Origin of the sequence: Streptacidiphilus jiangxiensis (genome assembly GCF_900109465.1) — a bacterium.
Classification (GTDB): domain Bacteria; phylum Actinomycetota; class Actinomycetes; order Streptomycetales; family Streptomycetaceae; genus Streptacidiphilus; species Streptacidiphilus jiangxiensis.
In genome coordinates this window covers 1-112,032 of record NZ_FOAZ01000014.1, presented here as the reverse complement: position 1 = coordinate 112,032, position 112,032 = coordinate 1, and the positions used below count along the sequence as shown (strand labels likewise).

At 72.0% G+C, this 112,032-nt stretch carries 107 protein-coding genes, 1 tRNA gene and 2 pseudogenes (1 of these 110 only partly in view); 46 read left to right on the top strand and 64 right to left on the bottom strand.

Annotated elements, in window-relative coordinates:
- Positions 1-616: the beginning of an ABC transporter ATP-binding protein gene (locus tag BMY61_RS25345; protein ID WP_236656533.1), read on the bottom strand. Its footprint begins 1,340 nt before the window's first position; 616 of the gene's 1,956 nt are visible here — the first part of the coding sequence; it begins with the start codon at positions 614-616; its stop codon lies off the left edge, out of view.
- A 245-nt stretch (positions 617-861) separates the two neighbouring features.
- Here BMY61_RS25345 and BMY61_RS25340 point away from each other — a divergent pair, with 245 nt between their 5' ends.
- Positions 862-1,671 (top strand): hypothetical protein, encoded by an 810-nt coding sequence (locus BMY61_RS25340; RefSeq protein ID WP_042455100.1) that lies wholly within the window; start codon positions 862-864, stop codon positions 1,669-1,671.
- Positions 1,672-1,804: 133 nt separating this feature from the next.
- On the opposite strand, the gene BMY61_RS25335 is transcribed toward BMY61_RS25340, so the two are convergent.
- On the bottom strand, positions 1,805-3,064 hold the full coding sequence (locus BMY61_RS25335) for an MFS transporter (protein ID WP_042455103.1): 1,260 nt from the start codon (positions 3,062-3,064) through the stop codon (positions 1,805-1,807).
- Positions 3,065-3,123: 59 nt separating this feature from the next.
- On the opposite strand from BMY61_RS25335, the gene BMY61_RS25330 reads away from it, so the two are divergent.
- Entirely contained in the window at positions 3,124-4,035 is a 912-nt protein-coding gene (locus tag BMY61_RS25330) for a winged helix-turn-helix transcriptional regulator (protein ID WP_042455105.1), read from the top strand.
- 159 nt (positions 4,036-4,194) lie between these two features.
- On the opposite strand, the gene BMY61_RS25325 is transcribed toward BMY61_RS25330, so the two are convergent.
- The 6 genes from BMY61_RS25325 to BMY61_RS25300 form a co-directional block, all read right to left on the bottom strand.
- Positions 4,195-4,941: an MBL fold metallo-hydrolase gene (locus BMY61_RS25325; protein WP_042455107.1), complete on the bottom strand. Its 747-nt coding sequence runs from the start codon at positions 4,939-4,941 to the stop codon at positions 4,195-4,197.
- A 244-nt stretch (positions 4,942-5,185) separates the two neighbouring features.
- Positions 5,186-5,470 carry a hypothetical protein gene (locus BMY61_RS25320; RefSeq protein ID WP_143094514.1) on the bottom strand — a complete coding sequence of 95 codons (285 nt, stop codon included), beginning with the start codon at positions 5,468-5,470 and terminating at the stop codon, positions 5,186-5,188.
- A 155-nt stretch (positions 5,471-5,625) separates the two neighbouring features.
- Positions 5,626-5,817: a hypothetical protein gene (locus tag BMY61_RS25315; protein WP_052439203.1), complete on the bottom strand. Its 192-nt coding sequence runs from the start codon at positions 5,815-5,817 to the stop codon at positions 5,626-5,628.
- Between the two features lie 31 nt (positions 5,818-5,848).
- Complete coding sequence (locus BMY61_RS45230) at positions 5,849-6,424, bottom strand: hypothetical protein (protein ID WP_143094513.1); 576 nt, start codon at positions 6,422-6,424, stop codon at positions 5,849-5,851.
- Complete coding sequence (locus tag BMY61_RS25305) at positions 6,421-6,912, bottom strand: hypothetical protein (protein WP_042455109.1); 492 nt, start codon at positions 6,910-6,912, stop codon at positions 6,421-6,423. Before BMY61_RS25305 ends, BMY61_RS45230 begins: the two co-directional genes overlap by 4 nt.
- Positions 6,909-7,421 (bottom strand): RNA polymerase sigma factor, encoded by a 513-nt coding sequence (locus BMY61_RS25300; RefSeq protein WP_236656534.1) that lies wholly within the window; start codon positions 7,419-7,421, stop codon positions 6,909-6,911. The genes BMY61_RS25305 and BMY61_RS25300 overlap by 4 nt, the downstream gene beginning before the upstream one ends.
- Before the next feature lie 162 nt (positions 7,422-7,583).
- On the opposite strand from BMY61_RS25300, the gene BMY61_RS25295 reads away from it, so the two are divergent.
- On the top strand, positions 7,584-8,051 hold the full coding sequence (locus tag BMY61_RS25295) for a DUF3995 domain-containing protein (protein WP_063773349.1): 468 nt from the start codon (positions 7,584-7,586) through the stop codon (positions 8,049-8,051).
- Between the two features lie 125 nt (positions 8,052-8,176).
- Here BMY61_RS25295 and BMY61_RS25290 read toward each other — a convergent pair.
- Together BMY61_RS25290 and BMY61_RS25285 are read right to left on the bottom strand one after the other, a co-directional pair.
- Positions 8,177-8,394 (bottom strand): annotated as a pseudogene (locus BMY61_RS25290) (transposase); the annotation flags it as partial.
- 4 nt (positions 8,395-8,398) lie between these two features.
- The gene (locus BMY61_RS25285) at positions 8,399-9,649 is read right to left on the bottom strand and encodes an amidase (protein ID WP_042455113.1); all 1,251 of its coding nucleotides are present in this window, start codon (positions 9,647-9,649) and stop codon (positions 8,399-8,401) included.
- Between the two features lie 274 nt (positions 9,650-9,923).
- Here BMY61_RS25285 and BMY61_RS25280 point away from each other — a divergent pair, with 274 nt between their 5' ends.
- A complete protein-coding gene (locus BMY61_RS25280; protein WP_161791325.1) occupies positions 9,924-10,229 on the top strand; it encodes a hypothetical protein in 306 nt (101 codons plus the stop codon).
- A gap of 341 nt (positions 10,230-10,570) precedes the next feature.
- Here BMY61_RS25280 and BMY61_RS25275 read toward each other — a convergent pair whose 3' ends face one another.
- Together BMY61_RS25275 and BMY61_RS25270 are read right to left on the bottom strand one after the other, a co-directional pair.
- Positions 10,571-11,140: a hypothetical protein gene (locus tag BMY61_RS25275; protein WP_042455117.1), complete on the bottom strand. Its 570-nt coding sequence runs from the start codon at positions 11,138-11,140 to the stop codon at positions 10,571-10,573.
- A 1-nt stretch (position 11,141) separates the two neighbouring features.
- Entirely contained in the window at positions 11,142-11,498 is a 357-nt protein-coding gene (locus tag BMY61_RS25270) for a PadR family transcriptional regulator (protein WP_143094510.1), read from the bottom strand.
- A 279-nt stretch (positions 11,499-11,777) separates the two neighbouring features.
- On the opposite strand from BMY61_RS25270, the gene BMY61_RS25265 reads away from it, so the two are divergent.
- Entirely contained in the window at positions 11,778-12,452 is a 675-nt protein-coding gene (locus BMY61_RS25265) for a thiaminase II/PqqC family protein (RefSeq protein ID WP_174514554.1), read from the top strand.
- A gap of 8 nt (positions 12,453-12,460) precedes the next feature.
- On the opposite strand, the gene BMY61_RS25260 is transcribed toward BMY61_RS25265, so the two are convergent.
- The gene (locus BMY61_RS25260) at positions 12,461-13,372 is read right to left on the bottom strand and encodes an aminoglycoside phosphotransferase family protein (RefSeq protein ID WP_236656536.1); all 912 of its coding nucleotides are present in this window, start codon (positions 13,370-13,372) and stop codon (positions 12,461-12,463) included.
- A gap of 347 nt (positions 13,373-13,719) precedes the next feature.
- Here BMY61_RS25260 and BMY61_RS25255 point away from each other — a divergent pair, with 347 nt between their 5' ends.
- The 8 genes from BMY61_RS25255 to BMY61_RS25220 all read left to right on the top strand — a co-directional run bounded on the left by BMY61_RS25255 (position 13,720) and on the right by BMY61_RS25220 (position 22,552).
- Positions 13,720-14,757, top strand: a complete 1,038-nt coding sequence (locus tag BMY61_RS25255; protein ID WP_042455246.1) for a LacI family DNA-binding transcriptional regulator — start codon at positions 13,720-13,722, stop codon at positions 14,755-14,757.
- A gap of 161 nt (positions 14,758-14,918) precedes the next feature.
- On the top strand, positions 14,919-16,064 hold the full coding sequence (locus BMY61_RS25250; RefSeq protein WP_042455121.1) for a substrate-binding domain-containing protein: 1,146 nt from the start codon (positions 14,919-14,921) through the stop codon (positions 16,062-16,064).
- A gap of 47 nt (positions 16,065-16,111) precedes the next feature.
- A complete protein-coding gene (locus BMY61_RS25245) occupies positions 16,112-17,686 on the top strand; it encodes a sugar ABC transporter ATP-binding protein (RefSeq protein ID WP_042455124.1) in 1,575 nt (524 codons plus the stop codon).
- Positions 17,683-18,702: an ABC transporter permease gene (locus BMY61_RS25240; protein ID WP_042455126.1), complete on the top strand. Its 1,020-nt coding sequence runs from the start codon at positions 17,683-17,685 to the stop codon at positions 18,700-18,702. The genes BMY61_RS25245 and BMY61_RS25240 overlap by 4 nt, the downstream gene beginning before the upstream one ends.
- Before the next feature lie 175 nt (positions 18,703-18,877).
- Positions 18,878-19,462, top strand: a complete 585-nt coding sequence (locus tag BMY61_RS25235; protein ID WP_042455127.1) for a potassium channel family protein — start codon at positions 18,878-18,880, stop codon at positions 19,460-19,462.
- Between the two features lie 28 nt (positions 19,463-19,490).
- Positions 19,491-20,300 (top strand): hypothetical protein, encoded by an 810-nt coding sequence (locus BMY61_RS25230; RefSeq protein WP_201777628.1) that lies wholly within the window; start codon positions 19,491-19,493, stop codon positions 20,298-20,300.
- A 99-nt stretch (positions 20,301-20,399) separates the two neighbouring features.
- A complete protein-coding gene (locus tag BMY61_RS25225; RefSeq protein ID WP_042455130.1) occupies positions 20,400-21,632 on the top strand; it encodes an NAD(P)/FAD-dependent oxidoreductase in 1,233 nt (410 codons plus the stop codon).
- The gene (locus tag BMY61_RS25220; RefSeq protein ID WP_042455132.1) at positions 21,629-22,552 is read left to right on the top strand and encodes an RNA polymerase sigma-70 factor; all 924 of its coding nucleotides are present in this window, start codon (positions 21,629-21,631) and stop codon (positions 22,550-22,552) included. Before BMY61_RS25225 ends, BMY61_RS25220 begins: the two co-directional genes overlap by 4 nt.
- Positions 22,553-22,570: 18 nt before the next feature.
- On the opposite strand, the gene BMY61_RS25215 is transcribed toward BMY61_RS25220, so the two are convergent.
- Positions 22,571-23,185: a DUF1707 SHOCT-like domain-containing protein gene (locus tag BMY61_RS25215; protein WP_042455135.1), complete on the bottom strand. Its 615-nt coding sequence runs from the start codon at positions 23,183-23,185 to the stop codon at positions 22,571-22,573.
- Between the two features lie 117 nt (positions 23,186-23,302).
- On the opposite strand from BMY61_RS25215, the gene BMY61_RS25210 reads away from it, so the two are divergent.
- On the top strand, positions 23,303-23,863 hold the full coding sequence (locus BMY61_RS25210; protein ID WP_236656547.1) for a DinB family protein: 561 nt from the start codon (positions 23,303-23,305) through the stop codon (positions 23,861-23,863).
- Between the two features lie 244 nt (positions 23,864-24,107).
- On the opposite strand, the gene efeB is transcribed toward BMY61_RS25210, so the two are convergent.
- The 10 genes from efeB to BMY61_RS25160 form a co-directional block, all read right to left on the bottom strand.
- Complete coding sequence (gene efeB, locus BMY61_RS25205) at positions 24,108-25,373, bottom strand: iron uptake transporter deferrochelatase/peroxidase subunit (RefSeq protein WP_042455140.1); 1,266 nt, start codon at positions 25,371-25,373, stop codon at positions 24,108-24,110.
- On the bottom strand, positions 25,370-26,575 hold the full coding sequence (locus BMY61_RS25200) for an EfeM/EfeO family lipoprotein (RefSeq protein ID WP_042455142.1): 1,206 nt from the start codon (positions 26,573-26,575) through the stop codon (positions 25,370-25,372). The genes efeB and BMY61_RS25200 overlap by 4 nt, the downstream gene beginning before the upstream one ends.
- A gap of 4 nt (positions 26,576-26,579) precedes the next feature.
- Entirely contained in the window at positions 26,580-27,485 is a 906-nt protein-coding gene (locus BMY61_RS25195; RefSeq protein ID WP_082015436.1) for an alkaline phosphatase family protein, read from the bottom strand.
- 177 nt (positions 27,486-27,662) lie between these two features.
- Entirely contained in the window at positions 27,663-28,118 is a 456-nt protein-coding gene (locus tag BMY61_RS25190) for a luciferase domain-containing protein (protein ID WP_063773350.1), read from the bottom strand.
- 43 nt (positions 28,119-28,161) lie between these two features.
- Complete coding sequence (locus tag BMY61_RS25185) at positions 28,162-28,989, bottom strand: hypothetical protein (protein ID WP_075004062.1); 828 nt, start codon at positions 28,987-28,989, stop codon at positions 28,162-28,164.
- Entirely contained in the window at positions 28,986-29,777 is a 792-nt protein-coding gene (locus tag BMY61_RS25180; RefSeq protein WP_042455146.1) for a hypothetical protein, read from the bottom strand. Before BMY61_RS25180 ends, BMY61_RS25185 begins: the two co-directional genes overlap by 4 nt.
- A complete protein-coding gene (locus BMY61_RS25175) occupies positions 29,774-30,583 on the bottom strand; it encodes a hypothetical protein (protein ID WP_042455149.1) in 810 nt (269 codons plus the stop codon). Before BMY61_RS25175 ends, BMY61_RS25180 begins: the two co-directional genes overlap by 4 nt.
- Positions 30,584-30,680: 97 nt before the next feature.
- Positions 30,681-31,736 carry an SIS domain-containing protein gene (locus BMY61_RS25170; RefSeq protein ID WP_052439204.1) on the bottom strand — a complete coding sequence of 352 codons (1,056 nt, stop codon included), beginning with the start codon at positions 31,734-31,736 and terminating at the stop codon, positions 30,681-30,683.
- Positions 31,733-32,833, bottom strand: a complete 1,101-nt coding sequence (locus BMY61_RS25165) for an ROK family protein (RefSeq protein WP_218162001.1) — start codon at positions 32,831-32,833, stop codon at positions 31,733-31,735. Before BMY61_RS25165 ends, BMY61_RS25170 begins: the two co-directional genes overlap by 4 nt.
- Positions 32,834-32,915: 82 nt before the next feature.
- A complete protein-coding gene (locus tag BMY61_RS25160; RefSeq protein WP_042455151.1) occupies positions 32,916-34,391 on the bottom strand; it encodes an APC family permease in 1,476 nt (491 codons plus the stop codon).
- Positions 34,392-34,571: 180 nt separating this feature from the next.
- Between BMY61_RS25160 and BMY61_RS25155 the strand changes: the two genes are divergently transcribed.
- Positions 34,572-35,765, top strand: coding sequence for an ROK family transcriptional regulator (locus tag BMY61_RS25155; RefSeq protein WP_236656548.1), 1,194 nt, complete (start codon positions 34,572-34,574; stop codon positions 35,763-35,765).
- Positions 35,766-36,024: 259 nt separating this feature from the next.
- Here BMY61_RS25155 and BMY61_RS48465 read toward each other — a convergent pair whose 3' ends face one another.
- Entirely contained in the window at positions 36,025-36,147 is a 123-nt protein-coding gene (locus BMY61_RS48465; protein WP_269083982.1) for a hypothetical protein, read from the bottom strand.
- A gap of 391 nt (positions 36,148-36,538) precedes the next feature.
- On the opposite strand from BMY61_RS48465, the gene BMY61_RS25145 reads away from it, so the two are divergent.
- Positions 36,539-37,054: a hypothetical protein gene (locus tag BMY61_RS25145; protein WP_042455153.1), complete on the top strand. Its 516-nt coding sequence runs from the start codon at positions 36,539-36,541 to the stop codon at positions 37,052-37,054.
- A gap of 163 nt (positions 37,055-37,217) precedes the next feature.
- On the opposite strand, the gene BMY61_RS25140 is transcribed toward BMY61_RS25145, so the two are convergent.
- The 3 genes from BMY61_RS25140 to BMY61_RS25130 form a co-directional block, all read right to left on the bottom strand.
- Entirely contained in the window at positions 37,218-41,504 is a 4,287-nt protein-coding gene (locus BMY61_RS25140; RefSeq protein WP_042455155.1) for a discoidin domain-containing protein, read from the bottom strand.
- 185 nt (positions 41,505-41,689) lie between these two features.
- Positions 41,690-42,211 carry a P-loop nucleotide/nucleoside kinase family protein gene (locus BMY61_RS25135; protein ID WP_280521020.1) on the bottom strand — a complete coding sequence of 174 codons (522 nt, stop codon included), beginning with the start codon at positions 42,209-42,211 and terminating at the stop codon, positions 41,690-41,692.
- A gap of 20 nt (positions 42,212-42,231) precedes the next feature.
- Complete coding sequence (locus tag BMY61_RS25130; protein WP_042455157.1) at positions 42,232-43,236, bottom strand: LacI family DNA-binding transcriptional regulator; 1,005 nt, start codon at positions 43,234-43,236, stop codon at positions 42,232-42,234.
- A gap of 250 nt (positions 43,237-43,486) precedes the next feature.
- Here BMY61_RS25130 and BMY61_RS25125 point away from each other — a divergent pair, with 250 nt between their 5' ends.
- The 6 genes from BMY61_RS25125 to BMY61_RS25100 all read left to right on the top strand — a co-directional run bounded on the left by BMY61_RS25125 (position 43,487) and on the right by BMY61_RS25100 (position 52,286).
- Entirely contained in the window at positions 43,487-44,920 is a 1,434-nt protein-coding gene (locus BMY61_RS25125; protein ID WP_042455159.1) for an extracellular solute-binding protein, read from the top strand.
- A 93-nt stretch (positions 44,921-45,013) separates the two neighbouring features.
- A complete protein-coding gene (locus BMY61_RS25120; RefSeq protein WP_042455160.1) occupies positions 45,014-45,958 on the top strand; it encodes a carbohydrate ABC transporter permease in 945 nt (314 codons plus the stop codon).
- Between the two features lies 1 nt (position 45,959).
- On the top strand, positions 45,960-46,850 hold the full coding sequence (locus BMY61_RS25115; protein ID WP_042455162.1) for a carbohydrate ABC transporter permease: 891 nt from the start codon (positions 45,960-45,962) through the stop codon (positions 46,848-46,850).
- Positions 46,851-47,013: 163 nt separating this feature from the next.
- Positions 47,014-48,642 (top strand): glycoside hydrolase family 13 protein, encoded by a 1,629-nt coding sequence (locus BMY61_RS25110; protein WP_042455163.1) that lies wholly within the window; start codon positions 47,014-47,016, stop codon positions 48,640-48,642.
- A gap of 153 nt (positions 48,643-48,795) precedes the next feature.
- A complete protein-coding gene (locus tag BMY61_RS25105) occupies positions 48,796-50,817 on the top strand; it encodes a glycosyl hydrolase family 28-related protein (protein WP_042455165.1) in 2,022 nt (673 codons plus the stop codon).
- A gap of 260 nt (positions 50,818-51,077) precedes the next feature.
- Complete coding sequence (locus tag BMY61_RS25100; protein WP_042455167.1) at positions 51,078-52,286, top strand: S53 family peptidase; 1,209 nt, start codon at positions 51,078-51,080, stop codon at positions 52,284-52,286.
- Positions 52,287-52,462: 176 nt separating this feature from the next.
- Here the strand turns inward: BMY61_RS25100 and BMY61_RS25095 are convergent, their stop codons facing one another.
- Positions 52,463-52,864: an SsgA family sporulation/cell division regulator gene (locus tag BMY61_RS25095; RefSeq protein WP_161791326.1), complete on the bottom strand. Its 402-nt coding sequence runs from the start codon at positions 52,862-52,864 to the stop codon at positions 52,463-52,465.
- Between the two features lie 174 nt (positions 52,865-53,038).
- Between BMY61_RS25095 and BMY61_RS25090 the strand changes: the two genes are divergently transcribed.
- On the top strand, positions 53,039-54,055 hold the full coding sequence (locus tag BMY61_RS25090) for a DUF2804 domain-containing protein (RefSeq protein WP_042455171.1): 1,017 nt from the start codon (positions 53,039-53,041) through the stop codon (positions 54,053-54,055).
- A 72-nt stretch (positions 54,056-54,127) separates the two neighbouring features.
- On the opposite strand, the gene BMY61_RS25085 is transcribed toward BMY61_RS25090, so the two are convergent.
- Positions 54,128-54,934, bottom strand: a complete 807-nt coding sequence (locus tag BMY61_RS25085; protein WP_042455173.1) for an SGNH/GDSL hydrolase family protein — start codon at positions 54,932-54,934, stop codon at positions 54,128-54,130.
- Positions 54,935-55,172: 238 nt separating this feature from the next.
- On the opposite strand from BMY61_RS25085, the gene BMY61_RS25080 reads away from it, so the two are divergent.
- Positions 55,173-55,862 (top strand): hypothetical protein, encoded by a 690-nt coding sequence (locus tag BMY61_RS25080; protein ID WP_052439206.1) that lies wholly within the window; start codon positions 55,173-55,175, stop codon positions 55,860-55,862.
- A gap of 73 nt (positions 55,863-55,935) precedes the next feature.
- On the opposite strand, the gene BMY61_RS25075 is transcribed toward BMY61_RS25080, so the two are convergent.
- The 3 genes from BMY61_RS25075 to BMY61_RS25065 all read right to left on the bottom strand — a co-directional run bounded on the left by BMY61_RS25075 (position 55,936) and on the right by BMY61_RS25065 (position 58,861).
- A complete protein-coding gene (locus BMY61_RS25075) occupies positions 55,936-56,895 on the bottom strand; it encodes a serine/threonine dehydratase (protein WP_042455175.1) in 960 nt (319 codons plus the stop codon).
- 61 nt (positions 56,896-56,956) lie between these two features.
- Positions 56,957-58,144, bottom strand: coding sequence for a hypothetical protein (locus tag BMY61_RS25070; RefSeq protein ID WP_143094509.1), 1,188 nt, complete (start codon positions 58,142-58,144; stop codon positions 56,957-56,959).
- A 129-nt stretch (positions 58,145-58,273) separates the two neighbouring features.
- Positions 58,274-58,861 carry a TetR/AcrR family transcriptional regulator gene (locus tag BMY61_RS25065; RefSeq protein WP_042455179.1) on the bottom strand — a complete coding sequence of 196 codons (588 nt, stop codon included), beginning with the start codon at positions 58,859-58,861 and terminating at the stop codon, positions 58,274-58,276.
- 95 nt (positions 58,862-58,956) lie between these two features.
- Between BMY61_RS25065 and BMY61_RS25060 the strand changes: the two genes are divergently transcribed.
- Positions 58,957-59,787, top strand: a complete 831-nt coding sequence (locus BMY61_RS25060; protein ID WP_042455181.1) for a class I SAM-dependent methyltransferase — start codon at positions 58,957-58,959, stop codon at positions 59,785-59,787.
- A gap of 6 nt (positions 59,788-59,793) precedes the next feature.
- On the opposite strand, the gene BMY61_RS25055 is transcribed toward BMY61_RS25060, so the two are convergent.
- Positions 59,794-60,618 (bottom strand): exodeoxyribonuclease III, encoded by an 825-nt coding sequence (locus tag BMY61_RS25055; protein WP_042455183.1) that lies wholly within the window; start codon positions 60,616-60,618, stop codon positions 59,794-59,796.
- Positions 60,619-60,721: 103 nt separating this feature from the next.
- Here BMY61_RS25055 and BMY61_RS25050 point away from each other — a divergent pair, with 103 nt between their 5' ends.
- Positions 60,722-60,913: a hypothetical protein gene (locus tag BMY61_RS25050; protein WP_042455185.1), complete on the top strand. Its 192-nt coding sequence runs from the start codon at positions 60,722-60,724 to the stop codon at positions 60,911-60,913.
- Between the two features lie 21 nt (positions 60,914-60,934).
- Here the strand turns inward: BMY61_RS25050 and BMY61_RS25045 are convergent, their stop codons facing one another.
- Positions 60,935-61,732 (bottom strand): thioesterase family protein, encoded by a 798-nt coding sequence (locus tag BMY61_RS25045; protein WP_042455188.1) that lies wholly within the window; start codon positions 61,730-61,732, stop codon positions 60,935-60,937.
- Between the two features lie 154 nt (positions 61,733-61,886).
- Here BMY61_RS25045 and BMY61_RS25040 point away from each other — a divergent pair, with 154 nt between their 5' ends.
- The 5 genes from BMY61_RS25040 (at position 61,887) to BMY61_RS25020 (ending at position 64,562) form a co-directional block, all read left to right on the top strand.
- Complete coding sequence (locus tag BMY61_RS25040; protein WP_042455269.1) at positions 61,887-62,324, top strand: hypothetical protein; 438 nt, start codon at positions 61,887-61,889, stop codon at positions 62,322-62,324.
- Between the two features lie 26 nt (positions 62,325-62,350).
- Positions 62,351-62,686, top strand: a complete 336-nt coding sequence (locus tag BMY61_RS25035) for a cupin domain-containing protein (protein ID WP_042455190.1) — start codon at positions 62,351-62,353, stop codon at positions 62,684-62,686.
- 204 nt (positions 62,687-62,890) lie between these two features.
- Entirely contained in the window at positions 62,891-63,169 is a 279-nt protein-coding gene (locus tag BMY61_RS25030; RefSeq protein WP_042455192.1) for an isoamylase early set domain-containing protein, read from the top strand.
- Positions 63,170-63,242: 73 nt separating this feature from the next.
- A complete protein-coding gene (locus BMY61_RS25025; RefSeq protein ID WP_042455194.1) occupies positions 63,243-63,902 on the top strand; it encodes a class I SAM-dependent methyltransferase in 660 nt (219 codons plus the stop codon).
- A gap of 93 nt (positions 63,903-63,995) precedes the next feature.
- Entirely contained in the window at positions 63,996-64,562 is a 567-nt protein-coding gene (locus BMY61_RS25020; protein ID WP_042455271.1) for a dienelactone hydrolase family protein, read from the top strand.
- A 24-nt stretch (positions 64,563-64,586) separates the two neighbouring features.
- On the opposite strand, the gene BMY61_RS25015 is transcribed toward BMY61_RS25020, so the two are convergent.
- Positions 64,587-66,266, bottom strand: coding sequence for an MFS transporter (locus tag BMY61_RS25015; RefSeq protein ID WP_042455196.1), 1,680 nt, complete (start codon positions 66,264-66,266; stop codon positions 64,587-64,589).
- A 274-nt stretch (positions 66,267-66,540) separates the two neighbouring features.
- Between BMY61_RS25015 and BMY61_RS25010 the strand changes: the two genes are divergently transcribed.
- A complete protein-coding gene (locus BMY61_RS25010; RefSeq protein WP_042455198.1) occupies positions 66,541-67,131 on the top strand; it encodes a winged helix-turn-helix domain-containing protein in 591 nt (196 codons plus the stop codon).
- A 52-nt stretch (positions 67,132-67,183) separates the two neighbouring features.
- Here BMY61_RS25010 and BMY61_RS25005 read toward each other — a convergent pair whose 3' ends face one another.
- The 3 genes from BMY61_RS25005 to BMY61_RS24995 form a co-directional block, all read right to left on the bottom strand.
- Complete coding sequence (locus tag BMY61_RS25005; protein WP_042455201.1) at positions 67,184-68,821, bottom strand: ABC-F family ATP-binding cassette domain-containing protein; 1,638 nt, start codon at positions 68,819-68,821, stop codon at positions 67,184-67,186.
- Between the two features lie 27 nt (positions 68,822-68,848).
- A complete protein-coding gene (locus BMY61_RS25000; protein ID WP_052439208.1) occupies positions 68,849-69,439 on the bottom strand; it encodes a Uma2 family endonuclease in 591 nt (196 codons plus the stop codon).
- Between the two features lie 116 nt (positions 69,440-69,555).
- Positions 69,556-71,934: a transketolase-like TK C-terminal-containing protein gene (locus BMY61_RS24995; protein WP_082015439.1), complete on the bottom strand. Its 2,379-nt coding sequence runs from the start codon at positions 71,932-71,934 to the stop codon at positions 69,556-69,558.
- 219 nt (positions 71,935-72,153) lie between these two features.
- On the opposite strand from BMY61_RS24995, the gene BMY61_RS24990 reads away from it, so the two are divergent.
- A complete protein-coding gene (locus tag BMY61_RS24990; protein ID WP_042455203.1) occupies positions 72,154-73,275 on the top strand; it encodes an MBL fold metallo-hydrolase in 1,122 nt (373 codons plus the stop codon).
- A gap of 28 nt (positions 73,276-73,303) precedes the next feature.
- Here BMY61_RS24990 and BMY61_RS24985 read toward each other — a convergent pair whose 3' ends face one another.
- Positions 73,304-73,750, bottom strand: coding sequence for an ATP-binding protein (locus tag BMY61_RS24985; protein WP_042455206.1), 447 nt, complete (start codon positions 73,748-73,750; stop codon positions 73,304-73,306).
- 311 nt (positions 73,751-74,061) lie between these two features.
- Here BMY61_RS24985 and BMY61_RS24980 point away from each other — a divergent pair.
- Positions 74,062-74,144 (top strand) — tRNA-Leu (locus tag BMY61_RS24980).
- A 91-nt stretch (positions 74,145-74,235) separates the two neighbouring features.
- On the opposite strand, the gene BMY61_RS24975 is transcribed toward BMY61_RS24980, so the two are convergent.
- The 4 genes from BMY61_RS24975 to BMY61_RS24960 form a co-directional block, all read right to left on the bottom strand.
- The gene (locus BMY61_RS24975; protein WP_042455207.1) at positions 74,236-74,460 is read right to left on the bottom strand and encodes a hypothetical protein; all 225 of its coding nucleotides are present in this window, start codon (positions 74,458-74,460) and stop codon (positions 74,236-74,238) included.
- Positions 74,457-76,133, bottom strand: a complete 1,677-nt coding sequence (locus BMY61_RS24970; protein WP_052439209.1) for a 3'-5' exonuclease — start codon at positions 76,131-76,133, stop codon at positions 74,457-74,459. Before BMY61_RS24970 ends, BMY61_RS24975 begins: the two co-directional genes overlap by 4 nt.
- 522 nt (positions 76,134-76,655) lie before the next feature.
- Positions 76,656-76,916 (bottom strand): hypothetical protein, encoded by a 261-nt coding sequence (locus BMY61_RS24965; protein ID WP_236656549.1) that lies wholly within the window; start codon positions 76,914-76,916, stop codon positions 76,656-76,658.
- 185 nt (positions 76,917-77,101) lie between these two features.
- On the bottom strand, positions 77,102-77,491 hold the full coding sequence (locus BMY61_RS24960; RefSeq protein WP_236656550.1) for a transcriptional regulator: 390 nt from the start codon (positions 77,489-77,491) through the stop codon (positions 77,102-77,104).
- A gap of 264 nt (positions 77,492-77,755) precedes the next feature.
- Between BMY61_RS24960 and BMY61_RS24955 the strand changes: the two genes are divergently transcribed.
- From BMY61_RS24955 to BMY61_RS24940, 4 genes are all read left to right on the top strand, one after another.
- A complete protein-coding gene (locus tag BMY61_RS24955) occupies positions 77,756-77,968 on the top strand; it encodes a hypothetical protein (RefSeq protein ID WP_042455209.1) in 213 nt (70 codons plus the stop codon).
- 48 nt (positions 77,969-78,016) lie between these two features.
- Entirely contained in the window at positions 78,017-78,235 is a 219-nt protein-coding gene (locus tag BMY61_RS24950) for a hypothetical protein (RefSeq protein ID WP_042455211.1), read from the top strand.
- Positions 78,236-78,389: 154 nt separating this feature from the next.
- A complete protein-coding gene (locus BMY61_RS24945; RefSeq protein WP_177240387.1) occupies positions 78,390-80,291 on the top strand; it encodes a zinc metalloprotease in 1,902 nt (633 codons plus the stop codon).
- A 40-nt stretch (positions 80,292-80,331) separates the two neighbouring features.
- Positions 80,332-80,937: a hypothetical protein gene (locus BMY61_RS24940; RefSeq protein WP_052439533.1), complete on the top strand. Its 606-nt coding sequence runs from the start codon at positions 80,332-80,334 to the stop codon at positions 80,935-80,937.
- A 408-nt stretch (positions 80,938-81,345) separates the two neighbouring features.
- Here BMY61_RS24940 and BMY61_RS24935 read toward each other — a convergent pair whose 3' ends face one another.
- Both BMY61_RS24935 and BMY61_RS24930 read right to left on the bottom strand, forming a co-directional pair.
- Complete coding sequence (locus BMY61_RS24935; RefSeq protein WP_042460317.1) at positions 81,346-81,711, bottom strand: hypothetical protein; 366 nt, start codon at positions 81,709-81,711, stop codon at positions 81,346-81,348.
- A gap of 1,041 nt (positions 81,712-82,752) precedes the next feature.
- On the bottom strand, positions 82,753-83,739 hold the full coding sequence (locus BMY61_RS24930; RefSeq protein ID WP_042460314.1) for a sigma-70 family RNA polymerase sigma factor: 987 nt from the start codon (positions 83,737-83,739) through the stop codon (positions 82,753-82,755).
- A gap of 153 nt (positions 83,740-83,892) precedes the next feature.
- Here BMY61_RS24930 and BMY61_RS24925 point away from each other — a divergent pair, with 153 nt between their 5' ends.
- The 5 genes from BMY61_RS24925 to BMY61_RS24905 all read left to right on the top strand — a co-directional run bounded on the left by BMY61_RS24925 (position 83,893) and on the right by BMY61_RS24905 (position 91,612).
- Entirely contained in the window at positions 83,893-85,431 is a 1,539-nt protein-coding gene (locus BMY61_RS24925; protein ID WP_052439532.1) for an MFS transporter, read from the top strand.
- A 163-nt stretch (positions 85,432-85,594) separates the two neighbouring features.
- Positions 85,595-86,191: a hypothetical protein gene (locus tag BMY61_RS24920; protein WP_052439531.1), complete on the top strand. Its 597-nt coding sequence runs from the start codon at positions 85,595-85,597 to the stop codon at positions 86,189-86,191.
- Positions 86,192-86,343: 152 nt separating this feature from the next.
- A complete protein-coding gene (locus tag BMY61_RS24915; RefSeq protein WP_042460311.1) occupies positions 86,344-87,501 on the top strand; it encodes a serine hydrolase domain-containing protein in 1,158 nt (385 codons plus the stop codon).
- Positions 87,502-87,704: 203 nt separating this feature from the next.
- Positions 87,705-89,168 (top strand): arabinofuranosidase catalytic domain-containing protein, encoded by a 1,464-nt coding sequence (locus tag BMY61_RS24910; RefSeq protein ID WP_082015671.1) that lies wholly within the window; start codon positions 87,705-87,707, stop codon positions 89,166-89,168.
- Positions 89,169-89,305: 137 nt separating this feature from the next.
- The gene (locus BMY61_RS24905; protein WP_236656668.1) at positions 89,306-91,612 is read left to right on the top strand and encodes a DEAD/DEAH box helicase; all 2,307 of its coding nucleotides are present in this window, start codon (positions 89,306-89,308) and stop codon (positions 91,610-91,612) included.
- Between the two features lie 61 nt (positions 91,613-91,673).
- Here BMY61_RS24905 and BMY61_RS24900 read toward each other — a convergent pair whose 3' ends face one another.
- On the bottom strand, positions 91,674-92,867 hold the full coding sequence (locus BMY61_RS24900; protein ID WP_042460308.1) for a TetR/AcrR family transcriptional regulator: 1,194 nt from the start codon (positions 92,865-92,867) through the stop codon (positions 91,674-91,676).
- A 50-nt stretch (positions 92,868-92,917) separates the two neighbouring features.
- Positions 92,918-94,066 (bottom strand): acyl-CoA dehydrogenase family protein, encoded by a 1,149-nt coding sequence (locus BMY61_RS24895; protein WP_042460306.1) that lies wholly within the window; start codon positions 94,064-94,066, stop codon positions 92,918-92,920.
- Positions 94,067-94,414: 348 nt separating this feature from the next.
- Here BMY61_RS24895 and BMY61_RS24890 point away from each other — a divergent pair, with 348 nt between their 5' ends.
- Complete coding sequence (locus BMY61_RS24890; protein ID WP_075004059.1) at positions 94,415-94,960, top strand: hypothetical protein; 546 nt, start codon at positions 94,415-94,417, stop codon at positions 94,958-94,960.
- Between the two features lie 39 nt (positions 94,961-94,999).
- Here BMY61_RS24890 and BMY61_RS24885 read toward each other — a convergent pair whose 3' ends face one another.
- The 16 genes from BMY61_RS24885 to BMY61_RS24810 all read right to left on the bottom strand — a co-directional run bounded on the left by BMY61_RS24885 (position 95,000) and on the right by BMY61_RS24810 (position 110,009).
- On the bottom strand, positions 95,000-95,650 hold the full coding sequence (locus BMY61_RS24885; protein WP_042460301.1) for a LutC/YkgG family protein: 651 nt from the start codon (positions 95,648-95,650) through the stop codon (positions 95,000-95,002).
- Positions 95,647-97,083 (bottom strand): LutB/LldF family L-lactate oxidation iron-sulfur protein, encoded by a 1,437-nt coding sequence (locus tag BMY61_RS24880; protein WP_042460298.1) that lies wholly within the window; start codon positions 97,081-97,083, stop codon positions 95,647-95,649. The genes BMY61_RS24885 and BMY61_RS24880 overlap by 4 nt, the downstream gene beginning before the upstream one ends.
- Entirely contained in the window at positions 97,080-97,868 is a 789-nt protein-coding gene (locus BMY61_RS24875; RefSeq protein ID WP_042460295.1) for a (Fe-S)-binding protein, read from the bottom strand. Before BMY61_RS24875 ends, BMY61_RS24880 begins: the two co-directional genes overlap by 4 nt.
- A gap of 77 nt (positions 97,869-97,945) precedes the next feature.
- Positions 97,946-98,203 (bottom strand): type B 50S ribosomal protein L31, encoded by a 258-nt coding sequence (locus BMY61_RS24870; RefSeq protein ID WP_042460292.1) that lies wholly within the window; start codon positions 98,201-98,203, stop codon positions 97,946-97,948.
- Between the two features lie 34 nt (positions 98,204-98,237).
- On the bottom strand, positions 98,238-98,402 hold the full coding sequence (gene rpmG, locus BMY61_RS24865) for a 50S ribosomal protein L33 (RefSeq protein WP_042460289.1): 165 nt from the start codon (positions 98,400-98,402) through the stop codon (positions 98,238-98,240).
- An 86-nt stretch (positions 98,403-98,488) separates the two neighbouring features.
- On the bottom strand, positions 98,489-99,292 hold the full coding sequence (locus tag BMY61_RS24860; RefSeq protein ID WP_236656667.1) for a helical backbone metal receptor: 804 nt from the start codon (positions 99,290-99,292) through the stop codon (positions 98,489-98,491).
- Positions 99,289-100,119 carry an adenosylcobinamide amidohydrolase gene (locus BMY61_RS24855; RefSeq protein ID WP_244904222.1) on the bottom strand — a complete coding sequence of 277 codons (831 nt, stop codon included), beginning with the start codon at positions 100,117-100,119 and terminating at the stop codon, positions 99,289-99,291. The genes BMY61_RS24860 and BMY61_RS24855 overlap by 4 nt, the downstream gene beginning before the upstream one ends.
- Positions 100,120-100,236: 117 nt before the next feature.
- Positions 100,237-100,794: a TetR/AcrR family transcriptional regulator gene (locus BMY61_RS24850; protein ID WP_042460285.1), complete on the bottom strand. Its 558-nt coding sequence runs from the start codon at positions 100,792-100,794 to the stop codon at positions 100,237-100,239.
- The gene (locus BMY61_RS24845; RefSeq protein WP_042460282.1) at positions 100,791-102,218 is read right to left on the bottom strand and encodes an MFS transporter; all 1,428 of its coding nucleotides are present in this window, start codon (positions 102,216-102,218) and stop codon (positions 100,791-100,793) included. The genes BMY61_RS24850 and BMY61_RS24845 overlap by 4 nt, the downstream gene beginning before the upstream one ends.
- 147 nt (positions 102,219-102,365) lie before the next feature.
- Positions 102,366-103,511: a hypothetical protein gene (locus BMY61_RS24840; RefSeq protein WP_042460279.1), complete on the bottom strand. Its 1,146-nt coding sequence runs from the start codon at positions 103,509-103,511 to the stop codon at positions 102,366-102,368.
- A gap of 289 nt (positions 103,512-103,800) precedes the next feature.
- A complete protein-coding gene (locus tag BMY61_RS24835) occupies positions 103,801-104,946 on the bottom strand; it encodes a S1C family serine protease (protein ID WP_052439530.1) in 1,146 nt (381 codons plus the stop codon).
- Between the two features lie 122 nt (positions 104,947-105,068).
- Positions 105,069-105,785, bottom strand: a complete 717-nt coding sequence (locus BMY61_RS24830) for an alpha/beta fold hydrolase (protein ID WP_042460276.1) — start codon at positions 105,783-105,785, stop codon at positions 105,069-105,071.
- Between the two features lie 348 nt (positions 105,786-106,133).
- Complete coding sequence (locus tag BMY61_RS24825; protein ID WP_042460273.1) at positions 106,134-106,742, bottom strand: 2'-5' RNA ligase family protein; 609 nt, start codon at positions 106,740-106,742, stop codon at positions 106,134-106,136.
- Between the two features lie 22 nt (positions 106,743-106,764).
- The gene (locus tag BMY61_RS24820) at positions 106,765-108,063 is read right to left on the bottom strand and encodes a KamA family radical SAM protein (protein ID WP_042460270.1); all 1,299 of its coding nucleotides are present in this window, start codon (positions 108,061-108,063) and stop codon (positions 106,765-106,767) included.
- A 14-nt stretch (positions 108,064-108,077) separates the two neighbouring features.
- Positions 108,078-109,109 carry a hypothetical protein gene (locus BMY61_RS24815; RefSeq protein ID WP_075004058.1) on the bottom strand — a complete coding sequence of 344 codons (1,032 nt, stop codon included), beginning with the start codon at positions 109,107-109,109 and terminating at the stop codon, positions 108,078-108,080.
- A gap of 138 nt (positions 109,110-109,247) precedes the next feature.
- Positions 109,248-110,009 carry an IclR family transcriptional regulator gene (locus BMY61_RS24810; RefSeq protein ID WP_042460267.1) on the bottom strand — a complete coding sequence of 254 codons (762 nt, stop codon included), beginning with the start codon at positions 110,007-110,009 and terminating at the stop codon, positions 109,248-109,250.
- Positions 110,010-110,136: 127 nt separating this feature from the next.
- Here BMY61_RS24810 and hutH point away from each other — a divergent pair, with 127 nt between their 5' ends.
- Complete coding sequence (gene hutH / locus BMY61_RS24805) at positions 110,137-111,678, top strand: histidine ammonia-lyase (protein WP_042460264.1); 1,542 nt, start codon at positions 110,137-110,139, stop codon at positions 111,676-111,678.
- Positions 111,679-111,727: 49 nt separating this feature from the next.
- Positions 111,728-112,032: pseudogene (locus BMY61_RS24800) on the top strand (urocanate hydratase); the annotation flags it as partial.

The following is a 112,032-nucleotide window of genomic DNA, read 5'->3' as shown; positions in this document are numbered from 1 at the left end:
AGACCAGCGAGGCCGCGGAGGAGATCAGGTTCTGCGAGAGGCCGATCATGTCGGAGGCGGTGGCCGCGCCGCGGTCGGCAAGATCCCAGCGGTCGTTGAAGCCGGGGTGGTCGTAGGCGGAGAGCTCGGCGTTGGTGGCCGCGTCGAGCATCATGAACTGCGCCTCGCGGGTGACCATCGGCGAGAGTCGGTTGGACAGCGCGGTGATGGCGATCCCGAACAGCGCCCGCAGCCCCGCCGCGCCGGCGAGCACGCAGATGGCCGGCACCGCCTGGCGCAGCCGCGCGGTGATGTGCCCCGAGGCCACCAGCGCGGTGATCGTCTGATTGGTCGCCAGCAGCCCCAGGGCGCCGGTGATCGCGGAGACCAACTGGCAGGCGAGCAGCGCGACGGCCGCCCGCCGGTCCACCCGCCACGCGAGCGCGAGCGCCTCCCGCAGCAGCCGCGGCAACCGCCGCGCCATCCCGGCGGTCGTCATCCGCTGCGCGTCGCCCTCCAGGTCCTCGCCCTGGAGCGCGAACCGCAGGGCCTCATCGGTGGCGGCCGTGGAGGAGTCGACGGTGGAATCGGTGGAATCAGGGGTGGAATCGGTGGTGGCGTCCAGAGTCACAGGCACGCTCCGGCAGACTCGACGTGAGCACACGCTTCTGCATGTCCTGTCTGCCGTTGTACCGGCGGGGTCCGACAGCGCTCACTCCTTCGAGTGGCAACGGCCGGGTTTGCTTGCACGCTGTCCTGACATCGACCGCATCTGCCGCGCCACAGGGGACAGCTGCTGCATCAGCGCCGTCGACCCTGGCCGGTCAGCGCTTCAAAGCACGGTCATTGACATGCCGTTGGGCGCCTGAGGAGCATGAGCGTATGTCACTTTGGCGACAGCTCCGCACCGATGTCCGCGACGGCAAGAACCTGGAGATTTACGCCACTGGACTGGTTTCTTTGTCGCTGGCGGTACTGGGAGTGCTGGGAACCGTCTCGCCCGGCATACTCTCCGCAGCCACCCTCGCCACGCTGGCGTTGCTGGCCGGCAGTGCTCTCGAGGGTCGACATGCGGGCGAGCGTCTTGAGCGCAGTCACAGAGAACTGGCGCAGCTGGTCCGCGAACGGGTGGCGGAGGAGGTTTCGGCCGATCGATTCCTCACCACAACGAAGGTCGGCTTCGAGGAGCAACTGCGGCACGCGCGGGAAGTCTTGATCGTGGGGGTTTCCCTGTCGCGCACTCTGCGCACCCACATGGCCGACCTGGAGCGGCTTCTGCTGAACGGCGCGTCGATTCACATTGCCGTCATCGATCCGATGTCGACGGTTCCGCAGGAGGCAGCTCGCCGCAGCAGTATTCCTGACTCGCCCGACCGCTACGAGCACTATCTTCGGCCCTCGGTCGATCTGCTACGGCAACTCGCCGCGACCCCCGGTGCCGGCGGCCGGATCCAGGTACGTTTCCTGCCCTTGTTGCCCGCCTGTGGGCTGGCCCTCCTCGATGCCGATACGGACGAAGGACGTATCTACGTCGATCTGTATGTTCACCGTTCAGCAGCCGCGGACCCGGTGATGACACTGACACGCCTCAAGGATGCCCGCTGGTACCAGCACTTCCGGGACGAGTTCTACCGCATCTGGGAAAGCGGCCGCCCTGCTGGCGTCAATGACGGCTTCGCCACCGCGGTGTGAGCCCCCCGGGAGCTGCCGCCCGGGTGCAGCCCTATGTGGCCACGAACACCACGGCGGCCAAGGTCTCCCGGTCTCCCAAGCGCCCTTGGCCGCCTGGCTGCTGTCGCTGGATCACGGTCGTCCGGTCGTCCGGCTACGCGAGCTCGCGCATGCGGCGGATCGGGCTCGCGAGAAGGATCAGGGGGCTGATCGCAGCCAGCGCAGCCATCAGGACGAGAGCGGAACGGGTTCCCCACAGCGCGGCGGCGCCGCCCGCGGTCAGTGCTCCGAAGGGGATCGCGCCCCAGGAGACGAAGCGGACCGTTGCCATCACGCGCGGCAGCAGCTCCGGGGGAGTGGCGGCCTGCCGGAAGGTGCGCGTCACGATGCTGGTGACCACCACCGCGGCGGCGAAGCCGGCGTTGCCCAGGGCGAACAGGCCCAGCGTCAGGGAGCTGCCGGCCAGCGGCATCAGCAGGGCGAAGCAAGGGGTGGCCACCGCGGCCCGGCGCAGCGCCCTGCCGCTGCCCAGGCGGGCGACGATCCGGGGCGTCAGCGCCGCGCCGACCAGGCTGCCGACGCCCTCCGTCGCGATCAGCAGTCCGACCAGCGCGGGCGGCGCGCCCACGCTGCGGACCAGGAAGACGGGCGTCAGTGCCATGAGGCCGCCGCAGACGAAGTTGACGGCGGTCGCATACGCCGCGCAGGGGCCGATGACCGGGTGGCGGGTGACGTAGCGCCAGCCCTCGCGGATCATCTCGCCCATGCCGCGGCGCGGGCCTTCCTGCGCGGGGTGTGCCACCTGCGGCAGGCTGCCCATCAGCGCGGCGGACAGGACGTAGCTGACCGAGTCCACCACCATCGACGTTGCCGCGCCGAGCAACTGGACCAGCACGCCGCCGAGCGAGGGGCCGCCGAGCTGGGTCGCCGCCCGGGCGCCGGACGTCAGGCTGTTGCGCGTGGTGAGCTCCTCCTTGCTGACGATGCCGGGCAGGAAGGTCGAGTTGCCGACGTCGAAGACCACCGACGCCAGGCCGACGACCAGCGCCACCACGATCAACTGCGTCAGGCTCAGCTCGCCGAGCGCGGCCGCCACCGGCACCGAGGCCACCGCCGCGGCCCGGACCAGGTCCATCGCCACCTGCGTGCCGCGCAGCGGCAGCCGGTGCACCAGCACGCCGGCCGGGAGACCGATCAGCAGCCAGGCCACGTAGGACGCGGCCGTGATCAGGCTGACCTCGAACGCGGAGGCGTGCAGGGCCAGGACCGCCAGCAGCGGCAGGGCCACGGCGGTGACGGCGTCGCCCACCCCGCTCACGGTGGAGGCACTCCAGTACCGCCAGAACGCCGCCACCCGGGCCGCGCCCTTCGGAGGCGCCTCCTGCCCCACCTGCTGCCGTACCGCTGTGGTCATGCCGTCCCCCGTGCGCCGTCAAGTGAGTCTCTTTAGGGAACTCACTATACTCATGGATCATGCGGTACACAGAACTCGGCGACCCGGACTGCGCGATCGCCCAGGCGCTGGCGGTGGTCGGCGACCCGTGGACACTGCTCCTCGTCCGCGACGTCGCGGGCGGGACGCACCAGTTCGACGCGCTCCGCGACGGACTCGGGATCAGCCGCAAGGTGCTGACGGAGCGCCTGAAATCCCTGGTGGGCGACGGGGTGCTGGAGAAGCGTCTCTACAGCGCGCACCCGCCCCGCTACGCCTACCACCTGACGCCGACCGGACGCGGGCTGCTGCCCGTCCTCGTCGCCCTCCAGGACTGGGGCGGACGCCACGTGATGGGTGACGGCACGCTCTCGGCCACGAGCACGGCGGACTCCGCCGAGACCCGGCGTGTGCACGCGCTGGTCGGACACCGCCTGCCCGAGCTCGCGCTCGCGGGGCGGGACGGAGAGCCTGTCGATCCGGTCTCCGCCGAGCACGCCTGGACGGTCCTGTACTGCTACCCGGGCGCCTTCGCGCCCGGTGGCCACGACTACCCGCCGGGCTGGGGCCAGATCCCCGGCGCCTCCGGCTGCACGCTGGAGTCCTGCACCTACCGCGACCGGATGCCGGACTTCGCCCGGCGCGACACCCGCGTCCACGGGGTCAGCACGCAGCGCCCCGACCAGCTCGACGCCTTCGCGGACCACGCCCGGATCGCGTTCCCGCTGCTCTCCGACGCAGACCTGCAACTGGCCGCGGCCCTGCGGCTCCCCACCTTCCGCGCGGCAGGCGTCGACCGCCTCAAGCGGCTGACCCTGGTCCTCGACTCCACCCGCACGGTACGCGGCGTTCTCTATCCGGTGGCCGACCCGGCAGGCTCCGTCGACGACGCGCTGGCGCTCGTCGACTCACTGCAGGCGTCCGCACCGGAGAGCGGGGCGCCGCACCACTGAAGCCCCGAGCCCCGAGCCCTGGGCCCTGAGGCACCGGGGTCCTGAGGGCTGTTGTCGTTCCGATCTCGAAGGCTGTCAGTCGAACGGCAGTCCCGATCGGGTGACAGCGGCGGTTGCCGCGCACTGGCGACGTGCACCGCCTGGCGGTGGCCAGGAGAATCACGGGGTGCGCCGTATGTATGCCTGTGCCAGTTCGTGGAGACGGGTTTGGTCGAAGCTGCGCCCGTGGCCAGGGTGGACGGCGGACACGTTCACCTGCGCGAGGAATTCCATGCTCTGCCGGTACGAAGGCATGTCCGATTCGGGGAGCTCGTCGATGAGGTAGCCGTCGTAGACGGTGTCACCCGAGTACAGCACGCCAGTGCGCTCCTCCAGGAGAGCGATACATCCCATCGTGTGGCCGGGGAGATGGATGACGGTCAGCGTCCGATCGCCCAGATCGATCTTGTCGCCGTCCTCAACCCCACGGGTGAGGGTCACTGGTGCCACGCCGTACGCCCCCGGGTCGTACTCGGGATGCGGCAGCGTGCTGATCAGCAGGTCGGGGACATCCTCTCCCACAGTATCGATCCCGAGTTTCTCGTAGAGTTCGGTGCCGTACAGACTCGCCGGGACTCCGCGCGCGAGAATCCCGGCTGTAGATCTGTGGGCGACCCGCTCGCTGAACTCATGTGCTCCACCGACATGGTCGAGATGCGCGTGGGTGAGAACGACCAGCGGATCTCGCTCGAACAGTTGCGGGATCGCCTGGCGGAGTCCGACCACGCCGAGACCGGCGTCCACCACGACATCACGATCCGAACCACGCAGCCACCATAGGTTCGCCTTCAGCAGCGGGTCGACGTGTGGTTCGGTGATCCGAACGACTCCATCGCCGATCTCATGCTGCTCGTACCATTCGACCATGCCGTCAAGTCTGGGTCACCGCATGCCCAGGCGTGGCCGAACGGCCCCACAGTGCAAGGTGCATTGGATCACACACCGAGCCGGTGGTAGTCGACGGTCGCGCCGCGCCTGGGTAAGCCTTGCCGACCCGACAGCGAATGCCGACGCCAGCGAGGGCGGATGTCTCTCGGCCGCGAGTCTCGGTCGGGTGACTGCGACGCCTGCCGTGCATGAAAACAGGGCCTCTTGGTAGCTCAAAGGGTGCCTACGCCAAAAAGCTGTCCGGGAGGCCCTGTTGTCGCTGTGGGATCACCGACTTCGGCTTCGCCGCGTCAGCCGGCTCGGGCCGAAACGGCTGTCCAGCGGGAGCCGGCCGGTCCCCGGCGTCGTCGTCCGAGGTCAGCCCCTCGCCGACGCGTGAACGGGCGACGACCCACCCGTTCCACTCCCGCTCGGCCACGTCCAGCTCGGCATGGATGCGGTCGGCCTCCTCGCGCAGTTCGTCCACACGGCGGCGAGCAGTGAGCTCGCGCTGTTCCAGCAGCCCCACGACCGACGGCCTCCCGACCTCCACCCGAGCGACGACACGACACGTCACCACTGCCACGAGGCCGCCGATCCTATGCCCGACCAGCGGAAACGCAGCTCTCAAGCCCGGAAGGACAACAGCCACTCAAGCCCAATCAGCCCACGTCGGGGTCGCGCTCAGGCCATCAGTTGAGCCAGCCAGACGGCGACGAGGACGGGGACCAGAAGGCAGACCAGACCCAGAAGGAAGAATCCTGCCGTCAGCACCTTGAACGCTCTGTGCTCCAGCGCGCGACACGCTGCGAAGCAGGTGAACAGGACGACGCCGAAACATGGTGCGACGACGAAGCCGTAGGCAAGGATCTCCATGCGTATCTCCCTTCGGCACGGGACTCACGTCTCACTGGTGGCGCAGGATCTCGTCGTCAGCACAGGCCTCGTCTCCGTCTTCGACCAGACAGATGTCGAGCCCGGCTGCGTCACGCTGGATCTCGCCCGTCAGCCCTGAGCAGACAGGCGACTGACCGGAGCCGAAGATCACCCCGAAGCTCTGCCCCTGAGTTGCCGAGGCGTCTGTCACGTGGCTGTGGCCACTCGAATCACCTGGCATGGGTACGAAGAACTCCCACGTGCCTCGCATCAGTGTCGAATTGCAGTCGCCGTCGGGGACGGTTCGCTCCAGACCGATCGCCGTGAACATGTGGTCTGCTGACAGCGTCATCTGCCCGCCCGAGCCGGCACTCCACGTGCCGAGAAGTTGGCCTTCGGTGACGGAGGCTGCGGCGCCACCCGCTCCCCCGCAGCCGACGCAGGCCCACAAGACGCCTGCAATCAGGAGCACCGCGCCAGGTGCTCGCCCAGCCTTCACCATGACCAAGCCCCCGCCGTTCGATCGTCGCGATCCAGCCAGGAGATCATGGCGCAGAAATTGAACATGTTCAATATATGCTCTGAAGCCGTGGGCGAGCTCCCTCACTCCTCTCCTGCGCCGCCAGGACCTGTCCGGTCCGGCTCCGCAGCTCGGCGGGCCAGGCGGACCAAGGCGTGGGCGTTGGCGCGACCGACGCCCAGGGGGAAGAGAGCCGCGCGGCCGGGAAGGCGGAAGCCGCCGGTCGCGGCGACCAGGGTGCCGCCCCGCGCCGGCACGGCAGCGATCCCGATCAGCAGGAAGCGGCTCTGCATCCAGCACCAGCCTGACTCCAACTGGACGTCGAAGCGGGCCCGGAACCCGAGCCGCCCTCGGGCGTGGGCCTCGAGTCGGCCGTCGACCTCGCGCAGGGTGATGTTGCGCATGTCGACCTCGAAGGTGCCGAGCTCGTGCTCCAGGTCGCTGACGATCCTCCAGAGCCGGTCGAAGGGCACCGGAATCGCCCGTTCGGCGACCACCGCGCCGGAGATCCCCGCCGCCAGGACCCGCAGGCGGCGCACCGGGTCGAAGTCGGCCACCGGCCAGTTCGGCGTCATACGCCCCACGCCTTTCGGAAGTTGTCACGCGCCCGGTGCAGCCGGGACTTGACCGTGCCCACTGGCAGCTCCAGCAGTTCCGCGGCCTCGGACTCGTCGAGGCCCTCCACGTCCCGCAGCACGATCACGGCCCGGTGTTCTGGTGACAGCCTGGCCAGCACGTCCGACACGTCCGCCGCCTGTTCGATGTCCCGTCGGCTGGGGATCCGGTCCAACCGTTCCCCCGGATCGACGGGAACGGTGCGCGCCGCGCGCTTCGCCAGCCGCACCGCCTCGCGCACGGCGATGGCCCTCACCCAGCCCTGGCAGGCGCTCGGATCCTTCAACGAGCGCAGGTTGCGGAAGACCGCGATCAGCGTCTCCTGCGTCGCGTCCGGCCCGTCGGCGTCGGCGATCGGCCCGCAGACGCGCGCCGCCAAAGGGGTCAGCCGAGCAAGAAGACTGCTCATCGCCACGGTGTCACCCCTTTGGGCGCGTCGCACCACGACGGAGAGGTCGTCATCGGTCACATGTGGAGGAGGAGCGAAGTCTGCAAAAGGTTCCATCGAACTCCCGCCGATTTTTTTCCTCAGCTTTCCGGGGCCCCCGACGGAACGTCCGGCCGCCGGCCTGCCTCTCTGTGGCGGAGCCGCTCACCACCGAGAGCGGCACGGCGATCGACGGAGGTTCCGATGAAGGTGCACACCAAGGCGCGAACCGTGGCGACGGTGCTGATGTTGGATGCCGCCATCCACTCCTACTGGGCGACCGGAGCCGTTTGGCCCGCCCACTCGCTCACGTCCCTGTCCCTGGCGGTCCTCAATGCGGACGTACGATGGAACGCGCCGGTACTGCTTCCGATCGCGGGAATGCTCGTGACGGGCGCGACGGCGCTGCTCGCCCGGTCCCACGGCCGCGGAGGCCAACTCGCGGCGCTCGGCAGCTTCGCGGTGGCCGCTGGCCTCGGCATGCGTGGCGTGGCCGGGCTGGTCTGGATCAGCGGCGTGGGCAGTGACCCGCAGGCCCCCTTCTACTGGCTCAACCTGCTTCTCTACACCCCCGCCTGTATGACGCTCGCGCCGCTCGCGCTGTCGGTCGTGACAGGTCCCAGGGCAGCCGGAATAGGCCGTCTCCGCTCGCTGCGGCGGGCGCTGTCCTGATCCGCCCCGTTCCGGTTCGCCTTCAGACCGGCGGGACGCTCTTGATGATCTCCGGCTCAACCTCCAGGGCGCTGCCCATGGTGTCGTGGACCCTTCGGCTCAGAAAGTTTTGGGTTAGTAGATGACTACTGGCTGATGAGGTCGTCGGCGAGGCGGCGGGCTGCTTCGGTCTCGATGGGGCCGTGCGGTTCGATCTCCTCGCCGGCGAGGCGGGCGGCCATGAGCCGGATCATCGCGACCTTGATCATTGCCTCGGCGTGCGCGGTCTTGCGCTCGTAGTCCCGTGTCAACCGTCTGCACCGCCCCAACCAGGAGAAGTCCGCTCCACCACCCACCTGCGGGGGTCTTCAGCCGAGGCGGCCCGTCAGCGCGGCGGCGATAGGCTCCGCCCACTTGATGAGAAGCTCATCGGAGTGGGCGGGGCCAACGCACTGCAGTCCGAACGGCAGCCCTTGGGGGTTGCGGCCAGCGGGCAGAGACAGAGCGGGCCATCCGGCGTAGCTCCAAGGCGCACACATGACGGGGCTGCCGGTGCTGTCGAGGCCGCGGGGCGCGGGCCCGGTGGCGGAGGGGGCGATCCACAGGTCGACGCCGGCGTCATTGGTGTCGTGGCCGAGCCGCGCCCGGAGCACTTCCTGCTGCTTGAGTCCCATCGTGTATTCCTCCCGTGTGATGGCGTGCCCCTGCTGCACGGTGGCGACGGACTGCGGTTGGTACAGGTGTCCGTACCGGGGGAACCACTCGGCGTGGCTACGGGCGGCCTCGTAGCGGTTGACAGCTCGGAGACCGCTCATGAGGTTGTCGAAGTCGTCGAGCATCGGTACGCGGCGGACGGTGAACCCGGCGTCGACGAGGACGCGCACCTGCTTCTCGAACGCGGCGAGCCCGTCGGCGTCGGACCGCTGAAGGTAGGGCCCGTCGGGCACGCCCAAGACGGGTGCGGCGACGACTCCGACCGCTGACCACCCGTCACAGAGCACGCTGGCTGCGGCCTCCGCCATCGCAAGGCCGTCGGCGAGCACCCCAAGGGTGTCGAGAGAAGGGGCGTTGGGCACGACCCCGTCGTTGGGGATCCGCCCGAAGGTCGGCTTGAACCCGACGACACCGCAGTAGGCGGCAGGCCGGATGATGGAGCCTACGGTCTGCGTACCGATGGCGAGCGGCACAATCCCGGCCGCCACGGCAGCCGCGGAGCCACTGCTCGACCCACCCGGCGTGTGCTCGAGATCGTGCGGATTACGAGTGGGGCCGGGCGCGCTCATGGCGAACTCCGCGGTGACGGTCTTCCCTGCGACAATGGCTCCAGCGCTCCGCAGCCGGTCGACGGCCGATGCCTGTGCTCCCGCAAACACGTCCGCCGGCAGCCGGGAACCGGCCCGGGTGGGCAGTCCGTCAACCCGGACAATGTCCTTGACCGCGACAGGAACGCAGAAGAGCGGTGGCCGCTGTGCAGGGGAGCCCCACCGTTCCCGAACAACTCCTTCTTCTGCCTGGACCCTCCTTCGCCGGGCGGAATCTGTCTCCCCGTTGCCGACAAAGGCACGAACGGCTGCATCTCCGGCCTCAATGCGCTTGCAGAGCTGACTAGCTGTCCCCATGCCCGTACCTTCCCTCCCTTGTAGGAGCCCAGACTGCCACGGCCTGCCCGCCCGCTCTTCCATCGCCTTTTGACCATCGAACACGATCGGAATAACTTCGTTTAGCCTTCAGGCCAGGAGCTTGGATGTTGAGCTGCAGGAGTTGGCGGTCCAAGAGGGACTCAGAAGGGCGGCCGTCCACGCATTCCCACCGCCGCCAGACCTTCTGTCGGAGCTGATGGCCGACCCTGCCACCCGTGCCGCTGCGGTTCGGCATGCGCAACCGGCAGCGGACATGGCCACCGACTCGGAGGTGGTGGTCCGGCTGGCCCTTGCCGACCATCCGGCCTTGCCGGCCGACATGCGTGATCGACTGGCCCAGGACCCGGACATATTCGTCCGCAACGCCATCGCAGCCCGTGCCGACACCCCTGCCGGGATGCGCGAGGACCTGGCAAGCACGCTTGAGACGGACGACCCCCAGCTGACGTGGCTCCTGGGCTCCACCCGTCAACCCCACGCCTGCCCAGCACCAGCCCCCATCCCCGCAGCGCGTAGTCGTCAGCAGGCAGAAGAGTTGCTGGCCAGAGCTGGCCTGTAGTCTCGCGAACGACCCAGCCTTCGACGAACTGTCAGCTGGCGCGCTCGGCTTGGTGTGGTTCCGATTCGTGCTGCCCTGAGGTACCGGGGCCCTGAGCCCTGAGGCATGCCGAGTTCTGTCCCCGGAGCCCTGCCTCCTGGGCCATGTCCCCTGAGCCCTGACCCTGAGCCCTGAGGTCCCAGGCCCGGGGGCCCGGAGCGCTGACGGTCGCGCGGAGGGCCCGGTGCCCGGGAACGTGGGCGGACCGCAGGCCGTCGGGGCATCTCGACACGCGGCCAGGAGCCGCCCGCGACATCGGGCGCGCCCCTCAGGGGCGGGGCCTCGCGCCTCGCCGGAGGGTGTCAGCCCGCCGCGCCGGTCGCGGTGGTGGCCGGGCCGCCGTTGCCGCGACGGGGGAGCGCGCGCCAGAGGCGCCCGCAGGCGATGGAGCCGACGACGAGCAGGATGTAGACCAGCGGGGTCCACGCGCCGCCCGTGTGGGTGGCCTGGCCCTGGTGGATCGCGAAGGTGACCGAGCTCTGCAGCCAGGCGACGCCGCCCCAGCTGAAGGTGCCGTCCGCGGGTGCGCCGGTCGCGGTCAGGGCCTGCTGGTAGGCGTTCGTGGCCTCGCTCAGGAAGAAGTTCAGCACCAGCGGTGTCGTGAACAGGAAGAGCAGCGCAGCCATCCACGAGTGACGCGGGCCCTCGCCGAGCTCGGCGTCCAGGTACTCGCGGGCGAGCGCACGGGCGTCGCCCAGGCGGTGCAGGGCCTCGGTGACGCCCACCTCCGCGGCGGCGGCCAGCAGGTTGGCACGGACCTCGCGCCGCAGGGCGACGCGGGTCCGCGAGGGCAGGTCGTACAGGCGCTGGTCGAGCGACCAGACGACCCGTTCGATGCGCAGTCGGTCGAGCCAGGTGACGGTGTGCGGCATGTCAGGAACCCTTCTGCGGAGCTGCGGGCAGGGGGCGGGACAGGACGGCGTCGACCCCGGCGACATGCCGGGTCCAGCCGGCGGAGCCGGCGGCCAAGGCCTCCTCGCCCGCCTCGGTGAGCCGGTAGTACTTGCGCGCGGGCCCGCTGCTGGAGGCGACCAGCCGGGTGGCCAGTCGCCCTTCGCGTTCGAGCCGGGCCAGGGCGGGATACACCGTGCCCTCCAGGACGTCGGTGAAGCCGGCGGCCTGCAGGCGCTGGGCCACCTCGTACCCGTACGACTCCTGTTCGGCGAGCAGGTGCAGGAGCAGGAGCGACAGGACGCCCTTGAGCAGTTGGGGGTCATGGCTGGAGGTCACAGGACTTAGACTGTCCCAGGTACTAGGCAGTGTCAAGTACTGAATATCGCCCAGGAGCCTCGGAGCCTCGGAGCCTCGGAGCCTCGGAGTCTCGGAGCTCAGGAGCCCGGAGTCACCGAGTCCCGAGCCACCGGGTCCCGCACGCGCGGCGTTACTCCGACGGGCGGAGCGACGCGGACACCCGGCCAGCCTCGCCGCCCCGCGCCGCCCGCTGTGATACGCCGGTTCTGGTCCCACTGGGACGGGACGACGCACCACCGAGGCGAGGGGGCCGACTTCATGACGACGCAGGGCGCGACGGATCTTTTGGCACGCGTGCGCGAGGAGCTCGCGCCCGGTGCCGACGAGAACCGGTTGATCGAACGGATCGGGGACGGCAGCGCCTCGCTGCGCCTGCTCGGCGGGCTCGCCGCGCAACAGCGACGGATCATCGCGAGCGACCGGCGCAGCTTCCTGGTTCTGGCCGCCCGCTGCGCGGACGCACCCGCGGGTGCGTACTTTGCCGAGCTCGCCGCGGGGGAGAGCCAGGCGCTCGGTCTGCTCGCGCCCTTCGCGGCGGCCTGCGGCCTGAACGACGCCGCGCTGCGTGCCCATCCGCCGCTGGCCGGTTGCCAGGCCTACCCGGCCTACCTCGCGTGGCTCGCCCTGAACGGCGAACCGGCCGGCGTCGTCCTCGCGCTCACTGCCAACTTCGCCGCCTGGGGCGGCTACTGCGCCACGGTGTCCACGGCGCTCCGCACCCACTACGGCTTCGATGACCGGGCCTGCGCGTTCTTCGACTTCTTCGCCACCCCGGATCCGGACGCGGAGGCTCGCGCGCTCGCCGTGGTCGAGGAGTGGCAGGCCCGCACGGACGCGGCGGCGAACGCCCTGGACGTGCTGGAGTACGGCCGCCTGCTGCAGACCTACGAGCTCATGTTCTGGAACACCCTCGCCGGCGAGCCCGTCGACTGATCCGCGCGTCAGTGGCCGGTCAGGGCCGCGAACTCCGCGAGCGTCTCGGTGATCGCCCGGTGGGCGACCGAGGCGAGCACCGGGTTGGTCTCGCGGTAGTAGTGGTACGCGCCCACACCGAAGCAGAGCGCCCAGCCGCGGCCGCGCGCCCAGGTCGCGTCGTCCACGGCAACCGCCTCGCGGAACGCGGCGCGGCTGTCCTCCGCGAAGACCGTCCACGCGGGCATCACGTCGCAGGCCGGATCGCCGACGCCGAGCGCGCCGAAGTCGATGACGGCGCTGAGCCGGCCGTCGCGCGCCAGCAGGTTGCCGGGCAGCAGGTCGCTGTGGAGCCACACCGGCGCCGCGTCCCACTGCGGCTGCGCGAGGGCGTGCTCCCATGCGGCGGTGGCGAGCGCGCCGTCGAGGGTGGCGTCCGCATGCAGGTCCGCGATCTCGCGGCGGACGCCCGCGTCGCGTGCGAGCAGCGGTCCGCCACGGTAGGAGCGCGGCCCGTCCGTCGCGTCGACGCCGCGCAGGGCCGTGACGAAACCGCCCAACTGCCGCGCGGCGGCCACGGGATCGCCGACGGGTCGGGAGTGCACGTCGCTGCCGTCGAGCCAGCGGAACACCGACCAGGGCAGTTCGAAGGACTCGTCCGGGACACCGAGGCCGACCGGCTCGGGGATCACCAGCGGCAGGTGCGGGGCCAGGTGCGGCAGCCAGCGCTGCTCCTTGGCGATCCCCGACGCGGCGTCGGGGATGCGCGGCAGGCGGACGACCAGGTCGTCGCCGAGCCGGAACATCGCGTTGTCGGTCCCGGCGGACGGCACCCGGACCAGGCGCAGTCCTGCCCACGCCGGAAACTGACGCGCGATCAGTCGGGCGACCAGTGCCGTGTCGATGTCGATCTCGTCGGCATGCATCCTGGTGCCGGTCACGCGTCTCCTCGAGGTGCGCGGGTGGGAAACCGCAGGCGGGGAGAGTCCGCGCGCGGGAAAGCCGCAGCGTAGCGGGCTGCCCACGGCGGGGCCACAGGATTTCCGGCGGGTGTTAGCGCTAACAATCCTGCCCCGCGCAACGCTTGGCAAGCGCCCGGCGGGTCACAGCTAGGCCACGGAAGAGGCTTGCTGACGCACCGGAAGGTCACCTGGGCGAAGGGTTTGCGCGATGCCTTGACCCTCCGAAATGTTTGCGTTAACAATTCCCTCCAACGCCGTAGTCGAGAGCGGTCGTGAGCAGTCGTGAGGGGAGGGTCGGGTCCGTGGAGTTCGAACGCGCGCCGGTCATGGCCGATGTCGCCAGGGCCGCCGGGGTCTCGCACCAGACGGTCTCGCGGGTGCTCAACGACCACCCCAACGTCCGTCCGACCACCCGTGACCGCGTGCTCGTGGCGATCCGGGAGCTCGGCTACCGGCCCAACGCCGCCGCGCGGACGCTCGTCACCCGCCGTACCCGCACGCTCGGTGTGATCAGCTTCAACACCACGCTCTACGGTCCGGCCTCGATGCTCTACGGCATCGAGCAAGCGGCCCGCCAGTACGACTACTTCGTCACCGTCGCCGCGCTCGCGGCGTTGGACCGCAGGTCGGTGCTGGAGGCCGTGGACCGGCTGCGGGACCAGGCGGTGGAGGGCATCATCGTCATCGCCCCGCAGACGACGGCCGTCGGCGCGCTGGCCAAGGTCCCGGCGGACGTGGCCGTGGTCGCGGTCGGCTGCGGCACCCATGCCTCGCTCGCCTCCGTGGCCGTCGACAACCAGGCCGGAGCCGAGCGGGCCACCTCGTACCTGCTCGACCTCGGCCACCGCACCGTGCACCACCTGGCCGGCCCCCGGTCCTGGCTCGACGCGCAGGAACGCGAGGCGGGTTGGCGGCGCAGCCTGGAACGGCGCGGAGCGCCGCAGGTCGATCCGATGGCGGGTGGCGACTGGTCGGCCCGAACGGGTTACGAGTTCGGGGTGCGGATCACGGCGGACCCTTCCGTCACCGCGGTGTTCTGTGCCAACGACCACATGGCGCTGGGTCTGCTGCGTGCGTTGCAGCAGGGTGGGCGCCGCGTCCCGGAGGACGTCAGCGTGGTGGGGTTCGACGACATCCCGGAGGCGGAGTACTTCGGGCCGCCGCTCACCACCGTCCGCCAGGACTTCGACGAGGTGGGGCGTCGGGCACTGCGGGCGCTGATCGAGATGATCGGCGCCGCGGGGCCCGGCGGCCCGGCGACAGGACCGGGACGGGGGCCGCGAGGGTCGAGAGCGGAGGCGCCACGGGTGGCGATCGAACCGACGCTCGTGGTCCGCGCCTCCGCCGCCCGCCCAGGCGGCTGACCGCAACTCGGCCGCCTTCGGCCGTACTTGGCCGACCCTGACCACACCGGCACGACATCGTTCAACAGTCCTTCGCGACCTGGATGATGGCGAATTGTTAGCGATCACATTTCCGTGAGAGGCACCACCAACCACCACCGTCAGGAAGGAATCGATCGAAGATGATCGGCTCGGCCAGATCTCGCACCACCGCCGTCGCGCTCGCCGCCCTTGTCGCGCTGTCGGCCGCCGCCTGCTCCAAGAGCCCGGGCGGGTCCGCCGCTCCCGCCACGTCCGGCGGCGGCTCCGCGCCGGCCGCCGTCCAGCTCTCCGGCTCGGTGACGTTCAACCAGGACAACCTCGCCAAGCTCGACGCCGCGCTCAAGTCGGCGCTGGCGGGCAAGGACCTGTCCAAGGTCGACATCGCCATGGTCGTCAACGTGGCGGCGGACTACTGGAAGGCGGGCCAGGTCGGCTTCCTCAAGGGCTGCTCCGACCTCGGCATCTCCTCCGGCAAGTGCACCTACTTCGCCCCGCCGAACGGCAAGCTGACCGAGCAGAACTCGGAGCTGGAGACGCTGCGTTCGCAGGGCGTCACCGGCTACTCCATCTCCGCGATCGACCCCACCTCGGCGGCCGGCACCATCCACACCGATGTCCAGAACGGCGTCGACGTGCTGGCGATCGACTCCCCACTGCCCGGCACCGACGCCGCCTCGCTCTACCTCGGCACACCCAACTACCAGGCCGGATTCCAGGCGGGCACCGCCATGAAGCAGGTGCTCGGCGGCAACGGCAAGGTGGCGGTCCTCGTCGGCTCGCTGACCGCGTCCAACGCCACCCAGCGCATCCAGGGCTTCGAGGACGCGCTCAAGGGCACCAGCATCACCATCGCGCAGAAGGTCAACGACAACCTCTCCGCGAGCACTGCCACCTCCGACGCGGAGACCATCCTCGCCAACAACCCGGACGTCAACGGCCTCTACGGCGTCTACTCCTACGACGGCCCGGCGCTGGCGCAGGCGGTCACCTCGGCGGGCAAGACCGCCTCGGTGCACATCGTCTCCGACGACTCCGACGCGCAGACCCTGCAGTTCATCAAGTCCGGCACCATCTCCGGCACGGTCGTGCAGATGCCCTACCAGCAGGGATACACCGGCGCCTACCTCCTGGCCGCGGAGAAGGTGCTCGGCAAGGACGCCACGATGGCCATCGTCAAGCCCTACCTCGACCAGGACGGTTCGACGCTCAGCTCGGGTGTCGGTCTGGTCACCCAGTCCGACCTGAGCGCCTACCAGTCCCTCCAGTCCCAGCTCGGCATCGGCTGAGGGTGAGGCCCGAACAGAGATGACGGAGCCGAGATGACGGAGCCGACATGACGACGGCGGAGAACGCCCCCGGCCGCGCGGTCCTCGCGCGGCTCCGGGGGGTGCACAAGTCCTACGGACCCGTCCGCGTGCTGGACCTGCCCGAGCTCGACCTCTACGCCGGCCAGGTGGTCGGTGTCGTGGGGGAGAACGGTGCCGGCAAGTCCACGCTGATGGGGACGCTTTCCGGTTCGGTGCACCGGGACGGCGGTGAGGTCGAGATCGACGGCCGCCCGCTCGTCCCGGGCTCCACCGAGGCGGCGCAGCAACTCGGTGTCGCGCTGGTGTCCCAGGAGTTCCCGCTGGTCGGACAGCTCTCCGTGGCGGAGAACCTGCTGCTCGGGCGACGGCCGCGCGCGTCGCGGCGCCGGGTCCTGGTGGACCGGGCGGCGCAGCGGGCCGAGGCCGCCGCGATGCTGACGCGGATCGGCCTCTCCCCCGAGGCGATCCCGGTCGGCCGCGAGGTGCGGACGCTGCCGGTGCCGACCCGGCAGATGATCGAGATCGCCAAGGCCTGGGGGCGCGACCCCAAGCTGCTGATCCTCGACGAGCCCACCTCCTCCCTCGGGCCGGTCGAGGCCGAGATGGTGCTCGGCCTCGCCCGCCAACTGGCCGACAACGGCGGCACGGTGCTCTTCATCGGACACCGGCTCGACGAGGTGCGGGCGGTCAGCGACCGCGTCCTGGTACTGCGCAACGGCCGGCTGGTCGCCGACCTGACGCCGGAGGAGGCCGACGAGGAGAGGCTGATCCGGGAGATGGTCGGCGGCGAGGTCGCCCACGACGAGCCGCGGACGCCACCCCCCGACAGTCCGGTGCTGCTGGAGGTTCAGGGCCTCACCGCCGACGGCCTCGGCCCGGTGGACCTGGCGCTGCGCGCGGGGGAGATCCTGGGCGTGGCCGGGCTGATGGGCTCCGGTCGCAGTCGCCTGGTCCACACCGTCGCGGGCGCGCAGCCCGCCACGGGCGGGTCCATGCGCGTCGGTGGCGAGCCCTACGCACCCAAGGGCCCCGGCGACGGGGTGGCGGCCGGGATCGCGCTGATCCCGGAGGACCGCAAGGAACAGTCGCTGGTCCTGTTCGCCTCGATCCGGGCCAACGTGGTGGTCTCGGTGCTCAAGCGGATCAGCGGGCCGGGCGGCCTGCTCGGTCCGCGCCGCGAGCGAGCGGAGGCGCGGCGGATCACCGAGAACGTCAACGTCCGCATGCAGTCGGTCGAGCAGCCCGTCGGCTCGCTCTCCGGCGGCAACCAGCAGCGCGCGATCTTCGGGCGGGCGTTCGCGGCGGAGCCGCGACTGCTGCTGCTCGACGAGCCGACGCGCGGTGTGGACGTGGGCGCGAAGGCGGAGATCTACGCGCTGATCGACCGCGCGGCGGAGGGCGGGACGGGGGTGCTGGTGGCCTCCTCGGAGCTGGAGGAGCTGCTGTGGATCTGCCACCGCATCGCGGTGATGAACCACGGCCGGATCGTCGCGGTCCTGGACCGCGCCGACTGCACCAAGGAGCGCATCATGACCGCCGCGGCGGGAACGGCGGTGCGCCACACCGAGGAAGAAGTGATGACGAACGGAGCGAGCACGTGAGCGCGCAGAGCACCCTGGCACCACCTGAGCGCAGCGCGCCGCGCGCCGGGGCGGGGGCCAATCTGGTCCGGCGGTTGGCGCAGTCGCCGGAGGCGGGCGTCATCATCGCCTGCGTGCTGGTCTTCGTCGCCATCGCACTGGACGCCCCGACCTACACCTCGGTCGGCAACCTCCAGGTGATGGGCCGTGACCTCTCCCAGGTCGGCATCCTCGCCATCGGCGAGTCGCTGGTGATCCTGACCGGCGGCATCGACCTCTCCGTCGGTGCGCTCGCGGGCCTCGCGGGCATCCTGGCAGCGTGGTTCAACGTGAACCAGGGCATGCCGGCGCCGCTGGCGATCCTGGTCACGCTGGTGGTCTGCGGCCTGGTCGGTCTGTGGCACGGCATGATGGTGACCCGGCTGAACGTCCCCCCGTTCGTCATCACCCTGGTGACGTACACGGTCTCGCAGGGTCTCGCGCTGGCGATCACCAGCGGGTCGCCGATCAACAACATCTCACCGCTGTTCAGCAACCTGAGCCAGTACTACATCGGCGAGGTCCCGGTGCCGGCGCTGTTCTTCGTGGCGGCGGTGGTCATCGCGTGGTTCGTCCTGGAGCGGACGTACGTGGGCCGGCAGATCTACGCGGTGGGCGGCAACAAGGAGGCGGCCCGCCTGGCCGGCATCCCGACCGGTCGTCGGATCGCGGCGACGTACGTCGCGAGCTCCGTCCTGGCGGGTGTGGTCGGGATGCTGGTGATCGGCCGGATGAATGTCGCCGACCCGTCGGTGGGGCCCGGCTGGGAGCTCACCGCGATCGCGGCGGCCGTCGTCGGCGGCGTCTCCCTCTTCGGCGGCGAGGGCCGGATCGCCGGGATCGCCGCCGGTGCGATCCTGCTGGAGTTCATCACCAACGGCCTGCTCGCGCTCAAGGTCAGCCCGTACGACCAGCAGGTCGTGCAGGGTGCGGTGCTGGGCGTCGCGATCCTGCTGGACCGGGTGCGGGCACGTTACTTCGGGCGCACCCGGAGGTGACGCTCGGCGTCCGTCCCGGGCCCGCGTCGGCAACCGCCGACGCGGGCTCCCGTCGTTGCGGAAGGCCGCTCCCGAGACCCTTTCGGTCGCGCGCCGCGCGGCACGGGATGCGGCTCCTCCCACCCGATGGCTAAATGAGCACAGAGTGTGGTGACACGTGGGCTGAGGGGGTGACATGGACGCAAGCGGCGGTGCGCCGGAGCCCGGGCAGGCCCCCGCGCGGCTCACCTCCGGCCGGATCGCGTGGATGGTGGTCCGGGTGGCGGGCACGATCTTCGCCCTGGGCACCCTGTACTACCTGCTGCCCCTGGACCACTCCTCCACGCAGTTCGCCATCACCACCCTGGTCATCGGGCTGGTGGGGTTCGTCGCCCTGGTCGCCGCCCAGGTGCGCATCATCGTCCGATCGCGACGTCCCACGGCGCGCGCGGTCCAGGCCCTGGCCACCAGCGTGTCCTTCTTCCTGCTGCTGTTCGCCAGCACCTATGTCGTGCTGGCGGCGCTGTCCCCGGCCAACTTCGGCGGGCCCCTGTCCCACTCGGACGGCCTCTACTTCACGGTGACGGTCTTCGCCACCGTCGGCTTCGGTGACATCACCGCCAAGTCCGAGCTGGCTCGTTCGGTCGTCACCGGTCAGATGCTCGCCGACCTCGCGGTCCTCGGGCTGGCGGTGAGGATCACCGTCGACGCGGCCCGGAGAGGTGGACAACGGCAGGCCAGGGCCCAGCAGGGCCGCTCGGAGCCGGAGCCCCCGCAGTGACGCGCGCGGACCGGCCGGACAGGACGCCGTGACGGCCGGCCGAGGCCGCCTCGCCCGGGCCCTGCGCGCCGCTGCGGCGGCGACCTTCGTCGACCATGTCGGCCCGGACGGCGTGACCGTCCGCCGTGGGACGCGCCACCACCGCAAGCACCAGCGGCCGCCCGAGGGGTCCACCTGGTGGGCGCCGACCGCGCGCGGCTGGTGGATCGCGGTGCTGTTCGCGGTCGGCTCGCTGCTGTTCGCGATCGGCTCGGTGCCCGGCTACGCGGACGCGGTCGGCGCCCAGGGCGACACCGTGACCTACTTCGTCGGTTCGCTCTTCTTCACCACGGCCTCGTTCCTCTGCTACCGGGAGGCCGTGGACAGCTCCACCCCGGGACAGAACCCCCGGCACCGGCGCCTGCTCGTCCTCCAGCCCCGCCGGATCGACTGGTGGGCCACGGCGGTCCAGCTCGTCGGAACCGTCTACTTCAACATCAGCACCGGGCTCGCCATGGTCCTCGACCTGTCCGCGCAGGCCGCGCACCAGCACGTGTGGCGCCCCGACGCGATCGGCTCGGTCTGCTTCCTGGTGTCCAGCCTGCTCGCCTGGTACGAGACGTGCCACGGCTGGTTCGCCTGGCGGCCGCGCACCTGGGCCTGGTGGATCACCCTGGCCAACCTGGTCGGCTCCGTCGCCTTCGGCGTCTCGGCCGTCGCCGGGTACATCAACCCGGTGACCGGTGAGGTGAAGAACCTCGACCGGGCCAACACGCAGACCCTGATCGGCGCCCTGTGCTTTCTCGTCGGTTCCGTCCTGCTGCTCCCCGAGCGCACCGAGGAGGCGCGGGGACAATGATGTGACCCAGGTCACATTCGGGCCGTGTCACGTTCCGGCTCGTCGCTCCCGTCTGGTGGTCGTCAGCAAGCGGGGCAGGGCGAACGAGGGGACGGAACGATGAACGCGAAGCAGGAGCAGCGCAAGGCCGGCACGGCGAAGGCGCACCGCGTGGTGGTCCTGGGGGCCGGGTACGCGGGGATGGCGGCAGCGGTCCAGCTGGCCGCCCGCGACAAGGGGCGCGGCGCCGTGGAGGTCACGGTGGTGAACGCGCAGGAGCGGTTCACCGAGCGGATGCGGCTGCCGATGACGGCCACCGGGCAGCAGCTGTCCGAGCTCAGCATCACGCAGTTGCTGGACGGCACCGGGGCGCGGTTCGTGCGCGGCTGGGTCACCGCCGTGGACCCGGCCGCGAAGACGGTGCGGATCGACGACGACCGGGTGCTGGAGTACGACACGCTGGTCTACGGCCTCGGCGCGGTCGCCGACACCGCCGCCGTGCCCGGGGCGGAGGACCACGCGTACACGCTCAGCAGCCCCCAGGAGGCCGAGCTGCTGGCCGAGCGGCTGGAGCGGCTGGCGCGGCGGGAGACCGGCACGGTCGTCGTCGCGGGCAGTGGCCTGGTCGGGATCGAGTCGGCCGCGGAGATCGCCGAGCGGTACCCCCACCTGACGGTGCTGCTCCTGGGCCGGCAGGAGCCGGGGGCGACGATGCATCCGAAGGCCAAGGCGTACCTGAGGGCCGCACTGGACCGTCTCGGCGTCCAGGTCCGGGCCGGCGTCGAGGTCGTGAAGGTGCTGCCGGGCTCGGTGGACCTGGCCGACGGGGAGAACCTCGCCGCGGACGCGGTGCTCTGGGCGGGCGGCATGCGGGTCTCGCCGCTGGCGGCCGCCGCCGGACTGGACGTCGACGACCACGGACGGATCGTCGTCGACGCGACGCTGCGCTCGGTCTCCCACCCCGACGTGTACGCGGTCGGTGACGCCGCCGCGATCACCCAGGGATACGGCGTCATGCACGGCACCTGCCAGGGCGGCATGCCGACCGGTGTGCACGCGGCGCTCGGCATCGACCGCGCGCTGCGCGGCAAGGAGCCCAACCCGTTCCGGTTCGGCTACTACCACACCCCCGTCAGCCTGGGCCGGGGCGACGCTGTGGTGCAGTTCACGCGGCCCGACGACAGGCCCCGGCGGATCGTCCTGACGGGTGGTCTCGCCGTGCGGTACAAGGAGACGGTGACCGCCTCGCCCTGGCCGACCTACGGCCGCATGAAGAAGATGCCCGCCTCGGGCGCGTTCTGGCCGCACGGCGGCCGCTACAGCCGCACGGACCGGGGCCGGAGCGCCACGTGACCGACCTCTTCTCCGGCCACCCCGACCAGCAGGTCTTCGACGAGCACCGCCGACTGCTGTTCTCCGTGGCCTACCGCGTCCTCGGCACCGCGGCCGACGCCGAGGACGCGGTGCAGGACGCCTGGCTCAAGTGGTCCGCCGCGGACCGCTCCCGGGTGGCCGATCCCAAGGCGTACCTGACCCGGATCGTCTCGAACGAGGCGTTGGAGCGGCTGCGCTCGGCCCGGCACAAGCGGGAGACCTACGTCGGGCCGTGGCTGCCGGAGCCGATCCTCACCGGCGGCGACGCGTCCGAGACCGCGCTGGCCGGCGAGTCGGTGTCGATGGCGCTGCTGGTGGTGCTGGAGACGCTCAGCCCGTTGGAGCGGGCGGTGTTCGTGCTGAAGGAGGTCTTCGCCTTCGGATACGGCGAGATCGCCGAGATGGTGGAGCGTTCCGAGCCGGCCGTTCGCCAGGCGGGCCACCGGGCCCGCGCGCACGTGCAGGCGCGCCGTCCCCGCTTCGAGGCCGACCGGGCGCAGCAGCGGCAGGCCACCGAGCGGTTCTTTGCGGCCTCGTCCGGCGGAGACGTCAACGCGCTGATGGAGCTGCTCTCCCCGGACGTCACCCTGTGGACCGACGGAGGTGGCAAGGTCCGCCAGGCGCTGCGCCCGGTCGTCGGGGCGACGACCGTCGCCGGCTGGTTCGCGGCCATCGGTACGGTGACCTACCAGGGCATCGAACCGGCCGACATGAGGGCCGAGCTGGTCGAGATCAACGGTGCCCCCGGCCTGCTGTTCAGCGGACCGGACCGGGTGGTCGCCACCGTCACCTTCGACTTCGACGCCGAGGGCCGGATCGTGACGATCCACAACGTCGCCAACCCCGACAAGCTCCGTGCCGTCGCGGACGGCACCAGGCACGACATCGGCACGCGCTGAGTGGCCGCCCGGTGGACGTCAGCGCCACTCCCGCCAGGGGTAGCGCGCGTCGCCCGCACGGCGTATCCGGACCTGACCGAAGACGGCCCGACCGGTGACGCGCAGCACCGGTCCGTCCGCCTGCGTCTCGTCCAGGGCCGCGGACGGCAGCGCCCTCTTGCCGAACAGGGCACCGCCCTCGTCGTAGACGCGGACGTGCGCCGGCAGGACCAGCTCGACCAGGCCGAAGAAGGCGTCGGCCTCGATCACCACCTCGCGCCGGGTGAAGACCGCGTGGCGCAGGTCGATCACCAGCTTGCCCCAGCGGGCGCGGGCGACGCTGGCCGGCGGCACCGGCCACTGCCCGCCCCGGCGGACCTTGCTGAACAGCGCCGTCACCGGCATCGTGCTGGGCGGGGCCACGGGCTGCAGCTCCGTCGCGGAGACGGCGAGGTCCGCGGTGAGCGGGTGCAGCTGGGCCAGGGTGCGGGCCGCGTAGGTGGCCTCGAGGCGCTCGGCGTGCTCGTCCGGGTCGAGATGGCCCGTCGCGAGGGCGTCGGCGAGCACGGCGGCGACGCGGTCCCGGTCGGCGTCGCCGGCGCGCAGCGCGGGCCCCTCGGCGGCGGGGGCGGGGCGTGGAGCAGGCTCGTTCACGGCGGAGGTACTCCTGGTCGGTGGGAGCTTCGGACGAACGGCAACACGATATGTCGCGACTGTGACGCGGTCAATCGCCTGTGGAAAACTCGTCCGGACACCCGAATGGAGCCTGATGTGAGCGAGCGCCACAATCCCGTCACCACCGACGTGTTGGAGACCTTCGACGAGGTGCGGGACCGGATCCTGGCCCGGCTTGAGGGCCTGTCCGACGCCGAGTACCTGTGGGAGCCGGTGCCCGACTGCCTCTCCGTCCGCGTCGGCGCGGACGGGTCGGCCCGGGCCGACGACCGACCGCGCGGCGGTACCGGCCTCGCGCCGTTCTCGACGATCGCCTGGCGCATGTGGCACATCGGCTCCGACTGCCTGCGCGGCTACGGCCGCTTCTTCGGCGAGACGCCGGCCCCGGGCACCGATCCGCAGGTCTGGCCCGCGACGGCCGCGGAGGCCACCGCCGTCCTCGCGGACGACTTCGCCCGCTTCCGCTCTCAGGTGGCGTCCCTCGGCGACGACCGTCTGCTCGCGCCGATGGGCCCGCTGGGCGGCCCGTACGGCCACGAGAGCCATCTGCTGCTGACGACCCACGCCATCGACGAGACCGCCCACCACGGCGGCGAGATCGCCCTCCTCCGTGACCTCCGGGCCCACGGGCTCGGCGCGCACGCCCCGACGAGGTGACCCACCCGGGTCGGCCCACCGCCGCCACTGCACCCTGACCCGCCGCCCGACCGGGATGCCGGAAGGCGAACCGGAACCCGGCATCCGGCGCCACGGGCCACCCCGGCACGCCGTCACAGGCACGGCCGTCACCGGCACGGCCGTCACCGGCACGACCGTCACCGGCACGACCGTCACCGGCCCGCCGTGACACGGCGACAGGACTCCTCGGCTGCTGCGGCCCCGTCGAGGTGTCGCACAGGTCCTAGCCTGCCAGCAGGCCGGAGGCGAAGGTGTCACCCGGGTTGCGCACGCCCGGGAGGGCGAAGAAGTAGCCGCCGCCGGTGGGGGAGATGTAGTCGACGAGCGGCTCGCCCGCCAGGCGGGACTGGACCGCGGCGAACTGGCGGGAGACGTCCTGCTGGTAGCAGCAGAAGACGAGGCCCAGGTCGAGGTTGCCGTCCGTGTCGAGGCCGCGCTCGTAGTTGTAGCCGCGGCGCAGGATCTGCTGGGAGGCGGTGGCGTCGGTGCGCGGGTTGGCGAGGCGGATGTGGGCGTTCATCGGGACGTAGAGCCCCTGCGGGTCGGCCTTGTAGGCCGGGAGGTCGGTCTCGGCGGAGCCGTCCAGCGGGGCGCCGGAGTCGCGGCGGCGGCCGATCATGCGCTCCTGCTCGTCCAGCGAGACGCGGTCCCAGAACTCCACCAGCATCCGGATGATGCGGATCACCTGGTACGAGCCGCCCTCGGTCCAGGCGGGCTCGCCGTCGGCTCCGCCGTGGGTCCACACCAGGGCGTCGGTGACGGCCTGGTTCGTCGTGTCCGGGTTGGCGATGCCGTCCTTGAAGCCGAGGTGGTTGCGCGGCGCGCCGCTCGGGCGCGGGGCGGAGTGCGTGCCGTCGATCTTCCAGCGGGCCTGGATCGCGCCACGGGTGTGCCGGGTGATGTCGCGCAGCGCGTGGACGACGGTGTCGCGGGAGTCCGCGCACAGCTGAAGCGAGAGGTCGCCGTGCAGTTCCGTCGAGTGCGCCATGTCGTCGTCGGGGAAGACCGGCATGGCGGCGAGCTTCGCCGGGCGCCGCGCGCCGAGGCCGTAGCGGTGGTCGTCGAAGAGGGACGCGCCGACGCCGACGGTGACGGTCAGACCGTCCGCCGGCGGCAGGGGACCGAGGGTCCCGCTGTCGGCGGGCGGAGACGCGAGGTCGGTGGCGGGGACCGGCGCGCCGGCCGTGAGCGCGCGCACCCGGTCCGTCAGGACCGCGAAGAGGTCCTTCAACGCGGCCCGGTCGGGGGCGATCACGTCGAAGGAGACGAAGCTCGCCGCCGCCTGCGGCGGAGTCAGGATCCCGGCCTGGTGCGGACCCTCGAACGCGATCACCCGTCCGGAGCCCGCCGTCGCCCCGGCTGCGGCCGTGGCGGCCCGGGCGGTGTCCGCCGCCGCCGTGCCCAGCGCGGCCACGCCGACGACGCCCGCCGTGGCGTTGCGTAGGAACCCGCGCCGCCCGATGGTCTGGTGAGGGTCACTCGTGGTCATGCGGCGTTCCTCGCGGCGAGCAGGTTCGGGATGCGGGCCAGTTGTTCCAGCAACGAGCCGAGCGCGCCGTCCAGACGCTCCCGGGTGGCGCGGTCGAGCGCGTCGGCCGCGGTCCAGCCGCCCGTGCCACCGGACCCCGCGGCCGAGGCCGCCTGCAGCGAGGTGCGGAGTGCGGTGAGCGCCTGGTCGAGGTGGTCGACCAGCCCGGGGTCTCGCTCGTTCAGCAGCGGCGTCAGCAGCGAAAGCACCTCCGAGGTGCCCTGGACGTTGGCGTCGAGCGTCGCCAGCGTCGTGCCCGAGCCCTGGTCGTCGTGGCCGGTGAGCTGGAACTGCAGGGCGTTCTCCAGGATCTCGTGGGCGCGCAGCGGCAGGTCCTCGGAGTCGATGTCCTCGCTGGGGAAGTCCGCGATCAGCCCGGTGACGTCGCTCACCAGCTTCTGCGTCAGCGGCCGCACCCGGTCGGCGGTGGAGCCGTGCCACAGGGTGTGCTCGATCGCGAGGAAGCCGGTCCAGCCGGGGTCGTCGACGCCGCCCGGCAGACCGTCGGGGCGGCCGTCGATCGCGTCGTCGAAGTCGCCGAAGGAGTTGTAGGCGGCGCCGAGGCGCTCGTAGGCGAGGTGCGCGCTCAGCCAGTCGGTGCGCGCGGCGGCGAGGTCGCCGCGGGCGACGTCCGCGTCGAGGGCGCGGGCCGCGTCCAGCAGGCGCGGCAGCGCGGCGGAGACCCAGGCCCGGTAGGCGGTGACCGGCTGCTCCAGGTCGGTGCTGGTCATCGGCCGGTAGCCGGGCTCGGTGTCCGGGGCGCTGCCGGTGACGGCCACCGGCGGGGAGGTCACCACCGGACCGTCGGAGAAGACGCAGCGCAGCGCGTAGCGGCCGGCCGCGACCGAGGCGGACAGCGGCAGCGAGTGGCGCGGGCCCAGCCAGCGGATCTCGGCGTAGGCGCGGGCGCCGCCGGGGTCGGTCAGGTAGACGGTGACGAACGTCGTCGCCGCGTCGGTGACCTCGAAGACGACGGGCCCGGAGGGCAGGCGGGCGGGCGGCGCGCCGCAGCCGTGCTTGTCGACACTGACGGTGAGCGTCGACGCTCCGGCCGAGGCGGGGGCGTCGTCCGAGGTGAACGCGACGGCCAGGGCGCCGCCCGCCACCGCCAGGGCGAGTGCCCCGGCGAGCGGCGGACGGCGGAACCAGGGGCGAACGGTCAACGCGTCAGCCCCAGATGTCGGTGATCGGCGTGGCGGACGCGGCGCTGCCGGTCTTGGCCAGACCGTAGATGCCCTCCAGCGTGGAGAGGACGTTGTAGTGGTTGATCTTCTCGGAGTACTGCCCGGTCAGGACGTCGGCGCCGTAGAAGATGGTGGCGATCTGGTTGCTCTCGGTGGAGTCGTCCTCGTCCCAGGTGACGACGAGCAGGCTGTTGTTGGCCTTGGCCCAGGTCGCGTAGGCGGAGAGGTTGTTCTTGAGCCAGGTGTCGCCCTGCGCGACCGTGCCGTCGTGCATGTCGTCGTTGAGGTTCGGGATGACGAACGACAGCTTCGGCAGGTTCGCGTAGTTGGCGCTGGACGGGAAGGAGCTGAACGGCACCGAGTCCGCGGCCGGCACGTTGCTGAAGTTGACCCAGGGGGAGTGCTTGCGCGCGTAGGCGCCGGAGGTGCAGACGGTGGAGCCGGTGCTCGGCAGGCCCTCCGAGTAGCCGGTGAACGTGCCCCCGGCGGCCAGCAGTTCGGAACCGAGGTTGGCGGTGGTGCCCTCGCTGACGGGGCACTTGTCCGAGGTGAGCTTGAAGGTGCTGCCCGCGAAGAGCGCCATGTAGTTCGGCTCGCTCGGGTGCGTCACGGCGAACGACTGGGTCATCAGCGCGCCGCCGGTGGCCAGGGAGTTGATGTAGGGCGCGGAGCTGCTGCCGATGATCTCGTTGTACGCGTGGTTCTCCTCCATGACGACCACGATGTGCGCGGGCGTCGGCAGCGTCGACGCCGCGAGCTGCGCGTGCACGGCGCCGGTCTTCGGCGCGGCGGTCTGTGCACCGGCCTGCGGGGCGAGCGAGAACGCCGCGACGGCCGCGCCGGCCGCGGCGACGGCACAGACGGTGAGGAGGCGGGACTTCGAGCGCATGGGTCACTCCCGGTGGAGAGGTGATCGTGCACGGCCTGACTTCCGGTCACTCGGCATGGTCGACCGCGCAGATGCCACCGGGCTGACGGGTTCGCGTCAGGCGGGTGAACAGTTGTCCCCTACACCTGTGAATCGGCCGCGAGGAGCGGCCTTGCGCCCTGGGTTCTACAACACCCTTCAGGCCGCGTGGCGGTGGCGCACGATCCCGCGACGACGAAGGCCCCGCAACATGCCGCGGCTCTCGGCCGCCCGCTGCGGGGCCTCGGGGCGAAGAATGGTCGTGCGATCGAGATTGCACGGCGTCGCGGCCGGCGCGGGCCGCTGGGCGCTGTGGGCCTGGAGCGCGACGCTCACCAGCGTCGACAGCAGGTCGATGTCCGTGTCGCACTCGACGAGCACCGTCGCCCACCCGGACCCCGGATGCAGCCGCACGGCCGTGGACTCGCGCAGGCGCTCGTCGTGGCGGGCGATGGCGGCCGGGGTCAACTGCACGTCGACCTGTGGGCCGCTGTGGAAATGGACGATCTCCCGACCGTCGAAGCAGAGCGCCGAGCCTGTGCCGCAAGAGGATTGACTGCCAGTCAGATCCGGCCAGTTGACGAGTTGTTCTTTGGCGCGTTCCGCAGCCGACATATGAACATCCTTGCGCCCGCCGTGAGCAGTTATGGCAGTGAGACTACTCCACGCCGGTCGCCGGTGGAGGAGTTGTGAGCGACGGGTTTCCGCCGGGCGGCCCGTCGGCGTCCGGCCGGAGACCGTCCGCCATCGTGGTGAGCACGGCCGTGGGGAGGGGCGGATCGGCGAGCAGGGCGACGCTCAGGACGCTTCCGTCGGCCGTCCGATCCCGCCAGGCGAGACCGTCCGGGCCCACCCGCGCCAGCCTGCCGTGGGCGCTGACCAGCGGCGCGTCGTTCGGCCACCCGTCGGGCCAGTGCCCGCCGTACTCCTCGACCAGCCAGACGGCGGCGGCGCCGTCCACGCCGGCGCCGGACGCGGCTCCCACCGGACCGCCGAGGTAGAGCGTCGACGCCGCCGGATCCCACTGCTCGGTTGATCCGCCCAGGGCGTAACCCGGCGCGACGTAGGCGAAGCGGAAGCCGGACGGCAGGGGCCCGGCATGGAGCAGGTCGGCGCCGCGGAAGAACGGCACAGCCAGGCCGGAGGCGCGGTCGACGAGCCGCCGCCCGCGCAGCGGCGCGGACAACGCCACCGACCGGACCAGCAGTTGCGCGCCGCCGAGGCACGGGCCGGAGCCGGCATGCGGGACGACCCGGAGCTCCAGCGTCACCGAGGTGTCCGACTCGTGCGCCGTCAACTCCCCGGCACCCAGGCACGGCCCGGTCTCGGTGACGCTCACCTGCCGCCCGTCCGCGGAGACCAACGCCGAGCCGACGGCGCGCGCCACCGTCCCGTCCGACGGCGCCGCGACCTGCGCGGCCAGCAGGCCTGCGAGCGCGCTTGCGGCGAGCGCGAGCACGGCGGCGTGGACTGTCCGGGCCCTCATCGGACGAAACCCTCCGCCTCTCGGACGAGGGAGGTGCAGAGCCCTCCCGACAGTTCCGGCAGGCCGGCCTCGAGGGTGAGCGTGAACCCGGCCTGCCGCCACTGGAGCATCTCGCCGGCGGAGGTGTTCATGGTGCACAGGGCCGGGTTCCCGTGCACCGTGACGATCACGCCCGACGCCGGCCGGAGCGACGGGCTCGGAACGGGGCCGGGCCCTGGTGTCTGGTCCTGGTAGAAGCTCCACTGCGCCCCGCGCCCTTCGTAGCGCAGGAACAGGCTCAGCGGGCCGGTGCAGGCGCCCTGCGGCGACTGTTCCGGCTCCGGTCGGCACGGCCGGGGCTGTTCCAGCTCCGTCAGCAGGGGATCGCGCAGCTGCGGAGCACGCCGTCCGTCGAAGACCGCGAGCGGGTGGCCGTGGCCGTCCGTCAGCGTGCGGGCGCCGAGCGGCTGTTCGAGTGCGAGCGGGTAGCCGTAACTCACCGCGCAGACACCCGGCATCCCAGGGTTGTCGGGGAACACCTCGAAGTGCCAGCGCAGTACGACCGTGCGGTCACGCTGTTGCGCCACCGGCTCACCGCCCCCGGAGCACTGCCCCGCTGCTCCGGGCTCGCCCTCGGTGACCAGCAGGTGGACGCCGTCGGCGGAGATGAAGACCGGCCCGGTCGGGTCGGCGTACCACTCCTTCGGGGCGGCCGGGCGGGAGACGGCGTAGACGCCGTACCCCGCCAGTACGCACAGCAGTGCCACGGCGAGGACGGCCGAGATCCTGCGGGCACGCGACGGCGTCACCGGACGAACCCGGCTTCCTGGACGAGGACTGTGCAGACCGCCTGATCCGAGGCGGGCGGGTCCAGCGAACGGCGGGAGAGGATCAGTTGGAAGTCGCCGTGGCTCCACGACAGCGTCGGCTCCGTCCTGGCTGCCAGGTTGCAGACGGCGGGGGCACCGCCCACGCGGGTCGACGGTTCGCCGCCGGTGGGCCCGGGCGGGCCGCCGCCCATGATCTGGGTGAAGGTCCAGGTGGCGCCGCGCCCGGCGTAGGTGTGGGTGGACATCAACCAGCCGTGCGGACAGTACGGTCCGGTCCGGGGGGTCGGGCAGGGCACGGGCCCTGTCGGCTCGAGGAGCTGCGGGTCGCGGAGCTGGGGCGCGAGGCGGCCGTCCACGATCGCCAGGGTGTGCCCCTGGCGATCCGTCACGGTGCGGGCGCTCAGGGGGTGTCCAAGCGTGAGGAAGTATCCGGGGCTCTGCGCGCACGATCCCATGACCGGATGCGGATCGCCCACCTGTCGCAGGTGATAGTGGAGCGCGACCGTGTGCGCGGTCTGCTGCGCCTCCAGGTCGACGGTGATGTTGGAACCGCACCCGCCCAGCGCCTGCCCCCGGTCCATGGGTGAACCGACGGCGAGCAGGGTGCGTCCGTCGGGCGAGAGGTAGACCGGGCCGGCCGGGTCCTGGTCCCAGCTCCTGCCGGTGATCTCCCTGGTGACCCAGGAGTGGACCATCCAGGCCAGACCCAGGCAGAGCACGATGAGGATCGCGCCGGTCACGCGTGTGCTGACGGCAGGTGAGTCGGGTCGCCCCGAGGGCTCCATGGCTGCCACCTTCCCCGATAGGTCGGCTGTCCGAGTTGCGCGGAGCGTGCGCAGCTCGGACGTGACGATCCGTCAAGCGGTTCCGGTGGCAGGGCGGTCAGTGGGTCATCGTGACCTTGTTGAGACCGTCGGGGCGGTCCGGATCGAGGTCGAGGTGGCGCGCGGTGGCGAGGGCGAGCTGCTGGGCGCGGACGGTGGCGAGTACGCACTCGCCGAGGTGGCCGAGGGCGGGCCAGGGCAGATCGGCCTCCGGGGCGGTGCCGGCCAGCAGGGTCGGGGCACGGCGCGCGGCGAGGGCCGTGCGCAGGTCCAGGGTGTCGGTGTCCGCCGGGCCCGAACCTGCCAGCAGCAGAGCCGGCGCGTCGGGGCCGCAGACGGCGATCGGACCGTGGCGGAAGTCGGCCGTCGAGAAACCGTGCGCCATCAGACCGGTGGTCTCCTGGAGCTTCAACGCGCCTTCCAGCGCCGCCGGATAGCAGGCGCCCCGACCGACGACGGCCAGCCGGTCGTGCCCGGCGAGCGGGCGGGCTGCCCGGTCCGGGCTCTCGGCATCGTCCAGCAGCCGGGCCACGGCCGCAGGCAGAGAAGCAGCCTGAGTATGCGTCAGTCCGCCGCTCCCGAGCCCCGCGCAGACGGCCAGCAGCGCGAGCAGCTGCGCCGTGACCGTCTTCGTCGCCGGGACCGCGAGCTCCGGCCCTGCGTCCAGGGGGACGGAGAGGTCGGCCGCGCCCGCGAGCGCGGAGCCGCCGTCGTTGGTCACGGCGATCACCCGGGCGCCGGCGGCGCCGTAGCGGCGGGTCAGGTCGACGATCTCCGGGGTACGCCCCGACTGCGAGAGCGCCACCAGCAGCCAGCCCCGGAAGCCCTCCGGCGCGCGGCCGTACGCGGTGGCCACGCTCGGCGCGACCAGGCACGTCGGCAGGCCCGTCTGCAGCTCGACGGCGTAGCGGCCGAGCAGCGCCGCGTGGTCGGAGGACCCGCGCGCGAGGAAGGCGACCCCGAGTGGCGGCGCGTCACCGACCAGGTCGGCCACCTGGGTGGTCAGTTGCGGCCAGCGGTCGGCGAGCGCGGCCAGCACGGCGGGCTGCTCGCGCATCTCGGCTTCCATGCGAACGCCGGGAACCGTCAGGGACGTGGTCGGGGTGAGTGTCATCGGTGGGCTCCCAGGGGCGCGGTGGGGCGGGGACGGGCGCGCTCCTCGCGCGGGCGCAGGCCGTCGAGGGCGAGGGTGACCGCGCCGTGCAGGGACGCGTCGCGGCGGAACCGTGCCGGGCGCAGCTCGGGCGGGAAGGGTGTGGCGGCGGCGAGCACCCGCTCCAGCGCGGGCAGCAGCACGTCCGCGGCCGCCATCAGGCCGCCGCCCAGGACGACCCGGGCCGGGTCGGCGAACGCGCACAGGTTGGCCAGGGTGACACCGAGGACGGTGACGGCGTGGTCGGCCAGGTCCCGCGCCGCGGGGTCGGTGCTGCGCAGCAGTTCGGTCGCGCTGACGGGCCGGCCCAGCAACTCCTCGGCGCGTTCGCCCAGGCCCTTGCCGCCGATCAGTTCCTCCAGCGGAGCGTGCCCGGCCGCGACGGCGTCGAACGGCGCGCCGCCGGGGTTGACGTAGCCGATCTCCCCGGCCGCCTGATGGGCCCCGGCCAGGACGGTGCCGCCGACGGTGAGCGCGGCGGCGATGCCGGTACCCAGGCTCACGTACAGCCCCGGATCGGCGTCGCGGAGTGCGCCGTGGCGCAGCTCGGCCAGTGCCCCGGCCCGCACGTCGTTGGCGACGGGCACCTGCGGGACGCCCAACACCTCGGCGAGGCGCGCCGACAGGGCCAGCTCCTCCCAGCCGGGCAGGTTGGGGGTGAGCAGGATCCGGTCGGCCTGCACGATCCCCGGTGCGACGGCCGCGTGCGCGGCGACGGGGGCGCCGAACCGCTCGCGTGCCTCGCGGGCCAACCGCCGGACCGCCTCGGCGGTGCGGGCCAGGGTCTGCTCGGGTCCGCGTTCGGCGAGGGTGTCGAGGCGTTCGCGGGCGAGCAGTGCGCCGCGGTGGTCGGCCAGGGCGAGTTCGGTCTTGGTGCCGCCGAAGTCGATGCCGATGACCAGGGCCGGGGTGTCGTCCCGGGGGCCGTGGGCGTCGATCGGCGGGTGGTTCGGGGCGGTCGTGTCGGCCGTCGTGTCGTACGTGGCGTCGTACGTGGTGTCGGCCGGGGCCTCTTCGGGATGGGGGAGTGGCGTGGGTTCTTCGAGCATCACGGGCATCAGGAAGTTCCTCGTGGTGCGGGCCGGCCGGGCAGGGGAAGGACTGCCGAGCCGGCCCGCTGCGACGGGCGGATCAGGCGGATCAGGCGGCGGAGTCGGCGAGCTCGGTGGCCCGCTGCTCCTCCAGGTACTGCTCGCGGATCTCCTTGGGGCCGAACGGCCAGACCTTCTCCACACGGGACCAGATCAGGTAGGCGACGACGCCGAGGACGACCCAGCCGATCGACCACTCGATCGGATGCACCCCTGGGTTGGCCTTGTCGGCGTAGCCGTAGATGACGAGCCAGCCGATGCCGGCGACGACGCTCGGCAGTGGGTAGAGCAGCATCTTGTAGGGGCGGGCCAGGCCCGGCTGCCGCTTGCGCAGCACCGTGACGGCGGCGATCTGGGCGAGCGCCTGGATGATCACCATCACCGTGGTGAGCAGCGTGATCAGGATGGTCAGCGGCGGGTGCGTGGCGGTGTTGCCGATGTGGCGGGCGAAGAGGAAGCCGGCTGCGGTGACGACGCCCATGGTGAGCAGGCCGAGCACCGGGAACTGGTGCTTGGGGTGCAGTCGCCCGAACGACTTGAAGAAGACCTTGTCGCGGGCCGCGTCGTAGGGCACCCGGGAGCCGCCGAGCAGGCCGGTGAAGACGGAGGCGAAGGCGGTGATGAGGATCAGCCAGGTGACCACGTCGGCGGTGGTCTTGCCGAAGGTCTTCTCCAGCACGGCGGAGGCGACGGACTGGGAGGCGACGTTGTTCGGGTCGAGCATGTCGTGCCACGGCACCACGCCCAGGACGCCGATCTGGAGCAGCAGGTAGATCGCCATGATCGCGACGATGGACCAGATGATGGAGCGCGGCATGACCCGGCCCGGGCTCTTGATCTCGGCGCCCATGTAGGCGGTGGTGTTGTAGCCGAGGTAGTCGTAGATGCCGATGGTCAGGCCGGAGGCGAAGCCGATCCAGAACTGTCCGTGGGTCAGCTGGATCGCGTGCGCGGGCCAGGTGAAGGCCAGCGACGGGTGGAAGTGCGTGAACGAGGCCAGGATGACGGCGGCGACGGAGACGATCATCACCGCCCACATCACCACGGTGACCTTGCCGATGTTCTCGATCTTGCGCCAGAGCAGCAGGATCACGAGGGCGACCACACCGACGCCGACGATGTCGCCCTGGCCGGTGGTCAGCTTCGGGAAGAGGTAGCCGAGGTACTGGACCAGGCCCTGGACGCCGGTCGACATGATCAGCGGGATGAAGAGCATGGCCGTCCAGACGAACAGGAACGGCATCAGCTTGCCGCTGCGGTACTGGAAGGCCTCGCGCAGATAGACGTAGGTGCCTCCGGAGCCGGGCAGCGAGGCGCCGAGCTCGGCCCAGATCAGGCCGTCCGCGAGGGCCAGGATCGCGCCGGCGATCCAGCCGATCACGGCCTGCGGGCCGCCGAACGCGGCCACCATCAGCGGGATCGTGACGAACGGCCCGATGCCGCACATCTGGCTCATGTTGATCGCGGTCGCCTGGAACAGGCCGACCTTTCTGGACAGTCCGGGCGATCCGGCCGGGTCGGACATCGGGTACCTCCGTGGGGGAGCGTGAGGGCGGGCAGGCTGTAAAGTTAAATTCCTTTACTTGTGCCGTCAAGGCTCAGGACGATCACGACCGCCCCGACCCGTTGTCTAGAGTTGGGGGCCGGACGACGACCCGAGGCTGGACCGCCCGAGGCCGGACCACCCGAGAGACTGCAGGAGCCCGTGGACGAGCAACCCTGGAGCCGGCAGCGGCTGCGCAGTAACAACGAGCTGCTGCTGCTCGAGCACCTGCGCGGCGTCGGCACCGCCACCCGTGCCGAACTCGCCCGACAGACCGGCCTGTCCAAGCCGACCGTCTCCAGCGCGCTCGCCGCGCTGGAACAGGGCGGCCTGGTGCGCGAGGTCGGCACGATCGTCCCCGAGCGCGGACGCAGCGCGGTCCTCTACGAGCCGGACCCGACGGCCGGCTACGTCCTCGGCGTCGACATCGGCCGCGCCCGCCTGCGCGTCGCCGTCGCCGACCTGGCCGGGGACATCCAGGCCCGGGTCGACGTGCCCAACGAGGGCACCACGGCCGACGCCGTCGCCGACGCGGTCGCCGCGGCGGCGGAACGCGCGCTCGCGGAGGCGGGGGTCTCCGCCGACCGCGTCGTCCACGCCGCCGTCGGCACGCCCGGCGTCTTCGACGCCGAGTCGGGCCGCGTCCGCTACGCCGTCAACCTCCCCGGCTGGGGCCGGGTCGGGCTCGTCCAGCAGCTGCGCGCGCAGCTGGGCGGGCCGGAGCTGTCCATCCACAACGACGCCAACCTCGCCGCGCTCGGCGAGTATGCCGTCGGCGCCGGGCAGGGCAGCCGCCTCTTCGTCTACGTGCTGGTCGGCACCGGTCTCGGCATGGGCGTCGTCGCCGACGGCCAGCTCTTCACCGGCGCGCACGGTGCGGCGGGCGAGATCGGCTTCCTGCCGCTCTCGCTCACCTCCCCCGATCCGGCCACGGTGGCGGCGGGCCGCCGCGGTGCGCTGGAGGACGCGGTGGCGGCCGACGCCATCGTCCGCACCGCCCGCGAGCTGGGCCTCGCCGACGCCCCCAGCGCCAAGCACGTCTTCGACGCCGCCCGCGCCGGCGACCCCCGCGCCCTCCAGGCCGTCGCCCGCGAGGGCGAACGCCTCGCCCTCGTCGTCGCCGCGGTCTCCGCCGTCCTCGACCCCGACCTCGTCGTCCTCGGCGGCGGCGTCGGCCACAGCGCCGACCTCCTGCTGGACCCGGTCCGCGACGCCCTGCACCGCATGACGCCGCTGCGCCCGGAAGTCTCCGAATCCACCCTCGGCGACGACGCGGTCCTCCTCGGCGCCATCACCTGCGCGCTGCGCAGCGCACGCCCGGCCGTCTTCGAACGCCATGCGACGGGGGCGGGGTGAGGCGGGCCTGACGGCGCGTCGCACACTCGCCGGAGCGATCGCCGGGAAGGGATGAGCATCATCGAACGCAGGATCACCGGCAGCCGAGGGCCTGCTGGTGCGCCCGCCGCACGATGGGACTGATCGCCCAGCAGTACGAACAGTCAGGTGGGCGGCGCAGCATCTGCGAGATGTCCGAGAGCGTGAACGACTTGTGGCAGCGTCCTCCGAGCAACGTCTCGATCCGGGCCAGGTCCAGGCAGCACGTGGTTCGGCAACTTCAACGGACGAAGTCACAGACCTTGGCGGGCGGGCACGGCTCGCTCGCGCTGTTGCTGTTGGTGAGCTGCCCAATCAGGCACAGCACCGCCAGCAGCAGCAGATAGCCGCCTATGACGGTCATTCCCGGATGGCGGCCGTACCAAGCAGCCCACCGAGCCGGCATCTTCTGGCGCCGGGTGCGGCGAGCCGGGCCGGCCGTGTCGTGACGGTCACCCGGCATGATTCCCCCCGTGGACTGCTCGCTCTGCGGGCATGAGTACCAGGCCTCTTCCCACCCTTGCCCGACCGCATGCGGATCGCCCGGGGGCGAGTAGGAGCCGTACGGCGGTCAAGGGTCAGACTGAACCGGCTGCCGCAGGATCTTCTCCGTCAACCGGATCCGACCGGGTTCAACCGGACTCCTTGGAGCGGGAGTTGGTAGCACACAGACTGGCATGCGCACGGCTGCCCAGCAGCCGCTGCCGGCCTCCCCACGGGGGGAGAGGCCGATTGTCGAACAGGAGACAGCAACCATGCTCAAGCTCCGCAACACCCGACGCGTTGCCACGACCGTTGCCGCTGCGATCCTCGCGGTAACCGGTGCGGTCGTAACGGCCTCCCCGGCCAGCGCGGACACGACCGGCGGCGGCTGCCGCGGCGGCGGAAACAACGACAACGCGGAATGGCCGACCGGGGCCTGGGCGCAGGAACCCGCAGGCGTGTATCTGCTGCCGTGCCTCAACGACGACGGCAGCGGGTACGTGCGGCCGGCGTGGTACTTCAACGGCGGCAGCCAGGGGATCTTCCCGTGCGCTCAGCTCATCAAGGTGGGCGTGGGGCAGGTCCACGACTTCGGTTGCGAGCCGGGCGAGTGGGTGGCGGCGTCCAGCGGTTACAACTCCAACTTCGGCTACCAGGAATGGGGCAACGGCACCATCTTCCGGCCGGGCACCGGCGAGTACGTGTTGCAAGAGGGGTTCTGGTCCACCATCAACGGCCAGTACGGCTACTACGGCAACGCACAGAGTTGGCCGATCTGGATCAGCTGAATGCTCCCGCCGCGTCGGGTGATCAGTCATGGCGACAAACGGCCGGGTTGCGGACGTCAACGCTGATCTGGACGCGCACACCCGAAGGCCCTGGCTCCCAAGTGGGTAGCCAGGGCCTCCTGCTTCGACCTCCCGGTCGGGGCCCGGGACGGTGATCAGAGGGTTACGGGTTCACGGTGATGGTGAACGTCGACGTCGTGTTCTGGATGTTGACGTCGTTGTTGCTCTCCACCAGGTGGTTGAAGGTCACCGACCCCACGGCCGGGCCCTGCCCCGACTCCGGCAGGGGGTTGGCCCAGATGCCGTAGCCGGACTTGCCGGTGCCGTAGGCGTCGTTGTCCGCGTGGGCGCCGGTGATGGTGGTGTTGGTGAAGACGGTGTCCGAGACGGGGTTGAGGGCGGAGCCTCCCGAGTAGTCGGTCTGGAACATGATGCCGCTGTAGGTGGGATCGGTGATGGTCGCGTCGTTGACGCGGATGCCCTGGAAGGGCTGGGTCGCCGAGAAGGCCCAGATGGCCGGGAAGACCTGGGCACCCCAGAAGTGGCCACCGTCCCGCGTGAGCGAGAAGTTCGAGATGGTCGTCTGGGGCGTCGACTCGAAGCCCTCGAAGGCGTAGCCGAAGTTGAGCGAGGAGATGGTCAGACCCGAGTAGCACAGGGTGTCGGAGACCACGAAGTTCTGGATCGTGTTGCCGCCACCGCCGTAGACCGCGACGCCCGCCGCGCGCCACGGGGTCATCGCCGTGACGTTCTGGATGGTGTTGTTCTCCAGCTTGCTGCCCGGGTTCTGGTCCTGGGCCGCGAAGAGGGCGAAGCTGTCGTCGCCGGTGCTGCGCGCCTCGTCGTTGGAGATCAGGTTGCCCTGGCTGCCGTTGGTGAGGTTGATGCCGTCCGCGTAGGTGTCACGGATGCGCATGTTGGTGAAGGTGGAGTTCTGCACGTTGGAGGCGCCCCAGACGCCGACCACGTTGTGCTCGATCCAGACGTTGTCGATCGTGATGTTCGACTGGTTCCGCAGGTCCCAGGTGTGGCCGGGGCCGTCCTGGCGGGTGGTGTAGTTGCCGAACCAGGCGAAGCCGGTGAACGTGGAGCCGCTGGCGCCGGCCTGGAGGTCCCAGCCGGTGTCGGTGTCGGTCTGGCTCTGCGGGGCGACGAACTGGGCGTACCAGACGCCCGCGCCGACCACCTTGACCGGCTTGCCGTAGACCGAGAGCCGTCCGGTGACCGCGTACTGGCCGGCCGGGAGGTAGACGCCGGTCCACGTGCCGGTGGTGTCCATGCGCACCTTGTCGAGCGCGTTCTGGACGTCCTGCTGGGTGAAGCCGCCGGGGACGACGTAGTGGGCCGGGTCGGGGTTGGCGGTCTGGGCGGCCTGCTCCAGGTTCATGAAGTCGATCGCGTACTGGGAGGTGTTGGCGGCGTCCTTCTTCAGCGTGAAGAGCGTCCCCTGCGGATACGACTGCGCGAGCAGGAAGCTGGACTCGTCGTAGATGTGGCGCGGCGAGCCGGCGCTCGGGCTGTCGCCGGGGCTGGTCTCCGAGCCGTAGAGCCAGGCGTAGTGGGAGGTGAGGTTGAGCGGCTGGACCAACTGGCCGTTGGCGTAGAGGTCCAGGGTCGCGTTGATGCCGCCGCCGCCCGGGGCGTCGGGGATGGAGTAGCGCAGCACGAAGGTGTTCGTGGACTCACGCGAGGTCCAGCTGACCGAGTCGCCGGTGTTGTCCAGCGTGACCGCCTCGCGTCCGGTGGCCTCACCGGCGATGTCGCCGATGGTGCGGTTCGGGCCGACGATCGCGGCGGAGCCGCCGAGGACGCCGTCGGTGGACTTGTAGGCGTCGTAGGGCATGTTGGCGCCCTGGCCCACGAAGAGCGGGGTGTCGCTGGTCAGGTGCGGCTGCTTGATCGGCAGTTCGTTGGGGTCGGTGGCGAGCACCAGGTGCGCGGTGTACTTGCCGTTGACCGCCGTCCACGAGCCGAGGCTGATCGGCGCGCTGGTCGCGCCGGCCGCGATCGTGCCGCTGACCGAGCCGGTGAGGGTGGTGACGGTGTTGCCGGTCCCGTCCAGCAGGGTGAGCGTGAGGCCGTGGCTTCCGCTGGTGGTGGCGATGGTGCCCTGGTTCTTCACCGTGGCCGTGAAGGTGACGGTGTTGCCGGCGGCCGGGTTGCTGGGCGTCCAGGCGAGCGTGCCGACCAGGTCGGCCGACTGGACCGGGGTGACCACCAGGTTGGTCGGGTTGGTGTAGGCCTGGTCGGCGGTGAGGTTGAAGTTCTTCTTCGACTCGTCGACCTTGGTGGTCAGTTGGTACGTCCCGGCGCTCTGCGTACCGATGGTCGCCGAGACCGTCTGCGTGGCACCCGGCGCCAGCGCGCCGACCGTGGTCGAGCCGACCTTGGTGGTGCCGAGGTAGAAGTTGACGTCGGTGGCGACGGAGGCCGCCGTGCCGCCGTTCTTCACCACCGCGGAGGTGGTGACCGAGTCCGTCTCGACCGGCGCGGAGGGCGACCACGAGCTGGAGGTCACCGTCAGGTCCGGGTTGGGCGACGGAGTGCCGTAGACCTCCATCTCGGCGACCTGGCCGCCGGGCGCGCCGCTGTTGGACGTGATGGACAGCTCCACGTCCGCGACCCGGCCGGAGACGGGGATGGTGACGGTGTTCTGGTTGGCGCTCGGGTCGAAGGAGTACGACTGGGCCGGCACCAGCGTGGTGAACGTCGAGGCGCTCTGCTCGCGTCCCAGCACCGCGATGGTCTGCGTGCGGGCCGACCAGGCCGAGGCCGGGTTGAGCTTCACGACCACCGAGGACAGGTCCGCGTTCGCACCCAGGTGCACCGTCAACTGCGAGGGGTAGGAGGACCCTTCGAAGTAGGTGGTGACGTCGCCGTCGTCCGCGTTGGCGGGCGCGTAGGTGTAGGTGTAGGCGGTGCCGTCGATCGGCTTGTGCAGGGCCAGGTTGGTCGAGGTGCCGCCGGACCCGGTGCGGGTGACGGTGTTGGACGCGGCGGACTCCAGGCCTGCGGCGTTGGTGGCCGTCACGTCGTACGAGACGGTGAGGGTGTCGGCGACGGAGTCGGTGTACGACAGCGTCGTCCCGCTCACGGAGGCGAGCTTGCTGCCGTTGCGGTAGATGTTGTAACCCGTCACGCCCACCTGGTCGGACGCGGCCGACCAGGTCAACGCGACATTCCCGGAGGCGGGTTGGGTGTAGGCGAGGTTGCTCGGCGCGGTCGGCGGGGTGGCCGAGGCGCCGGTGCGGGTCACGCTGTTGCTGTTGGCGGACTGGTCACCGGCCGCGTCGCGAGCGCGGACGAAGTAGGTGACGGTGGCGGTGGTCGACGGGTTGTCGGTGTAGGTCGTCACCGTGCCGGGGACGGAGGTCAGCAGCGCGTTGTTGGCGTAGACGTCGTAGTTGGTGACGCCGGTGCTGCTGGATGCCGACCAGGTCAGCGTGACCGCGCCGGACGAGCTCTGGGTGTAGGCCAGGTTGGTCGGCGCGGCGGGCGGCTGCCCGGCGCCGGAGGGGCCGTAGACCTGGAACTCGGAGATCTGCCCGGCCGGCCAGCCGGTGTTGGCGGTGATGTTCAGCCGGACGTAACGGGTGGTGGCCTGGCTGAAGTTGATGGTCACCGTGTTGCCGGTGGCCGGGTCGAAGGTGTAGCCGGCGGAGGCGGCGAGATCGCTGAAGCTGCTCCCGTCGGTGCTGCCCTGCACCGCCAGGGTCTGCGTCCTGGCGGCCCAGGAGGTGGAGGGCGGCAGCTTCAGGACGACCTGGTCGACGGCGACGGAGGCGCCGAGATCGACCTGGAGCCACTGCGGGAACGCGTTGTCGGTCGACTCCCAGTAGGTCGTCGCGTCACCGTCGTTGGCGTTGGCGGCGACGTAGTTCTGGGCGTGACCGGAGTCGCTCATGGTCTTGCCGAGCGCGAGGTTCGTCGGCGCGTTGGAGCTGCCGTAGATCTCGAACTCGGAGAGCTGCGCGGCGCTCCAGCCGGTGTTGGCGGTGATGTTGACCCGGACGTAACGGGTCGTCGTCGCACCGAAGTTGATGGTGACCGTGTTCGCGGTGGACGGGTCGAAGGTGTATCCGGCGGACGCCACGATCGTGGCGTAGGTGGTGCCGTCGGTGCTGCCCTGGACGCTGAGTGTCTCGGTGCGGGCGCCCCAGCCGGTCGGGAGCTTCAACACGACCTGGCTGACGGAGGTCGCCTGACCCAGGTCGATCTGCGCCCACTGCGGGAAGGCGCCGTTGGTGCTCTCCCAGTAGGTGGACTGGTCACCGTCGTTGAGGTTGGTGGCGACGTACTGGCCGTTGGCACTGGAGGCACTGGCGCTCCTGCCCGCCGCGAGATTGCTGCCCGCGGCGTGGGCGGGCGTGGTGGCGGTGCCGAGCAGCAGTGCGAAGAGCGTCGCGAGCACGGCGAGTAGCGCTTGCCCGCGTGTTCGTGGGTGGTTCATCGTCCCTCGGTTCCTGTGTGGCGGACGCCGAGGCGAGCCGCGCCCCTGACCCGGGCCCCCTCGCTGGGTAGCGTTGGAATTCCGCGATGCTGTCGTGGATTTCCAACACTTCGCGAGGAAGTTACAGACGTGAGCGCACGCAGTCAATGGAACGGACAGGCGAGCGTTGGAGGAAAGCGCAAGCGTCAGACGAGACGCGCGAACGAGACGATCTCCGGTAGCCCCGGGATCCAGCCCCGGGTGGAATCCACGACGAGGGATGGGACGTCGAGCGCGATCGGTGCCCCCGGCTGGATCGGACGCTCCCCGCGCGCGACCCGGTCCGGTAGCTCGGCGTCCGCGCGGGCCGCGCGGCGTGGATCGGACGCGGCGCGGTCGGTGATGCGGGTTCGGGCGACGGCGGCGTCGACGACGCAGCGGACCGCCCGGATCGCGGCCAGGTCGGCGAGCGGCGCGAGACCGGGACGCCAGAACCGGTCCTGGAAGGCCGCCTCCGCCACCGGGCTGTGGCCCGCCGCCGGCTCTTCACCGAGGGTGCGGAAGAACGCCTCGTTGGCGAGCGGGTCGAGCTGGTCGGCCGGGCTCGCGCCCGCCGCGACCAGCCGTTCCTTCAGCTCGTCGCGGCAGGCCAGCGGCCGGGTCAGGGCCGTGGCCAGGGCGTGCGCGAGCGTCGTCCTGCCCGCTCCGGGCGGGCCGCTGACGACCAGCAGGGCGGACGCCCGGGCATCTACCGCGCGGGGCCGGTGGAGCCGCGGACCACGAGCTCCGGCTCGAACAGCAGCTCCTCGGCCGCCACCGTGGCGCCCTCGATCTGGTTGACCAGCAGCGCGACCGCCGCCCGGCCGAGGGCCTCGATCGGCTGGCGCACCGTCGTCAGCGGCGGCTCGGTGCAGTTCATGAACGCCGAGTCGTCGAAGCCGACCACGGACACGTCGCTCGGCACCGACAGGCCCGCGCGCCGCGCCGCGCGGATGGCGCCGAGGGCCAGCGGGTCGCTGCCGCAGATGATGCCGGTGACGCCGGCGCGCAGCATCCGGCTGGCCGCCGCATGTCCGCCCTCCAGGGCGAAGAGGGCGTGGGCGACCCAGTCCGGCTGGACCTCTCGTCCCAGGCGGGCGTACTGCGCGGCGAAGGAGTCGAGCTTGCGGCGGGAGGGGATGTGGTCCTCCGGCCCGACGATCATGCCGATGTTCTCGTGGCCGAGTGCGGCGAGGTGGCCGAAGGCCTGCTCGACCGCGACGACGTCGTCCGTGGAGACCTGGGGGAAGCCCAGGTGTTCGACGGCGCCGTTGAAGAGCACGACGGGGATGCCCCGGTCGCGCAGGCGCGTGTAGTGCTCGTGCGGGGCGTCGGCCTCGGCGAAGTGTCCACCGGCGAAGACGACGCCGGAAACCTGCTGGTCCAGCAGCATGTTGACGTAGTCGGCCTCGGACAGCCCGCCCGCGGTGCGGGTGCACAGCACGGGGGTGAAGCCGCGCTGGGCGAGCGCGCCGCCGACCACCTCGGCCAGCGCCGGGAAGATCGGGTTCTGCAGTTCCGGCAGGACCAGTCCGATCAGCCGGGCGCGCTCGCCGCGCAGTTGGCTGGGCCGTTCGTAGCCGAGCACGTCGAGCGCGGCGAGGACCGCGTTGCGGGTTCCCTCGGAGACGCCGGGCCGTCCGTTGAGCACGCGGCTCACCGTGGCCTCGCTGACTCCGACCTTCTGTGCCACCTCGGCGAGTCTGCTCTTCATGGCGAAAGAGTAGAGCAGGATTCGGCAAGCGATTGCAAGAACTAGCCGTACCTCCGCAAAAGGCCAGGTCAGGCCGGAGTGAGCGGCCTGCGGTGCTGGTTGCACTGCCTGTCGGGGTCGTGTCACGCCGAAGCACAGTCGTGACTTTTCAATTTTGCGTCGAGGTCTTGCGCTTGCTGTCGCCGCGGCCTACGTTCCTCACACGCCGGCTTTCCCCCACCCACCACGTCTCTTCGTCCATGGGGTACGCATGATGCTGAACAGATCGCGCAAGTTCGCCGCCATCGCTCTCGCGGCAGGGCTCTGTCTGGGCACGGCCGCCTGCAGTAGCAGCGGCTCGTCCGGGAGCAGCGGCAACAGCGCTGCCGACGGTGTGGCCGACGGCAAGCCGCTCGACCCGAACGCGACCGTCACCATCTCCATCGACTGCGCCCCCGGCGCCGACCAGGCGGCGGGCAAGGCCAACTACGCCGACGACCTGGCCCTGTTCAAGGTCAAGTACCCGAACGTCACCATCGACGCCAAGCCGTACGTCGGCCAGTGCGAGGTGCCGGCCCAGCAGACCGCCGAGTACAAGGCCCACGACGAGACCGGCGCCTTCCACGCCTACTTCACCGACCAGGGCCAGACGCTGAACTCCGGCGACGCCGTGGACATCAGCTCCTACCTCAACGACCAGACGGTGCCCGGCTACTCGTCCATGCTGAGCAGCGTCAAGAACAACCTCGGCGTCAACGGCAAGACCTACGCGCTGCCGATCAACTACTACTCCACCGGCCTGGTCTACAACCGGGACCTGTTCAAGAGGGCCGGCCTCAACCCGGACCAGCCGCCCACCACCTGGGACGAGGTCCAGGCCGACGCCAAGAAGATCGCCGCGCTCGGCAACGGCATCAGCGGCTACGAGGACTACAGCGGCGGCAACACCGGCGGCTGGCACTTCACCTCCGAGCTCTACAGCCTCGGCGGCCAGATGGTGAGCTCCGACGGCACCAAGGCCGCGTTCAACTCCGCGCAGGGCAAGGCCGTGCTGCAGCGCCTGCACGACATGCGCTTCACCGACCACAGCATCGGTGCGACCCCGGTCACCCAGTGGGCCGACGCCTTCCCGCCGCTGGCCACCGGCAAGGTCGGCATGTTCATCGGCGCGCCCGACGTCGTCAAGCACCTGATCGAGGTGCTCGGCGCCGACAAGAACGCCTTCGGCCTCGGCCCGATGCCCGGCGCCACCGGCCCCGGCAACAGCCTCGGCGGCGGCGACCTCTACTACTTCAAGAAGGGCCAGACCCCGAACCAGATCAAGGCTGAGATCGCCTGGATCGACTTCGAGTACCTGACCCCGGACGCCGGCCAGTTCAACTTCTCCCGCTCCGCCACCCTGGCCGCCTCCAGCAAGGACCCGGTCGCGATCGCCATCCCGCAGCCGTACTTCTGGAGCGCGAGCTCGCCGCAGATCCAGGCGATCACCACGTCGCTGAAGACCAACGGCAACCTGCCGCTGTCCAACTACGACCCCTACGTCAACAACCCGACCAGCAGCGTCAACGAGCCTCCGGCTGCGCAGCAGCTGTACAAGGTCCTGGACACGGCGATGTCGGCCGCGATGACCGACCCCAACGCCAACCTCGACCAGGTACTCGCCACCGCCGAGACCCAGGCCAACCAGATTCTCGCGAATCAGTGACGTCTGGCGAACCCGTGACGTGTCGCCCGCCGGACCGCTTCCTCCCCGCTGCGGTCCGGCCGGCGGCCGACACACCTTGACGAGGAGTCACTCATGGCTGTCACGCTGACGCGAGGTCAGGCCCGCGTCGACGCGGCCCGCGACGGCTCGCGCCCGCCGCTCGCGGCCCTGCGCCGCGCGCTGGTGCGCAACCTGCGCGCCCACGCCTTCCTGATCGGCGCGCTGCTCTGCTTCGTGCTGTTCACCTGGTACCCGATGATCCGCGAGATCGTCATGTCGTTCCAGCGGGTCCACTACGGCGAGACCAGCTGGGTTGGCCTCGCCAACTACCGGCAGATCACCGCCGATCCGGAGTTCTGGTCCGCCTGGCGCAACACGCTGGAGTTCACCGGCATCGCTCTGTTCTTCGGCTTCGCCGCCCCGTTCGCCGCCGCGATCGTGATCAACGAGTGCCGGCACGCACAGGGCTACCTGCGGGTCCTGGTCTACCTGCCGGTGATGCTGCCGCCGGTGGCGGGCATCCTGCTCTTCAAGTACTTCATGGACCCCGGCTACGGCCTGTTCAACCAGGTCCTGCACGCCGTGCACCTGCCCACCTCCTCCTGGCTGGCCTCCAAGAGCAGCGCGATGCCCTCGCTGGTGTTCGTCTCGACCTGGGGCAACATGGGCAGCGCCACCCTGGTCTACCTCGCGGCACTCCAGGGCATCCCGGGTGAGCTGTACGAGGCAGCCGAACTCGACGGCGCGAACCTGCTGCAGCGCATCTGGCACGTCACCGTGCCGCAGACCCGGCTGATCCTGTCGCTGATGCTGATGCTGCAGGTGGTCGCCACCATGCAGATGTTCACCGAGTCCTTCGTGCTGACCGGCGGCGGGCCCGAGGGGTCGACCACCACCGTGGTCTACCTGCTCTACAACTACGCGTTCAACTACGACAAGTTCAACACCGCGGCCGCCCTCGGCGTGATCATGCTGCTGGTGCTCGGCTGCTTCTCCGCGATCTACCTGTGGCTGGAACGCCGCGGACGGGAGGCGTGACATGGCGACGACCGTCCCGAACTCCGCGACCAGGACCCTGATCTCGCCGGTCCGGCTGAACCAGCCGCGCGGCCGACTGATCTACCGGATCGTGCTGACGCTGATCCTGATCGTCACCACGGTGGTCTTCGTCGGCCCGCTGTACTGGATGGCGACCGGCGGCTTCAAGAGCTCCCAGGAGCTGGTGCGCACCCCGCCGACGCTCTTCCCGGAGCACCCCGCCACCCACGCCTTCACCGAGGCCTGGTCGCGCCTGGGCATGGGTCAGCTGCTGCTGAACACCGTCGTCTACGCCGGCGGAGCGCTCCTCCTGCAACTGCTCTTCGGCGTCGCCGCCGCCTACTCGCTCTCCAAGCTGAGGCCGGTCCTCGGCAACGTGATCCTCGGCATGATGCTGGCGTCGATGATGATCCCGGCTGCCGCGCTCGTCATCCCGCAGTACCTGACCGTCCTCGACCTGCCGCTGATCCACGTGAACCTGCAGGACACCCCGTGGGTGATCTGGCTGCCCACGGTGGCCAACGCCTTCAACATCTTCCTGCTGAAGCGGTTCTTCGACTCCATCCCCAACGAGCTCCTCGACGCCGCGGCCATCGACGGCGCCGGCCCGGTCCGGGTGCTCTGGTCCGTGGTGCTGCCGCTGTCGCGGCCGATCCTCGGCGTCGTCTCCATCTTCGGGGTGGTCGCGGTCTGGAAGGACTTCCTCTGGCCGCTGATCACCGTGCCCTCGCACGAGACGCTCAACGTCGGGGTCAACACCGCGGCCACCTCCATGCCGGAGAACTCACTGATCGCCGGGCTCTTCCTGGCGTCGATCCCGACCATCGCGCTGTTCCTCGTCTTCCAGCGCAACATCATGGCCGGGCTGACCGCGGGCGGCCTCAAGGGCTGAGGCCCGGGCTCGTCCGCGCGTGGTCCCCGTCGTCCCGGCCCGCGACCCGCCCTGACCGGGGCGGGCCGGGGCGGCGGCTCCCCCCATGTCTCCGCATGCCCCTCGCGCATGCCTCCGCACGCCTCCCCTCGCCTGTCCAAGGCTTCCAGAAAGCAGGTTCGTCGTGCCCGAAACCGGAGAGCGCGAGCTCCCGTGGTGGCGGAACGCCGCCATCTACCAGATCTACCCCCGCAGCTTCGCCGACGGCGACGGCGACGGGGTGGGCGACCTGGCCGGGCTGCTCGCGCGCCTGCCCCATCTCGCCGACCTCGGCGTGGACGCGATCTGGATCAACCCCTGGTACGCCTCCCCCCAGGCCGACGCCGGCTACGACGTCGCCGACTACCGCGCCATCGACCCGCTCTTCGGCACCCTCGCCGACGCCGAGGAGCTGATCCGCCGGGCGCACGACCTCGGGATCCGCGTCGTCATCGACATCGTCCCCAACCACACCAGCGACCAGAACCCGTGGTTCCAGGCAGCGTTGGCCGCCGGCCCCGGCTCACCCGAGCGCGCCCGCTTCTGGTTCCGGCCCGGGCGGGGTGCGGACGGCGAGCTGCCGCCCACCGAGTGGCAGGGCTTCTTCGGCGGCCCCACCTGGACCCGCGTCACCGAGCCGGACGGCACGCCGGGGGAGTGGTACCTGCACCTGTTCGCCCCCGAGCAGCCCGACTTCAACTGGGACCACGACGACGTCCGGGCCGAGTTCGAGTCCGTCCTGCGCTTCTGGTTCGACCGGGGTGCGGACGGGTTCCGCATCGATTCCGCCGCGCTGCTCGTCAAGGACCCCGCACTGCCGGTGAGCGACCCCGAGGAGCGTGCCTTCACCGACCTGGAGGACGTCCACGACGTCTACCGCGCGTGGCGTCGCGTCGCCGAGAGCTACGGCGGCGCCCGGGTCCTGATCGGCGAGGTCTGGCTGCCCGACCAGGCGCGCATGGCCCGCTACCTGCGCCCCGACGAGATGCACACCGTCTTCAACTTCCCCTATCTGGAGTGCGCGTGGGACGCCGAGCGGCTGCGCGCCGTCATCGACGACACGCTGCGCTTCCACGCGGAGGCCGACGCGCCGCCCACCTGGGTCCTGTCCAACCACGACGTCGACCGCGTGGTCACCCGCTACGGACGCGAGGACACCTCCTTCGCCATCTACGCCCGACAGCACGGCCGCCCCGTCGACCTCGCCCGCGGCACGCGCCGGGCGCGGGCGGCTGCGCTGCTGACGCAGGCACTGCCCGGGGCGGTCTACATCTACCAGGGCGAGGAGCTCGGCCTGTGGGAGGTCGAGGACATCCCCGACGCGCTGCGCCAGGACCCGATGTGGGAACGCAAGGGCCGCAACCCGGCGGACCCCGGGCGGGACGGGTGCCGGGTGCCCCTGCCGTGGTCGGGCAGTGAGCCACCGTTCGGGTTCAGCCCGGACGGCGCGAGCGCGGCGCCGTGGCTGCCGCAGCCGGAGGCGTGGAAGGAGTGCACGGTCGAGGCGGAGGCCGCGGACGCCGGCTCGATGCTGACCCTCTACCGCGCCGCGCTCCGGCTGCGCCGGGGGCTGGGCGATTCCGGCTTCGCCTGGCTGGAGGGGACGCCGCAGGGGCTGCTGGCCTTCCGGCGGGGGGACGGCTTCGCCTGCGTGGTGAACCTCTCCGCGGAGCCGGTCGCCCTGCCGCTCACCGGCACCGTGCTGCTGGCCAGCGACGAGCTGCACGGGCAGCCGGTGCTTCCCGCCGACACGGCGGTCTGGCTGGAGCTCTGAGAAGTTGCACCACCTCCCCAGGGGCGCGAGGAACTGCGCGAGCAACCACCGTGCGCGGATGGCCCTGCTCGTTCGGTGCGCGGCTTGGTGGGTGGCTTGTCGCGCAGTTCCTCGCGCCCCTGGTGGTACGTCCCATCTGCCTAAGGAGCCGCAATGTCGCACAGAAAGAGACAACTCACCACGGCCGCCGTTACGGTGGCTCTGCTTGCCGCTGTCGGGGGCACCGGGACGGCGCACGCGGTCGCGAATGCGCCGGGCGCGGTGGTGACCAAGGCCGGGATCGCTCCGTCCCTCACCCGGGGGCGGGGCGCGGACCTGGGGTTCGCCGAGCAGAACGCGTTCAACGCCCGGACCGACGGGACGGTGATCGGGCCCGACACGACGCCGTACACGCTCGCGTCCGAGGCCACCGGCCGCAAGGCCGTCTCGCTCACGCCCGGCCAGTACGTCGAGTTCACCCTGCCCGCGGACACCAACGCCATCACCGTGCGCTACAGCATCCCGGACGCGCCGACCGGCGGCGGCATCACCGCCCCGCTCGACGTCACCGTCAACGGGCACCACCGGCAGACGATGACGCTGACCTCCCAGTACGCCTGGCTCTACAACGAGTACCCGTTCACCAACGACCCCACGGCCGGGCCCCTGCACCCGGACTGGTGGACCACCGAGTGCGGCTGCGTGCCGGACCAGACCACGCCGACGCCGGTCTTTCCGACGCCGTTCCGGCCGAGCCACTTCTACGACGAGCAGCGCCTGCTGCTGGACCACACCTACCGTGCCGGTGATGTGATCCGGTTGGCCGTGCCCGCGGGAAGTCCGGCCGCCACCACGACGATCGACGTGCTGGACACCCAGAACGTCCCGGCCCCGCTGCGCCGGCCCGACCACTCCCTGGACGTGCGGGACTTCGGCGCCGACCCGTCCGGTGCCACGGACTCCGCCGACGCGTTCGACGCGGCGGTCGCCGCCGCGCAGCGCACCGGGCGGACGGTGTGGGTGCCGCCGGGGACGTACCAGGTGAACCGGCACATCATCGTGGACCATGTCACGATCCAGGGTGCCGGGAACTGGTACACCGTCATCAAGGGTCACCAGGTGACCCTGCCGACGCCCGCGCCCGACGGCTCGGTCCACACCGGTGTCGGCTTCTACGGCAAGGACGCCTCCGCCGGTGGCAGTCACGACGTCCACCTGCGCGACTTCGCCATCGAGGGCGACGTGCGCGAGCGGATCGACACCGACCAGGTCAACGGCGTCGGCGGCGCGTTCAGCGACTCCTCGATCGAGGGGCTGTACATCCACCACACCAAGGTGGGCATCTGGCTCGACGGGCCGATGACGGACCTGCGGATCAGGAACAACCAGATCGCGGACCAGATCGCCGACGGGATCAACTTCCATGGCGGGGTGACGGACTCGGTCATCGCGAACAACTTCGTCCGCAACACCGGCGACGACGGTATCGCCCTGTGGTCCGCGCCCGCCGCGGACGCGAACGACGTGGTGGACCACAACACCGTGCAGACACCCGTGCTCGCCAACGGGATCGCCCTGTACGGCGGTTCGGACCTCACCGTCTCTGGGAACCTGGTGGCGGACCCGATCCGCGAGGGCAGTGCCATCCAACTCGGCACCCGCTTCGGGGCGGTGCCGTTCGGCGGCACGATCTCGGTCGCCGACAACACCACCGTGCGGGCCGGGACGTTCGAGCTGAACTGGAAGATCGGGCTCGGCGCCATCTGGCTGTACGCGCTGGAGCACAGCCTGGACGCGAACGTCCAGGTCACCGGGGACGACTTCCTCGACAACACCTACGACGCGATCATGCTGGTCTCCGACTGGGGGGTGAAGGACCAGTACTCCATCACCAACGTGCACTTCAGCAACATCCGCGTCGACGGCACCGGGACCGACGTGGTGAGCGCCCGCGCAGCCGGTGGTGCCACGTTCCAGAACGTCGTGGCGCGCAACGTCGGGGCGGTCGGGGTGAACAACTGCGGGTCCTTCCACTTCACCTCGGCCGGTTCGGAGTTCAACCTCACCGACCTCGGTGGCAACACCGGCGGCGGCACCACCGGCCCCTGGCTGGCGCCGTGGGAGCTGCCGAACACGATCACCTGTGACGACCGTCCCACCGTCGTCCCGCCGCCGGCCCCGAGCCCCTGGCAGTAGCCTGCGCTGCGCCTTCAGGGACCCCGAAGGGCCCCACCCCGCACGGGGGGTGGGGCCCTTCGTGTTGCGCGCAAGTAAACGTCGAATTCATCCGGCGCACGTGTCTTGTCAGCTCCCTGACACCGCAGATACGGTTCTCGCCAGCTGACACCCCTTGAGAGGGTTCTCAGAGGAATCTCGCTTCGTCATGCTGTTCGTGCAGGTGGAAAGCTGTGTGCCTGCTGTGCGAACGGCGTCCTACTCCCACAGGAGGCAGTACGTTGCGCACCTCGTCGATATCCGCCGCGGCCACCGCCGTCGCCCTCGGCGTCGCGGCCCTGGCCGCCGCCGCGCCCGCCCAGGCCGCCCCCACCCACAGCGTGTCCTGGACCCGCGCGTGCGCGGTCGATCTGACGCCCGGTCATGTCTTCTGCAACGCCCTGCACGTCACCGGTACCGCCGAGCACGTCCGTGCCACGGGGGTGACCCCGAACGCCACCCCGTCCGGCTTCGGGCCCTCGGACCTGCTCTCCGCCTACAACATCCCGTCGGGCGGCGGCGCGGGCCAGACGGTCGCGATCGTCGACGCCTACAACGACCCCAACGCGGCCTCCGACATGGCGACCTACCGCGCCCAGTACGGTCTGCCGGCATGCACCGTGGCCAGCGGCTGCTTCAAGCAGGTGGGACAGTCCGGCACCAGCAGCCTTCCCCGCAACAACGCCTCCTGGTCCGGCGAGATCTCGCTCGACCTGGACATGGTCTCCGCGATCGCCCCCAATGCGAAGATCATCCTGGTCGAGGCGTCGTCCGCGTCGATGACGAACCTGGGCACCGCGGTCAACACGGCCGTCAAGCTCGGCGCGACCGAGGTCTCCAACAGCTACGGCGGCTCGGAGTCCTCCGCCGACACCGGCTACGACAGCACCTACTTCAACCACCCGGGCATCCCGATCACCGTCTCCTCCGGCGACGGCGGTTACGGCGTCGAGTACCCGGCCGCCTCGCCGAACGTCACCGCCGTCGGTGGCACCTCGCTCACCAAGTCGTCCAACAGCCGGGGCTGGAGCGAGAGCGTCTGGTCCACCAGCTCCACCGAGGGCGCCGGCTCCGGCTGCTCCGCCTACGAGCCCAAGCCGAGCTGGCAGGCCGACAGTGGCTGCAGCAAGCGGACCGTCGCGGACGTCTCCGCCGTGGCCGACCCGGCCACCGGGGTGGCGGTCTACCAGACCTACGGCGGCAGCGGCTGGGCCGTCTACGGCGGCACCTCCGTCGCGGCCCCGCTCATCGCCGGCGTCTATGCCGACGCGGGCACGCACAGCACCGCGATCCCCGCCGCCAACCTGTACGCGCACACCACCTCGCTCAACGACGTCACCACCGGCTCGACCGCCAGCTGCTCCCCGGCGTACCTGTGCACGGCCGAGACCGGCTACGACGGCCCGACCGGCCTCGGCACCCCGAACGGCCTGACCGCCTTCACCGGCTGACGCCGGGACGCACCACCGCACCACCGCACCACCGCACCACTCACCGCACACCCCCACATCCCGAGGGCCTCGGTCGACGCGCATCGCGCGTCGGCAGGGGCCCTCGGGCTTCCCGTGCTCGCTCGTGCTCGTGCTCGTGCTCGTGCTCGCGGTCGTACTCGTACTCGTACTCGTACTCACGCGAGCAGTTGGGCGGTCAGGGCGTCCAGGTCCGGCGGCTGCGGCTCGCGGCCGCGCGGGACCAGGCGCAGCGACTGCAGGGCGAAGGCACCCACCTCGGCGGCGGGCAGCTCGATCAGCGCCACCCCGTCCTCGCCGGTGAGCAGCAGGGAGAGCAGGTGCCCGTCGCCACGCGCACTGGGCTGGATTCGCACGTCACCACAGCCGCTCGGGGCGCCGAGCCCGTCCAGCAGCAGGTCGCGGGCGAAGACCCAGGCGACCGCGTCACGGCGGTCGGTGTGGAACACCACGCGGACCTCGTGCGGCCGGCGGTCGTCGTACTCCAGCCGTGTGGCCACCGCGCGGCTGCGTCGGTCCGACAGCACCTGGTAGGCGATCAGGTCGTGCGAGATGCGCATGCTCATCCGTCCCTTCCGAGGCCGCCGCCGCAGCGGCCTCAGCAGAAGAGAGCGGGGAGGGCCGAAGGTCTTACGGCACTTGCCGGAACTTTTTCCCGCGTTTCGACCGCCCGTCCGACCAGGCCCCCGCGCGAGTCGTTGACCTGCGGGCACGCCCTGGGCAAGCTACGGGCCATGTCCACCCCCGCTCCCACGCGCCTGGTCGAGTCCGGCACCCGGCACTACGGCCGCCTGGCCGCCCGGCCCGCCGACGCCAACCCGCTGGACCAGTTCACCGGCCTCTCCCGTCGCCTGAGAGGGCTGCGGCTCAAGGAGTGGGTCGGTTTCACCCTGCTGCACCCCGACTGGTACTCGTCACTGATCATCCAGGACGCGCACTACCTGGCGAGCTCGGAGATCTACGCGTACGACCGGGCCCGCGCCGAGCTCCACCAGCACGCCGCCAACGCCCGTGCAGGCGCGCCCGCTCTGCCGACCCGACTGCTGGACGACGAGTGCCGCTTCGAGCGGCCCGGATACCGGATCGCCTACGAGTTCTCCGCCGCGACCGGCCGGCACCGCATCCGTCTCGACATCGCCGCGACCGCCAAGGCCCCCGCGATCACCGGGGAGCTCGAACTCCACGCCGCCACGGCCACCGCGCCGCTCTCGGTGAGCTCGCGGCTCCCGGGCGGCAGCATGTACACCCACAAGGCGGCCTTCCCCGCCGCCGGCACGCTCCGTGTCGGTGAGGCCGAGATCGTCTTCGACCCCGCGCGCGACCTCGCCGTCCTCGACGAGCACCGCTCGCTGCTCCCGTACCGCACCACGTGGACCTGGGGCACCTTCGCGACGCTCGTGGACGGCGTGCCGCTGGGCGCGAACTTCGCAGCCCGGCCCGAGCTGCCGGGGGAGCCGGAGGAGTCCTGCCTGTGGACCCCGGGCGCGTGCGAGGCCCTCGGGGAGATCACCTTCACGCCCGAGTCGGCGGCCCCGGCGGCACCCTGGCGGATCGCCTCGGCCGACGGCCGGTTGGACGTGGTCTTCGAGCCGGAGGGGCGGAAGGCGGTCAAGCACCAGTTCGGCGTGCTGGCCATCGACTACTTCCAGCTCTTCGGGCGCTACCGGGGCACGCTGCGCGGCGAGGACGGCCGCACGTACGGGATCAAGGACGTCCACGGTGTCTGCGAGCGCATGAGGGCCCGGCTCTGACCGGCCGGCACGGAGCGGCCGGCCGTAGGCTGCGAGCCGTCCGTGGTCGCCCGGACGGCTCGCAGCCTGGACTCACGCGTTCGCGCTGAACACCGGCAGGAAGCCGTCGGCCTGGCCGGTGGCGGTCGGGTGGTACGACTCGTAGATCGGCAGCGTGGTGCTGTGCAGCCACGCGTCGTCCGTGCAGATCTCATGCCCGGAGAAGGCCGAGCGGACGTCCGCGAAGCTGAAGCCGCCGTACTTGGCGACCTCGTTGGCGATGACCCCGTCGAGGTCGTCCGCGGCGCCGTTGATGGCGGTGCGGCTGGTGTTGCTGATGCCGAAGAGGCAGTCACCGGGGACCGCGTACAGGTGGGGGTAGTCGAGCACCACCACGTGCGCGTTGGGGGCGTCGGCGCTGATGGCCGAGTAGACCGCGTCCAGCTTCGGGGCGAGCTGCGTGTTGATGAAGTTCTCCGCCGTCTTCACCGCGGACAGGCAGGAGCTGGTGCCGTCCAGCACGCAGGTCTCCATGGCCGAGGAGAAGCCGGCGTCGTTGCCGCCGATGGTGATGCTGACCTCGGTGGTGGCGCTGTTCAGGTTGGCGAGCTGGTTGTTCAGCACGTCCGTGGTGGTCGCCCCGGAGCAGGCCTCGAAGTCGAAGCTGTCGGGGGAGTTGGCCTGCTGCCACAGGTAGGGGTAAGACAGGGTGCTCTGGTAGCAGGAGCCGCTGGCGGACGTGTAGCTGCCGCTGCCGACGCCGGAGGAGTAGGAGTCGCCGAGGGCCGAGTAACCGCCGGAGACCGCGTGGGCGCTCGGGGCCAGGGCGAGGGCGCCGGTGAGCACGGCGCCGACGGCGAGGGTGCCCGCCAGGAATCGCCGGGGTGTGGGGGTGCGCATGGGAGCCTCCACTTTTGGTGGTGGTGCCTGACTGTGGGGGGTGGGGCACAGTGCGACGCGCGTCACGCAATTGTTTACCAGTCGGTAACAGGCTGGGGGAAGTGTTCATGCCAGGCTGTTGACAGCTCGGACCCAATGTCCGTCACGTCCTGACACACCGTCGGGTGGTGTCAGTGTGCCGTCGCGCGGTGGTGTCGAGATGATTGACAGGTGCTCAGGGCGCGCGTATGACCGGAACATGATGGCCGTTCAGACGAACGCGGCGGTGACGGACCAGGACGCCACCACGGTCAAGCGCCTGCGGGTGGGGGTCGGCGTGGTCGGCCTCGCCCTGCCGGTCGTGCTGCCCATCGGCAACAGCATCATCTCCGCCCACCTTGGCCTGCTGGACTCGCTGAGCGGCTCCTACTACACGCACATGCGCAACGTCTTCGTCGGCGGCCTCTGCGCCATCGGGGTGATCCTGCTCTGCTACCGCCACAACCGCCGCGAGGACCTGTGGAGTTCGGTGGCCGGCTTCTTCGCGCTGGTGGTGGCGATGTGCCCGATGGAGCCGCCGGCGTCCGTGGTCGCCCACGCGTCGACGACGCAGAAGGTGCTGGGCGTCGTCCACACCTCCGCCGCCGCGCTGGTCTTCGCCTCCCTCGCCGTCTTCTGCCTGCGCCTCTTCCGTGACCCCGCCGAGCCGGACGGTCCGCTGCGGCAGCGGGTCTACCTCGGCTGCGGGATCGTGATCCTGCTCTGCATCGTCGGCATCGTCGTCACCGGCCTGGTCCACTACGCCGGCTCGGGCGGGGTGACACCGGTGTTCGCGGGCGAGTCGATCGCCGTGTTCGCCTTCGGCGCCGCCTGGTTCGTCAAGAGCGACGCCATCGCGGACCTGGCCCGCGCCTCGGGCCTCACCGGCGTCGCGGCCCTGTGGCGCTGACGGCGCTGACTGCGCCGTCGGCGGTGAGAGCGGTGAGGCGGTGAGGGGTGGTGACCGTTCCGGCGGCCTGACGTCAGGCCAGATCGGACGGGTCGGTGTTCGCCCCGCAGAGCACCACCACGACGTGCTCGTCCTCGGCCGGGACGTACGCGCCGCAGCGCAGCGCCGCCAACGCCGCTGCGGCGCTCGACTCGACCGCGAGGCGGCGTCCGTGCCACAGCGCCCGGCGGGCGGCGGTGATCTCCGCGTCCGGCACCAGCACGCTGGAGACCAGGGGGCTGCGGGCCAGCTCGAACGCGGTCCGGGAGGCGCGCCGCGCGCCCAGGGCGTCGGCCGCGACCGAATCGACCGCGACGTCCACCGGGCCGCCCGCCTCCAGCGCCGCGTTGAGCGCACGGCAGCGCTCCGGTTCCACGGCCACCACCCGCACCCCGCGTGCGGTCAGCGCGGCCGCCGTCCCGGCGAAGAGCCCGCCACCGCCGACGGAGACCACGACGGTGTCCACGTCGGGTGCCTGCTGCAGCAGTTCGAGGGCGAGGGTGCCCGCGCCGGCGGCGATGTACGGGTTGTCGTAGGCGTGGGAGAGCAGCGCACCCGTCTTCTCGGCGAACTCCTGGGACGCCTCCAGCGCGTGCGCGTACTCCGTGCCGACCAGCCGGACCTCCGCCCGGTACTCCCGCAGTTTGGCGATCTTGACGGCGGGTGCGGTGGCCGGCAGGAAGACCGTCGCCCGCGTACCGGTGGCCTGCGCGGCCCAGGCGCAGGCCAGACCGGCGTTGCCGCCGGAGGCGATGGTGATGCCCGCCTCCGGCATGCTGCCCTCCGCGAGATGCACGGCGGCCAGGTTGGCCGCGCCGCGCGCCTTGAAGGTGCCGGTGTGCTGCAGGTATTCCAGCGCGAAGCCGATCCGCCCGGCTGCCGCGCCCAGCGGCGCGGCCGACTCGGCGGGCGTGAGGAGCACCGGGCGCACCCGCCCCTGGATCCGCCGCGCGGCGGCCTCGACGTCGTCCGGTCCGATCGGCTGGGTGGACATGGGCGATCAGCTCCCGGGAGTGGGACGGCAGGGCTGATCGCCATTCAACCAGGCGCCGGCGTCAGGCACAGGTGAGGGAGGCGATCTTCATTGTCCGCAGGTCCAGGGCGACGACGGGGTGGCCGAGCGCGTGCTCGCCGGGTGTCAGTGCGTGCGCGGTCGGGTTGGCGACCAGCTTCACGACCGCTGTCATACCGCTGACCTGCACGCTGTCCGGGTCGATGCTGCCGGCGGGCGTCGCCGCGCACTCGAGCGGCTCGGCGCCCGTCGAGGCGAGGGCGGCACGGTAGGCGGCCGGGGTGGTGAAGTAGCCGGCGATGGGGGAGGTGTCCGCACCGTAGGGCTTGAGCGCCAGCAGGTAGGCGTAGGAGTCGAACAGGTCGCCGGCGTAGGACTGGACCTGGTCGTCCGAGTACGACGCGGGCGGCAGTAGCGGTGCGAGCTGGCCGACGCAGTAGACCCAGTCGACCTTGGGCGCGCTGCGGTCCACGGCGACGGACATCAGGACCTGGTTGTTCCCGCCGGGCCAGAAGTACCACTGGGCGCCCGTCCCCGTCCGGCCCGGCGCGTACACGGCGTGCCAGTAGGGGATCGAGCCGTCCTCGTCGCAGGTGGTCTGGTCGCCGTCCAGTTCCGGGCGGCTGAAGGAGGCGAAGGCGGGGGTGAGGTACTGCTGCCGCAGCCGGGCGAGGGTCGCGTCGGCGCTCGCACCGCCGAACGCGGCGGCCGCGCCGCCGTAGTAGCCGACGACCGTCGCACTGCCGGGCACCCCCGGGTCGGTGGCCGGGCCGCAGGAGAAGTCGGTGACCAGGCCGGCCGCGTCGGTGTCCACGGTCAGCCGCGCGGCGGACCGGGTGCCGACGTACAGGCTGACCGGCACGGCCATCCCGCTCCCGTGCGCCACCGGCGTGCCGACGATCGCGCCGTCGACGACGGCCTTGCCGGACGCGGCGCCGCAGCCGAGCGGCGCGCCGATGCCGCCGCTGCCCTGGATCCGGGACCGGACCTGCCCGTTCAGGACGTAGGCGGTCAGCCCGGCCGGGTCGGCCTTCTTCGGTTGCCCGGACTTGACCGCGGCGCTGGAGCGCTCGTAGTCGTCGACGACGGCGAGAGCGGAGGACTGAGCGGCGTTCAGGTGCAGTGCCGGTGCGGGCGTGGCTGCGGGCTTCGCCGCGCTGGAGCAGCCGGACACCGCCGCTGAGGCCAGTGCCAGCACGGCCACCGTCCCGGTCCAACGTCCTGCGCGCATGGTGCCCCCCCGCTCCGGTTCCCGCCTCCAGTGAGCAGGCTGGGCACACTCTATGAGCAGGACCTGCCATGCCACCACGGGCGGAAGTGGCGAATCCGGCCGAAGGTGGTGGTGTCGGTCACAGCGGCTTCAGTCGAGTGAGGCGGCGAGAACCCCCGCGACGACGCGTCGCAGCGCCTCCCGGTCGGGCGGGGTGCCGGTGCGGTCGGCGAGGAGCAGGTGGCCGGCGCCGATGAGCGTCGGGGCGAGGGTGTCGACGTCGGCGCCGGGGGAGAGGCGGCCGAGGTCGCGCTCGGCGGCGAGGTGCCGGGCCAGCACGGCCGTCGCGTCGCCCAGGAGCGGAATGCCGACGGGCCGTGTCACGCGCAGTCGGGCGCGCAGGCCGTCGCGGGAGATGACCAGGCCGACGACGGCCAGGGCCACGGGGTCGAGGATCGCGTCGAGCGCGTCGGTGAGGTGGTCGACGACGTCGCCCTGCCCGGTCGCGAGGCGCAGGCGCTCGGCCTGGACGTCGAGCCGCGCGATCCGGTCGAGCACCAACTCGGCGAGGAAGGCGTCGAAGTCGGTGAAGTGCCGATGCAGCACGCCCTTGGCACAGTCGGCCTCGTCGGTGACGGCGCGGCTGGTCAGCGCGCTCGGGCCGTCGCGCAGCAGCACGCGCTCGGCGGCGTCGAAGAGCAGACGGCGGGGGTCGCCGAGGGCCACTCCTGTGGGCACGTGGTGTCCTTTCCGCCTGGCCGTCAGCCTTGACGAGTCCTGACGAGTCGTGACGAGTCTTGACGAGTGGGCGATTGCCCACTCATAGTGGGCACATGCCCACCCTGCCTCCGGAGGGGGCCGTTCCCCCTTCCCAACAGCCGCACCAGGCACGGGAAGTCGCCGAGTCCTTCGGTGTCGACCCGGAGCGCTACGACCGGGCCCGCCCACGCTATCCGGACGCCCTCGTTGCCGCCGTGCTGGACGCCGCCGCCGGAGCGTCCGTGGTCGACGTCGGCATCGGCACCGGCATTGTGGCCCGGCAGTTCCGGGCGGCCGGCTGCAGCGTGCTGGGCGTCGAGGCCGACGCGAGGATGGCCGCCTGGGCGCGCGAGCACGGCGGATTCGAGGTCGAGGTGGCCCGTTTCGAGGACTGGGACCCGGCGGGGCGCGCCTTCGACGCCGTCGTCTCCGGTCAGACCTGGCACTGGATCGACCCCGCCGCCGGAGCGGTCCGGGCCGCCCGGGCGCTGCGAGCCGGCGGCCGTCTCGCCGCGTTCTGGAACGTCGACCAGCCCTCGTCGGAGGTGGCCGAGGCCTTCGACGCCGTCTACCGGCGCGTCCTGCCCGGCTCGTTGGCCGCCGGCCAGTGGGCGGCACCGGGCGAGTCCCGCTACGGCGGGCTCACCACCCGCGCCGCCGACGGCATCCGCGCGAGCGGCGCCTTCGGTGACCCCCAGGAGTGGCACTTCGGCTGGGAGCGCACCTGGACCCGGGATCAGTGGCTCGACCAGCTCCCCACCACCGGCGGCCACACCCGCCTCCCCGCCGCACGGCTGGCGGAGGTGCTGGCGGGTGTGGCGGAGGCCGTGGACGCGATGGGCGGCGCCTTCACGATGCGCTACACCGCCGTGGTGGTCGCGGCGGAGCGCAGGCTCTCGGCGTGACGGACGTCAGCCGACCGGCGGGTCCCAGTCGAAGGCGACGGTGACCGGCGCGTGGTCGCTCCAGCGCTCCGGGTGCGAGTCCGCCCGTTCGACCACGCCGGAGGTCGCCCGCGCGGCCAGGCCCGGCGTGGTGACGACGTAGTCGATCCGCCACCCCGAATTCTGGTCGAAGGCGCGCCCGCGGTAGGACCACCACGAGTACGGACCCTCGACGTCCGGGTGCAGGCTGCGGACGGTGTCGACGTAGCCGAGCTCGTCGAAGACGCGGGAGAGCCAGGCGCGCTCCTCGGGCAGGAAGCCCGCCTTCTTCTGGTTGGCCTTCCAGTTCTTCAGGTCCGCCTCGCGGTGGGCGATGTTCCAGTCACCGCAGACCACGACCTCGCGCCCCTGCTCGGCGGCGCGCTGGCGCAGCTGCTTCAGGTGGTCGAGGAACTCCACCATGAAGCGTTCCTTCTCGTCCTGGCGCGGCGTGTCGACCTCGCCCGAGGGGAGGTAGAGGCTGGCGACGGTGACACCGGGCAGGTCGATCTCGGCGTACCGGCCCGACCGGTCGAACTCGTCCGAGCCGAAGCCGACCTTCATCCGCTCCGGCTCGCGGCGCGACAGCACCGCCACGCCCGCCCGGCCCTTCGCCGTCTGCGAGGGAGCCCACAGCACGTGCCATCCGGCCGGCTCCGCGACCTCCGCCGCGAGCTGCGTCGTCTCGGCGCGAACCTCCTGCAGGCAGACCACGTCCGCCTGCGTGTTCGCGAGCCACTCGACGTAGCCCTTGCCCGAGGCCGCGCGCAGGCCGTTGACGTTCACGGTGGTGATGATCACCTGAGAGCTCATTCCTCACGGAGTCGGTTCCCGGCGCGCTCGCTCCGGCGACGCGCCCGTCACACCTTACGACGACCGCCGGACGCTCCCTGGACGCACCCGCTACGCTCCGGACATGACCACGAGCCCCGACGACTACGACAGCACGAACTGCGTGTGGTGCGGCGCCGCGGTCCAGCTCGGCCCCGAGGGCGGCTACGTCTGCGGGCAGTGCGCCTACACGGTCACCCCTCCCGGTTACGAACGCCGCGCCGCCGACGAGCGCGACCGGCTCCGCACCCGTCGGCACGCCAAGAGCCACCGCTGAGGCTCGGCGCCGTCCTCGTGCTCAGCGCGAGGTGATGAACAGACTCTGCGCCGAACGCCCGATGACCGCCTTCTCGTCGAGCAGCACCGCGTCCGCGAGCCCGATGCCGGCCTGGTCCACGCTCGTGCGCGCGTCCAGACCGACCCACTCACCGACCGGCGGTCGGCGCAGGTGCACGGTGAGGTCGGGGTTGACGTAGGTGTGGCGGCGGAAGTCCAGTGCCCCGGAGATGCCGTTGCCGGAGTCGGCGGCGATCAGCACCCGGCTCAGCCCGGACGGCTCCTCGTCCGCGACCAGCGGCACCCGCATCCGGAACCAGGCCGCGGCCGGCCCCGGCTCGACGGCCGAACCGTGGGCGAACCGCATCTCCATGCTGGTGTGGTAGCCCTCGTCCCACGGCAGCGGAAAGGTCTCGGGCCGCGACTGCTCGGGGCCGGGCACGGTGACCGGCGACTCGATCGCGGGCAGCTCGGGCAGCTCCGACTCGTCACCGACGCGGATCCGCAACGCGTGCGCGCGCATCGCGACCTTGCCCTCCGCGGTGCGCAGTTCGGCGTCGACCAGCTCGACGCTCCGTCCGATCTGCACCTCCTGCACGGCGACCTCGACCTCTCCGAGCGGAACCGGCCGCAGGATCTCGAAGGTCATCCGCACCACCCGGAACGCCTCCCGGGCCCCGGACCGCCGCTCGACGGCACGGCCGAGCAGCGCGGCCGGCGGTCCGGCGTGCAGGCTGTCGGGGGACCACGGCCCACGGGCGGCCGCGGTGGCGGCGAAACGCTGCGCACCGAGGGGGAGGAAGAAGGCTTCAACGGTCATTACCGCAGGGTAACCAGGGCAGGGCAGGAGTGGGGAGGGGGCTTGGCCGTGCGATCGGGGTGCCTTCGCGTCGACAGCGCCCGGCAAGCGAGGATTCGGGCCGATTTCCCGGTCCCCGGTGATCTCCGGCCCGGGGCGTCACTACCATGGGGTGATGCCTGGGGAACCTGTTCGCTTTCCGGTCGAAGCCATTCGCGACATCCACATCCGCCACGTCAAGCAGACCAGTTGTGGGCCCTTCGCCATCATCACCGTCGACTTCGAGCCCCTGCCGAGTTCCAGCACCGGCGTGCGCCTCGCCGTACCCCATGACGTCGAACTCGGATACCAGGGATACGTCGATCACCAGGAGCTCTTCGGCTACCTCGACGCGATCGCCGCAGGTGTACGCGCGGAACTCACCGCAGAGGCTCGAACAACCCCCGCCACCCGCGTGCTCGTGCGCCGCATCGTCATCCACGAAGTCGACTCCAGCGAACGCGGGTTCCGCACCGCGGGGGAACTCGCCGCACGCGAAGCCCTGAAGCGGTTTGTCGCACCTGACGGCGAGCCACTCGGCACACCTCGGGGCAACGTCACGGGCGATCACTGAGCTCCCCGAGTGGGCAGGAGGTCATCATGAAAGACGCGCGCGAGTTCCTCGCTGTCGCCGCCGGCCCCTGGCACGACGGACCAATCCCGGGCACGGCGGAGAGGATCCTGAGCCGGGACCCGGCCGATCCGGATGTGCTGACCCGACTGGTCCGCTGGGCGCCGGGCTTCTCCACCCTCGAGGGCGTGATCCGACACGAGTGGGCCGAGGAGGTCTACGTACTCGAAGGCGACCTGTCCGACGTCACGCTCGACCAGACCTTCGGCACGGGGTATTTCGCCTCCCGGCCTCCGGGTATGCCGCACGGCCCGTACCGGACGGAGCAGGGCTGCGTCATGCTGGAAGTTCGTTACCGCGCCTGACCTGCCGGCGCCGCCTGGAGCGCGGGCAGGCCCGTCGCCGGTCGACCGCCGACGCCTTGCCACCAAGAGCTTCGACGCCGAGGTGTCCCGGTGACCGGACGAGGCCGCCTTTCATGCGGGCGCGGGTTCGGCCATGCTGGTGCGCGACGCACGGATGAGCGAACCGAAGGACCGTGCGGACGAACCGGGAGGGAGGCGGTCGCGATGCTCTCGCGGACGCGACTGTTCGGCGGCAAGACCCGCGTGACGTTCCGTCTGCCGGCGGCGGAGCCGATGGGCGTCGTCAGCGTGGTGGGGGACTTCAACGGCTGGCAGCCGGGCGCGGCAGAACTCGTGCGCCGCCGGGACGGCACGCGTACGGTCAGTGTCTCCTTCCCGCCCGGCGAGCACCGCTTCCGCTACCTGGCGACGGGTGGCGTCTGGTTCGACGACGCGGGCGCGGACCGGATCGACCCGCAGGGCGGCCTGATCCGCGTCGAGTAGTCGTCGCGTGGGACGGGCGTATCGTCGGGATCACCCCACCAGGGTCGGCCTCACAGGATTGGGTGAACCATCCATGCCCGTGCCATCAGCCGGATCGACCGTCCGTCACCCCGTGTTCGCGCGGTTCTGGGCGCGCGTCGCCGGGCCGGCCCTGGCGCGGGCCGGGGTCACCGAGCACCGTCGGAGGCTGCTGGCCGGCCTGTCCGGCGAGGTCGTCGAGATCGGCGCGGGCAGCGGGCTGAACTTCCCCTACTACCCGGCTGCGGTCACGCGCGTGCTCGCGGTCGAGCCGGAGCCGACGTTGCGCGCCTTCGCCGAGCAGGCCGCGCGGGACTCCGGGGTCCGGGTCGACGTGGTGGCCGGGCGCGCCGAGCGGATCCCCGTCGAGGACGGGTCCTTCGACGCGGCCGTCGTCTGCCTCACCCTCTGCTCGGTCGCGGACCAGCGCGCCGCGCTGGCCGAGCTGCACCGGGTGCTGCGGCGGGGCGGGCGGATCCGGTTCTTCGAGCACGTGCAGGCGCCCACCCCGGGGATGCGCCGGGTGCAGCGGGCCCTCGACGCGACCGTCTGGCCGTGCCTGTGCGGCGGCTGCCACACGGGCCGGGACACGCTCGCGGCGATCGAGGCCTCGGGGTTCTCCGTGCGCACCCTGGACACCTTCGCCTTCCCCGACCTGCGGCTCCCGTCGCCTTCCGCGACCCACATCCTCGGCACGGCCGAGCGGCTCGGGTGAGCGGGCTTCCCGGGAGTTGTCAGTGACGTGGGTTAGGTTCCGAATCGTCCGCCGAAAGCGGTCCTGCACCACATGCACGAGGGGGGTACCGCCGTGGTCGAGGTCGTTCTGTTCCACCACGCTCTGGGGCTGACCGAGGGTGTCGTCGCCTTCGCCGACGCGCTGCGGGCGGCCGGGCACACCGTCCACACGCCCGACCTGTTCGACGGGCGGACGTTCGCGTCCGTCCAGGAGGGCGTCGGCCACGCCCAGGAGATCGGCTTCCCGGAGGTCGTCGCCCGGGGCGTGCGCGCGGCCGAGGAGCTGCCCGGTGAGGCCGTCTACGCGGGCTTCTCGCTCGGTGTGCTGCCGGCCCAGATGCTCGCGCAGACGCGCCCCGACGCGCGGGGCGCCCTGCTCATACACGGGTGCATTCCGGTCACGGAGTTCGGTGACGCCTGGCCGTCGCGGGTGCCGGTCCAGATCCACGCCGCGAAGGACGACCCGTTCTGGGCCGAGGACGAGGCCGCCGCGCAGGCACTGGTCGCCGAGGCCGCCGAGGCGGAGCTGTTCCTCTACCCCGGCGACCAGCACCTGTTCACGGACTCCTCCATCCCGGCCTACGACGCCGACGCGACCGCGCTCCTGCTCGATCGCGTCACCGCGTTCCTCGCCTCCTGAGGCCCCGGGCCCGAGCCCAGAACCTCACGCGGCGGTGCGCTGCGCCGGCACGCCCTGGTCGGTGGCCTCACCCCCGGTCGCGGGGGAGCGGCCGTGACGCATCAGCAGGGCCACGATCAGGCCCACCGCCCCGCACCCGGCGGCTACCAGCAGGCCCTGCTGGTAGCCGGAGAAGGCGTAGAGCTGCGGGATCACGTGGAAGCCCCCGCCGGTCGCCGACTCCGGCAGGCCCTGGATCTGGACCTCCATCTTCAGCGGGTGTCCGGACAGGAACGCCGTCAGCACGCCGGTGCCGACGGCGGTCGCCAGACTGTTGACGACGCCGAGCATGCCGGCGCTGATGCCCTGTTGCCGGGCCGGGACGGCCTCGATCATCAGGTTGGGGCAGGCCGCGTAGAACGCGCCGAAGCCGATCCCGAAGACCGCTGCGAAGAGCCCGTACTGCCACTTGGAGTGTGGGAAGTACGCGTAGAGCACGGTGGAGAGGGTGAACATCGTCATCGCGATGATCAGCGGCAGCCGCGGTCCGGTCTTGCGGGCGAGTTCGCCCGCGCCGGCACCGGAGAGCATGCCGACGCCGCCGGAGTAGACGGCGGAGTAGTAGCCGTAGGCCAGCAGCGTCGCGCCGAGGCCGAAGGCGAGCGTGGAGTTGAAGATGGTGTGGAACAGCGGCGCCATCGCCGGTGGCAGGGTCTGGCCGCCGCTGCCCGAGAGCGCGACGCCTAGGATCTGCGCGTGCAGCTGCGACTGGGTCGGCGTCTGCAGCATGTAGGGGATGCTGTAGCCCTGGATCCCGATGACCATGCTGCCCAGCGTGGCCGCGCCGAGGATCACCAACACGCGCGGGGAGAAGAGCAGCTTCGGATCCATGATGGGCTCGGCGACGACGCGTTCCACGAGCAGGAACGCGATCAGCGCCGCGAGGCCGCCGAACAGGTAGGCGAGCGAGTCCAGTCGGCCCCAGCCCCAGGTGTTGCCGTTGGAGAGGTAGACCAGGACCAGGCCCACGCCGCCGCCGAGCAGCAGCGCGCCCCCGATGTCCAGGCGTTGCCGGGTGCGCAGCGAGGACTCCGGCACCACCACCCACATCAGCGGCATCATGACGCCGACGAAGATGAGCAGGAACCAGAAGAGCCACCGCCAGCCGTAGGCGTCCATCAGTGCGCCACCGATGAGCGGGGCGGCGAGCGCCGACATGCCGAGGCCGGTGGCGATGACGCCGATGGCGGCGGGGATGTAACGGCGCGGCAGGATGTCGCGGAACAGTCCGTACGCGACGGTCGGCGCCGAGATGGCGACGGCCTCCAGCGCCCGGCCGACCAGGAAGACCCACCAGGTGTGGGTGAGTGCGCAGATGAGCGTGCCGAGGGCGAAGGACACGCCGGTCATCAGCATGGTGCGGCGCTTGCCCCAGAGGTCGGAGAGCTTGCCGAGGATCGGCGTGGTGGCCCCGCCCACCAGGCCGAAGATGATGACCATCCAACTGATGTTCGCGCCCACGCTCGGGAAGCTGGGCGCGATCTGGCGCGCCGCGGAGGCGACCATCGTGTACTGCAGTGCGGCGATTTCGGCGAAGAGCACCACGACGAGGATCACCGCGAAGATGCGCAGGCGGGAGGCGCCGTCGAGGCGGTTGGTGGCGTCGGGTTCCGGGTCGGGCTCGGGTCTCGGTGCTGAGTCGACGTTCTCGGGTGCGGATGTCACTCGGCGGCTCCTCGTTCCAGGTGGCGGCTCCTTTCTGGCTGTATCTAACAGTCCGCCAGAAAGAAGGGAAGAGCGAGCGCGGCCACGATCTGGTTCAATAGCGCCATGGACATCGTCCTCGAACCGTTCTGGCCCTCGCGCCAGCAGTTCCACTTCGACCAGACCTGTCGCCGCTCGTCCGGCGCGCAGGCCTGAGTCCTTCCCTTTTTCGCCTTCTCAGGCCCCTTGGCGCGCAGACGCCCACCCGTCCGTCCTGCGCGAATCGAGTCCTGTCATGTCTGTTTCCACGCTCAGCCCCGTCCTGCCCGCCGCGCCGCGCCTGCGTGCGGTCCGGCCCGACGAGTCCGTGACCGCGTCCGCGGTCGCCGCCCAGCCCGGCGTCTACCGGCTGCCACCCCACCTGGTCGGCGAGCTCCCGCTCGGCGCGGCCGACGGCACCCCGCTCGTCGGCTACCTGCTCCTGGTCCCCGAGGGCGTCGCCCCCGCCCTGGCCACGATCCCCGCTGTTCCTGCTCCGGCGGCCGCGCCTGCTCCGGCGGCCACGCCTGCTCCCGTCGGGGTGACCACGCCGGGCGAGGGCCTCTCCGTCGACCTGGACCTGCGCATCGCGCACCTCGACGGCGACCAACTCGAACTCACCTACCTGGAGTTCGAGCTACTCGCCCATCTCACCGCGCACCCGCACCGGGTCCACACCCGCGAGAGCCTGGTCGAGGCCGTCTGGGGTTACGGCCACATCGGCGACGGCCGCACCGTCGACGTCCACGTGGCGCGGTTGCGCCGCAAGCTCGGCGAGGCCTACCGGGCCCGGATCGTGACGGTCCGTCGGGTGGGCTACAAGTACGTGCCGACGGCGGCACGCTAGGGACCGCCGCGTCGGCGGCCCAGGGGTCCACGAGTTCGTTCCTGCGGGCGGGTCAGCTCTCGCTGATCCGCCCGTCCGCCACGTGGATGCGGCGGTTGGTCTCCACCGCGTCCAGCATCCGCCGGTCGTGGGTGACCAGCAGCAGCGTGCCGTTGTAGGAGGCGAGCGCCGACTCCAACTGCTCGATGGCCGCGAGGTCCAGATGGTTCGTCGGCTCGTCCAGCACCAGCAGGTTGACGCCCCGGCCCTGGAGCAGCGCGAGGGCCGCGCGGGTGCGCTCGCCCGGGGAGAGCGTCGCCGCCGGGCGCAGCACGTGCGTCGCCTTGAGCCCGAACTTGGCCAGCAGCGTGCGCACGTCGCCGGGCGAGAGCTCCGGCACGGCCGCGCTGAACGCCTCCACCAGCGGCATCTCGCCGAGGAAGAGCCCACGGGCCTGGTCCACCTCGCCGACCACGACGCCCGGGCCGAGCGCGGCGTGGCCCTCGTCCAACGGGAGCCGGCCCAGCAGCGCCGCCAGCAGCGTGGACTTGCCGGCGCCGTTCGGTCCGGTCACCGCGATCCGGTCACCCCAGTCGACCTGCAGGTCGACCGGACCGAAGCTGAACCCGCCGCGCTCGACCCGCGCGCCGCGCGCCGTCGCCACGACCGCGCCCGCGCGCGGTGCCGCGGCGATCTCCATCCGCAGCTCCCACTCCTTGCGCGGCTCCTCGACCACGTCCAGCCGCTCGATCATGCGCTGCGTCTGGCGGGCCTTGGCGGCCTGCTTCTCGGTGGACTCGCTGCGGAACGCCCGGCCCTGCTTGTCGTTGTCGTTGTTCTTGCGCCGGGCGTTCTTGACGCCCTTCTCCATCCACGAGCGCTGCATCCGCGCCCGCGCCTCCAGGCCGGTGACGGTGTCGGCGTACTCCTCGTACTCGTCGCGGGCGTGCCGCCGGGCACGGTCGCGCTCCTCCAGGTAGGACGCGTAGCCGCCGCCGTAGTGGTTGACCTGCTGCTGGTGCAGGTCCAGCTCCAGCACCGAGGTGACGGTGCGGGTGAGGAACTCGCGGTCGTGGCTGATCACGACGGTGCCGGCGCGCAGGCCCTGGACGAAGGCCTCCAGGCGCTCCAGCCCGTCCAGGTCCAGGTCGTTCGTGGGCTCGTCGAGCAGGAACACGTCGTAGCGGGAGAGCAGGAGGGAGGCGAGCCCGGCGCGGGCGGCCTGGCCGCCCGAGAGGGAGGTCATCTCCTGGTCCAGGCCGACGGCCAGCCCCAGGTCTGCGGCGACGGCCTCGGCGCGCTCCTCCAGATCCGCGCCACCCAGGTCCAGCCACCGGTCCAGCGCGGCGGCGTAGGCGTCGTCCGCGCCCGGCGTGCCGTCGACCAGCCCCTGCGTCGCCTCGTCCAGCGCGACCTGTGCGGCGGCGACCCCGGTCCGGCGGGCGAGGAACTGCCCCACCGTCTCCCCGGGCCTGCGGTCCGGCTCCTGCGGCAGGTACCCGACCGTCGCGGTCGGCGGGCTGAGCGCGATGCTCCCGCCCTCGGGGGTGTCCACCCCGGCGAGCAGCTTCAGCAACGAGGACTTCCCCGCGCCGTTCACCCCCACCAGCCCGACGACGTCGCCGGGGGCGACGACCAGGTCGAGCCCGGAGAACAGCACGCGCTCACCGTGTCCGGCGGCAAGATCTTTGGCGACGAGAGTGGCAGTCATCAGGCCCGTAAGCCTACCGGGCGCGGGTCAGCCGAATGTCGAGGTGTCGACGTCGAACGAGAGCGGCTCCGGCAGCGGCAACGGCTTGCCGAAGGGAACACGGGCGACGGGCTCGCCGTGGGCGCGGGATCCGTCGTCGGGAAGCCGGTGCAGCAGGCAGACCCGCTGCTGGCGATCGACGATCAAGTAGTACGGGATCCCCGCCTCGGCGTAGATCTGACGCTTGCGGCGGTAGTCCTGATCCCGGGTGCTCGTGGAGGTCACCTCCACGACGAGGTGGATCGGCTCCCCGGCCACGGGGTTGTACTCGCCGCGGGCACCACTGAACGCGTCCGTGTCGGTGATGATCAGATCTGGTCGCACGCCGCTGCCGGACTCGGTGAGCAGACCACTCCCGCCGGCCCAGAAGGTGAATTCACCCTTCGCGTCATGGCGCACGATCTCAGTGGCCAGGCGCGTGATGATGCGCTCGTGGTCCGGCACGGGAGGTGGGGACAAGAAGATCACCCCATCGAGGAGCTCGGCACGGAACCCCGCCAAGGCCGGGTCGTGCTCGACATGCGCGAGTGCCGCCCAGACGTCGTCCAGAGGGGAGTCGTCAACGGGCAGTGCGCTCATCTCTCCTCCAGGTGGTATCAGGGCGTGACGTGTGTCACTCGCAGGCTAGCGCCTCCCCGTTCCGGGGGCGGACCGTCGTCCACCCCCGGAACAGTCGTCCACCCCCGGAACAGGGGCTACTCCGCCAGGCTGAGCGCCGCCAGCGCCGCGTTGACGATCGAGCCCGAGTCGAGGCTGTTGATCTCGTACAGGTCGCCGACCGTGCCCGACTGGCCGAAGGCGTCGACGCCCAGCGGGACCGTCGGGACGCCCAGCGCGCCGCCGAGCCAGGCCATCGAGTGGGAGGCCGCGTCGTGGACGGTGACCAGCGGGGCGCGACCGGAGCCGAAGGCCGCGCGCAGGGCGCCCGGGGAGTCCGGGGTGCGGGCCGTGCGGTAGCCGGAGCGCAGGGTGCGCTGCCACTCGGCGTAGAGCAGGTCCTGCGAGGTCACGTCGATGACGTGAGCCGCGATGCCCTCCTCCGCGAGCTCGGCGGCCGCCGCCAGGACCTCCGGCAGGACCGCGCCGGAGGCGGCCAGACGGACGACCGGGGCGTCCCCGGAGACCGGCGCTTCCACCAGCCGGTACGCACCCGCCAGCACCTGCCGGCGCAGGACCGTCTCGCCCAGCCGCGCCTTGGCCGCGTCGAACGGCGACTGCTCCAGCGGACGCGTGGTGAGGCGGAAGTAGTGCGCCCCGCCCTCTCCGCGGGCCACCTGGCCGACCGCGTCGCACAGCAGCCAGTCCAGCGCGCCCGCGTAGGCAGGCTCCAGGGTGACGCTGTTCGGCAGCTCCAGGCCCACCGACGGCGTGATCGTCGATTGGTGCGCGCCGCCCTCGGGGGCCAGCGTCACACCGGACGGCGTGCCCGCGACGATGAAGCGCGAGCCCGAGTAGACCGCGTAGATGAACGCGTCCAGGCCGCGCAGCACGAACGGGTCGTAGACCGTGCCGACCGGCACCAGCGGCTGGCCGGACAGGTCCCAGGACAGGCCCAGCTGGCCCAGCAGCAGGAACAGGTTCATCTCGCTGATGCCCAGCTCGATGTGCTGGCCCGTGGGGCCCTCGGCCCAGCGCAGCACCGGGTCGCTGTTCCAGGCGCGGCGCTCGACCGGCGCGAAGACGCCGGTGCGGTTGATGAAGCCGGCCAGGTTGGTGGAGGTGGCGACGTCCGGCGCGGTGGTGACCAGCAGCGGTGCCAGCTCCGGCTGCCGCGACAGCTCCGCCAGCACCCGGCCGAAGGCCTCCTGCGTGGAGAGCGGCTTGCCCGTGCGCACCCCGCTCGCCTCCGGTACGGCCGGGGCGACGAACGACGGAGCGGCTGGACGCGTGAAGAGCCGGGCCCGCTCGGCCGCCAGGCGACCGGCCGGGGTGGCCGGGTCCAGGCCGTCCCACTCGGTCGCGGCGGTCAGCCCGCGGGCAGTGCGCAGCTCGTCGACCTGAGCGGTCGTCAGCAGCGCCGAGTGGTTGCGCGGGTTGCCCGCCGTCGGCAGGCCCCAGCCCTTGACGGTGTAGGCGAAGACGACGCTCGGCCGATCGGTCACCGCGTCGCACTCCGCGAAGGCCTCCAGCAGCGAGCCCAGGTCGTGGCCGCCCAGGTCGGTCACCAGTGTGGCCAGCTCCGCGTCCGGGATCACCGCGCAGAAGTCGGCGACCTCCCGCGGTGCGCCGTCCAGGAACTGCTTGCGCACGTCCTGCTCGGGCAGGCCGAAGAGCGACTGGTAGTGCTCGTTCGGCATGTTGTCGATCCAGGCGCGCAAGGCCTCCCCGCCCGGGCGCGCGAACGCGGCGCGCAGCCGGCGCCCGTACTTCACCTCGACGACGTGCCAGCCGGCGGCGGCGAACTGCGCCGTCCACTGCGCGATCCGGACGCCCGGCACGACCCGGTCCAGCGACTGCCGGTTGAAGTCGACGATCCACATGACCTTGCCCAGGCCCTGCGTCGCGTCGTCGGCGATCGCCTCCCAGACGTTGCCCTCGTCCAGCTCCGCGTCACCCATCAGCGCGACGAAGCGCGAGGCCGGGCGCGCGCCGAAGTGCGCGTCGACGTAGCGGCGGGTCGCGGCGGCGAAGAGCGGGGCGGCCGGGCCGAGGCCGACGGAGCCGGTGGAGAAGTCGACCGGGTCCGGGTCCTTGGTGCGGCTCGGGTAGGACTGCAGGCCACCGCGGGCGCGCAGGGTCGTCAGGTACGAGCGGTCCAGGTTGCCCAGCAGGTACTGGATGGCGTGGAAGACCGGCGAGGCGTGCGGCTTCACGCTGACCCGGTCCGCCTCGTCCAGGTGGGCGAACCAGAGCGCGGTCATCGTGCTGACCAGGCTCGCGCTGGAGGCCTGGTGCCCGCCGACCTTCACACCGTCGCCGGTGGCGCGGTCGTGGTTGGCGGAGTCGACGATGCGGGTGGCGAGCCAGAGCACGCGCTGCTGGATCTCGTCGAGCAGCTCCAGGTCCGCCGCGGTCGGGGTCGCCGACGCGGGGGCCGTGGAACCACCGTCGAGAGGATGAGGGTGGTGATCCATGCCAGCAGAGTGCCCGAAGCGCCCCGGCCTGTCACGCGTGGGGATGGTCACGCCCGCAGTTTCCGGTTCGCGCAGCGGCTCTGCGGGTAGCGGTGCAGGTCACAGCAGTGATCACGAATTCGACCGGCGGCCGGGGAACAGCGGCTTCCGGTGGACCGTTGCCGCAGTGCGGGCGGCTTCGCCGAACCGCCGGAACAGGAAGCAAGGAGAGGTCGGGGCATGGGACTCAACCGGGCGGGCAGGATCGCCGCAGGAGTCGGCGCGGCGGGCGCGGCCGCGGTGGCCTGGGCGGCGCGCGAGGTGCCGGTCGCGTTCGGCGGCGACCCGACGTCGGGCAGCCGCGGCGACCGCCTCAAGGCCTCCCCGCAGTATCGCGAGGGCACCTTCCACAACCCACCGGGCCCGGAGCGGACGGGCGACTTCTCCCGTCCGGACAGCAGCAGCGTCGCCCGTGAGCTGCTCTTCGGCAAGCAGCAGCGCAAGCCGTCCCGCCCGATCCCGTTGGTGCGCGACATCGCCCAGCAGGCCAGCGAGGACCTGGCGGTCACCTGGTTCGGTCACTCCAGCGCGCTGGTCGAGATCGAGGGCCACCGCCTCCTGCTCGACCCGGTCTGGTCCGAACGCTGCTCGCCCTCCCAGTCGGTCGGCCCGCGCCGGCTGCACAATCCGCCCGTCGAGCTGGAGCGGCTGCCCGAGATCGACGCGGTCCTGATCTCGCACGACCACTACGACCACCTGGACATGCACACGATCCGGGCGCTGGCCCGGCTGCAGTCCATGCCGTTCGTCGTCCCGCTGGGCGTCGGCGCGCACCTGGAGCGCTGGGGCGTGGAGCGTTCGCGTGTGATCGAACTCGACTGGGAGGAGACCGCGGAGGTCGGCGCGCTACGCCTGGTCTGTACGTCGGCGTACCACTTCTCCGGCCGCGGCTTCAGCAACAACGGCACGCTGTGGAGCTCCTGGGCGATCCTCGGTTCCGAGCGCCGGGTCTTCTACAGCGGCGACTCGGGCTACTTCGACGGCTTCCGGAAGACAGGGGAGCAGTTCGGCCAGTTCGACCTGACGCTGGTCCAGATCGGCGCCTACAGCGAGCACTGGCCCGACATCCACATGACGCCCGAGGAGGGCCTGCGCACCCACCTCGACGTGCGCGGTGAGCTGCTCGTCCCGGTCCACTGGTGCACCTTCGTGCTCGGCCTGCACGACTGGTCCGAGCCGGTGGAGCGCCTGTGCGAGGCCGCGGACGCGGCGGGCGTGACGCTGGCCGTGCCGCGCCCGGGCGAGCGCCTGGAGGTCACCGCGCCGCCGAAGCTCGACCACTGGTGGCGCACGGTGGTGTGACGGTGCCGTGAGCGCCACGTCCTGTTCGTCAGGGAGTGGCGCCGCGCGGGCGGGGGAGGGGCAGCTCCACCCAGACCACCTTCCCCCCGCCGGTGGTCCGCTCGACGTCGCAGGTGCCGCCGGACTCGGCGGTGATCGCCTTGACCAGCAGCAGGCCGCGACCGCCGAGCCGGTTGAAGTCCTCCGAGAGCGCTTTGGGCCGGTAGGGGTGACTGTCCTCGACGGAGAGCCGCACCCATCCGGAGGACATCACCACCTCGACGACCAGCTCGGGCGAGAGCAGCGCGGCATGCCGCACCGAGTTGGTCACCAGCTCCGAGACGATCAGCAGCACCCCGTCCAGGAGCTCCTGGTACCCGGGGCCGCTGATCCCCTGGGCCACCAGCAGGTCCCGCACGGCGTGCCGGGCGTGCGACACGGTCACGTCGACGGCGGGCGCGGCGAAACGCCACACACCCTCGACTCCGGGCGGCATCACATCCGCTCCTCCCGTGACGGTTCCGGTCGTGAGCGGCGGTTCGCAGGGCTGGTCTCCGCGGACATGCATGGTTCGTTCCGCCATCCTCGGCTAGCAGTGGTCGGCGCTCCTGGACAGAGAAGTCGTCCTATCACAGCCTTGTCCTGCCCACGGAGCGGCGTCAGCGCACAAAGTGACCGAAGAAGCACGTTCTGTCATGCATGTTGACCGGGTAGGACTACTTCCGATCGGAGGTCGGAGTGGTCGGGAGCAGTCTGTTTTCTTGGTATTGTTGTGCACGTCAGCGCGGGTCACCGCGCAGGCCACCAGCGCGGGTGGCGGAATGGCAGACGCGCTAGCTTGAGGTGCTAGTGCCCTTCGGGGCGTGGGGGTTCAAGTCCCCCCTCGCGCACAGTAGGTCGAAGCGGCCCCCTGATCTGATCAGGGGGCCGCTTCGCTTTTCCACCTGCCTCGGCACCTTCGGGTGCTGCCCAGCCCGGGCATCAGAACGGCGGCGCGTCGCCGCTGTTGGTCCAGGAGCCGGTTCCGTGGTCGAGCGCGCAGCGCGGGAGGTCGGCGTCGATGAAGGCCCAGGGGTCGCGTCCGACCGCCAGGCCGGCGGTGTCCTCACCCCAGGCTTCGAGGGCGTCGACGGCACGCTCGCGGAAGTGCTGCGGCGCTGCCCGCATCGTCGCGGGGCGGTCGCGGACACCTGTGTCGGGGGTCACCTTCCCTTGCGGGCGTAGTCCTTGACCCAGGAGAGCAGTTGCGTGAGCGGTCCGGCCTGGTTTGCGGCCGGACTTGTCAGGCGGCGTGGGGCGGGGGTGATGCGCACAGCGCTCGCCCGTCGCAGTTCGGCCTCGAGCACCGGCTGCGCCTCGGCGACCAGGCGGCGGTGGTGCGCCGGTATTCCGGACTTCCTGACCCGCAGACCGAGGCGGCCGCCCTTCTGCTGCCAGGAGGCGAAGCGTGCCGTCGGATCGGAAGCCTGCTCCACGAGCCACCTGACCGGGGGCGTGAAGGTTCCCTGGGTGGCCTGCCCCGGCAGTTCGTACCGCCGCCAGACCTCGCCGAGCAGCGACGTCGGGAAGATCAACGGGTCGGTGGGCAGATCCTCGCGGCCGGCCTTCGTGGCCTGCGTGGCCTGTGCCTCGGCCCGACTCTCGGCGATCCTCGCCTTCAGGAACGTCTTCGCCGCCTCGGGGGCCAGCACCGGTATCGCGGTCCCGGCGGGCAGGGGGAGGGCAGCCACTTCGGTGTTCGCCTCGGCGATCAGGAGTCGAGTGGTCTTGGACGGGCGCACGCCGACGGTGGCCCCGTGCCACCCCGCCCACGAGGCCACCTCACGGACCTCCGCGCTCGTGCCGAGCGGCACGATCCGCCAGCCCTTCAGGTCCGCCGTGACGGGCGGAAGTCGATCTGCGGCCTGCTCCGTCACGCCGAGCACCTTGGCGAGGTGATGCAGGTCCTTCGCGTCCGCCGCGCCGACCGGAGCGGGGATGCTGTGGTGCCGCGCCTGCCACAGCGCCAGGTGGGCGGCGGCGAGGCCGCCTCGCGTCAGTCCTGCCTCGGAGGCTGCGGACGCCAGCCGAGCGGCGTCGTGCTGGCCGAGAGACTTGCTGCGGGCCATCGCCAACACCAGGGCGGCGTACTCCTCCCCGGCGGAGGAAGAGGCAGGGGCAGCCGCGCGATGCGCGGGGAGGAACTGCGCGAGGTTCTCGACGCCGGTGTACGGCCCCGAGCGCACCTGGACCATGCGCGGATACAGCCGCCGCCCGGAGGACCGGGCCGGAAGGGGCGCCACGCGGGCCGTCGGGGTGAGCGTGAGCCGCGTCGGGCCGGTGGCCAGCAGCGTCGCGAGCACGCGGCCGGTGCTGCGGCAGTCGTCCAGGGCGTTGTGCTCGCGCTTCGGCCACGCGCCGGACAGGGACTTGACGACACCCGCGAGCCGGTAGCCGGGCAGGTCCGTGTGGCCGCGGACGGTCGCCAGGGTGCACAGGCCGGGGATCCGGATCCCCGCGAGGCCGAGGCGGGCGAACTCGTGGCCCAGGAACGCCTCGTCGAACGCGCGGTTGTGGGTCACGACCACGGTGTCCCGCATCAGGTCCAGGAGGTTTCCCGCGATCTCGGCGAACCTCGGCGCGCCGGCCACCACCGCGTCGTCGATGCCGTGGATCTGCTGACTTGCCGCGAGGATCGGCCTGTCGGGGTGCACCAGGGTGGACAGTTCGTCGAGCACGGTGCCGTCGGCGCGCATCCGGACGGCGGCGACCTCGCACACCCGATCGTGCTGATCGGCCCTCGTCGCCTTGCCGGTCGTCTCCAGGTCCACGACGGTGTACTGGAATGCGCGAGGGTCGAACCCGTCGGGACGACGCGTCAGGTAGGTCGGGACGAACAAGGGTGGAGCCTCTCCGAGCAGCAACGAGTGCGGCAGGCAGGGGACCGCCGCTTTACCGGTGATCATGCCGGAAGCCCGCAGTCCGCTCATAGTCCCGGGCGGCGGACCGTGGCGCTCCAGAGGTGGGGTGTTTCTCGAACTCTCCTGCTGGAAAAGAGAGTTGTACGTACATGTGATGCCAGAGGGGGCGGCTCGCGCGGAACGGGGCGGTAGGTGAGGCCGAGCGCGCGGCAAAGCTGCGGCGGCGCGGGGACTGCTGGTCCCTGGCGCTGGTTGTCGCCATGCTGAGCCTCACGTGCGGACCCGGGCTCCTGCTGGTCGTGATGCTCATCCGGCATGGCCCCAGCGGTGCGTCCACCCCGCTGGACGGGGGCCCCTGAGCTCCGGCGAGCTGTTCGAACGGAGACAACGGAGACAACTGAGACAGCGGGAGACGGCGGGAGACAGCTGAGGCAGCGGGGACAACGGCGACCCGGCTCTCGCCGCCGAGAGCCGGGCCGCAGTCCCGTTTCCTGACCTGGCTCAGTCCTGCCAGACCGTCAGGACCGCTCCGTCGATCGCGATGCGACGGGTGCGGCTTATGTCGCCCCGGCGCAGGGCGTCGAGGCAGCGGCGGAAGAGGATCATCTCGTCGCGGTCCAGGACCGCGGCGGCCAGGTCGAGGACCTGGGTCAGGGCCTCCTCCGTCAGTACGGTGGGCAGCTCCCCGGAGAGCAGCACCACGGATTCCCCGGTACGGCCCCGAACCACCGCTGTGGTGGGGCTTCCTTGCACGACCAGCACGTGTCCCCCCTGGCCTTGTTGCCATTGAGCAGCAGGAGGCCGCCGGCGGCTCGGAGGTCCCTGTTGGCGACGAACCTAGCCGGACGGAAGGGTCTGAGCCCCTGGCAATCGCCGAATTCGCTCATTCCGGTCGAACCTGGACGTAGCTGCAACCGAATCGAGCTACCGGGCGTCAATATCCGACCCTAGTCCGAAGCTTCACCCTCCGGGTGGCGGCTCCGTTCGAGCAGGGATTCGACCAGGGCTGCGACGTGGCGCCGGTTCTCCGGCGACAGCTGCTGGACGCTCGCGATGAGCACGTCGACCTCGGGGTCGGGCGCAGCCTCGTACAGGTGGATGCCGCACGCCTCCGCCGCCGCGCGGCGGATCGTGTCCAGCGGCAGCTCCAGTCCGCGGGACAGGCCCTCCAGGGTGGCGGGCTGGGGCATCCGCACCAGGCGGTCGGTGGTCGCCAGGTGGTGCACCGTGGATCGGGGGATCTCGCCCCGGCGCGCCACGTCGCCGTAGGACCAGCCCTGCCGGTCCAGTCGCTCCCGCATGAGTGCCTGCAGTGCGTTGGACGCCTCGTTGGACACCCCGCTCCCTCCCTCGTGCTCCGCCCGGGACGGCCGGGCCGGCGGTCCTGCGGGGTCGATTCTAGGGCGATCACGCCTTCTTGGGCCGCCGCATGGCCGCCCACCTGCACATTTCTCTCTGTTACGAGTCTGTGACAGAGCGTTGCCATCGAAACCCTTGCGCCGGTGCTTCCGGGGTGACTACTGTCCAATCTCGTTGGACAAGGCGTCCGACAGGGTTGGACGATCGGACGCCGTCGCTACTGCATCCCGAGGGGGATTCTCATGAGCATGGACCTGCACGAGCTCGAGGCCGAGTCCGCTGAGCTGCTGCCCGGCCGCGAGGCGCTGGGCCGGCTGAAGTTCAACTTCACCAAGACGGTCACCAAGCACGTCGTCCACGTCAACGCGCACAACACCTCGACGGCGACCAACGTCGGCTCGAACTGCGCCACCGCCGCGTCGGACGCCTCGCAGTCGATCGTCATCCACCAGTAGTCCCGGCCCGCTCGCAACCCGCCACAAGCAACCACCAAGGAGAACACCATGAGCATGGACATGCACGAGCTCGACGCCGAGTCCGCCGAGCTGCTCCCGGGCCGCGAGGCGCTGGGCCGGCTGAAGTTCAGCTTCCACAAGACGGTCAACGTGACCAAGCACGTCGCCACCGTCAACGCCCACAACCACTCCACCGCGATGAACGTCGGCTCCAACGGCGCCACGGCCGAGTCCGAGGCCAGCCAGTCGATCGTCATCTCCCAGTAGTTCCAGGCATCACCTGCCCCACCCGCACTGCCCGTATCACCAGCACTACCCGCATCACCTGCACCACGCAGTAGTCAGGGCACCAGAAACGACCGCGGCGCGGGTCGGCTCGGGGGAGGAGCCGGCCCGCGCCTACGGGGGAGGAAACGCGCAGATGACAGTCACTGTGGAGACCGAGGTCGCGGTCGTACCCGGTCCAGGTGGCTTCGCCACGCCCGTGCAGCCGCCGCACCTGCCAGGTCCGGTGTTCCCCGTACCCCGGCTCTCGGCCGGGTTGCGGCTGCACGGCGAGTACCAGGGGTCGGGGTTCAACGAGCCCCGGTACATCGCCCGCCGTGGGGACGGTCAGGTGGTGCAGTTGTCCCGGCTGCTCCACCTGGTCGCGGGCGCGATCGACGGGGAGCGTGACACCGAGGGGATCTCGCACCGGGTCAGCGGCCTGTTCGGGCGTGAGGTCAGTGAGGAGAACGTCGCCTACCTGATCGAGAACAAGCTCATCCCGCTCGGCGTCAGCGTCCCCTACGACCAGGAGGACGACGAGGTCGACGCGCCGCGTTCGGACCTGCTGCTCGCCCTCAAGGGCCACCGGGTGCTGTTCGACGAGCGCCGTGTGGCCCGGATCGGGCGTTCGCTGGCCTGGCTGCACCGGCCCGCGGTGGTCGCGGCCGTGCTGTTCGCGGCGGTCGCCATGGACGTGTGGCTGTTCGGCTACTACGGCGCGATGACGCCGGTGCTGCACGTGCTGGACCAGCCCGTGCTGCTGCTGGTGGTCTTCGCGCTGACCGTGGGCTCGCTGGTCTTCCACGAGTTCGGGCACGCCTCGGCCTGCCGTTACGGGGGCGCGAGACCGGGCTGCATCGGCTGCGGCCTGTTCCTGATCTGGCCCTCGATGTACACCGACGTCACCGACGTCTACCGGATCGGCCGGGCCGGCCGGATCCGCACCGACCTCGGCGGGGTCTACTTCAACGTCGTCTTCATGCTCGCGCTGACCGGCTGTTACTTCCTGACCGGTCAGCCGTTCTTCCTCAGCGCCGTCTACCTCGGCCACTTCGAGGTGCTCGAACAGCTGATGCCGGCGGTCCGCCTCGACGGCTACTACATCCTCGGCGACCTGGCCGGCATCCCCGACCTCTACGGCAAGATCCGCCCGATCGTGCTCAGCATGGTCCCGGGCCGTCCCACCCCGCCCGAGGTCGCCGACCTCAAGCGTTCCGCCCGCGTCATCGTCACCACCTGGGTCTGCACGATGGTGCCGCTGCTGCTGGGCGACCTGGGCTACGCCCTGTGGAACCTGCCCCGGATACTCGCCACCGGGATCCGCTCGCTGACCGAGCAACTCTCCGGCACCGCGGACGCGTTCACCCACGGCCAGTTCGCCTCCGGCACGGTGGGACTGCTCGGCTGCCTGATGCTGGTCTGCCCGCTGGCCGGCATGGCCTACCTCTCCGTCCGCCTGGCCGGCCGCCTGCTGCGCGCCGCCCGCCGGGCCACCGCCGGACGACCCCGCCTGCGCGCCGCACTGTGCGCGTTCGGGCTGGTCGCCGCAGGCGGCCTGTGCTGCGCCTGGGTCGTCGGCCTCACCCCCAAACCCCTGCCACCCCAACCTCCCATCGTCCCCGTCCTCCAACCCGGCGTCCCGGTGGTACGGGTCGTGCCGAAGCACTCGGTCCGTGCCAAGGTTCACCACCATCCGTCCCTGACCGTCGCGCCGTCCGGCTCGAAGCCGAGCGAGACGGCGTCTCCCTCCGCCTCGCCCACCCCCACCGCAACGGCCTCTTCCCTTGCCGTTCCGTCCCCGTCCGGCACCCACCCCGGACCGGCCGGTACCCCATCGGCCACCGCCGCCACCACCGGTCCGTCGGTCGGCCCGACACAACTGCCCACCGGTACGTCGAGCCCGGGCGGTCCGAGCCCCACGGGTTCGCCCACTCCTGCGCGGACACCCTCCTCCACGCCCTCGACCGGTACCGGGGCGGCGAGCCCGCCCGCCCCGGCCACCCCGGGACGAAGCCAGACCCCTCGTCGCTCGCCACGGGCCCGCCGCACCCCGTGAGAGCAACCGCCCTACCGCACGCCATCAAGGAGACAGTCGCATGTCGACCGGCCGCCACCCCAGGAGCAGCGACGTGCCCGGCCCCGCCCGGCCGGCCCTGGTCGCCGCCCGGCTCCCGACCGCCGGCCCCGCAAGCCTCGCCGGTGCCGGCCAGACACAGGCCGTCTTCGGTGTCGTCACCCCCGCCGAAGCCACCCGCACCTCCGACAACCGGGCCGCGCCCGACTCCGTCCACGGTCGGCCCTCCCCACTGTGCCGTTCGGTCTTCCTCTCCTTCCGGATCGTGACCATGGCCGGCACGGACATCCGCCTCAACGCCTCGAGCCTCCGGTGCGCCGACCACGTCCACCGTCCCCGTTGCCAGGCCTACTTCGGGGCCTACCAGTTCATCGTCTCCACGCCCCGCCCCTTCACGCTCCGCGCGTCCGACCGCCAGGCGCTGGCCGACATCCACCGCAAGCTGGACGCAGTCGGCCGCTCCCTGGCTCCGGACATCGAGATCAGACGGCAGGCCGACGGACTCGCCGCCCAGGTCACGGTCGTCCTGCGGGCTGCCGCAGCCAGGGTGCCGAGAGGACCCGGCGTCCCTGCCCTGACGCAGAACCAGGCCAGGGTGACCGTCTACCGCTACTTCGGGCGCGGCTGACGCCTCGCGCCCATGACGGCGGGCGGGCAGGCGTTCCTGCCGTCTCGGCCCGCCAGGAACGACCCAGCAGCATCCCGGCAACGCACCACCTCGGAAGGGAACCATGAGGGCTCTCCTGACACGGCTGTTCAGAGGCCTTGGCCCGCGGAGGCCACCGCGGCAGGGACGCAGGGGTCCCGACGCGGCCGAGCAGGTCCTCGAAGCGTCGCGCGCCCCACGCCACAACTGGTTCGAGCAGCAACTGGAACAGCTCTGCGCGGAGCCGGAGTCCGCTGCGGCCCTGGTGCGCAGGACGATGCCCGCTCCTCGCGAGACCGAAGACAGTCCGGCCCCCTGGATCCCCGCACCCCGCCCCCCGTACCCGGGTGGCCCGCCTCACCTGCCGTCGCCGCGTCGCCGCTGAGGCTGTCACATCGCGCGTGCCAGGCGGACGAGTTGGCGCTGCTTGTCGGTGTCCAGAGCGCGGTAGGCCTCGAGAAGCCGTTGTTCGCGTTCGGTGGCCAGGTCTGCGGGGGTGCGCCGTCCCGCTGCCCGCAGGATGCATGCGACGGTGTGCGGGCCGGGGAGCGCTTCGGCCAGGGCCCGCAGGTCGGTGGAGGACGCGCCCGCGCCGGAGTCGCTGCCGGCGATCCAGGACGAGATGACCTCAGCGGGGATCCCGGTCTGCTGGGCCAGGTCCCGCGGGGTCGTCCGGGGGTGCTTGGCGAGCACGCCCTGCAGGAGGGCGGCCAGTCCGGGCGGGTGCTGCGGACAGGTCTGCTCGGCGGTGGGCATGCCGCCATTGTTGCGTGAGCGGGCCGCTGATCCGGTGTCAGGTACACAACTTCGTGCGGCGGGCAGGCGCGTCGGTGGGGCGCGCCGGTTCGGGCGCACGCCTGCCGGTCGTGGCGACGCCGGGGGCTGGGCCGGCGTCGGCGGGCCGACCGCCAGGGCTGCTCCTTGCCCTCCGGCTCGGAAGGTCCCGAGCTCGGCGCGGGTGGTGGCCCCCGGATGCCGCTGCCGGTCGGAGCGGGATGGGCCAGCGCCCCCGCGCGAACCGCGGTGTGCCCCGACCGGTAGGCCGGTGGGAAGAAGACGTCGGGGCTCGGGGCTCGGGGCCCGGTGGCGGCGCATGCGCAGCGCGCGCAGCGCCCGAAGAGATGGGACATGTCGTCCAGTGAGAACGGACGCTACTCCGCTCCGAAGGCAACGGCAAGTAGCTGTGCATCACCCAGTGTGACGAATTGCTTGTCACGGGAGGGCCGGCGCGTTTCCGGCGAGGCGCGCTGCCTGGGATCGCCCGGTTCGCGGGGCGCACGGGTCTCCCGCCACGACCGATCTCCCCGCTCGCGCCTTTGGTGCGGGGCGGTCGGGGAGATCCGTTTGCTGGGCGGGGGCTGCCCGGGAGGGCAAGGGGCCATGAGGGGGCGTGTCGGGGCAGGTGTGGTGCGCCCCCCTCGCCCCGATGCTCCAAGGTCGGCTCCGTTGAAACGAGTCGCGGTCCTCGCTGCAGCCGCAATTGGTGCGAAAGCGGTAACGTCGACGCGCCGCCCGTGAGGCTTCCCGGTGCGGGGCGTCGCGCCAAGGCGAGGGGGATCGGTCCTGTGTGCATCCAAATCCGCATCGGGGACGGTGCCGTGGCGGCGGTGTGGGATGCGACCGCCGTGGCCATCGTCGTCAGTGGGGGCGCTCCGCTGGACCGGGTTCGCGCCGAGGTCGAGGGGATCCTGTTGGATCTGGGTGGCAGCGGCGCCACCCTCCGCTGCTTCTGCGGCGAGACCATCGTGTGGCCCCTCGGGATGATGCCGGGGGTGCGCCGAGTCGGTTCGGCGTCGTTCAGTCCCGCGGCAGGGTCCGGGGGTAGCCGAAGCGGGCGAGGAGGCCGGGGCCGGCGAAGCGGGTGAGGGCCTGGATCCGCGTCCCCCGGAGAGTGAGGACGATGAGTCCGTTGGCCCGCCAGATCGGTGCGTGGGGGTCGGGCAGGTAGAGGACCAGGGCGGGCTGCCCGTTGGCCCGGGCCGGCAGGAGTTTGACGTCGTGCCCCTGGTGGACCTGCATCAGGAAGCGGGCGATCGGCTCCGGGCCCCGGTGCTCGGTGGGCTCCGGCGGCATCGTGAGCCTCGCGTCGTCGGTCAGCAGGGCGACCAGTTCCTCGAGGTCGAAGCGCTGGAACGCGCTCACGAACCGGTCGACGACGGCGGCCTCGGCCGGGGACTTGGGCATCGGCACCTCGTGCGGGTGCCGGTCCGGCGGGAGCGCGGCGCGCGCCCGGATCAGGGCGCTGTTGACGGCGGCCGGGGTGGTGCCGAGGATGCCCGCGGTCTCGGCCGCGGGGAAGCCGAGCACGTCACGGAGGACCAGCACGGCACGCTGCTGGGACGGCAGCTGCTGCAGGCCCGCCACGAACGACAGGGCGATCGACTCGCGGACCTCGTACCGGGCCTCGGGATCGGGTGCCAGGTCGTCCAGGCCGTCGGGGTAGGGCTCGAGCCACCACGGATCGTCGGGCCGGCCCTGCTCCGGCCGGCCCGCCCCGTGATCGGGCAGGTGGGCGGGGAGCGGGCGGCGGGACTCGCCCCGCAGGTAGTTGAGGCAGCGGTTGGTGGCGATCTTGTACAGCCACGCCCGCAGCGACCGGCCGTCGAACCGGCCGATCGAACGCCATGCGGCCAACAGGGCCTCCTGAAGCACGTCCTCGGCGTCCTGCACGGATCCGAGGATCCGGTAGCAGTGCGCCTGCAACTCGCGGCGGTAGGGCGCGACGAGTTCGCGGAAGGCATCTCCGTCGCCCGCCTGGGCGAGGGCGAGGGTCGCCTCGGTCATGGGGTCCTGTCCTTTCGCCCGGCTGCTGGTCAACCGCTCCTGAGAATGCAACACCGCCGGCGGCCCGGATTCGTCGCGGACGCGGCGGCGAAACGGATCGCGGGCCGGTGCTTCATCCGGTGAGGACGTGTCCGACGACGACCGGAGGAAGAGATGACCTCGCTGGGATCCACGAACGATGTCCGCGGCCGGGCGCCTGCGGCACCCGGCGGAGTGCGCCGGTGGCGGGCGTTCTCGCTGCTCGCCGTGGCGTACTTCATGACGGCGGTCGATCTGCTGATCGTCAACGTCGCCCTCCCGACGATCGGCGTCCAGTTGCGTTTCGCCGAATCGGACCTGCAGTGGGTGGTGACCGCGTACGCGATCACATTCGGCGGCTTTCTGCTGCTCGGAGGCCGGGCAGCCGACCTGCTCGGCCGCAGGCGGATCTTCATGGCCGGGCTGGCGGTGTTCACGGCGGCCTCGCTCGCCTGCGCGCTGGCCACGAGCGGCACGCTCCTGATCGTCGTGCGCGGCGTCCAGGGCCTGGGCGCCGCCGCGGTGCTGCCCGCGGCCCTGTCGATCGTGACGAACCTCTTTCCCGAGGGCCCGGAACGCACCAAGGCGCTCGGCATCTGGGGCGCCGTCGGGGCCAGCGGAGCGACCTTCGGGGTCCTGGCCGGCGGGGCGCTCACCCGCTACGCGGGCTGGCCCTACATCTTCTATCTGAACGTCGCCATCGGCGGTGTCGCGCTGCTGCTCGCCCCACGCGTGGTCCCGGAGAGCCGGCAACCGGCCGCGCACCGGCGCTACGACCCGCTCGGTGCCGTCACCGTGACCGGCGCCCTGGTCCTGACGGTCTACGCCATCTCGCAGGCACCGGCGGTCGGCTGGACGGCCGTTCGGACCTGGGCCCTGCTCGCGGTCGCGGCGGCCCTGCTGGTCGCGTTCGTGGTCGTCGAGGCCAGGGCGGAGGCACCCCTGCTGCCGCTGCGGTTGTTCCGGCTGAAGACCCTCACCGGGTCCAACACGGTCGGTTTCCTGCTCGGAGCGGGCTTCTACGGCTACATCTTCGTCGGGACGCTCTACATGCAACAGGTGCTCCGCTACTCCGCCATGACGACGGGTCTGGCCTGGCTGGCGGTCGGTCTGACCGGGGTGGTGCTGGCCGGACCCGCGCAGGTCCTGGTCACCCGCACGTCGGCGAGGCTGGTGATGGCGGTCGGGCTGACCCTCACCGGGGCCGGCATCCTGTGGGCGACCCGGGCGCCGGTCCACGGAGGCTTCTGGGGCGATCTCGCGGGCCCGTTCCTCCTCACGGGCGCCGTCACCTGGGTGTTCATCCCGGTCTCGGTCGGAGCGCTGGCCGGCGTCGCCGAGCGCGACGCGGGGGTCGCCTCCGGGCTCATCGACTCCTCACAGCAGCTGGGGGGCGCGATCGGGATCGCGGTCGCGTCCACTGTCGCGGCCACGCGCGCCGGAGTCCTGCTCGGCCACGGCGCCGCCCCCGCCGACACGCTCACCGGCGGATTCCACCAGGCGCTGTGGGTCTGCGGGATCGTCTGCCTGGGCGCCGTCCCGGTCGCGTTGCTGCTCGTCCGGCGCGGCGACGTCGTCCGGGCTCCGGCGGCCGTGCCGTCCGCGACCCCGTCCGTGCCCTCGTCGGCGAGCCCGCCCGCGCCGGAGGGCGGAGCGCGTCACGGCGCCGCCTGACTCCGCTCGGTGTCCCGGGACCGGCCCGCCCCGCTGTCACACGGCTGTTGCAAGCCTGTGGCCGCCATGAGGACTTCGAGGTCGGGTGGCTGGCTAGAGTTCGAGTGACAGGTGGGAATCGCTCACCACGTCCCAAACTCTGCGAAATCCCGGGGGATTCCTCATGCGCTCCGCCACTCGCCGTGCGACCGTCGCGGCCACCGCGGTCACCGCCGTGCTGCTGCTCGGTGCCTGCAGTCAGACTGCCGCCGACGCCGGGGCCGGCTCTGGGACCACCACCGCCGGCACCGCGCCGTCCGCTTCGGGGAGCACCCCCTCCGGTGATCCCGGGACCGGGACGGGGGACAGCTCCTCCGCCGCGCCGACGGTGCCGGCCGTACCGACCCACTCCGCCCCCGCCGCTCCTGCGTCCCTGCCGGTCCTGGGGGCCGTGTGGGCGTCGGGCGTGCGGGGTTACGGCACGGCCCGGCCCTCCGGGCTGGACAACGGCGGAGACCCCACCGGCATCGTGACCGGCCTGACGTGGTCGTCGTGGGGCGGGTCGAGTGCGGACGGCACGGGGACCGCGGAGTACGTCGCTCCGGGGCAGTCCGTGGCGCAGGGCAGCGAGGAGCGTGCCAAGGTCGTCGCGTTCGACCTGGGCACGTGCCACGGGAAGACGGCCTACCGGGCGATCGAGTGGTACTTCCCCGGCAAGGGCCAGCACTTCAGCACCACGCACTACTTCGACGCCTGCACCGGCCAGGATCACGGCATGTAGGTCCGTCAGGTGGAGGCCGTGGGCGGGCGTCGCAGGCGGGTGACATGGCGGCAGGGAGGTTTTGCCGGGCGCGCGGCTGGTGACGTTGACAGCCGAAGCTCGCCCGCCCGTGCTGACGTCGGCTCTCCCGGGAGCCGCGAGGCAGGAGTCCCATGCCGCTCGCCCGTCGGCGGTCCGCCGCGATCGCCGCGCTGACCGCCCTCTGCTGCACCCTGACGGCGGCCGTCCCCGCACAGGCGGAGCGGCCGGGGAAGGACCAACGCCTGCAGCGGCTGCTGGATGCGCTGGTGCGCCAGGCGGGCGGCCCTCCGGGAGCCATCGCCGTGCTGAGAATCGACGGGCGGACGGTCGTCGTGCGCGCCGGTGACGGCGACGTGCGGACCGGTCGGCCGCCGCGGATCGACGACCACATGAGGGTCGCGAGCGTCGCGAAGACGTTCAGCGGTGCGGTGGCCCTCGCGCTCGTCAGTTGCGGGCACCTGGGCCTCGACGACACCCTCGCGCAGCGACTGCCCCATCTCCCGGCGCGCTGGGGCAAGGTGACGCTGCGGCAACTGTTGCAGCACACCAGCGGACTGCCCGACTACAGCCGGTCTCCGGCGTTCGTGAACATCCTGCGGAGCGATCCGCACCACCGGTTCGACTCCCGCCGCCTGCTGGACTTCGTCGCCGACAAGCCGTTGGAGTTCACCCCGGGCACCCGCTACGCCTACTCGAACTCCGACAACATCGCCGTCGCCCTGATGGCCGAGGCGGCGACCCACGAGCGGTACGAGACGCTCCTCGAGCGGCTCGTCTACGCCCCGCTCGGGCTCGACGCGACCAGTCTCCCCTCCGGCTTCACCCTGCCCCGGCCCTACCTGCACGGCTATGCCCCCGCCAGGACCGGCCCGGAGGACGTCAGCACGGAGTTCGGCAACTCCGGGGTCTGGGCCTCGGGCGGCATCGTCTCGACCCCCAGGGACCTCAGCCTGTTCATCGGCGCCTACGCCGGCGGTCGGCTGGTCGATCCGTGGGTGCGGCGGCAGCAGCTCAGCTTTGTCGACGGGAGTTCCGAGCCGCCGGGGCCCGGCCGCAACGAGGCCGGGTTGGCGATCTTCCGCTACACCACGCGCTGCGGCGTGGTCTACGGCCACAGCGGCAACACCCCGGGGTACACCCAGCTCGCGGTCGGCACGCCGGACGGCCGCCGCTCCATGACGTTCTCGGTGAACGCGCAGATCACCCCGAGCACCGCCCCGGCCGTCTTCCCCACACTGCGCGCCGTCGAAGAGGCCTTCACCTGCGCGCTGCTGCGGGGCGACACCTGAACCCGCAGTCCCGCCGAGCCGGTACCGGCCCCGTGGTCGTGCTGAGCGGCGTCTCGGATTGCTGCGCACACTCTTGACTGTGCATCAACTGTCAGGCATCGTCACCGATTCGAACCCCCGATGCAGAACGGCCGCTGTGTCGGAGCAAATTGTTAGCGCTAACAATCCCATGAGCCGCACTCGACGAGAGCTTGGGAGAAGGCATGGCAGGCACCATCCGAACGAGGCTCGTCCGCATCGGCGCGGTCCTCGCGGTCCTGGCCGGCGCTGCGGTCGGGGCCGCCGCCCAGGCCGGCAACGCGCAGGCCGCCACCCAGGGCCCGTGCGACCTCTACGCCGCGGGCGGCACGCCGTGCGTGGCCGCGCACAGCACCACCCGCGCCCTGTACGGCGCCTACGACGGATCGCTCTACCAGGTGCGACGCGCCTCCGACGGAGCCACCGACAACATCGGCGTGCTCAGTGCCGGGGGCTACGCGAACGCCGCCGCACAGGACGCGTTCTGCTCCGGCACGACCTGCGTCATCACCGTGATCTACGACCAGTCCGGCCACGGCAACAACCTCACCGACGCCCCGGCGGGCGGCGCGGCGGGCGGTCCGGACAATCTCGCCAACGCCACCGCCGCGCCCGTCACCGTCGGCGGCCACGAGGCCTACGGCGTCTACGTCGCCCCCGGCACCGGCTACCGAGACGACAACACCTCCGGGATCGCCACCGGCGACCAGCCCGAGGGCATGTACGCGGTCCTCGACGGGAGCCACTTCAACGGCGGCTGCTGCTTCGACTACGGCAACGCCGAGACCAGCAACACCGACACCGGCAACGGCCACATGGAAGCCATCTACTTCGGCAACATCAAGGTCTGGGGCTACGGCACCGGCAGTGGACCGTGGGTGATGGCGGACCAGGAGAACGGCCTGTTCTCCGGCGTCAACGCCGGCTACAACGCCAACGACCCGACCGTGAACGACCGCTTCCTGACCGCGGTCGTCAAGGGCGAGCCGGGCCAGTGGGCGATCCGCTCCGGCAACGCGCAGTCGGGCGCCCTGTCCACCTCCTACAGCGGCGCCCGGCCGAACGTCTCCGGCTACAACCCGATGCACAAGGAGGGCGCCATCATCCTCGGCATCGGTGGGGACAACAGCGACAGCTCCGCCGGGACCTTCTACGAGGGCGTGATGACCTCCGGCTACCCTGCCGACGCCACCGAGAACTCCGTCCAGGCGAACGTCACCGCCGCCGGATACGCCACGACCACGGCCGGGAGCAGCACCGGCGCCCTGCACGCCGTGGGCGCGGGCAAGTGCCTGGACGTGCCGAACGGCTCGACCACCCCCGGGGTGCAGACGCAGATCCTCACCTGCAACGGGCAGGCCAACCAGAGCCTCACGCACACCGCCGCCGGCCAACTGACCGTCACCGACTCGGGCACCACGCTGTGCCTGGACGCCAGCGGTCAGGGCACCAAGGCGGGCACCAAGGTGATCACCTGGACCTGCAACGGGCAGACCAACCAGCAGTGGAACCTGAACGCCGACGGCACGGTCACCGGCGTCCAGTCCGGCCTGTGCCTGGACGTCACCGGCGCCTCCACGGCCGACGGGGCCCTGGTCGAGCTGTGGACCTGCAACGGCGGCAGCAACCAGCAGTGGACCCTCGGATAGGCGAGGCAGGGACGACGACGCGAGCCCGCCCCGCCGGTCGGGGCGGGCTCACGTCCGCGCACACGTCCCGCTCTCCTTCCTTGCCCTGGCAGGATGGGGCCCCGGTCCGGCCCAGGCTTCTCCTGGCGGTGCGGCCGGTGAGGGAGGCCGAGGTGGGGCAGGGCGGTGAGCGCAGAGTCGTGTTCGCGCGCGGGCAGCGGTTGCTGGACGCGGCGCGGCAGGTACTCGGCGAGGAGCGCGGCGCGGTCGAGCGGGTGCGGGGGAGCGCCGGGAGGCTGCGGGAGCAGCAGGTGGCGGAGGCGCTCGCGGCCATCCCGGTCGGCCGCCTGAACGAGGTGACCGAGGGCCGTCTGCGTGTCGGCATGCTGGAGGCGGCGGGCTTCGCGACCGTCGCTGCGGTCCACGGCGCCGAGGACTACGACCTGCTGCGGGTGCCGGGCATCGGGCGCGCGACCGCAGCCCAGGCCAAGGCAGCGGCGGCCGCACTGGCCGACGCCGCGCGTGAGGCCACGGCCGTGCGCCTCGACCCCGACCACCGCACCGGATCCGCGACCGAACTCGTCACCGGGCTCTACCCGTTCGTCGACGCGGGGCCCGTGCTGCCCGCCGCCTGCGAGCGGGCTGCCACGCTGGCCGCCGCGCTCGAGCCGCTGCTCGACACGGCGGCTCCCGCCCGGTCGCGCACCGCCTGGTGGTTCGCCGGACGGCAGCGGCGTACCGCCGCGCGTGACGCGCTCACCACGCTGGAGGCGACCCTCGCCGACGCCCGTGACGGCGGCGCCGAGGAGGCCCTCGCCCAGGCGCTCACCGACCTGCTGCGCCTCCCAGGATCGGAGGAGCAGGCCTGGTGGGAGTTCCTCAGCCGGCCGGTCGAGTTCTACACCGTCCTGGGCCGCCTCGCGGAGACGGGCCCCGTCGACGCCGCGTCGGCCGAGGGACACCTGCCCGACGAGCTGGCCGAGCAGGTCCGCGCCCAGCCCCTGGACGTTTCGGGCCTGACCGTCTCGCTGCGCGGCTACCAGGCCTTCGGCGCCCGCTACGCGCTGGCGCGGCGCAAGGTGGTGCTCGGGGACGAAATGGGCCTGGGCAAGACGATCCAGGCCGTGGCCGCGCTGGCCCATCTGGCAGCGGCCGGTGAGCGGCACTTCCTGGTGGTCTGTCCGGCGAGCGTGCTGGTCAACTGGTTGCGGGAGATCGAGGCCCGCTCCACGCTGACGGCCTTCCGCCTCCACGGCCCGGAACGCGAGCTCGCGCAGCAGACGTGGCAGCGGCGCGGCGGGGTGGCGGTCACCACCTTCGAGGGCCTGCGCCACCTCGACACGGACCCGCCGGACCCGACCGACCTGCCGGATCCGGCGGTCCCGGCCGATGTGGCGGGCCCGGCGGGGCCCAAGGATGCGCTGCCGCTGCCGCTGCCGCTGCCGCTGCCGCCGCTGGCGATGACGGTGGTGGACGAGGCGCACTACGTGAAGAACCCGGCCGCCCGGCGGGCCCGGCACGTGGCGGCCCTGGTCGACCGCAGCGAGCGGGCCCTGTTCCTGACCGGCACTGTGATGGAGAACCACGTCGGGGAGTTCCGCAACCTGCTGGCCTACCTTCAGCCGGAGCTCGCGGCGCACCTGCGCGACACCGACCAGGTGGCCGGCGCGGCCGCGTTCCGGCGCGCGGTCGCGCCCGCGTACCTGCGCCGCAACCAGCAGGACGTGCTCACCGAGCTCCCCGAGGTCGTCCACACCGACGAGTGGGCCGAGTTCAGCGCCGCCGACGCCGCCGCCTACCGCGACGCCGTGCTCGCGGGCAACTTCCAGGCCATGCGCCGGGCCGCCTACGCGGCCGCGGACCGGTCGGCCAAGCTCGACCGCCTCGACGAGATCGTGCGCGAGGCGTGGGCGGCCGGGGAGAAGGTGCTGATCTTCTCCTTCTACCGCGACGTGCTGGAGGCTGTCGAGAGCCGCGTCTGCGCGCGCTCCGCCACCGGTCCTGCTCCCGTTCCCGGTCCCGGGCTCTTCGGGCCGCTCACGGGCGGTACGGCCGCCGCCGCACGCCAGGAGACCGTCGACGACTTCACCGCCCACGCCGGTCCGGCGGTGCTGCTGTCCCAGATCCAGGCCGGAGGCGTGGGTCTGAACCTGCAGGCGGCGAACGTGGTCGTCCTGTGCGAGCCGCAGCTGAAGCCCGCGCTGGAGCAGCAGGCGGTCGCCCGCGCCCACCGCATGGGCCAGACCCGCAGGGTCCGCGTCCACCGCCTGCTCACCCCGGACAGCGTGGACCAGCGCATGCTGACGCTCCTCGGCCGCAAGGAGCGGCTCTTCGACGCCTACGCCCGCCGCAGCGACGCGGCCGAGGTCAGCCCGGAGGCCCTCGACGTCGCCGACACCGGCCTCGCCCGGCAGATCATCGCGGAGGAGCAGGAGCGCCTGGCCGCGCCGTCGGTGACGCCGTGACGCCGTGACGCGGTGACCTGCCGGGTGCGCTCAGCGTGACGCGGTGACCTGCCGGGTGCGCTCAGCAGGTCTCCACGTCCAGGAGGTCGCAGCCCAGGCGGTGGAGGCCGGCGCCGAGGCCCGGCCTGCCGCGCAGGCGGGGCGTGCGCGCGACGTCGTTGACGACGGTGAGCACCGCCTGCACCCGCACGCGTGCCTCCTCGGCGGGCATCGTCGGGTGGACGGTGCGCAGCAGGTGCAGCCACTCCTCGATGTAGTCGCGCTGGACCTGGCGTATCCGCGCCTGCTCCTCCTCGGGGAGGTGCTCGGTCTCGGTGACGATCAGCGCGACCAGGTGCCGGTGCGCGAGCGCGAACTCGGCATAGCGGCGCACCAGCAGGCTCAGCGCGCCGGCCGCGTCGGGGGAGGCGGTGAGCACCTCCGACACGTCCAGGTAGAGGCGCTCCGCGCTACGGTTGAGCGCGGTCGCGAGTATCTCGGTCTTGCTGGCGAAGTGGTGGTAGATGCTCGGCCCCGCGATGCCGACCGCCGCGCCGGTCTCCTCCAGGCTGACCACCGCGTAGCCCCGCTGGGCGAAGAGCCCGGTCGCCGCGGACAGCAGGCTCTCCCGCCGCGAGCGGTGCGTCAGCGCGGGTGCGTCCGCCGGACCCTCCACCGGCCGGTCGCCCACGGCGGGCAGGTCCGCCGTCCCGATCCGCCGCATCAGTGTCGCGAGCAGTGCCCGGTACTGCGGCCCCGGGAGTTCCACGTGCTGGTAGCCGATGCTGACCGCGATGCCGAGGACGCTCCAGGCGAGCAGCTCCGCTCGGGCCGGGTCCAGCTCGGGCCGGTGGGCGGTGAGCTGCTCCACCAGGACCGTGCGGGCGGCGTGGACCCTGCCCGCCAGCTCGGCGTGCTGCTCGGCGGGCAGGTGCCGCGCCTCGCGCTGCCACAGCACGCCGAGCTCGCGCCGTCCCAGCGAGGACGCGGCGAAGGAGCCGACGAGGGCGTCCAAGTCCCCGGCCGGGGCGTGGAACAGTCCGCCGAGGCAGGAGTCGACGGCCTCGTCGACGACCGCGTGGAGCAGCTCCTGTTTGCCCCGGAAGTGCCGGTACAGCGCGGAGGGGCCGATGGCCACGGCCTCGGCGATGTCGCTCATCGCGACGTTGGCGTAGCCGCGGCGGTAGAACAGCTCCCGGGCCGCCGCGAGGATCAGCTCCCGCCGGTTGCGCGGACGCGTGCCGCGCGCGGGCGTCGCCGTCGTACCTGTGTCCACCGCCTCCTCCTGCCTCCTCCTGCTTCGCTCCGCGCCGCCCCGATCCCTGCTCAGCCGAGGTCGAGGGAGCGTCCGACGATCTCCTTCATGATCTCGGTCGTGCCGGCGTAGATGCGGGTCACCCGGCTGTCCTGCCAGGCGCGCGCGATCGGGTACTCCAGCATGTAGCCGTAGCCGCCGTGCAGTTGGACGCAGGCGTCGACGACGCGCCCCTGCAGCTCGGTGCACCACCACTTGGCCTTGGCGGCGTCGACGACGGTGAGCTCGCCCTCGTTGAGCGCGAGGACGCACCGGTCCAGGTAGTGCTGGGCGACCTCGATCTCGGTCGCGAGCTCGGCCATGCGGTGCTTGATGACCTGCTGGGCGCCGATCGGCTTGCCGAAGGCCTTGCGCTCGCGGACGTAGGTGACCGTCCAGTCGAACGCGGCGGCGGCCTGGGCGAGCCCGGAGACCGCGACGGAGATCCGCTCCTGCGGGAGGTTGCGGGTCAGGCCGAAGAAGCCCTCACCCTCCTCGCCCAGCAGGTTGGCCACCGGTACGCGGGCGCCGGTGAAGACCAGCTCGGCGGTGTCCTGGGCGTGCAGGCCGACCTTCTCCAGCTTGCGGCCGCGCTCGAAGCCGGGGGTGTCGCGCTCGACCACGATCAGACTGAGGCCCTTGTGCGGGTGCTCGCCCGTGCGGACGGCGACGACGACCAAGTCGGCGTTGATGCCGTTGGTGATGAAGGTCTTGGCGCCGTCGATCACGTAGTGGTCGCCGTCGCGGACCGCCTTGGTGCGGATGCCGGACAGGTCCGAGCCGGTGCCGGGCTCGGTCATGGCGACCGCCGTGATCAGCTCGCCGGAGGCGATGCCGGGCAGCCAACGTGCCTTCTGCTCCTCGTTGGTGAGGTCGAGGAAGTACGGCAGGCAGACGTCGGCGTGCAGCGCCGGGCCGAGGATCGCGGGGGAGACCCCGACGCGCGCGGCCTCCTCCTGGAGGATCACGTTGTAGCGGAAGTCCGCGATCCCGGCGCCGCCGAACTCCTCCGGGATCGCGATCCCCAGCGCGCCGAGCTCGCCGAGGCCCTTGAACAGGCTGCGCGGGACGATGCCGTCCTCGTCCCAGTCCGCGTAGTGGGGCACGACCTCGCGCTCGACGAACGCCCGGACACTCTCGCGGTACGCGTCGTGCTCGTCGTCGAAGAGGATCCGCTTCATGCTGACTCTCGCCTTTCGGTGGGTGGGAGGGCTCGCCTCGTCGAGTCATCGTGCACATAGCCGGCGCGGGTACGTTGCAGCCCGGCTCGTGCGTCCATGAGGTCAGCCTATTCAATGTTCACTTACCGAGGGAAGGGCCACTGTGCAGAGGCCTGGTCCGGGTGTGGTTCGACCGGGCCACTGGGTCCTGTCGGGAGCGCGCGGCGCGGGAGTGGCCACCGGCCGTCCGCGACGACAGGAGCCTCCACGCCCGCGTCAAGGACGCCTGAGCTTCCCCCGCCTGGTGTCGCCCCACACGCATGGATACGATCACGCGGCATCGAGCGGGACAGAGGCTGTGGGGGAGCGATGACGGGTGAGGTCCTGGTGCGGTGGCTGCCGCGCGGAGGATGGTGGCCCAGGTCGTCGGGGCGGGCCAAGCTGTGGGTGGTGATCGACGGGCTTCAGGTGGCGGAGGTCGACCGTCGGGTCGGCCACCTCCGGATGCCGCTACCGGTCGGGCAGCACACCGTACGCGTCGGGCGGGCGCTGGCCCGCTCCAACGCGGTGACGGTCGAAGTCGCCGAAGGTGGACTCGTGCGCCTCGGTGCGCGATCGCTCCCGTTGGTGTCGTTGGGGTACGCGCTCGCGGGCTACGTGGTGGGGATACTGGCGATCAGCGTCAGCATGCCTGCCGGCGCACTGCTCTTCGCGCTGCTGGTGGGAGTCGACTGGGGAGTTCCGGGCATCTACTGGCGGCTGCGGGCGAGCACGGGTCCGGCCGGGCCGAGCCCGGCGAGCGCGGAGGCGGCGGAGGACCGCTGGGCGGCGCAGTTGGAGTCGGTCTCGGCCGCGAACGGGCTGTGGTGGGAGTCCGACCCCCGCTTCGCCAAGCGCTTTGGCAAGGGCAAGTAGGGGCAAGTGAGGCTGGGGCCGTGAGGGGCCCCGGTCCCGTCAGGCGTCCGACACGTCCGAGTCCTCCACCAGCAGGACCGTCAACCGGCGGGGGCCGTGGACGCCCTGGACGCGGATCATCTCGATGTCGGCCGTCGCCGAGGGCCCGCTGATCCAGGTGAGTGGGCGACGCGGGTCCAGCAGGCCGATGGCCTCCGGCATGGCGGAGACGACCTGGTCGGCGCGGACCACGCACAGGTGGAGGTCCGGGAGCAGGGTCGCCGCGCGGCGACCCTGGCCCGGGCCGGCGTCGAGGACGAGGGTGCCGGAGTCGGCGATCGCGGCCGCGCAGGTCGTCACCACCGCGTCGGCGGCGTCGAGTTGTTCGCGGGTCAGCAGCGGCTCGTCCGCCAGGGCGGTGCCGGACCAGTCGGCGAGCCACTGTGCGGGGAAGCCCCGCGGCACCACGGCGCGGCCCGCGGGCAGCGCGCTCGCCAGCGTCGGCGCCACCGCTGCCGCGTCCGTGCGGTGCACGGCCGCGCCGTACTCCCCCAGTCGCTCGGCGAAGAGGTCGAGGACGGCGGTGCGGTCCTCGGGGTCCACGCCCGGGGCGTGACGCAGGTAGGCGCGCGGTACGGCCACGGCCGTCGCGGGCAGGTCGGCGGTCGCGCGGCGGATCCGCGCCAGGATCTCCTCGCGGGCGCCCGTCACCTGGTGCCTCCGTCCGTGCGCTTCCACCAGCTGCGGAAGGACTCCTTGGGGATCTCGGGAACGCTGCGGCTGTCGGTCCAGCCGCCCAGCGGTCCCGGCAACCGGTTCTTCGGCACCAGCGGTCCCGCCGTGCCGGCGGCCCGCACGGCCGCGTTCCACGCGGCGGGGTGCTCCATGACCGCGCCGATCGCCCGCAGCGCGGCCTTCTCGGCGGGGTGCTTGACGGCGGCGTCGCCCTCGGCGACCTGGTGACGCAGCTCCAACAGCACGTCGGTGAAACGGATCCGCACCGGGCAGACCTCGTTGCACGCCCCGCAGAGCGAGGAGGCGTAGGGCAGGGACGCGGTCTGGGGGTCGTCGGGGCCCTTGAGCAGCGGGTTGAGGATCGCGCCGATGGGGCCCGGGTAGACGGAGCCGTAGGCGTGGCCGCCGGTGCGCTCGTAGACGGGGCAGATGTTCATGCACGCGCCGCAGCGGATGCAGCGCAGCGCCTGCCGCCCGACCTCGTCGGCCAGCGCCCGGGTGCGGCCGTTGTCGACCAGGACCAGGTGGAAGGTCTGCGGCCCGTCGCCGGGCGTCACGCCGGAGAAGGTCGTGGTGTAGGGGGACATCCGCTCGCCGGTGGCGTTGCGGGCCAGCAGCTGCAGGAAGACCTCCAGATCCCGCCAGGTGGGGACGACCTTCTCGATGCCGACCACGGAGATCAGGGTGTCCGCCAGGGTCAGGCACATCCGGCCGTTGCCCTCGGACTCGACGACGACCACCGTCCCGGTCTCGGCGACCAGGAAGTTCGCGCCGCTGACGGCGACGCGGGCCTTCAGGAACTTCTCCCGCAGGTGCAGCCTGGCCGCCTCGGCGAGCTGCGGCGGGTCGTCGGTGAGGCCGTCGGGGGCCGGGCGCCCGTGGCGGCCCATCTCCCGGACGAAGATCTCGCGGATCTCCGCGCGGTTGCGGTGCAGTGCGGGAACGACCACGTGGGAGGGCAGGTCGTCGCCCAACTGCACGATGGCGGCGGCGAGATCGGTTTCCCGGGCGCTGATCCCGGCGGCCTCGAGGGCGTTGTCGAGCCCGATCTCCTCGGTGAGCATCGACTTGACCTTGACGATCTCCTGCTCGCCGGTGGCCTGCACCAGCGCGGTGACCAGGGCGTTCGCCTCGGCGGCGTCACGGGCCCAGTGGACGGTGCCGCCCGCGGCGGTGACCTGCTCCTCGACCTGGAGCAGGTAGCTGTCCAGGTGCGCGAGCACGTCGTCCTTGAGGGCGGCGGCGCTGTCGCGCAGGTCCTCCCAGTCGGGGCGTTCGGCGACCAGCCTGGCCCGCTTGCCGCGGATGGTGTGGGTGGCGCGGGTGACGTTGGCGCGCAACCGCTCGTCGTGGGTGGCTGCGGCGGCGGCCTCGGGGAAGGCGGGCCAGCCGACGAAGGTGCGGCTCATCGCGTCGCCTCAGCGGCGAGGGGAAGGCCGGGCACCGGGCCGTCCTCGGGGGTCCGGGCGAGGATCTCCACCAGGTGCATGGTCCGCACGACGCGGCCCGCCTCGGCGCCGTCCTTGGCGAGGCGGCCGCCGATGTTCATCAGGCAGGAGTTGTCGACGGCGGCCAGCACCGAGGCGCCGGTCGCGCGCACATGCCGGGCCTTGTCCGCGTTCATGGCGCCGGAGACCGCCGGGTTCTTGACGGAGAAGGTGCCGCCGAAGCCGCAGCACTCCTCCTGCGCGGGCAGCTCGACGAGGTCGATCCCGCCGACGGCCCGCAGCAGCCGGTAGGGACGCTCGCCCAACGGCGCGGCGCGCAGGCTGTGGCAGGTGGGGTGGTACGTCACCCGGTGCGGGAACCAGGCGCCGACGTCCTCGACACCGAGGACGTCGGTCAGGTAGGTCGTCAGCTCGTGGACGCGCGGCACGATTTCGTGCACGGCCCGGACCAGCCCCGGGTCGCCCGCGCTCTCGGCGGCGACGGCGTAGGCCTCGGCGGGCATGCCGCCGCAGGAGGCGGAGGGGACGACGACCGCGTCGTAGCCGCCGAAGACGTCGACGAAGTGGCGGGCCAACCGCGCGGTCCCGGCGCGGTAGCCGGTGTTCCAGTGCATCTGTCCGCAGCAGCTCTGCGCGGGCGGGAAGTCCACCTGGACCCCCAGCCGCCGCAACAGCGTCACCGTCGCCCGGCCGGAACGCGGGAACAGTGTGTCGTTGAGACACGTCACGAAGAGCGCGGTGCGCACCCGGTCACCTCCTCCCTGCAGCATGCCACCGCCCCGACTCCCGCAGGGGGTCGGGGCGGCTGTGGCGAGTCCGCGGATCAGCGCGTGGCGGTCGGACTGCCGTAGCGGCGGTTGAACCGCTCGACACGGCCCGCCACGTCCAGCACGCGGGCGGTGCCGGTGTAGAACGGGTGGCTCGCCGACGAGGTCTCGACGTCGACGACGGGATAGGTCCGGCCGTCCTCCCACTCGACGGTGGCCGCGCTCGCGGCCGTCGAGGCGGTGAGGAAGGAGACGCCCGCCGCGCGGTCGCGGAAGACGACGGGACGGTAGTCGGGGTGGATGCCGTGCTTCATCAGGTCCTGCCTCTCGAGGCTCGACGGTGGGTGGTCAGCGCTCTTCGCGGAAGTCGACGTGGCGCCCGGCGACCGGGTCGTACTTGCGCAGCACGAGTCGGTCGGGGTCGTTGCGACGGTTCTTCCGGGTCACGTAGGTGAACCCGGTGCCGGCGGTGGAGCGGAGCTTGGTGACGGGGCGCAGTTCACTGCGGGCCATGGCGGGCACCTGCCTTCCTCGAAGCTGCAATGGGAGTCGTTTTCATCGGCTCCTGCATGCACCCCTCAACGACGGGTGCCCCGCCGCTATTCCTCGTCCCCGACAACCGCCGACAGCTCGGCGACGAGTGCCGTCGCCGCCTCCCGAAGGGACGGCCCGTACCAGGTCAGATGGCGGCCGCTCACCAGCGCCGCCGGCACGCCCGGGAACGCCTCGGGGCCGTCGTCCGCGGTGAACCGGTACGGCTCGTCCGGTAGCACCACGAGCTCCGGGCTGCTCGCGCGCAGCTGGTCGAGGGGAACGGCGGGGTAGCGTTCCGCGTGGTCGGCGTAGAGCTGGTGGACCCCGAGGCGGCGCAGCAGGTCCCCGGCGAAGGTGTCCCGGCCCAGCACCATCCAGGGCCGTCGCCAGATCGGCACCACCGCGCGGCGCGGCCGCGCCGCGGGCGGCACCGCCGCCCAGGCCTGCCGCGCCTCGTCCAGCCAGCCCGGCCGCGGCAGCCCGCAGGCCACCGTGAGCAGCCGGTCCAGGGAGTGGAAGGCCTGGTCGAGGGTCCGTACCTCGGTGACCCAGACGGCGACGCCCGCGTCGCGCAGCGCCTGCAGGTCGACGACGCGGTTCTCCTCCTCGTTGGCGACCACCAGGTCGGGCCGCAGGGCCACGATCCGGGCCACGTCCGGGTTCTTGGTGCCGCGGATCCGCGTCACGTCCAGCTCGGCCGGGTGCGTGCACCAGTCGGTGGCCCCGACCAGCAGGCCCGGCGCGGTGACCGCGATCGCCTCGGTGAGGGACGGCACGAGCGACACGACCCGGCTGACCTCGCCGAGGAGGGTGACGGTGGTGCCCTGGTCGTCGACGACGGTGCGCGCTCGCGCTGCCTGGCTCATCATCCCGCCACCGTATCCGCGCCCGCCGCGAAGTCCGCCGCGACAGCCGCCGCCACGGCCGCCGTACCGTGCGGCGGGTCCGACGGCCCCGAGCCGTGAGCCCGCGCCAGCACGTCCGTCAGCGCGCAGTCCGCGACGGGACCGGCGTGGACGGCGGGCTCCCCTCGGGTGCGCCGGTCGCGGTCCCGGGCCGCGCCGTGCCGCACCGCGGCGTGGACGGCGCGGGCCAGCCGTGCCCCCCACAGGGAGCGCGGCCCGCCGAACGGGTCCGGCCGCTCCCCTGCGGCCGGGTCCCGAACCGCCACGCACACCGCGTCCGAGGGCGTACCGGAGCAGTCGTAGCCGGCGTCGAGCAGCGCCTGGACCTTCGCCTCCGTCGCCGTGGCCAGCAGGTTGACCAGGCCGGCGTCCGAGACCGGTGCCGGGACCACCGCCAGGATGTTGATCGTGCCCGGTCGGTACCGGTCCTCCGGTGCGGGCGGCAGCGGGTGGGCCGCCCAGGTCGGCGCGCCGATCCCCGTCGTCACCACGGCGGTCACGCCTTCGTCCTCGGCCCAGGTCACGTCGTCGACCTGGGCGGCGGTCATCAGGCCCACCCCGTCCCCGGTCAGGCCCTGCGTGCGGGCCAGCTCGGCCAGGTGGCGATCGGGGTCCATCCGCCCGTATCCCGGCCGCACCTGGGCGTTGAGCACCCAGGCGCGCGAACCGATGCCGCCGCCGAGGACCGCGCTGCTCACCATCCGCCAGCCGGGACCGGCCCGCCACACCAGCAGATGCCGGCAAGCCCCGTCCTCCCACCGTCCCGCCCGCGCCACCACCGGCTGCCGCACGCGTCCTGCCCCTCCCGTTCCCACCGCTCCGACCGGGCGTCATCATCCCAGCTCAGCTGCCATGGTGGACGGGCGGGGTCAGTCGGTGGGGTCCGTCGGCGGGGTCCGTCGGCGCGCTCAGCCGGTCGGGAGGAGCAGCGGATCGAGCAGCGGCTCGTAGCGGGCCACGAGCTCGTCCGGGCCGAGGCGGCGGAGCTCGTCGGCCTGCACCATGGCGAGCAGGGCGCCGAGGCCCAGCAGCACGCCGATCGCGAGCTCGGCGCGCAGCGCGGCGTCGGGCCCGGACAGCCGCTCGGCCAGGCCGCCGACAACGGCGGCCTTGAAGTCGGCGCGGGCCTGCGCGCCCTGGTCCTCGTGCTGCCGGGAGAAGGCGATGCGCAGGATCGGGTCGCGGGCCTCGCCCTGCTGCACCGCCAGCACGTGCAGCACCATGTGCCGGGCGAGCTGCTCCAGCGGGGCGTCCAGCAGCGCTGCCGCGTCGTCGGCGAAGGAGAAGACCCGACGGAACAGCTGCTCCTTGTTGCCGAAGTACTTGATGACCAGGGCGGCGCTGACCCCGGCCCGCTCCGCGATCTCGCCGATGGTGGTGTCGGCGTAGGCGTGGCGGCCGAAGCAGTAGCGGGCGGCGTCGAGGATGGCGGTGCGCCGGGCCTCGGGATCGCGCTGGCGCGTCATGCCGGGCCGTCCTTTCCGGGGAGCGGGGCCCGGCCGGGGAGCAGGGCGCTGCCCGCGCACGCTACCAGGGCGACCGTCCCGGCCAGCGAGAACGCCGTCTGATAGCCCCTCAGCGTGCCGCCGCTGAGCGCCTGGGCGACCACCGCGCTGCACAGCGCCTGGCCGATGGTGCGCATCAGGACGTTCATGCCGTTCGCGGCGGCGGTGTCGGCGGCCGGCACGGCCGCCATCACCAGCAGCGGCAGCGCCGAGTAGACCAGCGCGGTCCCCACGGAGACCACGGCCGAGCCGAGCAGCACCGCCGACAGCGCGCGGCTGTCGGCGATGCGCAGCACGTAGCCCAGGGCGATCACGGCGCTGCCGACGGCGAGAGTGGCCCGCGGGCCGCGGGCCCGGGAGAACCGGGCGGAGACGGGCGCGAAGGCCACCATGACCAGGCCGCTGGGCAGCAGGCACAGGCCCGCCGCGGCGACGGAGAGGCCGAGACCGAAGCCGGTGCCGCGCGGCTCCTGGACCAGCTGCACGGTCACCAGCGAGTTGGCGTAGAAGGAGAACCCCGCCAGCAGCGCCGCCAGATGGGGGAGCAGGACGGCCCGCCGGGCGGTCTGCCGCAGGTCCACCAGCGGCTGCTCGGTGCGCAGTTGCCGGTGGCCCCAGAGGACGAGCAGCAGCGCGGCGGCAGCGGCGCATCCGAGCAGCCTGGCGCTGCCCCAACCCCAGGCGTTGCCCTGGGAGACGGCCAACAGCAACGCGGTGAGGGCGGCGGACAGGCCCACCGCGCCCAGCCAGTCGAAACGCGCACCCCCGCGTCCGGCCACCGGCGGGCGGTCCGCGGGTACGGCGAGGGCGACGCCGGCCAGGGCGGCAGCTGCGAGGGCGCTGGTCGCCCAGAACATCCAGTGCCAGTCGAAGCGCTGCACCAGCAGGGCCGCGAGCGGCAGGCCGAGCGCGGCGCCGATGCCGACGGTGGAGCTCATCAGGGCGACCCCGGATCCGACGCGTTCCCTCGGCAGCCGGGTGCGCAGCAGGCTGATCGCGAGCGGGATCACCCCCGCGCCCGCGCCCTGGACCGCGCGGGCGGCGACGAGCAGCCCGAGGTCGGAGGTGAGCGCGCAGGCGACCGAGCCGACGGTGAGCAGGGCGAGCGAGAGCAGCATCATCCGTCGCCGCCCGAACTGGTCCCCGGCCCGTCCGAGCAGCGGCGTCGCCACGGCCCCGGCCAGCAGCGTGGCCGTGACCAGCCATCCCACGTCGGTGGGGGAGGAGCCGGTGAGCCGCGGGAGCGCCGGCAGCAGGGGGACGATCGAGGTCTGCACGAGCGTGGCGGCGACGCCCGAGAAGGCCAGCACGCCCAGCACGGCCGGCCCCGCGAGCGGTTCCCGGTCCGGGGCGGCGACAGGGCGCGCCGGAGCGGCAGAGGTCATGGGAAGCGTCCCCCCGAAAAAGGTGGTGAATGGCTATTCACCACCGTAGTGAATAGCCATTCATCAAGCAAGGGGGTGGAGGAAAAGGGACAGCCGGGGTGGGCAGGGCCCACCCCGGCTGTCACGCCCGAGCTGTTACGACCTGTCTCAGTGCAGGATGGCGTGCGAGATCGCGCAGCTGTTGGTGTCGTTGGACCAGCTGGACTGCTCGGCGTAGGTGCCGAACGTGCCGAACTTGATGTTGGCCGCGCCGCCGGCGGTGCCGGGGTTCAGCCAGGCGCACTCGTCGGAGTTCTCCTGGCCCTGGTAGGAGCTGCCGGTGTTGTTGGTCCAGCCACCCGCCGGGTTCTGGTCCGACATCATCTCGTGCCACTCGTGACCCAGCGTCATGGTGTAACCGTCGAGGGTGCCGGGGGAGTTGACGAAGCCGACGCCGCAGCTGGCGCCGAGGTCCATGTTGTACGGCTGGTTGGAGAAGGCGACGTCGCCGACGGTGGAGCTGACCGCGCCGCCGGAGAGGGTGGTGTCGCCGTTGTAGTCGTGCCAGGCGCAGAAGCCCTGGGTGGGGCTCTTGTAGTTGTCCGGGTTGACGCCGTGGGGCGAGAGGATCACGTAGTAGGCGTTGCGGTTGGCCGCAGCGGTGGTGTTGCCGAAGTGCTTCGCGGCGTTGACCGCCTCCACCCCGAGCTGGTGGCCGGTCGCCTGGGTCGGCGAGGCCTTCGCGTTGTCGTACCAGACGCCGGCCAGCACGCCGCCGGTCTGGTAGGGGATGAAGTTGGCGTTGCTCGGGCAACTGGTGGCCCCGGTGGCCACGTTGGGGCCGTCGCACCACTGGGTCAGGTCGGCCGACCAGGTCTCACCGCCGGTGCCGATGCCCTTGAACATCTGCTGCGCCGCCGAGGCCGCGTGGTCCGGGTCCTTGGTGAAGGTCGCGTTGCCGTTCGCGTCCGTGCCCTTGGTGCCCCACTGGGTGCCGTAGAAGACCAGGTAGACCTTGGCGTGGCCGCTGTTGACGCCGATGCCGTCGATGCCGCCGCCGTAGGAGAGCGTCTCCGGTCCGGTGGTCGTGGTGGCGTGGGTGGAGGCCCATCCCTTGATCTTGGCGCTGCCCTGGATGGTCGGTATCGCGCCGTGCCGGTAGGCGTGCTGGTAGCTCGGGCTGTAGGGGTTCGCCGAGGGGGCCGCGGTGGCCGCGGACTGGGCGGCGGCGAGCAGACCACCGGTGAGCAGGGTCAGCGAGGCGGCTGCGGTCAGGAGCTTGTGGCTCGCGCCACGCTGGCGGGGGTGACCCATGGAAGTGTCGATCCTCTCTGCGCTCCGCACCGACCCCGGCTGGGGGCGGCGTGTGGGACACGTGCGTGAGGGCGTGCGGGTCGAGCGGACCGAGTGGTGCACCACTTGGCGTGGTGGTAGCGAAGCAGACTTGTTTGCAGCAGGTCAATCGCTTGCGGGAAACCGCTGTTCTCTTAACGCCGGCGGAATCGCGCGGAAACAGCGAAGATCCAGGCAGCAAGATCGGACCTGCTTCAAACCCCGGTGGGGAGGCGGACTTCCGCCTCCCCACCGCGCCAGGTCGACGAGCTCAGCCGGCCGGGCCGCTCCCGAGCTGGAGGGAGGCCGACTGGCTCTGGCCGAACGCGTCGGTCCAGGCGAGGGTCACGGTGTCGCCCGGGTGATGACGGTCCATGAGCGCGGTCAGGCCGTTCGGGTCGGCGACGGGTGCGCCGCCGAGTGCGGTGATGACGTCACCGGAGGCCAGCCCCAGCCCGGCGGCGGGGGAGCCCGGCACCACCTGTGCGATCGTCGCGCCGGCCACGTCGCCTCCGCCCGCGCCACCACCACCGCCGCCGCCCGCGCCGCCTCCGGCTCCCTGCCCCGCGGTCTCGACCGCGACGCCGAGCCATGCCGTCGCGCCGAGGTGCACCGTCGCCGAGGCGCGCCCGGCCTCGATCGCGTCGGCCGTACTCTGTGCCTGGGCGGCCGGGATCGCGAAGCCCTGGGTCGGGGTCGTGCTGAAGTGGTAGCCGACCGAGGCCGCCGTGTCGATGCCGATCACCTGGCCGGTGGCGTTGACCAGCGGACCGCCCGAATCGCCGGCCTGGATCGGCGCGTCGACCTGGATCAGTCCGGTCAGCTGTTCCGAGCTGCCGCCCGCCTCGTCGGTGGCCACGATCTGCTGGTCCAGCGCCGTCACCGAGCCGGACGCCCGCGCCGGCTGCCCGCCGCGCCCGCCCGCGTTGCCGAGCGCCGTCACCGCGTCCCCGACGGACACCCGCGCACCCGGCGCGAGCGACAGCGTCGCCAGCCCGGAGGCGCCGTGCAGGCGCACCAGCGCGAGGTCGTGACTGCGGTCGTAGCCGATGACCGAGGCGGTGTAGCTGTGGCCGTTGCCGATGTCCACGCCCGTCAGCGACGTGGCGCCGTTGATGACGTGGTTGTTGGTCAGCACGATGCCGTCCGGGGTCAGCACGATGCCGGTGCCGGCCGCCTCGGTGCCGGCGAGGCCCTGCTCGCTGACCAGGTCGACGCTGCCCGCCGCGACCTGCGCCAGGGTGGCCCCCTGCGAGGACTCCGTCGTGCCCGTGGTGCCGGTCCCGCCCGACGCCGTCGAGGCCGGCGCCGTCGGCGGCGACGATGACGGCGCCGACGACGACGTGAACGAGCATCCGGCGGTCCCCAGAGCCACCGCGACCGCGCAGGTCGCGAGTCCGGCTGCGCTCCACTTCATGGCGCCACCTCCACGTTCAGGCCCGGGCGCCCCCTCCTCCCAGTCCGTGCCCGCAAGGCGCGGCCGCCACGCGCGCGGCGGGCGATTTGAAGGGGTTTCTCATCCGGCCCCGACCCGCGGCGTCAGCCGGTGGCGCGGACCAGGTGGTCGGCCAGTTCGCGGGGACGGCTGAGGGCGGCCAGATGGCCGCCGGGGATCTCCTCGACCTCCAGGCCCAGCCGCTCGCGCACCACCCCGCGCTGGAACTCCAGCGGGAAGAAGCGGTCATCCCGGCCCTGCAGGAACCGAGTCGGCACGTCGGGCCAGCGGAGCAGCGGCCACGGCTGCTCGAACAGGGCGGCGGGCGGAGCCGAGCCGCCCGCCGTGAGCGCCTCCTGAGTCACCTCCGGCGGAACGTCGTGGAAGAAGTCCTCGCGCAGATCGAACTCCGGGTCCTCGCCGCGGCCCTGGGCGGCCGCGTACGCGGAGCGGGCCTGCGGCTGGCCGGTGTTCTCCCACCATTGCCCCGCCGTCTCTCCCGGCGCCGGGACCATGGCGTTGAGCAGCACCAGCTCGGCGACCGGCACGGGCAGCCGCTCGCACGCCACGGGCGTGGCGAACCCCGCGAGGGACTGCGCGACCAGCACCAGCGGCTCCGACGCCCGCGCCGACCCCGGCCGCACACCCCCGTCGAGCACGGCCCCGCAGATGGCCTCGGCCATCACGTCGATCCCGGCGTCGCTCTCGGTCGGCAGGTCCAAGGTGATCACTCGGTGACCGCGGGCCCGCAGCTCCGGCACGAGGCGGTGCCAGTACCAGGCGCGCCCGTCGGCGCCGGGGACGAGTGTGTAGGTGGCCATGGCGCTCCCCTTCGTGTCGCTTCCCCGCACGCTGGACCGGAGGGCTTTCAACGGCCGGAACGGCGCCCGGGCCGCAGCCGTCGACGCGCCCGGCCCTGGCTCGTCGACCGCGGGCAGCGATCGGCCACCAGTACATCACGAACGCCGCCGAGGATCGGTTTCCGCAGCGCGGGGAGAGCCGTCTGTGCTCCTGGGATGCGCGTAGCACTGATGATCGGTTTCGCTGCCCTGGGTCTGGGCCTGGGGGCGCCTACCGGACGTACCGGTGGCGCTGCGTGATCGTCGGCCGTGTGCCGTCCGCCGGGGCCGGCCGCCGTCCCGGACCACGGTGGGGCGTGCGCGCCCGCTTCAGCGGTCGCCCTCCGGGGCCGGCGGGGTGCCGACGTGGCGCAGTTCCCCGGAGCCGAGGGAGATGGTCGCCCGCGGCCGCATCGGCCCGTCGCCGCGGCGGGAGAGCAGGGTCAACGCGTCGACCCGGGCGGGGTACGACTCCAGCCGGGCGGCACACTCGGCCACGACGCGCCGGGGCTCGGTGGTGCGCCCGAGCGACAGGTGCGGGGTGAAGCCCTCCGAGCGTCCGCGGCAGCGCGGGAAGCGTTCGACGAGCGCGCCGTACAGCGCCGCCCACGGTGCGCCGCCCGCCGCGGCGGGATCGAGCCAGACGGTGGTGGAGGCGCGGTGCCGGAACGTCCTGATCCCCGCGAGCCGCACCGCGAACGGCGGCTGGTCGGCGAGGGCCTCGGCGAGCAAGGGGGCCGCGAGCGCGAAGTCGGCCTCGGGGACGAAGCCGAACAGCACGTTGACGTGCGGCGGCCATCGCCGGATCTGCGGGTCGTGATCGCGCCGCACGGCCTGCACGGGTGGCCACAACTCCTCGGGCGGCAGCCAGGCCACGGCCGTACGGGGCGTCGGCCCGACATCGAACACCCCACCCGGCAGCCCGGACTCCCGTGTCATCCCGCCATCCTGCGACACGCCGTCATCCCAGCCCCGGCAGCGCGGCCGCGCCCTCCAGCGGCTTGAGGTCGGTGAGCCAGCGTGCGTCCGGATCGAAGGCGGCGAAGAAGGGCCGGCCGACCAGGTCCGGGTCGCGGGCCTGCACGTAGTGGAGGACGAACGCGCGCTGCCCGCCGACCTCCGTCACGCCGTCGACCTGCACCTTGCCCGGAGTGGCGGACATGATCGGCCCGCGCACCGTCCGGGCCAGGCCGGAGACCTGCGCGTAGGCCTCGCGGAACAGCTCGTACGCGCGGGCCAGCGGAACGGCGAAGTAGTCCTGCGGGCCGGTGTCCCGCTCGACGAACAGGTAGTACGGCACCGCGCCGAGCGCGACGAGCCGGCGCCACAGCACGGCCCAGTCCTCCGCGCGGTCGTTGACCCCGCGGATCAGCGGCGCCTGGCAGCGGACCACCGCGCCCGTGCCCGTCACCCGGCGCAGCGCCCGCTGGGCGACGTCCGTCTCCAGCTCGCGCGGATGCGAGTAGTGGCCCATCAGGGCCAGGTTGCGTCCGCTGCGCACCACCCGGTCGAACAGCCGCAGCAGGTCCTCGGCGTCCGGGTCGGTGAGGAACCGGTGCGGCCAGTACGACAGCGCCTTGGTGCCGATCCGCACCGACTCCAGGTGCGGGATCTCCAGCAGCGGCTCGACGTAGCGGGCCAGCACCGCGCTGCTCATGACCAGCGGGTCGCCGCCGGTGATCAGGACACTGGTGACCTCGGGATGCGCCTGCACGTACGCGCGCAGTCCCTCCGCGTCCCCGCTCGCCATCCGCAGGTCCGGCTCGCCCACGAACTGCGGCCAGCGGAAGCAGTACGAGCAGTAGGCGTGGCAGGTCTGGCCCTGCCGGGGGAAGAACAGCACCGTCTCGGGGTACTTGTGCTGCAGTCCCTCGGCCGGTTCGCCGTCCACCAGCGGCGTGTTGTGGTCCCGCTGCCCGCCGGGGTGGGGGTTCAGCCGCAGCCGGATCTCACGCACGTCCTCGCGCAGCCGTTCGGGATGGGCGCCGTCGCGCAGCATCGCGGCGACGCGGTCGACGTCGGCGCGCGGCAGCATGTCCGGCTGCGGGAAGACGAGCCGGTAGAGAGGGTCGTCGGGGGCGGCCCGCCAGTCGATCAGCTCGTCGACGACGTAGGCGTTGGTCCGGAACGGAAGCACCTCGGCGACGGCCCTGGCCCGCAGCCGGTCCTGGGCGTCCAGGCCGGCGCGCGCGAGCAGCGCGTCGAGGTGGGGAAGGGAGAGAGCCCGGAAGGCCGGTCGATCACCGTACTGCGCTGCCACGCACTGAACCTCTGTCACTGCTTCTGCGGTTGCTGCTCAATGATGGCACGGGGGATCGGCCGCAGCCGGACGAACACCTCCGCGTCCACCCCGTACTTCTCGGAATAGGCGGCGGCGAGCCGCTGCTGCAGCGGCTCCTCCTCGGGGCCGACCAGCTCCAGTTCGAAGACCTCGCCCGTCTGCCCGTCCACGAACACGCGCACCGGCCGGTCCCGCTGTCGTGCGAGCTGCACCACGAGCCGGTGGTCGCTCATGTAGAGGCCGTCGTTGCCGTCGACGTACTCCAGCCACATCGGCTGCCCGGCCTCCCCGTCGCGGTGTTCGTCGACCACCTGCACGTGGCGCGTCAGCACCTCGTTGACCGACCGTGAGCGGCTCCACAGCTCGGCGAACCGCTCGGAGACGAAGGAGCCGAGCGGCGTCGTGATCCGCACCTCGAGCTGCTGGCCCTCGCCGGACAGCCGGTCCACCGGGTAGAAGCTCACCATCAACCGCTCGCCGCACCGGTACAGCTGGATCGACGGGGCCGCCGTGTAGACCCGCACCTGTAACTGCTCCCGCTGCTCGGGCGGCAGTTGCGCCGTGAGGCTGCGCAGGTCCCGTAGGTTGCGCATCACCTCGCGCCGCACGTCCGCGCTGAGCTCGTGCGAGCGCTGGCGGGCGGCGAGCGAGTCCGGGTCCAGCAACAGGACGCGCACGGTCGCGCCCCGGCGCACCGCGCTGCGCACCGACTCGGCGAAGCGCCCGGCGGTGCTGCCGGAGATCAGGTACGAGAAGGTGTCGAGCACGCAGACGATGTCGCCGGTCTGCGCCACCTTCTCGCAGAACGACGGGTAGTCCAGCCGCAGGTGCTCGCGCACCCGCTCCTCCTCCAGGCGCGTCAGCACCGGTTGGATGACCAGCAGCGTGAACATCGTGGTCAGCAGCTCCGGGGCGAGGTTCAGCAGCAGGTTCTGCCGGAAGTCCGGCAGGCCCTGCGCGAACCAGATGCACAGCGCCACGCAGAGGCCGATCCCCGCGCAGATCAACAGCACACCACGCGGCACGCGCCTGTCCCCGAACACCCGTCACCCCCGCCCCCGGAACGCGCGCCCCTCACGGAGTGGGCACGCCAGTACGGACCTTGGTACCCCGGGCGGGTGAGGGCATGCGCAGATCGCCGTTTGTTGAGGGGGAGTTGAGGATCAGCGTCCGCCCACGCGGCGGGAGAGGTCACGGGCGGTGCGGGTGACCTCCGCGGCCAGGGCCTCCCGGCGGACCGCGTCGACCGAGCCGGTCTCGAAGGTGACCGCCACGCCCGCGACCGGGTGGTCCGCGCGGTCGGTCACCGCGGCCGCCACGGACGAGAAGCCGAGGGTCACCTCGCCCTCCTCCGTGGCGTAGCCGCGGCGGCGTACCTCCACCAGGCGTGTGCGCAGCGCCGTGAGCGAGCGCGGGCCACCCACCTCGGTGCGCTGCACGAACGCCGTCGCGTCCGGGAACAGCGCCCGGACCTGCGCCGTCGGCAGCAGCCCGAGCATCGCCCGGCCGCTCGCGGTCAGCTGCGCCGGCAGGCGCACGCCGACCTCGGTCACCAGCGGCGCCCGCCCCGGCGCGCGCTCCTCGATGAGGTAGAGCACCTCGCGCCCGTGCAGCACCGCCAGGTGCGCGTTGCAGCCGGTGCGGTCCACCAGGCGGGCCAGCGGCACCCGGGCCAGGCGCTGGAACGGGGCCTGCCGGGTGTAGCCGGAGCCCAGCTCGAACGCGCTGACGCCGAGGGCGTAGCGCCGCTCCTCCGGCAGGTGCACGACGAAGCCGTCCGCCGTGAGCGTGTCCAGCAGGTGGTAGGTCGTCGACCGGGGCAGGCCCACGTCGCGGCTGATCGCGGCGGCCGGGACGGGCGCCGCCTGGCGGGCGAGATACCGGAGCACGGCCAGTACCTGGGCCGCCGCAGGCACGATGGACATGCAAGAAGCCTAGCCGGATCGGCGTCTGGGATCCCAGACGAAGGCAGGGCACAATGTCTGGGATCCCAGACACAAGCCTGCCGAACCCCCTGGTACGACCTTGTTGACCTGGTGCTTCATAGATGCCATGAACAAGGTCCTCATCGGGGTCGGCCCCCTCACCGCCGACGAAGTCGTGTCCGTCGCCCGCCTCGGGGCCGCTGTCGAGCTCTCCCTGGACGCCCAGGAGGAGATCCAGCAGAGCCGCAAGGTCATCGAGGACCTCGCCGACGACGTCACGCCGCACTACGGCGTCTCCACCGGCTTCGGCGCCCTGGCCACCCGTCACATCCCCACCGAGCTCCGCGCCCAGCTCCAGCGCTCCCTGGTCCGCTCCCACGCCGCCGGCTCCGGCGCCGAGGTCGAGCGCGAGGTCGTCCGCGCCCTGATGCTGCTGCGCCTGTCCACCCTCGCCACCGGCCGCACCGGCGTCCGACTGGAGACCGCCCAGGCCTACGCCGACCTGCTCAACGCCGGCATCACCCCGGTCGTGCGCGAGTACGGCTCGCTCGGCTGCTCCGGCGACCTCGCCCCGCTGGCCCACTGTGCGCTCGCCGTCATGGGCGAGGGGGAGGTCCGCGACGCCGCAGGCACACTGCTGCCCGCAGCCGACGCCCTCGCCGCCGCCGGGCTCACCCCCGTCGTGCTGCGCGAGAAGGAGGGCCTCGCCCTCATCAACGGCACCGACGGCATGCTCGGCATGCTCGTGCTGGCCGCCCACGACCTGCGCCGCCTGCTCGCCACCGCCGACATCACCGCCGCCATGAGCGTCGAGGCGCAGCTCGGCACCGACGCCGTCTTCGCCGCCGACCTGCAGGCCCTGCGCCCGCACCCCGGCCAGGCCGCCAGCGCCGCCAACCTGCGCGCTGTGCTCGCCGACTCCGCGATCGTCGCCAGCCACCGCGACCCCGCGAACTGCACCCGCGTCCAGGACGCCTACTCGCTGCGCTGCACCCCGCAGGTCCACGGCGCCGCCCGCGACACCCTGGCCCACTGCGAGACCGTCGCCGACCGCGAGCTCGCCAGCGCCATCGACAACCCCGTCGTCACCCGCGACGGCCGCGTCGAGAGCAACGGCAACTTCCACGGCGCTCCCGTCGCCTGCGTGCTGGACTTCCTCGCGATCTCCGTCGCCGACATCGCGTCCGTGGCCGAGCGCCGCACCGACCGGATGCTCGACGTCGCGCGCAGCCACGGCCTGAACGCCTTCCTCGCCGACGACCCGGGCGTCGACTCCGGCCACATGATCGCCCAGTACACCCAGGCCGCGATCGTCTCCGAGCTCAAGCGTCTGGCCGCGCCCGCCTCCGTGGACTCCATCCCGTCCTCGGCGATGCAGGAGGACCATGTCTCCATGGGCTGGTCCGCCGCCCGCAAGCTGCGCCGCTCCGTCGACGGCCTCACCCGCGTGCTCGCCATCGAGCTGCTCACCGCCGCCCGCGCCCTGGACCTGCGGGCCCCGCTCGCCCCCGCCCCGGCCACCGACGCCGTCCGCGCCGGCCTGCGCGAGCACGTCGAGGGCCCTGGCACCGACCGCTACCTCGCCCCCGAGATCGAGGCCGCCGTCCAGTACGTCGCCGACGGCCGTGCCCTCGCCGCCGCCGAGGCCGTCACCGGCCGCCTGCGCTGACCTCCCGCTCCATCGCTTCTCCCGCTCGATCGCTCCGAAGGACCTCGACATGACGATTCGCACCGACGCCATCCGTGCCGCGCGTGGCACTGAGCTGAGCACCCTGGGCTGGCAGCAGGAGGCCGCCCTGCGGATGCTGAACAACAACCTCGATCCGGAGGTGGCGGAGCACCCGGAGAAGCTGGTCGTCTACGGCGGCACGGGCAAGGCGGCGCGTGACTGGCGTTCCTACGACGCGATGGTGCGCACGCTGCAGACGCTGAAGCAGGACGAGACGATGCTGGTGCAGTCCGGCCGTCCCGTGGGTGTGATGCAGACCCACGAGTGGGCGCCGCGGGTGCTGATCGCGAACTC

What these genes read in the sequence shown, in the direction of transcription:
- BMY61_RS25340 (WP_042455100.1), top strand. Translation starts at nt 862, where the DNA reads ATGTCACTTTGGCGACAGCTCCGCACCGATGTCCGCGACGGCAAGAAC.
- BMY61_RS25335 (WP_042455103.1), bottom strand. Translation starts at nt 3,064, where the DNA reads ATGACCACAGCGGTACGGCAGCAGGTGGGGCAGGAGGCGCCTCCGAAG.
- BMY61_RS25330 (WP_042455105.1), top strand. Translation starts at nt 3,124, where the DNA reads ATGCGGTACACAGAACTCGGCGACCCGGACTGCGCGATCGCCCAGGCG.
- BMY61_RS25325 (WP_042455107.1), bottom strand. Translation starts at nt 4,941, where the DNA reads ATGGTCGAATGGTACGAGCAGCATGAGATCGGCGATGGAGTCGTTCGG.
- BMY61_RS25315 (WP_052439203.1), bottom strand. Translation starts at nt 5,817, where the DNA reads ATGGAGATCCTTGCCTACGGCTTCGTCGTCGCACCATGTTTCGGCGTC.
- BMY61_RS25305 (WP_042455109.1), bottom strand. Translation starts at nt 6,912, where the DNA reads ATGACGCCGAACTGGCCGGTGGCCGACTTCGACCCGGTGCGCCGCCTG.
- BMY61_RS25295 (WP_063773349.1), top strand. Translation starts at nt 7,584, where the DNA reads ATGAAGGTGCACACCAAGGCGCGAACCGTGGCGACGGTGCTGATGTTG.
- BMY61_RS25285 (WP_042455113.1), bottom strand. Translation starts at nt 9,649, where the DNA reads ATGGGGACAGCTAGTCAGCTCTGCAAGCGCATTGAGGCCGGAGATGCA.
- BMY61_RS25280 (WP_161791325.1), top strand. Translation starts at nt 9,924, where the DNA reads ATGGCCACCGACTCGGAGGTGGTGGTCCGGCTGGCCCTTGCCGACCAT.
- BMY61_RS25275 (WP_042455117.1), bottom strand. Translation starts at nt 11,140, where the DNA reads ATGCCGCACACCGTCACCTGGCTCGACCGACTGCGCATCGAACGGGTC.
- BMY61_RS25265 (WP_174514554.1), top strand. Translation starts at nt 11,778, where the DNA reads ATGACGACGCAGGGCGCGACGGATCTTTTGGCACGCGTGCGCGAGGAG.
- BMY61_RS25255 (WP_042455246.1), top strand. Translation starts at nt 13,720, where the DNA reads ATGGCCGATGTCGCCAGGGCCGCCGGGGTCTCGCACCAGACGGTCTCG.
- BMY61_RS25250 (WP_042455121.1), top strand. Translation starts at nt 14,919, where the DNA reads ATGATCGGCTCGGCCAGATCTCGCACCACCGCCGTCGCGCTCGCCGCC.
- BMY61_RS25245 (WP_042455124.1), top strand. Translation starts at nt 16,112, where the DNA reads ATGACGACGGCGGAGAACGCCCCCGGCCGCGCGGTCCTCGCGCGGCTC.
- BMY61_RS25235 (WP_042455127.1), top strand. Translation starts at nt 18,878, where the DNA reads ATGGACGCAAGCGGCGGTGCGCCGGAGCCCGGGCAGGCCCCCGCGCGG.
- BMY61_RS25225 (WP_042455130.1), top strand. Translation starts at nt 20,400, where the DNA reads ATGAACGCGAAGCAGGAGCAGCGCAAGGCCGGCACGGCGAAGGCGCAC.
- efeB (WP_042455140.1), bottom strand. Translation starts at nt 25,373, where the DNA reads ATGACCACGAGTGACCCTCACCAGACCATCGGGCGGCGCGGGTTCCTA.
- BMY61_RS25195 (WP_082015436.1), bottom strand. Translation starts at nt 27,485, where the DNA reads ATGCGCTCGAAGTCCCGCCTCCTCACCGTCTGTGCCGTCGCCGCGGCC.
- BMY61_RS25190 (WP_063773350.1), bottom strand. Translation starts at nt 28,118, where the DNA reads ATGTCGGCTGCGGAACGCGCCAAAGAACAACTCGTCAACTGGCCGGAT.
- BMY61_RS25185 (WP_075004062.1), bottom strand. Translation starts at nt 28,989, where the DNA reads ATGAGGGCCCGGACAGTCCACGCCGCCGTGCTCGCGCTCGCCGCAAGC.
- BMY61_RS25175 (WP_042455149.1), bottom strand. Translation starts at nt 30,583, where the DNA reads ATGGAGCCCTCGGGGCGACCCGACTCACCTGCCGTCAGCACACGCGTG.
- BMY61_RS25170 (WP_052439204.1), bottom strand. Translation starts at nt 31,736, where the DNA reads ATGACACTCACCCCGACCACGTCCCTGACGGTTCCCGGCGTTCGCATG.
- BMY61_RS25165 (WP_218162001.1), bottom strand. Translation starts at nt 32,833, where the DNA reads ATGCCCGTGATGCTCGAAGAACCCACGCCACTCCCCCATCCCGAAGAG.
- BMY61_RS25160 (WP_042455151.1), bottom strand. Translation starts at nt 34,391, where the DNA reads ATGTCCGACCCGGCCGGATCGCCCGGACTGTCCAGAAAGGTCGGCCTG.
- BMY61_RS48465 (WP_269083982.1), bottom strand. Translation starts at nt 36,147, where the DNA reads ATGACCGTCATAGGCGGCTATCTGCTGCTGCTGGCGGTGCTGTGCCTG.
- BMY61_RS25145 (WP_042455153.1), top strand. Translation starts at nt 36,539, where the DNA reads ATGCTCAAGCTCCGCAACACCCGACGCGTTGCCACGACCGTTGCCGCT.
- BMY61_RS25140 (WP_042455155.1), bottom strand. Translation starts at nt 41,504, where the DNA reads ATGAACCACCCACGAACACGCGGGCAAGCGCTACTCGCCGTGCTCGCG.
- BMY61_RS25130 (WP_042455157.1), bottom strand. Translation starts at nt 43,236, where the DNA reads ATGAAGAGCAGACTCGCCGAGGTGGCACAGAAGGTCGGAGTCAGCGAG.
- BMY61_RS25125 (WP_042455159.1), top strand. Translation starts at nt 43,487, where the DNA reads ATGATGCTGAACAGATCGCGCAAGTTCGCCGCCATCGCTCTCGCGGCA.
- BMY61_RS25120 (WP_042455160.1), top strand. Translation starts at nt 45,014, where the DNA reads ATGGCTGTCACGCTGACGCGAGGTCAGGCCCGCGTCGACGCGGCCCGC.
- BMY61_RS25115 (WP_042455162.1), top strand. Translation starts at nt 45,960, where the DNA reads ATGGCGACGACCGTCCCGAACTCCGCGACCAGGACCCTGATCTCGCCG.
- BMY61_RS25105 (WP_042455165.1), top strand. Translation starts at nt 48,796, where the DNA reads ATGTCGCACAGAAAGAGACAACTCACCACGGCCGCCGTTACGGTGGCT.
- BMY61_RS25095 (WP_161791326.1), bottom strand. Translation starts at nt 52,864, where the DNA reads ATGCGCATCTCGCACGACCTGATCGCCTACCAGGTGCTGTCGGACCGA.
- BMY61_RS25090 (WP_042455171.1), top strand. Translation starts at nt 53,039, where the DNA reads ATGTCCACCCCCGCTCCCACGCGCCTGGTCGAGTCCGGCACCCGGCAC.
- BMY61_RS25085 (WP_042455173.1), bottom strand. Translation starts at nt 54,934, where the DNA reads ATGCGCACCCCCACACCCCGGCGATTCCTGGCGGGCACCCTCGCCGTC.
- BMY61_RS25080 (WP_052439206.1), top strand. Translation starts at nt 55,173, where the DNA reads ATGATGGCCGTTCAGACGAACGCGGCGGTGACGGACCAGGACGCCACC.
- BMY61_RS25075 (WP_042455175.1), bottom strand. Translation starts at nt 56,895, where the DNA reads ATGTCCACCCAGCCGATCGGACCGGACGACGTCGAGGCCGCCGCGCGG.
- BMY61_RS25070 (WP_143094509.1), bottom strand. Translation starts at nt 58,144, where the DNA reads ATGCGCGCAGGACGTTGGACCGGGACGGTGGCCGTGCTGGCACTGGCC.
- BMY61_RS25060 (WP_042455181.1), top strand. Translation starts at nt 58,957, where the DNA reads ATGCCCACCCTGCCTCCGGAGGGGGCCGTTCCCCCTTCCCAACAGCCG.
- BMY61_RS25055 (WP_042455183.1), bottom strand. Translation starts at nt 60,618, where the DNA reads ATGAGCTCTCAGGTGATCATCACCACCGTGAACGTCAACGGCCTGCGC.
- BMY61_RS25050 (WP_042455185.1), top strand. Translation starts at nt 60,722, where the DNA reads ATGACCACGAGCCCCGACGACTACGACAGCACGAACTGCGTGTGGTGC.
- BMY61_RS25045 (WP_042455188.1), bottom strand. Translation starts at nt 61,732, where the DNA reads ATGACCGTTGAAGCCTTCTTCCTCCCCCTCGGTGCGCAGCGTTTCGCC.
- BMY61_RS25040 (WP_042455269.1), top strand. Translation starts at nt 61,887, where the DNA reads ATGCCTGGGGAACCTGTTCGCTTTCCGGTCGAAGCCATTCGCGACATC.
- BMY61_RS25035 (WP_042455190.1), top strand. Translation starts at nt 62,351, where the DNA reads ATGAAAGACGCGCGCGAGTTCCTCGCTGTCGCCGCCGGCCCCTGGCAC.
- BMY61_RS25030 (WP_042455192.1), top strand. Translation starts at nt 62,891, where the DNA reads ATGCTCTCGCGGACGCGACTGTTCGGCGGCAAGACCCGCGTGACGTTC.
- BMY61_RS25025 (WP_042455194.1), top strand. Translation starts at nt 63,243, where the DNA reads ATGCCCGTGCCATCAGCCGGATCGACCGTCCGTCACCCCGTGTTCGCG.
- BMY61_RS25010 (WP_042455198.1), top strand. Translation starts at nt 66,541, where the DNA reads ATGTCTGTTTCCACGCTCAGCCCCGTCCTGCCCGCCGCGCCGCGCCTG.
- BMY61_RS25005 (WP_042455201.1), bottom strand. Translation starts at nt 68,821, where the DNA reads ATGACTGCCACTCTCGTCGCCAAAGATCTTGCCGCCGGACACGGTGAG.
- BMY61_RS25000 (WP_052439208.1), bottom strand. Translation starts at nt 69,439, where the DNA reads ATGAGCGCACTGCCCGTTGACGACTCCCCTCTGGACGACGTCTGGGCG.
- BMY61_RS24995 (WP_082015439.1), bottom strand. Translation starts at nt 71,934, where the DNA reads ATGGATCACCACCCTCATCCTCTCGACGGTGGTTCCACGGCCCCCGCG.
- BMY61_RS24990 (WP_042455203.1), top strand. Translation starts at nt 72,154, where the DNA reads ATGGGACTCAACCGGGCGGGCAGGATCGCCGCAGGAGTCGGCGCGGCG.
- BMY61_RS24985 (WP_042455206.1), bottom strand. Translation starts at nt 73,750, where the DNA reads ATGCCGCCCGGAGTCGAGGGTGTGTGGCGTTTCGCCGCGCCCGCCGTC.
- BMY61_RS24955 (WP_042455209.1), top strand. Translation starts at nt 77,756, where the DNA reads ATGAGCATGGACCTGCACGAGCTCGAGGCCGAGTCCGCTGAGCTGCTG.
- BMY61_RS24950 (WP_042455211.1), top strand. Translation starts at nt 78,017, where the DNA reads ATGAGCATGGACATGCACGAGCTCGACGCCGAGTCCGCCGAGCTGCTC.
- BMY61_RS24945 (WP_177240387.1), top strand. Translation starts at nt 78,390, where the DNA reads ATGACAGTCACTGTGGAGACCGAGGTCGCGGTCGTACCCGGTCCAGGT.
- BMY61_RS24940 (WP_052439533.1), top strand. Translation starts at nt 80,332, where the DNA reads ATGTCGACCGGCCGCCACCCCAGGAGCAGCGACGTGCCCGGCCCCGCC.
- BMY61_RS24935 (WP_042460317.1), bottom strand. Translation starts at nt 81,711, where the DNA reads ATGCCCACCGCCGAGCAGACCTGTCCGCAGCACCCGCCCGGACTGGCC.
- BMY61_RS24930 (WP_042460314.1), bottom strand. Translation starts at nt 83,739, where the DNA reads ATGACCGAGGCGACCCTCGCCCTCGCCCAGGCGGGCGACGGAGATGCC.
- BMY61_RS24925 (WP_052439532.1), top strand. Translation starts at nt 83,893, where the DNA reads ATGACCTCGCTGGGATCCACGAACGATGTCCGCGGCCGGGCGCCTGCG.
- BMY61_RS24920 (WP_052439531.1), top strand. Translation starts at nt 85,595, where the DNA reads ATGCGCTCCGCCACTCGCCGTGCGACCGTCGCGGCCACCGCGGTCACC.
- BMY61_RS24915 (WP_042460311.1), top strand. Translation starts at nt 86,344, where the DNA reads ATGCCGCTCGCCCGTCGGCGGTCCGCCGCGATCGCCGCGCTGACCGCC.
- BMY61_RS24910 (WP_082015671.1), top strand. Translation starts at nt 87,705, where the DNA reads ATGGCAGGCACCATCCGAACGAGGCTCGTCCGCATCGGCGCGGTCCTC.
- BMY61_RS24895 (WP_042460306.1), bottom strand. Translation starts at nt 94,066, where the DNA reads ATGAAGCGGATCCTCTTCGACGACGAGCACGACGCGTACCGCGAGAGT.
- BMY61_RS24890 (WP_075004059.1), top strand. Translation starts at nt 94,415, where the DNA reads ATGACGGGTGAGGTCCTGGTGCGGTGGCTGCCGCGCGGAGGATGGTGG.
- BMY61_RS24880 (WP_042460298.1), bottom strand. Translation starts at nt 97,083, where the DNA reads ATGAGCCGCACCTTCGTCGGCTGGCCCGCCTTCCCCGAGGCCGCCGCC.
- BMY61_RS24870 (WP_042460292.1), bottom strand. Translation starts at nt 98,203, where the DNA reads ATGAAGCACGGCATCCACCCCGACTACCGTCCCGTCGTCTTCCGCGAC.
- rpmG (WP_042460289.1), bottom strand. Translation starts at nt 98,402, where the DNA reads ATGGCCCGCAGTGAACTGCGCCCCGTCACCAAGCTCCGCTCCACCGCC.
- BMY61_RS24860 (WP_236656667.1), bottom strand. Translation starts at nt 99,292, where the DNA reads ATGATGAGCCAGGCAGCGCGAGCGCGCACCGTCGTCGACGACCAGGGC.
- BMY61_RS24850 (WP_042460285.1), bottom strand. Translation starts at nt 100,794, where the DNA reads ATGACGCGCCAGCGCGATCCCGAGGCCCGGCGCACCGCCATCCTCGAC.
- BMY61_RS24845 (WP_042460282.1), bottom strand. Translation starts at nt 102,218, where the DNA reads ATGACCTCTGCCGCTCCGGCGCGCCCTGTCGCCGCCCCGGACCGGGAA.
- BMY61_RS24840 (WP_042460279.1), bottom strand. Translation starts at nt 103,511, where the DNA reads ATGGGTCACCCCCGCCAGCGTGGCGCGAGCCACAAGCTCCTGACCGCA.
- BMY61_RS24835 (WP_052439530.1), bottom strand. Translation starts at nt 104,946, where the DNA reads ATGAAGTGGAGCGCAGCCGGACTCGCGACCTGCGCGGTCGCGGTGGCT.
- BMY61_RS24830 (WP_042460276.1), bottom strand. Translation starts at nt 105,785, where the DNA reads ATGGCCACCTACACACTCGTCCCCGGCGCCGACGGGCGCGCCTGGTAC.
- BMY61_RS24825 (WP_042460273.1), bottom strand. Translation starts at nt 106,742, where the DNA reads ATGACACGGGAGTCCGGGCTGCCGGGTGGGGTGTTCGATGTCGGGCCG.
- BMY61_RS24810 (WP_042460267.1), bottom strand. Translation starts at nt 110,009, where the DNA reads ATGTCCATCGTGCCTGCGGCGGCCCAGGTACTGGCCGTGCTCCGGTAT.
- hutH (WP_042460264.1), top strand. Translation starts at nt 110,137, where the DNA reads ATGAACAAGGTCCTCATCGGGGTCGGCCCCCTCACCGCCGACGAAGTC.